Here is a 96882-nt window from a genome sequence, read left to right on the forward strand (position 1 = left end):
CCGGCGCCGACCCGGAGCTGTTCCTGCTGCGCACCTCGGTCGGCCGGTACGGCGACGAGGGCGACCTGGGGCGCGAGGACTCCGAGCTGGTCGACGTCTCGCTGCGCGACCTCGGGGAGGCCGTGGGCCTCGCGGCCCGGCCGGTCGCCTCCACCGTCACCCGCTGGGACGGCGGCCTGCCCCAGTACCCGGTCGGCCACCTCGCCCGCGTGGCCCGCATCCGCGACGCCGTCGCGGCCCTGCCCGGCCTCGCCGTGTGCGGCGCGCTGTACGACGGCGTGGGCATCCCGGCGTGCATCGCGAGCGCCGGGAAGGCCGCCGACGTGGTGACGGCCACGTTGGGCACCCCTGGCACCGACCACTGATCAGCACACGGGACAATGGACACATGACTGCACCAGAGAAGATTCCCAACGCGGGGAAGAAGGCGAAGGACCTCAACGAGGTCATCCGCTACACCCTGTGGTCCGTCTTCAAGCTGAAGGACGTCCTGCCCGAGGACCGCAGCGGCTACGCCGACGAGGTCCAGGAGCTGTTCGACCAGCTGGCCGCCAAGGACATCACCGTCCGCGGCACCTATGACGTCTCCGGCCTGCGCGCCGACGCGGACATCATGATCTGGTGGCACGCCGAGACCTCGGACGAGCTGCAGACCGCGTACAACCTGTTCCGCCGCACCAGGCTCGGCCGCGCGCTGGAGCCGGTGTGGTCGAACATGGCCCTGCACCGTCCGGCCGAGTTCAACAAGTCGCACATCCCGGCCTTCCTGGCCGACGAGGTCGCGCGCGACTACGTCAGCGTCTACCCCTTCGTGCGCTCGTACGACTGGTACCTGCTGCCCGACGAGGACCGCCGCCGCATGCTCGCGGACCACGGCAAGATGGCCCGCGGCTACCCGGACGTCCGGGCCAACACCGTCGCGTCCTTCTCGCTGGGCGACTACGAGTGGATGCTGGCCTTCGAGGCCGACGAGCTGTACCGCATCGTCGACCTGATGCGTCACCTGCGTGCCTCCGAGGCCCGTATGCATGTCCGTGAAGAGGTCCCCTTCTACACCGGACGCCGCAAGTCCGTCGCCGATCTGGTGGCCGGGCTCGCCTGATACCTCCCCTGGGGGGAAGGAGCCGGAGGACCGCTCTCGTGACTGGGGAGCGGCTTCCGGTGGATCGGGAGGCCCAGCCCCCGAAACGACGCAGCCGGAGATCCCGCCCGGAAGTTCAGACGACAGGCGGCAGCAGAGCCCTGGGTACCTTCCCGGGGGCCCTCGCCGCCCGGTCGTCCAGCGACACCGGTGCGGGCTCCGGATGCGGCGCACACGTGACATGCCGCCCTGAGGTGTCACCCGTCAGCAGATACCGCTCCACGTGACGGTCGACGCAGTCATTGCGTCCGCCGACCACTCCGTGGGCGCCGGCCCCCACCTCCGTGACCAGCGCCGCCCCGGCGCCGAGCCGCCGCTGGAGCTCCAGCGCACCCGGGTACGGGGTCGCCCCGTCCCGCTCCGCCGCGACGATCAGCGTGCGCGGGATCCGCGCCGACTGCTCCCCGACCGCCACCGGCTGCTGCCGCCCGCGGACCGGCCAGTACGCACACGGCAGGTTCAGGAAGGCGTTGGCCCAGGCCTCGAAGGGCGCCCGGCGCGCCAGTTCGGTGTTGTCGCGGTTCCAGACCTCCCAATCCGCGGGCCAGGCGGCGTCGTTGCACAGCACCGCCGTGTACACCGCCCGCGCGTTCTCGCGCTCGACCGCCGACTCCGGGTCGGGGCGGGCCTGCCGGACGAGCGGGCCCGGATCGCCGGCCAGGTAGGCGCCGAGCGCGGCGGCCCGCTCCGCCCAGACGTCGTCGTAGTACGCGGCCTGGAGGAACGCGGCCTGGAGCTCGCCGGTCCCCACGGCCCCGCCCGCCGCAGTGCGCGCCACCGCGTCCCGCACACGCTCGTAACTCGCCTGCACCGCCACGGGGGTGGCGCCGAGCCGGTACGTGGCGTGGTGGCGGGCGGCCCAGGCGCGGAAGTCGTACCAGCGGCGCTCGAATCCCGGTGCCTGGGCGAGGTTGTCGAGGTACCAGATGCGGCGCGGGTCGGGGTCGACCGCGGAGTCGAGGACCATCCGGCGGACGTGGCCGGGGTGCAGCGTGGCGTAGACGGCCCCCAGGTAGGTGCCGTACGAGGCGCCCACGAAGGTCAGCCTCTCCTCGCCGAGCGCGGCGCGCAGCACGTGCAGGTCGCGCACGTTGTCGAGGGTCGAGTAGTACGGCAGGGCCGCGCCGGCCCGCTGCGCGCAGCCCTGGGCGTAGGCCCGGGCGGCGGCGACGCGCTGCCGCTTGTACGCGGCGGAGGGCTCCACCGGGACCTGGGTGGGGCCGTGGGTCCGGGCGGGGTCCTCGCAGGACAGCGGTGCGGAGCGGCCGACCCCGCGCGGGGCGTAGCCGACGAGGTCGTAGGCGGCGCCGATGCGCTCCCACTCGGGGAGGCCGGCGACGAGCGGGAAGAACATCCCGGAGGCACCGGGGCCGCCGGGGTTGTAGACGAGCGCCCCCTGCCGCGCGGCGCCGCCGCGGCCGGTGGCGGCGACCCGGCTGACGGTGAGGGAGATCTGCGGCCCGTCCGGGCGCGCGTAGTCGAGCGGGACCCTGAGGGTCGCGCACCGCACGGTGGAGGGGAGCGCCTCGACTGCGGGACAGGCCCCGAACTCGAGCCGGTCGCCTCCGGCGGTTCCGGGAGAGGCGGCGTCCAGGCCACCGGCAGCTGCCCGGTGGCCTGCGGCAGGGGCGGCGGGTGTCCGGGCGGTGCCTGCGCCCGGTGCCGGGGGGCCTCCGGCGGGGACGGCAAATGTCCCGACGGCGCCTGCGCCCGGTGCCCGGTGGCCTCCCGCCGGGACGGGGAGTGCCCGGGCCGCCCGGCGTGCGGCGCCGGCGTCGCCGCCGGTGGGTCGGCTCGGCTCTATGGCGTGGCGCGCTGCTGCCGCTCCGGCGGCGCGGCGGGCCACCAGTTCGGCTCCCGCATCGGCGGCGGCCCTTGCGGCGGCCGAGCCGATGCCGCCGACGGGCAGCGCGACCCCGGGGGCCCCGGCGGTCCCGGGGGTTGCGGGGGCCCCGGGAGTCCCGGGGGCTGCGGCGGTGCCGGGGGTTGCGCGGGCTGCGGTGGTCCCGGTGGTCCCGGTGGTCCCGGGAGTCCCGGCGGTCTTGGGGATTGTGCGGGCTGCGGCGGGCCTGGGGGTCCCGAGGGTTGCGGTGGTCCCGGGGGCTGTGGGGGTCGTGGGGGTTGCGCGGGGTGACGGGTTCGGGGTGCACAGGGTGAGGGAGAGGACCGCCGCGGCGACTCCGCAGCGGGTGAGCGTAGTCCGCATCATGGGCCGCCTTCATCTCATCGGATGAGCCGATGAGATGCGCCGGCCGTGACCCTTGTACAGGACCACCGCCGGGTGTCGGCCGCAATCCCCCCGTTGCCTAGGCCAGGGCCGCCCGGAGGGCGGGATCCCCCAGTACGCGCACCCCGCGCAGCGCCACCGCCGTGAGGCCGTCCCCGTCGCCGCGCTCCCGGTCCAGCGCGACGAGCAGCCGCTGCCCGGCCGGGGAGGCCCACGCGGAGTACGGGTACGTCTCGAACCGGGCGATGGCCAGGCACCCCAGGGTCAGCAGCAGCGGCAGCGCGAACCAGCACAGGATCGTCGTGGCGGTGGTCCCGTCCGCCGGAACGCACAGCGCGGCCGCCGCCGTCACGGCCACCAGCAGGGTGGCCCGCCGCACCGCCCGGACCCCGCCGGCCACCCCGCCTCGGGCGGCGGCCGGCAGCGCGAGGCCCGCCGCGCCGAGCCGCTGCGCAAGGGCCCGTACGGCCTCGTCACCGGCCGCTGCATTCCGTATGACGGGCACCGGCGACTGCCCGTCCGGCCCGAACGCGCCGAGCACGGACCGCTCGTGCGGATCGCGGCCCACCGGGTCGACGACGGTCGCCCAGCCGGTGTGCGCCAGCAGCAGCCGCCGCTGGCGCTGCATCGACACGAGCGTCAGCTCGGCCACCCTCCGGGGGCCGCCGGCGAGATAGGCGGTCTCGTACGGGTTCAGTTCTTCAGGACGCGGCTGCGCGCCCGCACCCCCGTCGGGTGCGGGCGCGGGCACCGAGGCCATGGCGGCGGCTCTCAGCAGGAGGGTGCACGACGCCAGCACCCCTGCCCAGGCCGTCAGAAGGAGCAGGACCCAGAACATGACTGACTCCCACGCGTTGTAGAAGTGCCCGGTCAGGAACTGCTGCCGCAGCTCGAACCGGACGAACTGCTGCAACTGGAACTGCTGGAACAACTGGAACTGCTGGAGCAACTGGAGCCGCTGGAGCAACTGGACCCGGACGAGCAGCTGGAACCGGACGAGCAGCCGGAGCCGCCGGAACTGCCGCAGCCGGAACCGCCGCCGCAGCCCGCCCCGGAGCCACCCCCGCCGTCACTGCCCGCGCACCATACGACGGGCAGGACCACGGCGGAAGACCCGCAGGAGTCGACCGGCGAAGAGGACGAGGCCGACGAGGACGACGAGGACGACGAGGACGATGACGAGGCCGGGGAGCCACCCCGCCGCGCCGGGCGGGCCTGGGCGGCCGCGAGCCTGGTACCGCGGGCGGCCGGTACCAACTGCCCCCGCAGGTAGGGATCCCGCAGCCCCCGCAGCCCGTACAGGGCGGTCTGCACGTACGGGCTCCGGTCGTTCAGGTACTGCGCGCGGAGCTCGCGCAGCGCCGCCCGTCCCGCCGGGGTGAGCCGCTTCCCGGCCCGCCGGGCGAGAACGCAGCCCATCACGATCCCGCCGGCCAGTGCGGGAAGGACCTTGAGGATGAACGGCACCTGCGGGCCGGGGTCGAGCGCCAGTGCCACGAACGTGAGCGGCAGCGAGAACACCACCCACGCCGCGCACACCACGGTCTGGATCAGCGCCCGGCGCCGCCACTTCCGCCCGGAGCCGGGCGGGGAGAGCAGACCGCGGGCGGCGAGGGCGTCGCCGGTCTCCTGGACGGCCGGGTCGGTCATGGCGGCGTACCGCACCTGGTAGAGCCAGCCGGACGGCGCCTGCCGGTGCGCTTCGAGGACGGCCCGCTCGGCGATGTCACCGGCCCGTGCCCCGGGGCGTACCTGGACGATCCCGGGGCCGCCGGCCACGAGCCGCCCGTCCCCGAGCATCGAGACGAGCGCGGTGTCCACGACGGCCCCGGGGCCGCCGGCCATGAAGGCGGCCTCGGACAGGTCGTGCAGGCGCGGCGCCGGGCCGGCCGGGCGCGGCCGGGACCGCCGCACGCCGAGGCCCAGCAGCAGGGTGGACGCGCAGACGGCGATCCAGATCGCGACGGCGAGGACGTTCATGCGGCACGCCCCACGAGGGTCCGGGCCCAGCGCACGATCCGGCGCGGCGGCCGCGCCCCGGCCCGGTCCTGCCACCACGCGGTGAGCCGGCGCCGGGCGGCGGGGTCGGCGGGCAGGTCCCGGATCAGCAGGTGCTCGGCGAAGTCGAGGGCGTCGCGCCGGTACCCGGCGGTCATGGGCCGGTTGCGGGCGTAGTCGAGGAAGGCCTCGCGGTACGGGTCCTCGCCGCCCAGGATCCCGGGCAGCTCGGGCGCGAGCTTCGCGACGACCCCGGCCCGCTTGGCGGCCAGCGCCCGCGCCTGCACGCGGACGCGTTGCCGGTCGAACCCCTCGGGCACGGGCGTACCGGCCACCAGGGCGGACAGCAGGGCCGCCTGTTCCAGACCGACCCGGACCCGGGCCCGCTCCAGGCCCGCCGGAGCACCGGGCGCGGCACAGCCCTGCGGCGCCCCGCACCCTCCGGATGCTCCCGGCGCTCCGGGCTTCCCGGATGCTCCGGGCGTCCCGGGTGCCGCCGAAGCGTCCGGTGCGTGCCACGCGTCCCGTGCGTCCGACGTGTCCGGTGCGTGCGGCGCCGGCCGGGCGGGGGACGGTCCCGCGGCGGTGACCACCGCGCGGATTGCGGCCAGTTCCGCCGCCAGTTCCGCCTCCGCCGGGAAGTCGTCGTCCCGCTCCAGCAGCACCCCGGCCGGCTCCACGCGGCCGCGCAGCTCCGCCAGGATGTCCAGCACCACCGGCGGCACCGGGTGTGCGTGGGTGTCGTGCCACACCCCGCCCCGCTCCACGCCCCCGGCGACGTGCACGTACGCGAGCGCCTCCAGCGGGATCGCGTCCAGGACGGCGAACGGGTCCTCGCCCCGGTTCACCCGGTTCGTGTGCAGGTTGGCGACGTCGATCAGCAGCCGGACCCCCGTCCGCTCCACCAGCTCCGTCAGGAACCGCCCCTCCGTCAGTTCCTCACCGGGCCACGAGATCAGCGCGGCGATGTTCTCCAGCGCGAGCGGTACCGGCAGGGCGTCCTGCGCGATCCGGACGTTCTCGCACAGCACGTCCAGCGCGTCCCGGGTCCGCTGCACCGGCAGCAGGTGCCCCGCCTCCAGCACCGGGGAGCCCGTCCGTACGAAGGCGATGTGCTCGGTGACGAGCGGCGCCCCCAGCGCCACCGCCCGCTCCCCGAGCGCGGCCAGCTTCGCGGCGTCGGGCCGTTCCGCTCCGCCGAGGCCCAGCGAGACCCCGTGCGGTACGACCCGTACCCCGCGCTCGCGCAGCCGCAGCAGGGACGCGGGCAGGTGGCCGGGACAGATGTTCTCGGCCACCACCTCGACCCAGTCCAGGCCCGGCAGCCGCTCGACCGCATCCGCGATCTCCGGCCGCCATCCGATGCCCACCCCCAGGTGCGCCATGCTCTTCATGTCCCCTCGCCCCCCTCTCATCGGTCGTGTGCCGGTGTCATCGCCCAGACGCACTCGGGCCAACCGCGGGAGGGGACGTTCAGAGCAACATTTGAGGTTCCCGGATGCCGCAGAGGTGCGCCCAGCCGGAGCCGGAGCCGGAGCCGGAGCCGGAGCCGGATCCGTCAGAGCCGCGCCCGCAGCGCCGGGTGGTCCGCGACCACCGTCGCGGAACCGGGGGCGATCTCCGTGAAACCGGCGTCCCGCACCACCGGCAGCCCGCTCCCGCTCAGCTCGGCCCACCGCTCGCGCGCGGCCGTCCGGACGGCCAGCCGGAAACCGGAGTCCTGCCACGCCCTGCGCTCGGGGCCGGTCAGCTCCCACCACGCCAGCTGCGCCGCGTGCCCGGCCTGGGCCATCGTCTTGCCGGCGGACATCTCCAGGTCGGGGTTGAGCCACAGCACCGGAATCCCCGGCGCGGCCGGAGCGACCGGTCCGGGTTCGTCCAGGTCGGTCCCCGAGACCTGGAGCTTCGCGAGCTCCTTGGGCCAGCCGTCCAACGGCACCGGCGGGAAGACCCGTACCTCCGACACGTCACCGTGCACCGTGATGCCGGGCAGGGTGCCGGCCTTGCGCCACTCGGCGCCGCGCGCCCGCCGCACCACCTTCCGGATCCGCGCGTCCTGCCAGTCGCGGACCGCCTCGGCCCATTCGCCCCCGCCGTGCGCGCGTTCGTCCGTCAGCAGCACCAGCACGGCCCGGGCCGCCGTCTCCAGCGCATCCGTCCGGGCGGGCGGTTCGGCCTTCTCGATCCGCACCACCAGGGGCAGGACGAACTGCGGTGCCTCGTCGCGGGCGGCGTGCTCCCGCCGGAAGGGGCTGTCCGCCCCGACCGCCGGTACCTCTGAAGTGTGGTTCTGGTGCTGGCTGCTCATCCCGCCAAGGATGCCAGGCTCCGACTTCAGGATGATGCCGCAGGGTCCCGGAGCGGGTGAGGATCGAGCCCATGAAGAGCGACCTTTTCTCGTCCGAGAACCTGGCCCAGCCCGCTGCCGCACCCGGCATGACCCTTCAGAACGCCAAGTCCGTGAAGTACACCGTCAACGGTGAGATGCTCGCCCGGCAGGGCTCGATGGTCGCCTTCCGCGGGAACCTCCAGTTCGAGCGCAAGGGACAGGGCATAGGCGGCATGCTCAAGCGCGCCGTCACCGGCGAGGGCCTCGCGCTGATGTCCGTACGCGGGCAGGGCGAGGCCTGGTTCGCGCACCAGGCCGCCAACTGCTTCGTCATCGACTTCGAGCCCGGCGACGCCCTGACCGTCAACGGCCGCAACGTGCTCTGCTTCGACCCCACGCTCTCCTACGAGATCAAGATGGTGAAGGGCGCCGGCATGGCCGGCGGCGGCCTCTTCAACAGCCTCTTCACCGGCACCGGCAAGCTCGCCGTGATCTGCGACGGCCACCCGATCATCATCCCGGTCACCGCGCAGAACCCCGTGTACGTGGACACCGACGCGGTGGTCGGCTGGAGCGCCCAGCTGGAGACGGGCCTGCACCGCTCCCAGTCGGTCGGCTCGATGCTCCGCGGCGGCTCCGGCGAGGCCGTCCAGCTGATGCTGCGCGGCGAGGGCTTCGTCATCGTGCGCCCCAGCGAGGTGACCGAGACGGCGGTGGCCCACTGAAGCTGACCGGCGTGGGCCGCCGTTACGGCGTGCGGCGGCCCTGGGTGCTGCGCGGGGTCGCCCTGGACCTGCCGCCGGGCGCCCTCGTCCGCATCGAGGGCCGCAACGGCGGCGGCAAGTCCACGCTGCTGCGGATCATCGCCGGGATCGACACCCCGTCCGAGGGGCGGATCACCGCCCGGCCGCGCCGCACGGCCTACGTGCCCGAGCGCTTCCCGGCGGCGCTGCCGCTCACCGTGACCGCCTATCTGACGCACATGGGCCGGGTGCACGGACTCCGGCGCGCGCAGGCCGCGGACCGGGCGGCCGAATGGCTGGAGCGGTTCGGCGCCGCCGCGTACGCGCGCACCCCGCTGGCTGAACTCTCCAAGGGTTCCAGCCAGAAGGTGGCCGTCTCCCAGGCGCTGCTCGCCGAGCCCGGGCTGCTCGTCCTCGACGAGGCGTGGACCGGGCTCGACACCGCGGCCCGCGCCGAGCTGGACCGGGCCGTCGCCGAACGGACCGCCGCCGGAGGCACCGTGGTCTTCGTCGACCACGACCCGGCGCGGCTCGCCGGCGTCGCCGACGCGCACCACCGGGTCGAGGGGGCCGCGCTGGTCCCCGTACGGGCTCCCGCGGGGCCCGCCGACGCCGGGCCCCGCGTACGGATCGAGGCCGCCGGCCCGCCGGGCGCCGAGCCGCCGCCGGGGCTGGCCGCCGTGCCCACGCCCAGCGGTGGCCTGCTGCTGACGGTGTCCGCCGCCCGCTCCGACGCGGTGCTGCGCGCCCTGCTCACCGCGCCGGCGCCCTGGCACATCCGAGCCGTGGAGGAACTGCCGTGACCGGCCTGCTGCGTTACCAGAGCGCCCTGCTGCTGCGCTCGCAGCGATGGATCGCCCCGCTGCTCCTGTACGCGGCCTTCCTGGCGGCCGGGGTCCGGCCGGGCGACCCGCTGCTGGACTCGCTGGGCTTCACGGCCGCCGGACTGGTGCCGGTCACGGCCTGGCTGGTCCGGGTCTGCGTGACCGGCGAGCCCGACGCCGCCCGCGACTGCGCCGCCGCCGCGGCCGGCCCCGTACGGGTGCACGCGGCGGCCCTGCTCACCGCGCTGGGCGGGGCGCTGCTCGCCGCGGCCGTGGGCACGGCGGCGGTGCTGCTGATCGCCGACTCCGGGAGGTCGGAGCACGTGGAACCGCAGGACGCCGCCCTGGCCGGGGTGCTGGCGGTCCTCGCGTGCGCGCTGACCGGCGCGGCCGTGGGGGCGGTGTGCAGCCGCCCGCTGGTGCGGCCGACCGGGGTGGCGGTCCTGGCGTGCGGCCTCGGCTCGCTGCTGGCCTGGGGCATCGCCGGCTCGCCGGCGCGCAGTGCGGTGACCGCGCTGGTGGAGGGGTCCCGGGCGCACGTCGTGACGCTGCCGCTGGGGTCGTTCGCGGGCGCGCTGGTGCTGGCCTGCGCGGCGGGAGCGGTGGCCTGTCTCGTCAGCGCGCGCCGCGGCTGAGTACGCTCATGGACATGGACGAAAGGGACCGTGCACCGGACGACGCGCCGGACCGCGAACCGGACGACGCGCCGGACCGCGAACCGGACGACGCGCCGGACCGCGCACCGGACCGTGAAGCCGATCGTGCGGCCGGGACCGGGTCGTACTGCGCGGCCCCGGCGGCCCCGGCCGCCCGGGTGGCCGGGCCGCCGTACGCCGACTGCCTGGAGTGCGGCAGGCCCACCGAGTACGGGGTCGCCACCCCGGGCGTGGTGCTCTGCCCGGTCTGCGAATGGCAGGAGGCGCAGCGCTCCGCCTGCTCCGGCTGAGGCCCGGCTCCGTTGCGGGTCTACCGACCGATGAGCTCGGAGACCTTCACGAAGCGGTAGCCGCGCTTGCGCAGCTCCGGGACGATCTTCCGGACCGCCTCCTCGGTGACCGGGGCGGCGCTGCGGGTGCAGTGCATGACCACCACCGAGCCGGGCTTCACACCGGTGAGGACCTGCTCGGCCACCGCGTCCGGGTCCTTGGCGAAGGCGTCCCCGCTGACCACGTCCCACTGGACGGGGGTGACCTTGGCCGTGGAGACCGCCCGCAGCGCCTGGTCGTCGTAGCAGCCGCCGGGGAAGCGGAAGTACGGGACGGTGTTGACGGCGCCGGCCGTACGGAAGGCGGCGAAGGCCCGGTCCACGTCGGCCCGCGCGGCGGCGGCGTCGAGCGTCGGGAGCCCGTAGCAGGGCGACTTGAAGGCGTGGTGGCTGTACGAGTGGTTCGCGATCTCGAAGTTCGGGTCGGTGCCGATGGACTTGGCCTGGTCCGGGTACTCCTCGGCCCAGCGGCCCGTCATGAAGATCGTCGAGGGCACCTTGAGCCCCCGCAGGGTTGCGATCAGCTGCGGGTTGTCGAAGTGCTCCCCGCTCGCGGCGCGCGGCCCCTGGTCGGAGGTCATGTCGGCGTCGAAGGTCAGGGCGACGACCTTGTCGGTCTGCTGCTTCGTCCGCTCGAACACCGGCGTCAGGCCGTTCGGCCCGGGTGCCAGGGTCGGGGCCTTGCCGGGCGGCGGGGCCGCGGCCGGGGCGGAGCCGGCCGCCTGCGGCGCGGTGGGGGAGGCGGAGGAGGAGGCCGGTGCGGAGGCCCCCGGGGTGCCCATACGGGCCTGGCCGCCGGAGCCGGAGGTGCCGCTGCCGCCTCCGCATCCCGCGAGGGCGGTGCAGAGAGCGGCACTGAGGGCGGCCGCGACCGCCACATTGCGCACAGAAAGGGTCACGGATGCAAAATATATGACCATCTGCCAATCGGATCGCAGCGGCGCGGGGCCACCCCGGGAATCGCCCGCCCGCCCGAAAATTCCGTCAGCTTTCGCGCAGCCGCGCGCGGCACGCCTCAGGGCGGCGGCGTCGCCGGAGCAGCGCTCCGGCGCCGGCTCGTACGCGTGCCGGTACTCCGCCCACGGGGCGCGCCCGTCGACGCCGGCCGGGCCGGACATCCCGTGCCCGCCGGAACCGTCGAGCCCCTCCGGCAGCCGCTCGCGCTGCTCCTCGGGCCTGATGCGGAGGAAGACCTTCACGACCGTCAGGCCGTCATCGGCGAGGGACTGCCCGAACCGGCAGGCCTGCGCGCGGCGCCGGTTCAGCCGACTGCGCGACACCAGCTCGTGGACCCGGGCGACGAGGACGTCCCGTAGTGCGAGGGGTCGAGGTCGCGCCCGCGGCCGGTGTCCGTGCCCCGCAGGACGAGCAGCACACGGGGCAGGTCCCCGGCGGCACCGGAGGCGCCGGGACCGAGGCGGTCACCGGCGGGGCGGGCGGGAGCGGACGCGGCGCGCCGTCCCGGCCGTCCCGCGCGGCGACGGCGGCAGGGTCAGTGCCAGGGGCCCGTCACGGCGAAGGTGGTGCCCGGTGCATAGGCGTTCACGTACATCGTCCGCCCGTCCGGAGAGAAGGTGACCCCGGCGAACTCCCCCCACTCCGGGGCCCCGGGCCGGCCGATGTCGTCGGCGTTGCGGGCGACCGGGTAGACCTCGCCGTCCCGGGTGACGCCGAAGACGTACTGCGCCCCGCCGCCGTCCTCGCACACCATCAGACCGCCGTCCGGGGCGAGGCAGATGTTGTCCGGGGAGTCCCCCGGCAACCGGATGTCCGTCGCCGGGCCGAAGAGCACGTCGAGGCGGATCGTGGAGCGCCGCGGGTCGTGGAACCACACCTGGCCGTGGTGGTCGGCGCCCGCGCCCTCGGCGGTGCGGGCGTAACTGGAGACGAAGTGGACGCCGTCGTCGCCCCAGTAGCAGCCCTCCAGCTTCTGCGCGTGGGTGATCCCGCCCGGCCCGAAGTCCTGGAAGCGGATCGGGGTGCCGGCCGCCGCGGGATCCGGGACGGGGACCCACTCGACCGGGAACTCGGCGCCGGGCTCGTCCACCACGGACAGGTCCGCCACGCCGGGGACGCGCAGGGCCTGGAGCACGCCGCCGGCGCGCAGCGAGCCGGGGCCGCCGAGGGGCCGCGCGGGCAGGAAGCGGTAGAAGAGCCCGAAGGGCTCGATGAACGCGTCCTCGGTCTCGTAGACGGTCCCGCGGTACGGGTCCACGGCGACGGCCTCGTGCGCGAAGCGCCCCATCGCGGTCAGCGGGACGGCGCCGGAGCGCCGTGGGTCGCCGGGGTCGACCTCGAAGACGAAGCCGTGGTCCTCGGTGTACCCGGAGGTGCCCGCCCGGTCCTCGGTCTCCTCGCAGCTGAGCCAGGTGTTCCAGGGGGTGCGGCCGCCCGCGCAGTTGACGGCGGTGCCGGCGAGGGCCACGCGCTCGGCGGTGACGCCGCCGCCCGGGTCGAGGTCGAGGAGGGTGCAGCCGCCCAGCGCGTGCGGGTCGTAGGTGAGGCCGTCGACGGCGGGGACGCGGAGGGCGGCGGTGGTGCGGTTCTCGTGGTTGCGTACGAGGCGGACGTGGCCGGAGCCGGCGTCGAAGGCGGCCATGCCGTCGCAGTTGGCCGGCACGGTCCCCCCGCCGGAGCGCAGCGGGTCGCCGGCGCGGGACAGCACCCGGTAGCGGAACCCGGCCGGGAGGTCGAGCAGCCCCTGTGGGTCGGGCAGCAGGGGGCCGTACCCGTGGCGGGGCGGGGAGGTGGCGCGGGAGCTCCCGGCGAAGAGCGCGCCGAGGGCTCCGCTGAAGGCGATCCCGGTCCCGGCGGTGAGCAGGCTGCGGCGGGTGACGGACATCGGCGGCTCCGGCGGTTCGGGGGTGGGGGCCCGTGGTACCACGCACCCCCACGCCGGGCCCTCCAACGCGTACGACACCGCTGCGCCCTCACCCCACCGGCCGGTTCCCGCACCGTCGGGCGGGCGCCCCCGGATGCGCCGGGCGGCCCGGGCCCCGCCCCGGACCCCGAACGCGGGGCCCGGTCGGCGGGGCCGGAGCCACGGGGTCAGATCAGTTCCGCGCTCAGGGTGATCGTCGTGCCCGTCAGGGCCTGGCTGACCGGGCAGTTCTTCTTCGCGTCCTCGGCCGCCGCGGCGAAGGCCTCCGCGTCCAGGCCGGGGACCTCGGCGCGGACGGTCAGGTGGATCCCGGTGATGCCCTCACCCGGCTGGAACGTCACGTCCGCCTTGGTCTCCACCCGGGTGGGCGGGGTGCCGGCGCCGTCCAGGCCGTGCGAGAGGGCCATCGAGTAGCAGCTGGAGTGCGCGGCGGCGATCAGCTCCTCCGGGCTGGTCTTGCCGTTGGCGGCCTCGGCGCGCGAGGGCCAGGAGACCTCGAACGAACCCCGGCCCGAGGAGTCGAGGGTGACCGTGCCGGCACCCTTCAGCAGGTTGCCTTCCCAGTCGGTGTGCGCGGTGCGCGTGGTGGCCATGGTGGATCCCTTCGCAGAAGTGGGAACGGCCGGCCCGTGGGGAACGGGCCGGCGTCCCCAAACCTACTGGGACACCAGGGGTTTCGCGTCGCGTGCCAGTGCGGTGAGCCTTGAGATGGCCCGGAAGTACTTCTTGCGGTAGCCGCCGTTCAGCATTTCTTCACTGAACAGGCGGTCGAACGGCACTCCGGACGCCAGGACCGGTATCTCGCGGTCGTACAGCCGGTCCGCGAGGACCACGAGCCGCAGCGCCGTCGACTGGTCCGGGACCGGGCCGACGTCGGTCAGGCAGACCGCCGATATGCCGTCCGTGAGGGCGCCGTACCGGCTGGGGTGGACCCGGGCCAGGTGTTCCAGCAGGCTCGGGAAGTCGTCCAGGCTCGCGCCTTCGGTCGCGTACGCGGCCTTGGTGACCTGCTCGTCGGTGAACGGCGCGGGCGCCTCCGGCAGGCCGCGGTGGCGGTAGTCCTGGCCGTCGATGCGCAGCGGGCGGAAGTGCGCCGACAGGCCCTGGATCTCGCGCAGGAAGTCCACGGCGGCGAAGCGGCCCTCGCCGAGCTTGCCGGGCAGGGTGTTGGAGGTGGCGGCGAGCGCCACGCCCTGCTCGACCAGGCGGCTGAGCAGTGAGGACACGAGGACGGTGTCGCCCGGGTCGTCCAGCTCGAATTCGTCGATGCACAGGAGGCGGTGGCCGCCGAGGGTCTGGACCGTCTGCTGGAAGCCGAGCGCGCCGACCAGGTTGGTCAGCTCCACGAACGTGCCGAAGGCCTTGAGCGCGGGCTCGGCCGGGGTGGCGTGCCACAGGGAGGCCAGCAGGTGCGTCTTGCCGACGCCGTAGCCGCCGTCGAGGTAGACCCCGCGCGGGGCCACGGGGGCGGCAGGGGCCTTCTTCGCGAACCAGCGGCGCTTGCCGCCGCCGCTCGCGTGGGATCCGCCCAGGCCGGCCGCGAAGCCACTGAGCACGGTGACGGCCTCGGCCTGGCTGGGCTGACCGGGGTCCGGGTCGTAGGTGTCGAAGCGCACCGAGTCGAACCGCGGCGGCGGCACCATCTCGGCCACCAGCCGCTCGGCGGGGACCCGGGGCTCGCGGGCGCACAGGGCCTGGGGGCCGGCGTCGCCCGGGCCGGCTATCGGGGGTCGCCCGTAGGTGGATCCGGAGGTGGAGAGTGATGTTGACACAGCTCTTAACTCTACGGGGCGTGGCACACTGCACCGATGCGACGCCTGTTCCCTGTGACCGATCAGACATCAGCCCCCGCGGACCGCGGTGACCGTGAGTGGTCGCTGGACGAGCTGGCGGATGCGTACGCGTACCCCTCGTTCGGCGCGGAGGGTCACTGGCTGCGGGCCAACATGGTGGCCACCCTGGACGGCGCGGCCCAGCACGACGGGCGCTCGCAGCCGATCTCCGGCGAGACCGACATGCGGATCTTCGGCACCCTGCGGGCTCTGGCCGATGTGGTGGTGGTCGGTGCCGAAACGGTTCGCCAGGAGGGGTACCGCCCGGCCCGGGCCCGCGAGGCGTTCGCGGCCCGGCGCAAGGCCGCCGGGCAGGGGCCCGCGCCCGCCGTCGCGGTGGTCTCCGCCAGGCTGGACCTGGACTTCTCCCTTCCCCTGTTCACCACCCCCCTGGTACCGACACTCCTGGTGACCGGGGCGGCCGCACCCGCCGATCGGGTGGCGGCGGCGGCCGCGGCCGGGGTCGAGGTCGTGCTGGCCGGCGAGGGGGCGGGTGCGGAACCCGACCGGGTGGTGCGCGAGCTCGCCGACCGGGGGCTGCGCCGCCAGCTCACCGAGGGCGGGCCCCGGCTGCTGGGGCAGTTCGTGGCCGCCGACGCACTGGACGAGCTGTGCCTGACCGTCTCGCCGACGCTGGTGGCCGGAGGTGCCCAGCGGATCTCCGGAGGGCCCCCGGTGGCCGTGCCGCACCGGCTGGCGCCCGCCTCGGTACTGGAAGAGGCCGGGTTCCTGTTCACGAGCTACCGTCGGATCTGAACAGGGGCGGAATTTGTTGTTCCGCTTTGCTTCCGCCGGGCACATACCTGGGCAGAGATATCCCGCACGGCCCCGTGTGAGAGCGGGGCAGGATGGTTTCCGCAGGGGCCGGCCGACCGGCCCCGGCCCATGAAGGAGAGGGCGTCCGTGTTCACGAGCGTTTTGATGATCGAGCAGCCGCTGACCGGCTTCGACGTGGACTTCGTCACCAGCCTGCACGGGGACGACCCGGTCTCCTTCCTCGTCCTCATGCAGCCCCGGGGCGACCAGGACCGGCTGCTGCGCGCCATCGACGACGTGGCGCTCGGCGAGCTGCCCGAGGCGCTCCGCGAGGGCGACGTGCCCGAGGGCCACTCCGCCCGCGGCCCGGCCGAGCAGGCGCTCGTGCTCTCCCTGGAGGCCCTGCGCAAGAAGGGCGCCAAGGCCAGCGGGCAGATCATCGAGGACCATCCGCTCGACAAGCTGAAGGCCGTCGTGGAGGAGTCGAACGCCGACGAGGTGATCGTCCTGACCGCCCCGCACTTCGTCGAGGAGTTCTTCCACCGGGACTGGGCCTCCCGCGCGCGCCACAAGGTGGGGGTTCCGGTGCTGAAGCTCTTCGCCCACAACGAATAGGCTGGCGTCCGACACACGCGCCGGGCCGGTCCGCACCGCCGAGACCCCCGACGTACCGACCCGCACCTTGGGGAGATCCCGTATGACGCCGCCCGGCCTGCCGAACGCCATGGAACGCCCGCACTTCATCGGCATCGGCGGCGCCGGCATGTCCGGCATCGCGAAGATCCTCGCCCAGCGCGGCGCACAGGTCGCCGGCAGCGACGCCAAGGACTCCGAGACCGCCGGGGCGCTGCGCGCCCACGGCGCCACGGTCCACATCGGGCACGCGGCCGGCCACCTCGCCCAGGACGCGACCAGCGTGGTCGTCTCCAGCGCCATCCGCGCCGACAACCCGGAGCTGGCCCGCGCCGCCGAGCTCGGCATCCCGGTCGTGCACCGCTCCGACGCGCTGGCCGGCCTGATGGACGGCCTTCGGCCGATCGCGGTCGCCGGTACGCACGGCAAGACCACCACCACCTCGATGCTGGCGGTGTCCCTGTCGGCGCTGGGCCTGGACCCCTCGTACGCCATCGGCGGCGACCTGGACGCCCCCGGCTCCAACGCCCACCACGGCGAGGGCGACATCTTCGTGGCCGAGGCGGACGAGAGCGACCGCAGCTTCCACAAGTACACCCCGCAGGTCGCGATCATCCTCAACGCGGAGCTCGACCACCACGCGAACTACGCGTCGATGGAGGAGATCTACGCGTCCTTCGAGACCTTCGTCGGCAAGATCGTGCCCGGCGGCACCCTGGTCGTCGCCCACGGCCAGGCGGGCGCCGCCGAGATCGCCCGCCGGGTCCGCGGCAACGAGGGCCTCAACGTCGTCACGTACGGCGAGGAGGAGGGCGCCGACGTCCGCATCACGAAGATCACCCCGCGCGGTCTGACCAGCGAGGTCACCGTCGTCATCGACGGCCGGATGCTCACCTTCACCGTCTCCGTGCCCGGCCGCCACTACGCGCACAACGCCGTCGCGGCCCTCGCCGCCGGTGTCGCCCTCGGCATCCCGGCGCACAACCTGGCCTCCGCCCTCGGCAAGTACACCGGCGTCAAGCGCCGCCTCCAGCTCAAGGGCGAGGCCGCGGGCGTGCAGGTCATCGACTCCTACGCGCACCACCCCACCGAGATGACCGCCGACCTGGAGGCCATCCGGGGGGCCGTCCGTGGGGGTGCCTCCCACGCCGAAGGCGTAGGGGGAGACCCCCGCATCCTGGTCGTCTTCCAGCCGCACCTCTTCTCCCGCACCCAGGAACTGGGCAAGGAGATGGGCCAGGCCCTCGCCCTCGCCGACTCGGCGGTGGTCCTGGACATCTACCCGGCCCGGGAGGACCCGATCCCCGGCGTCACCAGCGAGATCATCATCGCGGCCGCCCGCGCCGCGGGCGCCGACGTCAGCGCCGAGCACGACAAGACGGCCGTCGCCGACGTGATCGCGGGAATGGCCAAGCCCGGTGATCTCGTTCTCACCATGGGCGCGGGAGACGTCACGGACCTCGGTCCGGCGATCCTCGCCCGGCTGACGGACTGAGCGACGAGGGAGCGGGAGAGTCATGTCGTACGAGGTCGAGAAGACGGACGAGCAGTGGCAGGCCGAGCTGACGCCGTCCGAGTACCAGGTGCTGCGCCTGGCCGGCACCGAGCCGGCGTTCCGCGGTGAGTACACCGACACCAAGACGGCCGGCGTCTATTCCTGTCGCGCCTGCGGCGCCGAGCTCTTCCGCTCCACGGAGAAGTTCGAGTCGCACTGCGGCTGGCCGTCCTTCTACGACCCGAAGGACTCCGACGCCGTCGAGCTGAAGGCGGACGTGTCGCACGGGATGGTCCGCACCGAGGTGCTGTGCGCGAAGTGCGGCTCGCACCTGGGCCACGTCTTCGAGGGCGAGGGCTACCCCACGCCCACCGACCAGCGCTACTGCATCAACTCCATCTCGCTGCGGCTGACGCCCGACGAGGGCTGAGGCGGCGGCCCGCCGCTCGTTCGGTCACCGGAGCCCCGCCGGGCCCCGCCCGCCGGGGCTCCGGTCAGACGCCCACGCGGTCCAGGGCCGGGAGGAACTGGTCGTAGAAGGCCGTCTTGAGCTGCACGGAACGCTCCTCCAGTTCCTTGAAGCAGTCGCTCGACCCCTCGCGGGCCAGCAGCTCGGTCACCCGGGCGGCCAGGCGGTCGGAATGGGAGCCGGAGAGCAGGGACACCCTCGCGAGGGGCTGGGTCTTCGCGTCGTGGACGCGGTGCGGGTGGTAGAAGCGCGAGCGGTTCTCGCCCCCGCGTGCGAACCGGGGTCCCATCCGCTCCCAGAGCCGTCCGTACTCGGCGGAGACCAGGACCTCGCCCCAGAACCGCAGGACGGTCAGCAGCCGCAGGTCGCAGTCGTCGTGGGCGCCCGATGCGGCGATCAGCTCGAAGGCGTCCTCGACGGAGCGGCGCGTGGCGGCCGTCGGTCTCGACGCCACCAGGGCGTCCCGGGAGATCCCGAGCAGGCCCAGGTCGTGCGTCATGTCCTCGCGGTGCGAGGGCGTGTGCCCGTCCCCGCCCGGGTACTCCTCGCGCAGGATGACGCGGGCGATCCGCTTCCCGGCCTCGTCGCGCAGCAGGTCGATCGCCAGGTCGTAGGACGGGGTGAAGGCGAGCGAGACGAAACGCCGCTGGAGCAGGAGGGCGGCGAAGTCCTCGTCCGGCAGCAGCGAGATGCCCGCCAGGACCGGGTGCTCCTCGAACCGCGCGACCAGTGCGTCCTCGAACGCGTCCAGCTCGTGCAGCGGTGTGGGCATGGGCATGGGCATGGGCCGTACCTTTCCGTGGTTCACAGGCTGATGTCCCCGATGGAGTTGCGCCAGTCGCCCAGGTCCACGTCGCGGCCGATGCGCCACAGGGTGTCGAGCTCCTTGCGGACCTCCGTGCCCATGACGGTGTCGTCGCCGTCGATCTCGGTCTGGGTGGAATCGATGGCGAGCTGGCCGTGCAGGAACGAACTCACCAGGAAGTGGCCGTCGACCTTGAACACGGCGATGGACGGCAGGGAGTTGTACACGCGGACCCGGAGCAGCGCACGGCTCTCCGGACGGATCCCCAGGCAGAGTTCGGCGAGGCCGGCCAGGCACCGCTCCACGCTCGCCCTCACGTCCACCGCGAGCGCGCGATCGCGCACGGCCGTCAACGCCTCGTCCCGCAGCCCCGCCACGGGCGACGCCGGGTGCAGCAGCATGATGCGCACGGGGACCCGCCGGTCGACGACGGCCTTGCGCAACGCGGGCTCGATGTGCTCCAGATTGGGGATCCACGTCTGCAAAATGACGACTTCCCGTGCGGCGCGGTGCGCGAACTCGGTGAACTCGTCCTCGGGGAAGCGCCGGTGCACCCTGACCACGCCGCTGTAGTGCTCCTGCTTGAGCCGCTGCGCGACCGCGTCGACGTCCAGCTTGGACAGGTGTGCCTCGATGTTGGCGTCCAGCGCGCTGACCTGGGCCTGTACGTCGTCGAGCTTCCTCAGGCGGTCGATCTCCAGCAGGAGGAACACCGTGACCGTGCTCAGGATGAGCAGGGTGACCTTCGGGAGCGCACCCCCGGGCGCCAACGCGTCGAGCCAGCCGAACAGATCGGCCAGCAGCACCACGACACCCGATGCGGCCATCAGGCCCAACGCGATCCGTTCCGCCCGCTGGCGAAACTCGCCGCTCATGCCGCACCACCCCCCGGCGCGCCGTCATGAGCGCCGACCGTGCACCGCTGCCTCCGTACCGTGGACGTGTATCCGGACACGGGCGGTCTCAGATGAGGCTGTGCCGCACCGCGCGGGCCACGGCGTGGGCGCGGTTGCGGGCCTGGAGGCGGGACATCAGCTCGTAGATCACGTTCTTGACCGTGTGTTCCGAGCAGGACAGGGTGCGGGCGATCACCGCGTTGCCGTGGCCCTCCGCCATCAGGGTGAGCACCGCGGTCTGCCGGGCCGTGAGCCGGGGGGCGTCCGGCGGGGACGCCGCGTACCGGGGCGCGGCGGCCGTCGTGCCGGCGGCCGGGGCGGTGGCTGCCGAGCCGGTGACGGGGGTGCCGGTGGCGGCGGTGGCGGCGGTGGCGGCCCCGCCGAGCAGCCGGACCAGGGCCGGGTACGGCATCCGTCCGTCGCCGGCCTGACGCAGCAGGCTCAGCCGGTCCGGCGGGGCGGGGACGCGTACGGGCACGCTCCCGCGGGTGAGTTCGGCGAGGGCGCTCACAGCAGGCCCACCCGGAGGGCGTAGGCGACCGCGTGGGCGCGGTTGCGCAGCCGGAACCGCTGCGTGATGTCGTGGACCACGCTCGTCACGGTCCGCGGCGAATAGCACAACTGTTTGGCTATCTCGTTCGTCTCGTGGCCGTCCGCGACCAGGCGCAGCACGCTGCGCTCCCGGTCGCTCAGGCCCGCCGCGGCCCACGGGTCCGCGCCCGCGCCGGCCGCCCGGCCGCCGGCGCCGGAGCGCTCCAGCAGCCGGTCCAGGAGGTCCGGCGGCAGCGTGCAGTCGCCGCGGGAGGCGGCCAGTACGGCGCGCGAGAGCCGGGTGACGTCCGCCTCGCGGCGGCGCAGCAGTCCGCGGGCGCCGGCCGCTATGGCGTGCAGGGCGCCGTCGGGCGCCAACTCGCCCGCCACCAGCACCACATCGGGCCGGGCCGGGGTGTCGCGGACGGTGCGCAGGACGTCGAGCTCGGGCCGGCCGACCTGGTCCACGGTCATCACCACCACCCGCGGAGCGCCGCCCGGGGCCGTCAGGGACACCTCGGGGCAGGCGAACAGGGTGCTCTTGGTTCCGGCTTCCAGCACGGGGTCGAACGCGACGACGTCGACAGGGACGGGTACTCCCACCAGGTCCTCCGATGATCATCCGCCGGCCGGGGTGCCGGACGGGCGGAAGGGGCACTGGACACAGGCTGCGGGTCGCGGACCGGGGGCGGCATCGGGCGACGGCCCCCACATTTGTGAAGGACCGCCGCCGCAGCCAGGGTTCCTGCGCAGCCAGCCCTCCGGGAGCCCCACGACCTGGCGGAACCCGTACGGCACGGGCCCCGCCGGCGGCCCCCGCACCACCGCGTACGGCAGGCCACCGGGGGCCATGGGGGCCGCTCCGCGGAATATGGGGGATCGGCCCCCATGTGCGCCGCCCCCGCCCTCTGCGAGTTTTCTCCTGTGACTGACACCGCCACCACCGCCGAAGAAACCCAGGTCGGCGGCCTGGCCCCCTCCTGGTGGGCCCGGGCCCTGAACCTGCGGGAGCGGCTCGCCGCCCCGGGTACCCCGGTACCCGCGCCGGCCGACGCCCCCCACAGCCGACCGGCTGCGTGGTCCCTGGGGGACACGGACGGCTTCGCGGCCCGGCTGGCGAGCCTGGGAACCACCGAGGAGGCGGCGTACGCCCTCGCGGCGGAGGCGCCCGGTCGGCTGGCCTCCCGCACGGACGCGCCGCAGTGGGCCCGCGCCGTCGAGGAGATCGTGGCAGCGGCCCCCGCAACCCCCGGCCGGTCCCTGCCCCCGGCGGCGGACGCGGACGGCGCCGCGGTGTTCCTGCCCGCCCTGCGCCCCCTGATCGACTCCGCCTGGGCGCAGGCCGCCGCGCACCTCGACCTGTCCCGGGACGAACTCGCCGTGGTGCGGACCGCGTTCGAGGAGCGGCTCGGCGACCGGCTGGTCCGCCAGTCCGCCCGCACCCTGGTCCGTGAACTCCACCGGGCCCGTACGGAGGGCCTGCTGGCGGGGGAGACCCCGCGGGAGCGGTTCGCGGCCTTCACCGCCCGGCTCGCCACCCGGCGGGGACTCGCCGAGCTCTTCACCCGCTACCCGGTGCTGGCCCGGATGCTGGGCCAGGCCTGCGGGCACGCGGCCTCGGCCACGGTGGAGCTGCTGGACCGGTTCACCGCCGACCGGGCGCAGATCGTCGCCGGACTGCTGCACGGCACCGACCCCGGGGCCCTCGTACGCCTCGACCTCGGCCGCGGTGACGTCCACCAGGGCAACCGGTCCGTGGCCCTGCTGCACTTCGCCGGTGGCGCCACCGTCGTGTACAAGCCCCGCCCGCTGGAGCAGCACCTGCTGCTGGACCGGGTCGTCGGCTGGACCAACGAGAAGGTCCCGGGCCTGGGCCTGCGGACCCCGCGTTCGGTGCGCGGCGACGGGTACGGCTGGCTGGAGTTCATCGAGCACGCCTGGTGCGGCTCACCCACCGAACTCGACCGGTTCTACCGGCGCCAGGGCGCACTGCTCGCCCTCCTCTACGCCGTCGACGGCGTGGACATGCACTACGAGAACGTCATCGCCTGCGGTGACCAGCCGGTGCTGGTGGACGCCGAGACCCTGCTCCACTCGGGGCTGCCCGCAGCCGTGACCTGCGGGAGCGACCCGGCCGCGGACGCCCTGGCCTCCTCGGTGTACCGCACCTGCCTGCTGCCGAGCCTGCTGATCGGCGAGAACGGCGCCATGGACATCTCGGCGCTGGGCGGCGGGGACGGCGGCTCGTACCCCAGCGACGGGCTGCGCTGGGAGGACGCCGGGACGGACGTGATGCGGCTGCAGCGCGCCCCGGTGGCCGGCGCGGCCGGGCAGAACCGGCCGTCGCCGCAGGGCAGGGCCGCCGGCCACGCCGACCACCGGGCGGCGCTGCTGGAAGGGTTCCGGGCCGGGTACGACGCGATCACCGAGCACCGGGCGGAACTCCTCGGCGACGCGGACGAGGAAGGCGGCGACGGCGGGCTGCTGGCCCGCTGGGCCACCAGCCCCGGACGCCTGATCGCCCGCTCGACCCGCCTCTACACGACCCTGCTGGACGAGTCCACCCACCCCGACCTGCTGCACGACGCCCTGACCCGCGAGAGCGTACTCGCCGTGCTCTGGGCCGAGTCCGAGCACGACCCGGCCCGCCGCCGGCTCATCGAGGACGAGATCGCCGACCTGTGGTCCGGGGACGTGCCGCTCTTCTTCCACCACCCCGCGGACACCGCGCTGGTGACCTCCCGGGGCACCCGCCTCGACGGCGTCCTGCCGGCCCCGAGCCTGAGCGCCGCCCGTGCCAAGATCGCCGCCATGGGGGAGGTGGACCGCCACGACCAGGAGTGGATCATCTCGGCGACGCTCGCCGTCACCGGGGCCAACCTCAGCGTCGGCGGCCCCCGTTCCACCCTGGCCGGGCCGGCCGCGCCGGCCGTCGTGCCCGAGCCGTCCCGGCTGCTGGCCGCGGCCTGCGGGATCGCCGACGAGATCTCCGCGCGGGCCGTGCACGGCGGCGGACGCGTCAACTGGCTCGGCCTGGAACAGGTGTCCGGCGAGCACTGGGCCGTCCTGCCGATGGGCGGCGGACTCGCCCAGGGATACTGCGGAGTGGCCCTCTTCCTGGCCCAGCTCGGCGCCCTGACCGGCGCCGAGCGCTACACCGCGCTCGCCCGGCAGGCCGTACGGCCGCTCCCCACGCTGCTGGCCACACTGGCCCGCGACCCCGGGCTGGCGGCCGCGGTGGGACCCGGCGCCCTGCACGGGCTCGGAGGCATCGTCTACACGGCGGCCCGGCTGGCCCCGCTGCTCGGCGGGGGCCTGGGCGACTGCCTTCCCGACGCGCTCGCCGCCCTGGAACGCGCCGCCGACGCCGATGCCGAGGACGGCGGCGAAGGACCGGCCGGTCTGGCCGACGGCCTCGCCGGAGCCCTGGCCGCCGCGGTCGCGGCGCAGCGCACGTACGGGGCGCCGGCCGACGGAGCCGCCCGGGGGCTCGCCGACCGGCTGCTGGTCCGGGCCGAGAAGCACCTGGCCGAACGGCACCCGGCGGCCCCCGGCTTCGCCGACGGCGACGCTGGCATCGGCTGGGCGCTGCTGCGCCACGCCGCCGCCCGCGAGGAGGCGGGGCAGCCGGGGGCCGCGTACGCCCGCACCGGCGCCGCGCTCCTGCGGCCGGCACTGGACGCGGCCCTGCTCCGCCCCGCCGACCTCGGCTGGCACAGCGGCCTCGCGGGCACCGCGCTGGCCGCCGCCGACGCGCTCGGCACCGCGGGCGGGCCCGTTCCCACGGCGGCACTCGACCGGTGCGCCGCCCTGCTGGGCGCACCCTCCGAATCACCCGACCTCGGCCTGCACCGCGGCGCCCTCGGATCCCTGGAACCGCTGGGCGTCCTCGCCGGGCAGGGCCATGAAGGGGCCCGGACCGCGCTCGGTCACCGCGCCGGGGAGATTCTCGGCCGACTCGAGGATCACGGCCACCGCTGCGGCACCCCCGACCACGTACCGTCCCCCGGATTCCTCACCGGACTCTCCGGCATCGGATACGCCCTGCTCAGGCTGGGCTTCCCGGAGGCCGTCCCGTCCGTCCTGCTCCTCGAACCCGCCGTGCACCCCGGCGCCTAGCACTTCGGCACTGAGCACCACTCCCCATCAGGTCACGAGAAAGGTACTCATCACCATGCAGAAGCCCCAGGTCAACGCCCAGTCCGTCACCGCCGCCGACGAGGCCGCCGCCACGGCCGCCGCCGAGGCGCGGACCGAGGACCCGGCCGGCGGGATCACCCTGTCGGGACGGAACAAGGCGTGCGCCCGGGCCCGTGCTCTGGCCGGTGTGGTGCTCACCAGCGGCATCGTCATCACCCTGAGCTCGATCGACACCAGCGTGTCGGCCCCGAACGTCACCTGGTAGTGCGCCGGAGGTCCGTGTCCGATCTTCTCCGGATCTCTCCCGGATCTCCACTCCGCCTTTGTTCGAAACGGCCAACTTTCGTCGCACAATCGGCCGTTCGCATGAACTAGATTGCGGACATGCGTTCCCGTTCGCGGTACATCGTCGGTCGTGACCCGCAACTGCGGGAGATCAAGCAGGCACTGACCGACGCGGGCGAAGGACGCGGCGGTGTCGTCTTCCTGGTCGGTGAGGCCGGAATCGGAAAGTCCAGGCTCGCCGCCGAAGCGGTGGGCATGGCCTTCGGCATGGGCATGCGCGCCCTGCGGGGCCGCAGCAGCACCACCGGCCCCACCATCCCTTTCCGGCCACTCACCGAAGCACTCATGTCGCTCTTCCGCAGCGGCCCGCTCGACGGCACCTCCCTGGACGACCTGCCGCTGGGCCCCTACCGGCCCGCACTCGGCAGGATCATCCCGGACTGGAGCAGCGACGCACAGAACAACAGCTCCATGGTCATCCTCGGCGAGGCCGTCCTGCGGCTGCTCATCGCCACCGGCCGGGAACACGGCCAGCTCCTCCTGCTGGAGGACCTGCACGACGCCGACCCCGAGACGCTCGCGGTCGTCGAATACCTGGTGGACAACCTGGAGTACACCAACGTCGTGCTCCTGGCCACCATCCGTACGGAGCCCTGCGACGCGCTCGACATGGCCGACTCGGCCCGCCGGCGCGGCGTGGGGACCGTACTGGAACTCGCCCCGCTCACCCGCCCCGAGGTCGGCGCCGTCATCGCCGCCCAGCTGGACACCGAACCCGAGCTCGTCCCGGGGGCGGCCCTGGACCGGCTCTGGGACGACAGCTCCGGCAGCCCCTTCCTTGTCGAGGAACTGCTCCAGGGGATGATCGGCAGCGGCGCCCTCGTCCGCTTCGAGGACGGCTGGCGCGTCGTCGGCGACCTGCGCAGCGACGTGTCGACCGCCCTCGCCCGCGGGATCCTGCGCCGCATCGACCGGCTCGGCCCACAGGGGCTGACCCTGCTGTCCGCCGCCGCCGTGATCGGCCGCCGCTTCCCGCTGACCGTGCTCCAGCGGATGACCGGCATCGACGACCGCGGACTCCTCAGCCACCTGCACGCCGGCGTCGCGGCCCAGCTCGTCGTCCCCGACGAACCCGCCCCCGACTGGTACGCGTTCCGCCACTCGCTCACCGCCGAGGCCCTGCTCACCCAGCTCACACCCGGCAACCGGGCGACGATGGCCGGCCGCGCCGCGGACGCGGTCCAGGCGCTGTACCCGGACCTCGAAGGCGACTGGTGCCCCCTGGTCGCGGAGCTGCGCTCGCAGGCCGGTGACGACGCCGAGGCCGGCCGGCTGTTCACCGACGCCGGGCTGCGCGCCCTGGCGGCCGGCGCGATCGGCTCCGCGATCACCCTGCTCAGCCGCGCCGAACGGCTGCTCGCCGCCAGCCAGGACGCCGCCGGGCGCAGCGACGCCCTGGAGGCCCTGCTGCCCGCGCTCGCCGAAGCCGGCGACTTCGCCCGCGCCTTCGGGTTCGCGGAGAACCTGCACACCCTCGGCGGCAGCGGCCTGAGCGCCGGCCGGCTCGCCGCGCTGCACACCCGGCTCGCCAAGGTCGCCCACACCGCGGGCCGCTGGGAGGACGGCAACAGACAGATAGCCCAGGCCAGATCCCTCCTGGCCGCCCACCCCGACGAGGCCTGCGCCGCCTCCACCGACGTGACCGCGGCCTACCTCGCCCTCGACACCCCGGGTCCCGACCGTACCCAACTCGCCGAGAAACTCGCCCACTCCGCGCTCCAGGCGGCCCAGCGCCACGGCCTGGCCACCGTCGCCTGCCAGGCCCTGGAACTCCTCGCCACCCTCGCCCGCGAACGGGACTTCGACGAGGCCACCGCCCTGCTGGAATCGGCCCTGCAGACCGCCGAACAGCACCAGCTGCCGCTCCAGCGCATGTACGCGCTGACCCGGATCGGCGGCAACTACTGGCTCACCGAGGGCGCCACCGCCCCCCTGCTGGCCGCCCGGAGCGAAGCCCAGCGGCTCGGCTCGGCCACCATCGTCTACACCATCGACGGCATCATGATCCTGGACGCCGTCCTGCGGGCCGAGTTCACCGCCGCGCAGCAGTCCGCCGAGGAGTGCCTGGCCGTCGTACAGCGCCTGCGGCTGGCCCCGGCCACCCGGTACGTCCTGATGGCCCGGGCGGCCCTGGCCGCCCACCGCGGCGACCGGCCCGCCATGGAGAGCGCCCTCGCCGCCTTCGCCGACTGGGACGGGGCCGGCTCCCAGGAGGAACCCCTGACCCGCGGCCTCGCCCGGGCCTTCTGCGCGCTGACCGAGGAGGACCGGCCCGGCGCCGTCCGCGAGCTGCGCGCCGTCGCCGACCTGGAGGACACCAACCCCAGTACGTACTACCTCAGCGGGCGGTACGGCATCGGCCTGCTCCTGGACGTGCTCTCGGGGGCGGCCGACCGCGCCGCCTACGAGGAGATCGCGGCGACCGCCCCCGGCCGGATGCGCTGGAACCGGCAGTTCGTCCTGTTCGCCGGCGCCGTCCTGCTGGGCCGCGAAGGCCGCCCCGAAGAGGCCGCGGCCGCCGTGGCCGAGGCGCTGCGCGCCGCCGCCCCGTACGCGACCGCGCTCCACCTGGGCCTGCGGCTGATCGCCGACGCCGCTTACGAGGACGGCTGGGGCGAGCCGGTGGCCTGGCTGCGCCGTGCCGAGGAGCACTTCCACCAGGGCGGCGTCACCGCGGTCGCGGGCGCCTGCCGGGCGGCCCTGCGCCGCATGGGCGCCCCGGTGCAGCAGCGCCGTTCGGGTTCGAGCACCATCCCGGACGTGCTGCGCGCCCAGGGCGTCACGGTCCGCGAGTACGAGGTCTTCCGGCTCCTGGCGGAACGCCTGGGCAACAAGGACATCGCCGACCGCCTGTACATCTCGCCGCGCACGGTCGAGAAGCACATCGCGGCCCTCGGCACGAAGACGGGCCGCACCAACCGCGCCGCCCTGTGCGAGCTCTCCGCGTCCCTCGCGGCGTCGGCGCCCTGAGGCACCGGCCCGCCGCGCCGGGACGCCCCGCCCCGCGCCCTGAGGCACCGGCCCGCCGCACCGGGACGCCCCGCCCCGCGCCGGGGGCGTCCCGGCGCGGCCGGCCCGCGGTCACCGCATCTCGCGGACGGTGCGCGAGCTGAGGATGCCGAGCCCCGTCACCGCCAGGACCACCGCGGAGACGGCGAACATCGGGCCCGTGCCCGATCCGGCCAGGGCCCCGCAGACGATCAGGGACAGCGGGGCCACCGCGTAGCCGATCACCATGTCCACCGAGATCACCCGGCTCAGCACCGAGCCGTCGATGGTGCGCTGGATCCAGCTGAGGCCGAAGACCCCCTGGAAGCCCATCCCGAAGCCCATCGCCAGGACCGTGGCCAGGGCCCCGGCGGTGTTGCCGACGAGGCCGAGCAGGCCCGTGCCGATCGACAGCCAGCCCGCCAGCGCGGCGATCAGCAGACCGATCCGGGGGCGGGTGTCCAGGGCGCCGCCGACGAGGGTGCCCAGCATCGCCCCGCCGGCCAGTGCCCCGTTGAGCAGGCCCAGGGTGGCGGAGCCGCCCTGCAGGTCGACTTTGGCGAGGGTGGCGAAGCCGACCGTGAACGGCCCCGCCTGGCAGAAGGTGACGGCCGCGTCGACGGCCAGGATCGTCCGGATCCGCGGGTCCTCGAAGGCGTACCGCAGCCCGGCGCGGATCCGGGCGGCCAGCGAGGGCGCGTCCGCCGGCTCGGCCGCGCCCCCGTCCGCGCGGTCCGCCGCGTCCGCTCCGGGGCGGGGCAGCGGGCGGATGCCCGAGACGCACAGGCCGCAGAGGGCGAAGCACACCCCGTCGACGAGGAAGGCGACCGGTGCGTCGGCGAGGGCCACCACCATGCCGCCGACGGCCGGCCCCAGCACGGCCGACACCTTCGCGGCGACCGCCAGCAGCGCGTTGGCCGGGGCGAGCAGCTCCCGGTCCACCACGGACGGCAGGACGGAGGCCCGGGCCGGCTGGAAGAACGCGTCGACCGCGCCGAAGGCGGCGGCGGCGCAGCACAGCATCGCCACCGTGAGGGACCCGGCCAGGCCGGCCAGGCCCACCGCGGCCATCAGGGCGGCCCGGGCCCAGCTGGAGAGGGCCATCAGCCTCCGTGCGGACCACGTGTCGCTGAGGGAGCCGCCGACCAGGGTCAGCAGGGCCCGCGGCACCGCCTGGCAGGCGAGGACGTAGCCGAGCGCCAGGGTGGAGCCGGTGAGGCCGAGCGTGATCCAGGAGAAGGCGATGTAACTGAACCCGTCGCCGAGCAGGGACAGGGACTGCCCGAGCCACAGGAGGCGGAACGACGGCAGCCGGGCGGGGGCGCTCAGCCGGGACCGCGCGTCCACCAGGGTGGAAGCCATGAACGAACTCCCCTTCGTAGGGCTGTCGGGCCGCCGTCGGGCGGCCGTGGTCAGTAGCGGACGGGCAGGGCCGTCAGCGCGCGGTTGAGGAGTGACGGCTGCCAGGCGTGCTGCCCGGGAAGCAGCTCCAGGCCCGGGTACTCGCGTACGAGGACGTCCACCACCGCGCCGGCCACGAGCCGGGCCAGCGCGGCCCCGATGCAGAAGTGCGCGCCGAAGCCGAACCCGAGGTGGGAGGCGCTGCCGCGCCGGACGCTGAACAGGTCCGGGTCGGGGAAGCGCACCGGGTCCCGGTTGGCCGCCGCCGTCACCAGGAACAGCCGGTCCTCGGCGTGGACGGAGCGCCCGTCGAGGTCGAAGTCCCGGGCGGCGGTGCGGATCGACATCTTCGACGGACCGTCGAAGCGCATCGCCTCCTCCACCGCCATCGACACCAGCTGCGGGTCCTCGCGGACGGCCGCCAGCTCGTCGGGGTGCTCCAGCAGGGCGAGCACGGTGTTGACGATCAGGTTGCTGGTGGTCTCGCCGCCGGCGAAGGCCATCTGCGTCAGCATCCCGACGAACTCCTCCTCGCTGACCGACTTCCCGATCTGGCCGCCCGCCAGCACGGCGCTGATCAGGTCGTCCTTGGGGTCGGCGCGGCGCTGCCTCACCAGGTCGGCGAGGTAGTCGTCCAGGTTGACCAGGGACTGGAGCGAGGTGCGGTACTCGCGCTCCTCCTGGGCGGCCCCCAGGACGAGGTCGCCGACGCGGGCGTTCCAGTACCAGAAGGACGGCCCGTGGGCCTGGGGGACGCCCAGCCAGCGGGCGAAGACCAGGGCGGGCAGCGGCCGGGCGATGTCGGCGACCAGGTCCCCGAGCCGGCCGGGGACGGCGCGGCGGGCGAGCATGGCGCGGGTGGCGCGTTCGACGAAGGCCCGGTAGCGGCCGATCGCGCGGGCCGCGAACTGCTCCTGGAACACCTGGCGCAGCCGCCGGTGCTGCGGGGCGTCGTTGAACACCATCCAGCGGGAGAGGATCGCGAAGGCCCGCTCGGCGTCCTCGCGGGCGCCCTCCGGTACGGCGTCCATCAGCGGGCGCACCCGCTCGGCGGAGACCGCGGGGTCGCGCAGGCAGTGCATCAGCTGGGCGTGGCCGGTGACGAGCCAGGCCCGGTGCATCGCCGACCAGTACACGGGGTCGTGGTCGCGCAGGGAGCTCAGGTACCCGTACGGGTCCGCGTTGACGGCGGGGTCGAGGAGGTACCGCTCGGTGAACCCGGCCGCCGGGGCCGGGGGCCGGGCCCGGCCGGTGGCCGGCGGGGCGGAGGGGGCGGACGGGGAGGCGGCCCCGGGAGCGGCCGGCGGGGCCGTCCTCCCCGTGACCGGGCACACCAGCCCCGTCGCGGTCGCGGCCGCGGCCGCGGCACCGGTCCCGGTCCCGGCCGGGGTGCCGTTCATGGTCGCGGGGGTGTTCGTGGTCAGGACGGTCATCGGCGTTCCTCCGACTGGATCCGGCCGAGCACGGAAGCGGTCTTGTGCATCAGCCGTTCGGACATCATGGACATGTGGTCGCCTTCGGTGACGTGGACGGTCAGCCCGCCGAGCGCGGCCTCGCGCCAGCGCCCGACGTAGGTCCGGAAGTCCACGTCCAGCCCCGGCATCACTTCGCCGTCGGGCAGTTCCGCGGCCGCGCTGCCCACCACGAGGTGGACATGGCCGGGATAGGGGCGCAGTTCGTAGCCGGCCAGCGCGGTGAGCAGCGAGTGCCACACCTCGATGGGGGCGTGCTCCACCAGGGACGCCTCGCCGGGGCTCATGCCGGCGCCCAGCAGCAGGGTGGTGAGCTCGGCCACGGCCGTCACCCGCTCCGCCGACGGGGCCAGCGCGCGGACGCGGTCGCGCATCCTCAGCCCCCGCTCCATGTCCCGGCCGACCGCCGCGAGGCGTTCGCGGGCCGCCGGGTGGGGCAGGTAGGGCTCGATCAGCGTCAGCGGGGCGACGGTGTGACCGGCCTCGTGCAGCTGGGTGGCCATCTCCAGGGCGATGTTGGCGCCCATGGACCAGCCCAGCAGGTCGTGCGGGCCCTGCCCGCCGTGGGCGGCCAGCTCGGCGGCGTAGTTGGCCGCGATGCCGGCGATCGTGGTCGGGTCCACCCCGCCGAGCAGCCCGCGGGCCTGGAAGGCCCGGACCGGCCGCCCCGGCGGGAGGGCCCGGGCGAGCGGCACGTACCAGGCGCCGCTGCCGCCGCTGGGGTGCACGCACCACAGCGGGGAGCCCTCGCCCTCGCGCAGCCGGACCTCCGAGGTGACGGCCCGGGCCGGCGTGAGCGGGTCCGCCGGGCCGTCGGGCCGGGCGGCCTCCGCCGCCGCCTCGGTGGCGCGGGCCGCGAGCCGGGAGATCGTCGGGAGTTCGAGCAGGTCCCGTACGGAGACGCTCAGTCCGCGGGCGGCGGCCTGCGCGGCGACCCGGACGGTGGACAGCGAGCTGCCGCCGAGGGCGAAGAAGTCGTCGTGGACGCCGACCTGGGAGATGCCGAGGACCGTGCGCCACACCTCGGCGAGGATCACCTCGGCGGGGGTGCCGGGCGCGACGTAGGCGGTGGCGCTGTGCAGACGGTCGGCGGAGGGCAGCGGCAGGGCCTTCTTGTCGACCTTCCCGCTGCTGTTGACCGGCATCGCGTCGAGGAAGACGAACCGGGCGGGGACCATGTACGCGGGGACCTTGGCCCGCAGGGCCCGGCGGAAGGGCTCGACGACCGGTTCCACGCCCTCTTCGGGGACCACGTACGCGACGAGGGCCGGCTCGGGCAGGTCGCGCCGCAGCAGGACCACCGCCTGCTGGACCTCGGGCAGCTCCCGCAGTCCGTGCTCGATCTCGCCGAGCTCGATGCGGAATCCGCGCAGCTTGACCTGGCTGTCGCGGCGGCCGAGGACCTCCACGGCGCCGTCGGGCAGCTGGACGCCGAGGTCGCCGGTGCGGCACAGCCGGCCACCGGGGGCGCCGTACGGGTCTGGGACGAACGCGGCCGCGGTCAGGTCGGGGCGGTTCACATAGCCCCGGCCGATGGCGCGCCCGCCGAGGTAGACCTCGCCCTGCACCCCGACCGGAACCGGCTGGAGGTCCTCGTCGAGGACGTAGACCTGGGTGTTGCGCATCGGCCAGCCGATCGGCGGCCGCTTGCAGTCCGGCTTGAGGAGGGTGGAGACGGACCACACCGCCGTCTCGGTGAGCCCGTAGACGTTGTAGAACCGCCGTCCGCGCGCCCACTTCTGGGGCAGTTCGGCGGGGCAGGCCTCGCCGCACACCTGGAGGATCCGCAGCGCCGGGAAGCGGTCCTCGCCCAGGGCCGCCAGGGCGCTCGGCGCGAGCATCGCGACGGTGATCCCGTACTCGAGCAGCGTGTTCGCCAGATCGGCCCCCGCGCGCAGCGCCTCCCTGGGCGGGGTGCACAGCTGGGCGCCGTTCGCCAGCGCCCATGTCAGGTCCAGGATGGAGACGTCGAAGCTGAGCGAGGCGAACTGGAGCACCCGGTCCTCGGCGGTCACGGGGAACAGATCGCGCTGCCCCTCCAGCATGTTGGTCAGGCTGCGGTGCTGGATGGTGACGCCCTTGGGCGTGCCCGTGGAGCCGGAGGTGTAGAGGATGTACGCGGCGTTGTCCGCGGTGACGGGCGGCGCGGGCACCGGCGCCCCGGCGGGAGCGGCCCAGGTCGCCGGGTCGTCCACGACCAGGGTCGGGCCCTCGAAGGGCACGGTCCCCACCAGCGAGGCCTGGGTGATCAGCACCGGCATCCCGCTGTCCTCGACGATGAACTTCAGCCGGTCGGCCGGGTGCTGGGACTCCAGCGGAAGGAAGGCGCCGCCCGCCCGGAGCACGCCGAGCACGGCCCGGACCATCTCCGGACCCCGGTCCAGGCAGATGCCGACCGGCACCTCAGGGCCGACCCCGAGTGCCTGCAGCCGCTGCGCCAACTGCCTCACAGACAGGTCCAGTTCGGCGTACGTGACCTCGCTCGCGCCCTGCCGGACCGCCACCGCGCCGGGCGTGAGCACCGCGTGCTCGGCCACGCACTCGTGGAACATCAGGGTGGTGTTCGGAAGTTCGGGGCCCCGGCCCCACTCCTCCAGTGCCCGTATCCGCGCCTCACCGGCCAGCGCCGGCGCCGTGACGGGCGCCTCGGGCCTCGCGGTCATCGTCTGCAGCACCCCGCACATCAGGTCGGCGAGCTGCTCGGCGGTGGCGGGGGCCAGGTAGTCGGGGTCGACGTCGAGGATGAGGGACTCCACGCTCGCGTTGAGCATCAGCGGGAACGCGGTGCGGGCGATCTCCAGCGAGTCGTCCCAGCTGTCCCCGGACAGCCGGTGGAAGTTGACGTAGTTGAACAGGGTCTCCGCCACGCTCGGCGCACCGGGCCTCAGCTGCGCCATCCGGGCCAGCGGCACCCTGCGGTACGGCAGCATCTCCTGTTCGGCGGCGAACGCCGCCCGCAGGTACTCCAGCCAGCTGCCACGGGGACGCCGGACCCCGAACGGCACCGTGTTGAGGAACAGCCCGCGCATCCGGTCCGATCCGGGCACCTCGGGCCGGCCGTTGGTGACCAGGCCGACCGAGTGCCCCTCGGCGGAGCCGTCGCGCTCGGCGAACAGGCTCATGGTGTGGTGGAAGGCCGTCAGCATGACCGTGCGGCGGGGCACCCCGGCCATCCGGGCCAGCCGGCCGATCGGCTCGGCGAGCGCCGCGTACGAACGGCGCACCTCGTGCACGAACTGACCGCCGTCGGAGGCCTCCGTACCGCGCCGGGTGAACCGGATCGGGCTCAGGTCGCTCAGCGCCGTCCGCCAGTGGTCCAGGCCCTCCTCGTCGACGAGCGCGGCCCGCTCCAGCGCGACGTACTCGGCGTACGGGGGCGCCGCCGGCAGCTGCGGGGTCCGGCCCTGCGCCACGGCCTGCCGGTGCAGGTCCAGCAGGTCGGCGATCAGCGAGGTCAGGCTCCAGCCGTCGAGGACGACGTGGCAGTCGGTGAGGGTGAGCCGCAGCTCCTGGTCGGTGAGGTGGTGCAGGTGGATGCGGACCAGCGGAGGGGCCGCCAGGTCGAAGCGCCGGGCGAACTCCGCGTCGACGTGGCCGCGTACGGACGCCCACTGCTCCTCGTGCGGCAGGCCCCGCAGGTCGCTGTAGCCGACCGGGAGTCCGGCGCTGCGGTGCACCAGCTGGAGCGGCTCGGTGAACGACACCAGGTCGATGGAGGACCGCAGGATGCTGTGGCCGCGTACGACGGTGTCCACCGCGGCCTGGAACGCGCCGAGGTCGAAGCCCTCCGGCACGGTGATCTTGAGGTCGGTGACGTTGTGGTAGGCGCCGCGGTCCGGGTCGGCCAGCATCTCGTGCAGCATGCCGGCCTGGAGCATGGTCAGCGGGTACGCGTCGTCGAGCCCCTCCAACAGCCGGGCCGCGTCGGCCGGGTCGAGCTGGGAGAACGGCTCCACGGGCGCGGGGGCGCCGATGCCGGCCGCGTCCGTCGCCAGCGCCGCCAGGTCGCCCAGGGTACGGGCCCGGAACAGGTCCGGGACGCTCAGGCCCAGTCCGGCGGAGCGGGCCTGCCCGATCACCCGCAGGGCCAGCATCGAGTCGCCGCCCAGGTCGAAGAAGTTCGCCGTGCGGCTGATCCGCTCGGCGCCCAGCACGTCTCCCCAGATGCGGGCCAGCGCCTCCTCGGTCGCACCGGCCGGCGGGACGTGCCCGGCGGGTGCGGCCGCCCCCTCGACGGCCACCGCCATCAGGGTCTTGCGGTCCACCTTGCCGTTGGCGGTGATGGGCAGCTTCGGGTGCCGGACGAACAGCGCGGGCACCATGTACTCGGGCAGTGTCAGCCGCAGCCGGTCGCGCAGGTCCGGCGCGTCCAGCGGCCGGCCCTCGGTCAGCACCACGTGGGCGACCAGGCGGGCGCCGCCGTGCGCGTCGGGCCGCGCCACCACCGCCGCGTCCCGTACGCCGGGCAGGGCGCGCAGCGCGGTCTCGATCTCGCCGGGCTCGATGCGGAATCCGCGGATCTTCACCTGGTGGTCGGCCCGTCCGGCGTACGCCAACTGGCCGTCGGGCAACACCCGGACCAGGTCGCCCGTGCGGTACATGCGGGTCCCGGCCGGGCCGAACGGGTCGAGGGGGAACCGCTCGGCCGACAGCTCCGGCCGGTTGCGGTAGCCGCGGGCGACGCCCCCGCCGGCCACGTACAGCTCACCCACCGTGCCGTGCGGCACCAGCCGGCCCGCCCGGTCCAGGACGTAGCCGTGCTGGCCGGCCAGGGGGCGGCCGATCGGCGAGTACACGGCGCTCACCGTGTCCGCCTCGGTGATCAGCCGGTACGTGACGTGCACGGTGGTCTCGGTGATCCCGTACATGTTCACCAGGGCGGGCCGCGCGTCCTCGGGCACGGCGAACCAGTCGCGGTAGTCGCGGGCGTCGAAGGCGTCGCCGCCGAAGACCACGGTGCGCAGTGCCAGGTCTGCGAACTCCGTACCCTGCTGCGCCAGATGGGCCCGCAGCCCCTTGAACGCGGCCGGGGTCTGGTTGAGCACGGTGACGCGCTCGTCGCGCAGGACGGCGTGCACGGCGGCGGGGTCGCGGACCTCGTCCTCGGTCAGCACGACCACCCGTCCGCCGGAGGTCAGCGGGGCCCACAGCTCCCAGACGGAGAAGTCGAACGCGGGGGAGTGCAGGAGCGTCCACACGTCGTCGGCGTCGAAGTCGAAGTGCCGGTCGGCGGCGCCGAGCAGCCAGGCGAGGTTGCCGTGGGTGATCTCGACGCCCTTGGGCCGCCCGGTCGACCCCGAGGTGTAGATGACGTAGGCGAGGGTGTCCGGGCCGGGGGCCACGTCCGCGAGCGGGTCCACGGCCGCGGTGCCGGTGGTGTCGTCGGTGCCGTCGTCGGAGGCGAGCGGGATCACGCCGACCGGCAGCCCCTCCACGGCGGCCCGGCCGACGCCGTCGGCGATCACCCACCCGACCCCGGCGTCACCGATCGTGAACTCCCGCCGGGCCCGCGGGTGGGCGGGGTCCAGCGGCAGGTACGCCGCGCCGGCCCGCCAGACGCCGAGCAGTGCCACGGCCAGGTCGACGGAGCGGCCCAGGCAGACGCCCACCAGGGACTCCGCGCCGATGCCCGCGGCCCGCAGCCGCCGGGCCAGGGCCAGTGAGGCCGCGTCGAGTTCGGCGTAGGTCAGGCTGCGGCCGCCGCCGGAGACGGCCACCGCGGTGGGGGCGAGCCGCACCTGCTCGGCCAGGCGCTCCAGGGCGGGCCGCGGAGCCGGCTCGGGCACGGCGTCCGCCGCCGGGCGGTTCGCCGGACCCCAGGGGCCGAGCAGCGCGGCCCGCTCGTCGCCGGTGAGCAGGTCGGCCATGCCGAGCGGCACGTCGGGCGCCTCGGTGAACGCCCGCAGCACCGCGACGGTGTGCTCGGCGAGCCGGGCCACCGAAGCGGCCTCGAACAGGTCGGGGCGGTAGACGAACCGCAGCCGGATGCCGTCCGCGTCCTCGCCGACGTCGAGCGTCAGGTCGAACTTCGCCGTGGTCAGGTCGATGGGGAAGGCCGTGCCCGCCGCCCCGCCGAGGGCGTACGTCCCCTGCTGCGTGGCCGCGGAGTGCGAGAACAGCACCTGGAACAGCGGATTGCGCGACAGGTCCCGCTCGGGGCTCAGCTCGTCCACGACCCGCTCGAAGGGCAGGCCCTGGTGGGACAGGGCGCCCAGGACGCTTTCCCGGGTACGGGCCAGGAGCTGCGCCGAGGTCGGGTCGCCCCCCAGATCGGTGCGGATGACCAGGGTGTTCACGAAGAAGCCGACCAGCTGCTCGATCTCCGGGCGCTCGCGGTTGGCGACGACGGTGCCGATCGCGATGTCGTCCTGGCCGCTGTGGAAGGCCAGCGCCGCCTGGAACGCCGCCATCAGCGTCATGTACGAGGTGGTGTCGGTCCGCCGGCCGAGCTCGGCCAGGGCCGCCGTCAGCGGCGCGGGGAGTTCGACGGTGTGCACGGCGCCCTGGAAGGTGCGGACGGCGGGCCGCGGGTGGTCGGTGGGCAGTTCGAGCGGGGTCAGGCCGGCCAGGGTGGTGCGCCAGTAGTCCAGCTGCGTGCTCTCGTCGGCCCCGCGCTGCCAGTGCGCGTAGTCGGTGTACTCGACCGGTGGCGCCGCGAGCTGCGGGAGCCGGCCGCCGCTTCTGGCGCGGTAGCAGGCGCTCAGGTCGCCCGTCAGGATGTCCAGGGACCAGCCGTCCGAGACGATGTGGTGCATGGCCAGCACCAGTACGTGGTCGTCGGCGGCGATCCGCAGCAGGGTGGCCCGGAACGGGGGCGCCGCGGCCAGGTCGAAGGGGCGCAGCGCCACCTCCCGTACGACCGCGGCGAGCGCCGCGGGGCCGCCTTCGCGGACCGCCGGGGGCAGGTCGACCACGTCGAGGCCGGCCGCCTCGGCGGCGGGGAGCACGCGCTGGGCGGGCACGCCGTCCTCGTGGGAGAAGACCACCCGCAGCTGCTCGTGGCGGGCCGTGAGGTCCCCGATCGCCGCGCTCAGCGCGGCCACGTCCAGCGGGCCGGTGAACCGCCAGGCCGCGGGCATCAGGTACTCGACGCCGCCGGGGTCGAGCTGGTCGAGGAAGTACAGGCGCTGCTGCGCGGCGGACAGGGGGGCCTGCGCGGGGCGCGGGTCGAGGCGGGGGATGCCCGCGGGCGCCGACGCGGCGGCGGTCTTGCCGCGCAGCCGCATTTCGAGGAGCCGGCGGGCCGCCGGGGAGAGACCGCCGGGCGCCGTGGGGGAAGCGGGCGCCGTGGGGGAAGCGGGGGAAGTGGTGGAGGGTTCGACCTGTGCAGTGGTCATCGCAAGTGCCGTCCAATCAAGGCTGGGATCGAGGTTCGGAGCGCGGCGGCGGTCAGAACTCGGAGGTCAGGGACAGGTCGATCTCGTCGTCGCTCATCGCGGAGATCTGGTCGACGAGCTGCCGTTCCACTTCGACGGCGAGCTGTTCGACCGTCGGGTGGTCGAACAGGTCGCGTACCTGGATCGGGCAGTCGAACGCGGTGCGCAGCCGGGACGCGGCCGCCACGGCGCGCAGGGAGTGGCCGCCGAGGGCGAAGAAGTCCTCGCGGATCCCCACCTCGGGAAGGCCCAGGACCTCGGCCCAGATCTGGGCCGTCACGACCTCGGTGGGGGTGCGCGGTGCCACGGACGCCACCGGTTCGGGCAGGGCGGGACCGGGCAGGGCGGCGGTGTCGACCTTGCCCTGCACGGTCCGGGGCAGGGCGTCGAGCAGGACGAACGCGGCGGGCACCATGTAGCCGGGCAGCTGCGTCCGGCACCAGGCGGCCAGGGCCTCGGCGTCGGCTCCCCGGCCGGCCGCGTAGCCGACGAGGGCGCGTTCGCCGCGCAGTTCCCGGACCAGGACGGCCGCGCCGTGGACGGCCGGGTGCTGTTCCAGGACGGCCTCCACCTCGCCGAGTTCGATGCGGAAGCCGCGGATCTTGACCTGGTCGTCGGTGCGGCCGAGGAACTCCAGTTCCCCCGAGGGCAGTCGGCGGACCAGGTCGCCGGTGCGGTAGAGGCGGCCGCCGTCGCCGGAGTACGGGTCGGGTACGAACTTCGCCGCGGTCAGGGCGGGCCGGCCGAGGTAGCCGCGGGCCAGCTCCGGGCCGCCGATCAGCAGCTCACCCGGCAGCCCGACGGGTACCAGCTGGTCGAGCGCGTCCACGACGTACGCCCGCCGTGAGCCCAGCGGCCCGCCGATCGGGACCCGGCCCCCGACCGGAGCGGTGAGCGGCAGGGCGGTGGCCGAGATGACCGCCTCGGTCGGGCCGTACGTGTTGACGACGGGCACCTCGGGAAGGTGGGCGAACCAGCGCTCCAGCGGTGCCGAGGGCAGCGCCTCGCCGCCGGTGACCAGCAGCCGCAGGCTCTTGAGGTCCCCGGCGACCGCGTCGAGCCGGGCGACGATCTCCTCCCAGTAGGCGGGGGTGGCCTCCATGACCGTGACGCCCTGGGTGCGGACGGCCTCCGCGAGCTCCTCCACCGACCACACCTCGTCCGGGCGGACCACCACCGAGGCCCCCGCGCCGAGGGCGGGCAGCACCTGCTCCAGCGAGGCGTCGAAGGAGAAGGAGGCGAAGGCGAGGACCCGGTCGTCCGCGGTGATGCCGAACAGTTCGCGGGCCGCGGCGGTGTGCGCGCCGAGCGCGTGGTGTTCGACGCCGACGGCCTTGGGGCGGCCCGTGGAGCCCGAGGTGAAGATGACGTAGGCGAGGTCGCCGGGATCGGGGGTGTGGCGGGGTGCGTCCGGGTCGGGCGCGATGGTGTCCACGGGGACGGTCCGCGGGCCGAGCGCGGCGGCCAGGGCCCGGGTCGAGGCGTCGCTGAACACGCTGTGCACGCCCGCCTCGGCGCACATGAACCGCAGCCGGTCCTCCGGCAGCCGCGGATCGAGCGGTACGTAGACCCCGCCGGCCCGCCAGATCGCGGCCATGGCGGCGACGGAGCGGATGCCGCGCTCCAGGCACACGCCGACCGCCGCACCCGGCCGTACGCCGGCGGCGGCCAGGGCGCGGGCCAGCCCGCCGGTCAGGCCGTCCAGTTCCCCGTACGTCAGGCGCTCGTCCCCGCAGAGCAGCGCCGGCGCGTCCGGGGCGCCCGACACGGTGAACGGGGCCGACGCCGGGGCGGCCGCCGCGGAGCCCGCGGCCCCGGCCAGCTCGGCGCACTCCGCGGGCGACAGGAGCTCCAGCCGCCCGACGGCCCGCTCCGGATCGGCGACCACCGCCTCCAGCACCCGGCCCACGTGCCCGGCGAACCGGGTGACCGTGGCGGCGTCGAACAGGTCGCTCGCGTACTCCACGTTCAGCGCGAACCGGTCGGGATAGAGCAGGAAGGTCGCGGTCAGGTCGAACTTCGCCGAACCCCAGGGCAGGACGAAGTGCTCCACGTCCAGGCCCTCCACCCGCGGCCCGCCGGCGGCGCTCTCCTGGACGTCGAACATCACCTGGAACAGGGGGTTGCGGGACGGGTCCCGCTCCGGCCGCAGCTGCTCCACCAGCCGCTCGAACGGCACCTCCTGGTGGTCGAAGGCCCCGAGCACCGATTCCCGGACCCGGCCCAGGAACTCCGTGAACGAGGGCTCGCCCGACAGGTCCCCGCGCAGCACCACCGTGTTCACCAGCAGCCCCACCAGCCGCTCCAGCTCCAGCTGGCCGCGGCCCGCGACCGGGGTGCCCACCGCCACGTCCTGCTGCCCGGACCAGCGGCCCAGCACGATCTGCACCACGGCCAGCAACACCGTGAACCGGGTCACCCCCTGCCTGCGGGCCAGCTCGCCGAGCGCGGCCTCCAGCTCCTTCGGCAGGTCGATCTCGACCGCGCCGCCCCGGCCCGACCAGCCCGCCGGACGCGGCCGGTCCGTCGGCAGCTCCAGCACCGGCACGCCGGCCAGGGCCCGCTCCCAGTACGCCAGCTGCCGCTCCAGCACCTCGCCGGCCATCCGGTCGCGCTGCCAGACCGCGAAGTCCCCGTACTGGACGGGCACGGGCGGCAGTCCGGCCGGACGCCCGGCCACCCGGGCGGCGTACGACTGCGCCAGCTCACCGATGATCACGTCCTTGGACCAGCCGTCGGTCGCCGCGTGGTGGAAGGCGATCACCGCTACGTGGTCCGCGGGGTCCAGCTCCCACACCCCGGCCCGCAGCAGCGGCGGCCCGGCCAGGTCGAAACGCCGGGTGGCGTACGGGACGGCCACCTCCCTCAACCGCTCCAGCCGCACGGCCTCGTCGTCCCCCGGCGGGGCCGGCTGCCACACCAGCGGGACGCGCACCCCGTCGACCACCCGCTGCGCCGGCCGGCCGTCCACCTCGACCAGCGCGGTCCGCAGCGCCTCGTGCCGGGCCACCACCTCGTTGAGGGCGCCCTGCCAGGCGTCGCGGTCGAGCCCGCCGCGCATCCGCCACGAGAACCACAGCACGTACTCGTCGCCGACGTCGGACATCCGGTCCAGGAACCACATCCGCTCCTGCGCGAAGGACAGCGGCAGCGGCCCGGAGCGGTCCACCGGGACGACGCTCGCGGCGCCCGCCTGCCGGGCCGCAGCCACCAGCGGCCCGAACGTGCGGATGCGGGGGTTCTCGAACAGGGTCCGCAGCTCCACCTCGCGGCTGAGCCGCTCCGCGATCCGGGACACGGCCATGGTGGCGAGCAGGGAGTGACCGCCCAGGTCGAAGAACCCGTCGTCGATGCCGACCCGGTCGACGCCGAGGACCTCCGCCCAGATCTCGGCGACCACCCGCTCGGTGGCGTCGCGCGGCGCGACGAACTCCGCACCGCCCGCCGCCCGGTCCCGCTCCGCCCGCTCCCCGTCCGGCCGTGCGGCGGGCAGGGCGGCCCGGTCCAGCTTGCCCGAGGCGTTCACGGGCAGCGCGTCCAGCGCCACGAAGTCCGCGGGCACCGCGTAGTGCGGCAGCCGGCCGGCGCAGTGGGCGCGCAGCGCGGCCGGCCCCACCGGACCGCCGGGGCCGGCCACCACGTAGCCGGTCAGGCTCCTGCCGCCCTGGGCGTCCGCGCCCACGGCCACCGCGGCGGCCACCACGCCCGGGTACGCGGCCAGGACGGCCTCCACCTCGCCGAGTTCGATGCGGAAGCCGCGGATCTTGACCTGGTCGTCGGTGCGGCCGAGGAACTCCAGTTCCCCCGAGGGCAGCCGGCGGACCACGTCGCCCGTGCGGTAGAGGCGGCCGCCGTCGCCGGAGTACGGGTCGGGTACGAACTTCGCCGCGGTCAGGGCGGGCCGGCCGAGGTAGCCGCGGGCCAGCTCCGGGCCGCCGATCAGCAGCTCACCCGGCTCCCCGACGGGTACGAGCTCGTCGTGTCCGTCGACCACGTACACCCGGCGGGAGCCCAGCGGCCGACCGATCGGCACCCGGCCGTCCTCCCCGGCCGCGCCGATCTCGTGCGTGGTGGCGGTGACGGTGGTCTCGGTCGGGCCGTACGCGTTGAGCACCCGCACGTGCGGGGCCCGGGCCAGCCAGGCGGCCAGCGCCGCCGGCGGGATCGACTCCCCGCCGAGGATCAGCAGCCGCAGGGGCGCCAGCGCGGCCGCCGTGCGGTCGGTGAGCGAGAAGGCCAGCTCGGCCCAGTACGTCGGCGGCAGGTTCAACACGGTGATCCCGTGCCGCTCGGCCACCGAGGGGATCTGCGCGGGCAGCCACGGCTCGTCCGGCCGCACCACCAGGGTCGCCCCGCAGCCCAGGGCGGTCAGCAGCTGGTCCAGGGACGCGTCGAACGAGAAGGACGAGAAGGCGAGCACCCGGTCCCGGGCGGTGATCCCGAACTCCTCGCGGGCGGCGGCCACATGCGCGGCGATCGCACCGTGCTCGATCCCGACGGCCTTCGGCCGCCCTGTGGAGCCCGAGGTGAAGATGACGTACGCGAGGTCCCGCGCACCGGGGGTGTGGTGCGGGGCGTCCGCGTCGGGCGCGGCGTCCTCCACCCGCAGCACCCGCGGGCCCAGCGCGGCGGCCAGGTCCGCGGTCGCGGCATCGGTGAGGACGCAGGCCAGCCCGGCCTCCTCGGCCATGAACCGCAGCCGCTCCCCGGGCAGCGCCGGATCCAGCGGGACGTAGACCCCGCCGGCCCGCCAGATCGCGGTCATCGCGGCCACGGACCGCAGGCCGCGCCTCAGGCACACCCCGACCGGGGTCCCCGGGCCGGCCCCCGCCGACCGCAGGGCCGTGGCCAGGCCGCCGGCGAGGGCGTCCAGCTCCCCGTACCGCAGTGTCTCCTCCCCGCACACCAGGGCCACCGCATCGGGCTCACCGGCCACCCTGAACGGGGTCGCGGCCGGCGCCGGGCGCCCCGAGCCGGCCGATTCCACCAGCCGCCGGCGCTCCTTGCCGGGCAGCGGCTCCAGCCGTCCGGCGAGTTCGGCCACGGGGGCCTGCGGCGAGGCCGTCACCGCCCGCAGGAGGTCGACGTAGCCCTCGGTGAAGCGGACCATCGTGCTCCGGTCGAACAGGGCCGTGGAGTACTGCAGCCGCGCCGCGATGCCGCCGTCGGCCCGCAGGCTCAGGTCCAGGAACACGTCGAGCGGAGTGCCCGTCAGCGGGGTCCGCACCAGCGCCACGTCCAGATCGTCCAGGCGGGCCGCCGCGGGGACGGTGTTGAGCAGCGTGAACGAGGCCTGCGCGAGCGGGTGGCGGGACAGGTCGCGCTCGGTGACCACCTCGCCGACCACCCGGTCGAACGGCGCCTCGGCGTGCGAGAAGTCCCGCAGGGCCGCCGCCCGGACCCGGCCCAGCAGCGCGGCGAAGCTCGGATCGCCGGACAGGTCGGTGCGCAGCACGATCGTGTTCACGAACGGGCCGATCAGACCGGCCACCTCGGGGCGGCCCCGGTCGGCCAGGGTGGTGCACACGGCGATGTCGGTGCGGCCGGAGTACCGCCCCAGCAGGGCCTGGTACACGGAGAGCAGCAGCATGTAGCGGGTCGCGCGCTGATCCCGCGCCACCCGGTCGACCTCGGCGACCAGTTCGGCCGGCAGCTCGAAGCGGACCACGTCCCCGGAGCCGTCCCAGAACGCCGGCCGGGGCCGGTCCGAGGGCAGCGCGAGCGGGGCCACCCCGGCCAGGCGCTCCCGCCAGTACCCGAGGAGCCGCTCCATGCGCGGGCCGCTCAGCCGCCCGGCCTCGGCGCGGGCGACGTCGGTGTACTGGAGGGCGGGGGCGTCCACCGCCTCGCCCCGGTAGCCGGCGTCCAGTTCGCGCAGCAGCACGTCCCAGGACCAGCCGTCCACCGCGATGTGGTGGACCACCAGGAGCAGTACGTGCTCCTCGGGGCCGAGGCGGGCGAGCACGGCCCGCAGCGGGTGCTCCTTCGCCAGGTCCAGGGGGCGCGCCAGCTCCCGGTCGAACAGCTCCTCGGTGCTGGACGCCTCCACCCGGGCCAGCCGGATGTGGCCCGGCGGGTCCACCCGCGGTACGGGCTCCCCGCCGACGGCGGTGAACCGGGTGCGCAGCACCTCGTGCCGGTCCACGACGCCCGACAGCGACCGTTCCAGGGCCGGGACGTCGAGCGCCCCCCGGATGCGCAGCGCCAGCGGGAGCAGGGACTCGGCGGAGCCTCCGGTGAGCTGGTCGAGGAACCACAGCCTCCGCTGCGCGAACGACACTCCGGCACCGTCACGGACGACGTCGCCGGCTTCGCTGCCGTGCCTCGCCGGTCCGCCGTGCGCTGCGACAACCTTCACTGTGGGCCTCCAAGCGGTGTTTTCCTCAACACTGCTGGCTGCGGAGATCCGTCAGTAGGGAAGAAGACGCAGCCGCGCACGCAGCCGCCGGGGGGTAGAACGCGCAAACGGCGGCCCCGCACGGCCCCCTCGTGCCGTACGCGCCGCCGTCTGCGCTTCGCTGCCCCCTGCGGTGCGCGCCGCGCGGGTCCGCCCCCGGCCGGTCAGCCCTCGTCCACCGCCACGAAGCGCAGCTCGGAGGTGTACACCTCGCCCCGGTCGTCGGTCAGCCACGCCTGTTCGGGGCTCGGCAGCATCTCGGTGAACACGGCCCGTCCCCCGGGTTCCTTGCGGGCCATCCTGCGGACCGCCTTGGCGAGGATGTTCACGTACACCGGGCTGTCGAAGTCCACGTAGAACGGGCGGGTCTCGGTCGCCAGCACCACGAACACGAACCGCGGCAGCCCGCGCCGCTCCCGCCACTGCCGGGCCCGGACGAACCGGCGGGCCTCGTCCTTCTCCTCGGCGAAGTCCATGTCCGACGGAGACAGCCGCCAGGTCTCACGGGCCACGACCAGCCGGTCCACGGTGACCCGGGGGGAGTGCTCGGCCCCGTCGGGCAGGATCTGGAACAGGTCCATCGCCAGCGTGGTCAGCACGTGCGAGAACACGTCCACCGCGGGGAACTGCGACCCGTCGGGCAGGACCACCGCCAGTTCGCCGTCCGCCCCTTCGGTCACCGTCACGTCGGCGCTGAGCACCGTACGGGGCCGGCCCGGATCGGCGGTGAAGTCGACGAGGGCGACGTAGTAGTCCTCGGGGCGGACCAGGGAGTGCCGGATGCGCGCGGACAGCCGGGAGCGGTGCTCCTTGGGCAGCAGCGGCATCAGCCGGGGACCGGGATGGTCCCGGTCGGTGAGCCGGGCCAGCTCCGCGGCGTCCGGATGCTGGTTGACGAACAGCGAGGCGCCCAGGGTGTTGGCGGCGACGTGCAGTTCACCGAGGACCAGCTCGAAGTCGCCGCGCGCCACCGCCCGTTCCCCGGAGGCGGCGATCATGATGTCGGGGCTGAGGTAGCGGGCCGCGGTCCAGCCGCCGCCCGGTCCGCCGAACTGCTCGGCGACGGGCCCCGCGACCGCCTCCAGCGGCAGCCTGACCCGGCGCGTGCCCGGAGGCGGCGAAAGGATCGCGTCCCAGCGCCTGCGGAACTCCTGCTGGAGCTCGGCGGACTCCGTGCGGGCGGCGCCGTGCAGGATCGGCATGCAGGCGAACCAGAACGCGGCCAGGTCGACCGGCCCCTGCGCGGCCAGCCGGCGGTGGACCTCACGAGCCCGGGCCATCACCGCGTCGGCGAGCCGGGAGGTCAGCCATCCGGCGCTGGTCAGCAGCGGGTCCAGCGGGGCCAGGGCCTCGTGCACGCTCCGCCCGAGCGCGGCGGTCGCCGACCGGCGGCAGTCGGAGTACACCAGGGCCCGGCAGGGCGCCGTGCCGGCCGCCTTCTCCCGTACGGCGGCGGTCTCGGTCAGGGCGACGAACTCGGCCTCCAGGTCCGTCAGCGCGGCCACCAGGGCCTCCGGCCCCTCCGCCTGCGCCACCCGGTCCCGGCCCCGCTCCAGGGTGTCCAGCGCGGCCAGGGCGGGCTCACGCAGCGCCGCGTCCCCGACCCGGTCGAGCCAGGCCCGCAGATGCCGCTCCGGGCGGGCGTCCGCGGGTACCTCCAGCCTCCACACCACCCACCGGCGGGCGACCAGGTCGGCCAGGACGGCGGACACGTCCACGCCGGGCAGCGCTGCCCGGATCTCCCGGGCGGGCCGTATGCCGTCGCACAGCGCGAGCACGGCACGCGCCTCCTCGGCGAGGGCCTGGCGCGGGCGTCCCGGCACCGTCAGGTCCATGCCGGACCGGCGCACGAACGGGACCCGCCGCGGCGCCACCCACTCCCGTACCCGCGGATCGGAGTCGATCCGCGCGGCCAGGGCGTCGACGGCCCAGCTGGCGAAGTACACCTGCGACGCGGCGATCAGGCCGGTGCCGGGGTCGACGCGCACCCCGTCGGTGGCGAGGTCCCAGCGGCCCCAGCCGACGGGTCCGAAGAAGCCGATGGTGTCGTTCTTGACGCAGAACCGCTGCCAGTAGTGGGCCACCAGCTCCTCGCGCTGGCGGGGCATGCTCGTACGGCCCGCCGCGGTCGGCGTCCAGTTCAGGAACGGGGTGATCCCGGAGCCGAGGACCGGGCGGTTCTGCCAGGCCACCGCCTCCCGGAAGGCGGGCATCCGGGCGATCTCCTGGAGCGTGTGCGCCGTCTCCACCTGGGCGTCGGCGAACAGGCCGGCGAACTCCCCCCACCGCTCACCGGCCAGGCCCGCCGGGCCCTCGTCGGGGTCGAACTTGTCGGCGGCCGCGGCCAGCCCGTCCGGGGCCAGCCGCAGCACGCCCCGGGCCGGGAAACCCGGCCCGCGCAGGGCGAACTGGTCCCACAGCCGCCAGCGGCCGCCGGGCACATAGGTGTCGCTCACGGCCGGCCCCTATGCCTGGAGGAAGTCGGTGTGGACCACGTCTGCGAGGTCCGCGGGCGAGGGGTAGGCGAAGACCAGGGCCACGGGCACCTCCGCCCCCAGGGCCTCTTCGAGCCGTGCGGTGATCCGGAACGCGGTCAGCGAGTCGCCGCCCCATTCGTAGAAGTCGCTCTGCTCGTCGAGCTCGTCGGACCCCAGCGTCTCGCGGTAGACGGAGACGACCAGCTCGGTCAGGGCGGCGGCGGTCAGCTGCGCGGTCGGGGCGGCGGTCTCGTTCACGGTCTCGTTCACGGTCATGGTCATGAGATCTCCTCGAAGAGCGAACGGGTGGGGTGGGCGGGGTGGGTGGTGCGGTGGGTGAGGGCGGCGGAGGCGGTGGCGGTGGGCGCCGTGGCCGCCGCCGCTGCCGCCGTCAGGGCCGCGGTGGTGTTGCCGCCCGAGACGACGGCGACGGAGCGGCCGGTGCCGCGGCCCGCGCGGATCGCCCCGGCCAGCGCGACCGCGCCGGAGGGCTCGGCCTCGAACCCGCGCCGCCGCAGCAGCGCGGCCGCGGCGAGGATCTCCGCGTCGGACACGGTGACCAGGTCGTCGACCCGGTCCCGGATGATCGGATAGGTCACGGCCCCCGGCTGCTGGCCGCGCAGCCCGTCGGCGACGGTGTCCCCGGGCGGCAGCCGTACGGGGTGCCCCGCGGCCAGGGACCGGGCGTAGCGGGGGGTGCCGGCGGGCTCGACGCCCACGACCCGCACCGGGTGCCCGTACGCGGCGAGGCACACCCCCGCGAGCAGCCCGCCCCCGCCGGTCGGCACGTACACGGTCTCGGCGTCCGGTGCGTCGGCGAGGATCTCCAGGCCGACCGTGCCCTGCCCGGCGACCACCAGTTCGTGGTCGGAGGAGGGCACGAGGACCGCACCCGTCTCCTCGGCGAGCTCCAGCGCGCGGGCGTCGCGTTCGGCGACGCCGCCCGGCACGCCGACGGTCCGCCCGCCCAGCGCCCGGATGAGGGCGATCTTGGCGGGATGCGCCCCGCCGGCCAGCACCACGGTCAGCTCCGCACCCAGCGAGGCGGCCAGCCGGGCCAGCGCGATGCCGTGGTTCCCGGAGGAGCCGGTGACGATCCGCCGGGCCCCGAGCGCCAGGACGGCGTTGGCGGCCCCGCGCAGTTTGAACGACCCCCCGTACTGGAGGTGTTCGGCCTTCAGCAGCAGTCTCCAGCCGGCCCTGCGCCGTTCGGGGGCGGGCAGCCCCGGCAGCAGCGGGGTGCGCCGCACCTGCCCGGCGATCCGCACCGCGGCGGCCGCCACATCCGCCGGGCCGGGCGGGACGCGCACGGAGCCGGCAGAGGGGTGCGCCGGGGAGGTCGCGGGTGCGGCGGGTGCGGCGGTCATGCGCGGCCTCCGGTCTGCGACAGGGCGCGGCGGTCGGCCTTCCCGCCGCGGGTGGTGGGCAGTTCGGCCAGCCGGGCGAACCGGCGCGGCATCAGGTGCGGGGGCAGCGTGGTGCCCAGATGGGTGCGCAGCGCGGCGTCCTTCACGTCCGCCAGGTCCCCGGTGACATGGGCGACCAGGAACACCCGCCCCTGGGCGTCGGTGTCGGACGTGACCACCGCCCCCGTGACCCCGGGATGGGCCAGCAGCGCGCCCTCGACCTCGGCCGGGTCCACCCGGTAGCCGCGGATCTTCACCTGCCGGTCGCGGCGCCCCAGGTACTCCAGCCCCTCCGGCCCGCGGCTCGCCAAATCGCCCGTCCGGTACATCCGGGCGCCCGGCGGGCCGAGCGGGTCGGGCACGAAACACTCGGCGGTACGGGCGGGCAGCCCGCGGTAGCCGCGGGCCACGCCGACCCCGCTGATGCAGACCTCGCCGACGGCCCCGTCGGGCACCGGCGACAGCCCGGCGTCCAGCAGGCGGACCACCACTCCGTCGATCGGCGTGCCCACGAGATCGCTCACCACGTCCGGCTCGGCCGGTACGGCGTACCGGGTCGAGGTCATCGTGCACTCGGTCGGCCCGTACTGGTTGACCAGCGAGCCCGGTACCAGGGCCCGCCCGCCGGCGGTCAGGAACGGCCGCAGGGACTCGCCGCTGGACACCACCACCCGTACCCCGGCGAGCAGTCCGGGCGCGTCCGGCTGCCCGGCCAGGAAGGCCAGGAACGACGGCGTCACGCTCAGCAGGGCCGTCACCCCGTGCGTGCGCACGGCGGCCCCGAACTCCTCGGGCCGCAGCAGCGCCGAACGCGGCACCACCACCAGCCGGCCGCCCGCCAGCAGCGGGGCGAACGTGTCCCGCAGGGAGGCGTCGTAGCCCAGAGGGGCCACTTGCAGCGCCACCGTGTCCGGCCCGAGGCCGTAGTCGCGGGCGACGAACCGCAGATAGGAGTCCAGCCCCGCGTGCTCGACGAGCACGGCACTGGGCTCCCCGGTGCTCCCCGAGGTGTGGCTGACGTAGGCCAGCGCCCGCCCCCCGAGCGGCCCGCCGCCCCCGGGCTTCTCCTGCGCCACGCTCCCCGGACGGTCCAGCAGGACCGGAGTCCCCGCGACCGGCAGGTCCCGGAGCCCGTCCGCGAGGGCCGAGGACGTCAGCAGCATGTCGGCGCCGCCGCTGCGGACCAGCGCCGCCAGCCGGGCCGGCGGCTGCTCCGGGTCGAGGCCCAGGAACGCCGCACCCGAGCGCACCACCGCGGCCGGGCCGACCACGGCGTCCACGCCGCGTTCCACGGCCACCGCGCACACCGTCTCCGGCCGGGCGCCGCGGGCCCGCAGCACCGCCGCCAGTGCCTCGATCCGGGTGATGAGCTCCCCGTACGTCACCTCGCCGGCCGGGGTGGTCACCGCGACCCGGCCGGGCGTGCGGGCGGCGTGCGCGGCGATGTCGTCGACGAAGGTCCGCATCAGGCTTCTCCGCCCGTGCCCGGGGCCCCGTCGGCGGCGGTGACGTCGCGCTCGACGGCCGTCTGGTCGACGGCGACGAACCGCAGTTCCGAGGTGAACGTGTCGCCCCGGTCGTCGGTCAGCCACGCCTGCTCCGGCGTGGGCAGCATCTCGCTGACCTTCAGCCTGGCCCCGGGGTCCTTGCGGGCCAGCCTGCGCGCGGCCTTCGCGAGGATGCTCAGGTACACCGGGCTGTCGAAGTCCACGTAGAACGGGCGCGGTTCGGCCGGGGAGACCACGAACACGAAGCGCGGCAGGTCGTGTTCCTCCCGCCAGTGACGGGCCCGCACGTACCGTTTCGCCTCGGACTTCTCGTCGGCGAAGGCGAGTTCGCAGGCCGGGAACGACCACGTCTCGCGCGCCACCACCATCTTGTCGATGCTGATCCGCGGCGTGTGGTCGCCCTCGGGCCGCAGCGTGAACCGGTCCATGACCCGCTGGGTCAGGGTGTTCGCGTACACGTCGAGCAGGTCGAACGCGGCCCCGTCGGGCAGCACCGCCGTCAGCCGGCCGTCCCGGTCCTCCACCGCGACGTCGGCGCACAGGACGGTGCGCGGGCGGTGCGGATCGCCGGTGTCGTCGACCAGCGAGACGTAGTAGTCCTGCGGCCGGTCCAGCGAAGGCCTGCTGCGCGTCGACCACTTCAGCGGCAGCTCCTTGGGCAGCATCGGCAGCAGCCGCGGCCCGGGGAAGTCGCGGGTGGTCTCCGCGATCAGCTCGTCGCGGTCGGGATGCTGGTGGACGAAGAGGGAGGCGCCCATCGTGTTGAGCGCGCTGTGCATCTCGCCCAGCACCATCTCGAAGTCCCCGCGCGCCACCGCCTCCGCGTTCTCGGCGAGCAGCAGCACGTCCGGGCTGAAGTAGCGGGCCAGCGACCAGCCCGCGCCGGGCTCCTCGAACTCCGCGCGCACCCGCTCCGCGATGGCCGCCGAGGACACCCGCACCCGGCGCGCCCCCTCGGGCACCGCCAGGATCCGCGCCCATTTGGCCCGCAGCTCCGCCTGGACGGCGTCGAGGTCCCGGGCCGCCTCCGGGTACGGGGACGGCAGACAGCCCAGCCACATCGCGCCCAGGTCCACCGGACCGGCCGCGCTCAGCCGCTCGTACACCTCGCGCAGCCGGGTCACCACCCGCTCGGCGAAGCGGTTCGTCATCCAGCGCGCCGCGGTCAGGCACTGCGCGAGCGGCGTCAGTTCGTCCAGCAGGGCGGTGCCCAGGGTCGCCGTCGCCGCCCGCCGGGCGTCCGAGTACACGAGGCCCCGGCACGGCGCGGTCCGCGCACCCTTGGACCGCTGCGCGTCGGTGGCGGTCAGCGCCGCGAAGTCGGCTTCCAGGGCGCCGATCGCCTCGGTCAGCGCCTCGGCGTCCAGTCCGGCCGCCTGGACGGCGTCCCGGCCCCGCTCCAGGACGGCCAGCTTCTCCAGGGCCGGCTCCCGCAGCCGCGGATCGCCGATCCGCTCCAGGACGGCCCGCAGCTCCCGCTCCGGGTAGGTGCCCGTCGGCACGTCGAGGCGCCAGTGCACCCACCGCCTGCCCAGCAGCCACTGCACCGTCTCGGTCGCCTCCGCCACCGGGATCCCCAGCTCCGCGGCGATCCCGGCCACCGGACGGGTCCCGTCGCACAGGTCCAGTACGGCGCGGGCACCCTCGCCGATGGGCTGCGCGGGGCGGCCCGGCAGGTGCACGGACAGGCCCTCGGCCCGGACGAAGGACACCCGGCGCGGGGGTATCCACGCCCGCAGCGCCGGATCGGCGTTCAGCGACTTCGCCAGCGCGTCGATGGCCCAGCTGGCGAAGTAGACCCGTGAGTCGGCGAGGAAACCGCCGGTGCCGGGGTCGACGCGCACCCCGTCGGTGGCCAGGTCCCAGCGGCCCCAGCCGACGGGTCCGAAGAAGCCGATGGTGTCGTTCTTGACGCAGAACCGCTGCCAGTAGTGGGCCACCAGCTCCTCGCGCTGGCGGGGCATGCTCGTACGGCCCGCCGCGGTCGGCGTCCAGTTCAGGAACGGCGCGATGCCGGTCCGCAGCACCGCCGGGTTCTGCCAGGCCACCGCGGCCCGGAAGCGCGGTGAGGCCGCGATCTCCTGGAGCAGCCCGGCGGTACGGACCGCGCCGGTGTCGAAGGCCCCGGTGAACGCCTCCCAGTCCGGTCCGGCGAGCTGGTCGCCCGGCCCGAACTTGTCGGCGGCCAAGGCCAGTCCGGGCGGGGCCATGCGCAGGACCCCCGCGGCCGGGAAACCCGGGCCGCGGAGTGCGAAGTGCTCCCACAACCGCCACCCGCCGGTGGGCAGGTGCACGGTCTCCGGGGTGTCCGACATGGCGGAGCTCCTTCCAGCCTGATGGGGTGGCGTGGCCGGCGGCGGTGTACCTCTCGGACGCCACCCTGGCTGCCCCGAACACTGCCGCCGCGCACGCCGGCGCCACCAGGGAAGGAGTGGCAGCACCGACCGCCGGTGCTTCTGCGCGTTTGTCCCTATGGCGGGCCGGGGCCGGGGCGGCACGCTGTGACCCGCTGACCGAATGAGCGGGAGGACCGAAGCGATGAGTGACACCGACGAGAACGGCTACCGGGTCGTGCGCAACGACGAGGAGCAGTACTCCATCTGGCGTGCGGACCGGGAACTGCCGGCGGGCTGGCACGCCGAGGGCACGACGGGCACCCGTCAGGAGTGCCTGGACCACATCGCCGAGGTGTGGACGGACATGCGCCCGCTGAGCCTGCGCCGCCGCATGGCGAGCGCCTGAGAACGGGGGCCCGTACGCCGGTCGGCGCGGCTGAGCCGCGGGGGAACCGAGCCCCGCCGACCGGTCTTTCCCCCGCTGCCCTGCCGGGGGCCCTGCGCCCGTGGGCCGGGGGCGGGCGTGGCCGGGTGTTCGTCCAGGGTGCGGCGCCCGGTCCTGCCCTGCGCCGCGGCCCGGGGTCCAGGCCGGCACCACCGGATAGCGGCCGAGGGCCGGTTCGCCCCGTGCGAGCGCCCCCGCGGCCCGGGCCGCCGTACGCGCCACCCCTAGGCCCTGTCGTCAAACCCCCGTCTGCCCCGGGCGACGACGGGAGTTTGACGACAGGGCCTAGCCGGCAAGTGCCGGATGCGGGCCGGCGCGCCGTGCGCACGCAGCCCCCGGCGTACGCCCGCGTCGCGCACGTGGGGCGCCGCATCGCCCACGTCGCAAGCACCCGGGGCCCGGCCACCCGCCGCCGACGCGGCGTCGGCCGGGCTCTCCACCGCCGTCAGGCTGAGCGGTACCTCCGGCCCCGGCAGCAGCAGGGTCACGGCCCGCACCCCGGACGGCAGCCGTGGCGGCAGCGTGCCGTTGCCGCGCCGTAGACGGCCCGCGCCCGCAGCACCGCCACCCCCGCGCCCCGCGCGAGGGCCTCGCCCGCCGCCTAGGCGTCCGACCGCCCGCCGCGCGGACCGCCCTCGCCGACCAGCCCGCGGTCGCGGCGCGGATCGTGGACGCTGCCCCTGCTCACCTGGACCAGGGTCCGCGCCCCGGCGGCCCGCAGCACCCGCTGCCTGCCGCCGGCGCTCACCGCGCACGTCCACGCCTCGGCGGGGAGCCGGGCGCCGGGGCGGCGACCGCCGCCGCGCAGCGCACGACGACGTCGGCCCCGGCCAGGTCCGGCAGGGCGCGGGCCGCGTCCCGGAACCGGTGCTCTCCGACGGGCCCCGGCCGCCGCCCCGGGCACACCACCTCGGCCCCGCGGGCGGCGGCCGCCCGCCCCAGCCCGGCAGGGCGGCCCGGGCCCGCGTCACCACCGGACGGTGCGGGGCCCCTCACCCCGGACCGGCTGATCACGCGTAACGGCGGGACATGCAGGGCCCGTTTACGTAGGGTGAGCCGAGGAGCACGGGGGAGGGGCACATGGCACCACCGGCACGCCGGTTACCGGCGCTGGCGCAGTACCGCACCGACGCGGTGACGCGCCATCTGTGCGCGGGCGCGCACTTGGACGAGGGCTTCGCCCGCGACGTCGACGTGGAACTCACCGAGGACCGGCTGCGCGCCACCGGCCTCTCCCTCGGCATCGACCTGAGGGCACTGGCGCGCCACGCGCGCGCCGCCGTCCGGCGGACCGACGTACGGGACCGGCGGCTCGCCTGGATCTGCGCCGTCGGCGTGTGGGCGGCGGTACCGGTCCTGCTGTACGCGGTGGTCACCACCCGGTGGGGCCTCGCGTACACGGCCGCCGCACTCGTCGCCCTGGCGTACGCGAGCGCGTGGTGGCTGGTCCACCAGGCCGAGAGCCGGGCCCGCACGGCGGCGCTCACCGTGGAGCACGGCGCGGACAGACCCGCGGACCTGGCACCGGCCGTCGAACCCGAGGTGGAACAGCGCCTGCTGGAGCAGAAACGCGCCAACGTGGTCCCGTACACGGCGAGCGCCGAACGCACCAACCCCTTCGTCGGCAGCGGCTCCAAGCTCAAGGAGATGGTCTGGCAGCCCATCGACGTGAGCCGGCCCGCCGAGGACCCGGCGGGCGGCGGCAAGCTGCCCATCAAGCCCTTCGACGCGGTCGACCTGCACACCTACGTGGCCCGCGAGATGGAGAACATCGCCGGCCTCAAGGGCCTCCAGGTCCGCAACCGGCTCTACGTGATAGGCAACCACGTCCCGTACGTGGGAGCCGAACTGCTGCCGGACCGGCTGCAGCGGCCGCGCGCCCAGATCCCCAAGCAGCTCGTCCAGGCGGGCCTGATGCAGTCCGGCGCCGGCATGCGGACCTACCTCAGCCTGGTGCGGGCCGGCGAGGGCGGCCGGGCCATCGTCTCGATGCACCTGCGGGCCCGGCTCCACCACCCCAGCCTCACCTGGGAGGTGTCGGCGTACGGCATCCCGCCGCTCCAGGCCCGCTTCGACCGGGTCAACCAGCTTCCCGTGGACGGCTTCGAACGCTGGTGGAGCCTGGTCCGCCACGCGACCGGCGCCGCCGGGCCCGCCCTGATCGGCGCCGCGTCACGCCTCTCCCGCCGGTCCGCGGACCGCCGCCGGCGCGCCCGCACCCTGGAGAGGACGCGGCGCGAGATCGACAAGCGGCACGTGCTCTACGACTACGGCGCCGTGGACAGCATCCGCGAACGGGTCGCGGACTGGGACCAGCTGGGCTACACCGAACGCACCGACTCCCAGGACTTCCTCCAGCGCCTCCAGCAGGGTGTGCTGATAGCGACCGAACGGTTCCTGAAGGACCACAACGTCGACACCAGCTCCTACGACCAGGCGCAGCAGGTCATCAACACGCACACCTACACCTTCCAGGGCAGCGTGCAGGCCGGCGTCATCGGGGACAACGGCACCGTCAACCACAACAACGGGCCGGGCGCGCAGGGCGGCCCGGCCGGGCAGGGCCGCGGCGCGCCCTGACCCCCACCACGCAGCGCAAGCGGACACAGGAGACGAGATGGGCACGTTCAACTTCAACGAGAAGGTCACCGCCGGCATCATCGGCGACCACGGCACGATCAACGTCGGGCAGCAGGACGGCGCCGCCCAGACCCTGCGGCTGGCCGCAGAGCTGGCCCGGTGGCTGCGCGAGCAGGACGCGGACCCGGGCCGGATCCGGGCGGCGGACGACCTCCACGGCGAACTGGACCGGGCCGCACAGCAGGGCCGCCCGGCCGAGCCGGGGCTGATCCGCCGCTCCCTGGAGACCATCACGATCGGCCTCGGAGCGGGCAGCGGCGGACTCGCCCTCGCGCAGGAGATCAGCCGCCTCCTGACGAACTGACCTCGGCCGCTCCGCCCGCTGCGCCTGCCCGGCCCACGCGGCCCACGCGGCCCACCCGGCCCACCCGGCCCACGCGGCCTACCCGGCCTACCTGGCCCGTACGACGGCCCGCGCGCCGCCGAAGTCCAGCTCCAGGCCCGAACGCAGGGGTACCGTCTGGCCCGGCTCGATCCGCTGGGTGGAGCCGTCCGCGCGGGTCCCCGTCCACGCCGAGCCCGACCGGTTCGCCAGCCCGAACCGGCCGGGCTTCTGCGGGTGTTCGGTCAGCAGCGCCACCAGGGTCCCGTCGCCGTAGTCGTGCCGGGCCGGCTCCGGGGCCAGGTGGTGGGCCTGCACCCGGGAGGACCGGTGCAGCAGGATGTGGTGCTCGGTGCGCGGCGGGGGCGTGGTCAGCACCAGCCGCGGCGGCAGCACCAGCGTGCTCCCGCAGCCCCAGCAGGTGCCCGGATCGGCGGACCGCGGCTCGGTCATGTTCTGCCGCCCGCACTGTGCGCACTCCACCACGCCGTCGAGCACCGCCCGCAGGGTGTCCCGCCACTGCGACTCGCGGACCCGCGTCGTCGGATCGTGCAGACCCGCCGTGAAGTTCTTGGTGAACAGCTCCCGCAGCGAGTCCGGCGCCGCCGCCCACGTCGCCAGCACGGTCGACTGCTCGACGGGGTCGGGTGCGTTGGACCGGTCCTGCGGGTCGAAGACGAACAGCGGCTGCTTCCCGTACAGCTTGCGCTCCGCCGCCTCGTCCAGGCAGTGGATCGCCAGCTCCCGCCGCCCCTTGAGCGGATGGTGGTTCATCAGCAGCATGAACAGCAGCACCGACAGCGAGTGCAGATCGCTCTGGGTGCCGGGGGAGACCCCCGGGTCGCCGCGCACCAGCTCGGGCGCCATGAACTCCATGGTCCCCGAGATGCCGGTGCTGTCACCCTCCACCACCGCGTTGTCGTTGTCGCAGACCAGCACGTCGCCGGTGGCCGGGTCGAAGAAGATGTTGCCCCAGGAGATGTCCCGGTACGCGATCCCCCGCGAGTGCAGGGCCTGGTACGCCTCGACCGTGTACAGACAGGCCTTGAGCAGGGCCCGGGGCGAGGTGCGCAGCTGCCGCCGGAACAGCAGGGGCAGGCCCTTGAACCGGTCCGGGCGGATGTCCATCAGGTACCCGAACCCGCCGCGCGCGTCGGCCACGAAGTCCAGCGGCCACAGGAAGCGGTCGTCCTCGAAGCCGCGGCCCACCAGCTGGCGGACGATGGCCTCCTGGGCGGGGGTCGCGCAGGCCGGGTAGTACCACTTGAGCGCCTGGTACCCGGCGGGGGTCCTCACCCGGTAGACCTCCCCCTGGCCGCCGGCGCCGAGCAGGTCGAAGACCTCCACGCCCGTCCCGCTGTCGGTCGTCAGCAGGGTTCCGCTGTCGAGCATGCCGCTCATTCTTCTCTCCCGTACGGGTCGGTCGGTGGTGCCGGTTCGGTGGCCTCCTCCGGCGCGGTCCACATCGTCCCGGCCGGTGGCGCCCCGTCGAGGGCCTCCGCACCCGGAGCCGGAGCCGGATCGGGGGCCGGCGGCAGATCTGGAGCCGGAGCCGGGGACGGATCCGGAGCCTGAGCGGGGGACTGAGCCGGTGCCGGTGTCCGCGCGGCGGTCGGGCCGGGCGTCGGGGCCGGAGCCGGCGGGGTGCCCGGGTGCCAGGCCGCCACGAGGGTGGTGTCGTCCCCGGAGTGCTGCGAGGCCTTGGACAGCCACCCGGGGAGGACGGCCCGGACGGTGTCGGCGCCGTCCGCCGACAGCCGGTCGTCCAGCCCGGCCATGAACTGGAGGAACCCCCGGTCCGAGGCGAAGCTCTTGGACAGCCCGTCGGTGGAGACCGCGACCAGCCGGGGCGCCCGCCAGGGCGCCGTCACCGGGGCCCAGTGCACCCGTACGCGCAGCCACGCCTCGGGGGTGCACAGCGACTCCGTCTCGTCCCCCAGGTCCGCCTCGGCCGGCGCCAGCGGTACCGTCACCCGCCCGGCGTCGTCCACCACCGTCAGCTCGCCGTCGCCGAGCTGCCAGGCCGCGAAAACCCGCGGGGTGAGCACCGCGCCGACGAGCGTGCTCCCGTAGAGCAGTACCTTGCGCTCCTCGGACAGGCCGGGCTCCCGGTGCGAGCTGGTCCGCTCCCAGTTGCCGAGCACCTTCTCGCGCCACGCGCTGACGAGCTGGCGGGGGAAGGCGTGCTCGGCGTAGTGCATCAGCCAGGCCAGGCTCGGCGGCCGCTCGTCACCGCGCGGCTGGGCGAGCGCCCCGAACCGCCGGGCCTCCTCGACGAAGAGGTCCACCGCGAAGCGGGAGCCCAGATGGCTGCGGGCGTGCACCGCGGAGCCGTGCCCGTCGGCCACGGCCATGATGAGCGGCTCTTCGGCCGTGCCGAGTCCCGAGACCTCGCAGTAGTCCTGGTTGCGGGTCTTGTTCACGCCCTGGACGCTCTCCCGGAGCGTGACCCAGAGCGGCCCGGCCGACGGCCCGGCCGGCGCCGGGGGCTGCGGTACCGGCGCCGGTACGGGCTGCGGCACCGACGGCGCCACGGGCTGCGGCACCGGCTGCGGTGCCGACGGTGGTACGGACGGGGGTACCGGTGGTGGTTCCGGTGACACGGGCCCGCTCACCACACGTCGTCATCGTCGTCGTCGAGCACCGGCGGAGCGTACGGCGGCTGCTTCGCCATCGGGTCCGAGGCCCCGGCGACCGGCTGCGAGGCCGCCTTGACCGCGGCCGTCGAAGCCCAGCGGATCGCCGCCGCCAGCTGCTTGGGGCTGTTCGCGTCCAGCGGCTGCAGCTCCGGATTGCCCAGGAACTCCTGGAGCACCGTGCGGTCGGCGTCCGCGCCGATCGCGATGGCCACCCGTACGGCCTTGCGCCCCCACGGCGTCGCGTCGACCGCCCGCAGTCCCGCCTTCCAGTCGTCCGTCGGCACCCCGTCCGAGACCAGCGCCAGCACCGGCTTCAGCGCCCGCTGCGGCATCGGCGGCGTGTCCAGCTCGCGGGCCACCATCTGGAGGGCCTCGCCCAGATTGGTCATCCCGTCCACCTGGACGTCCTGCCAGGTGAAGTTCTCCACCGGCACCGGGTCCTGGTGGTGCCAGCGGGCCGTCGTGGAGAACGTCATCGTGCGCAGCAGCAGCTGGGCCGCCGGATTGTCCTGCGCGACGGAGCGCATCTCCGGGACGGCCTCTCTGATCGCGTAGTTGAGCTGGCCGATCTTCTCGCCCTGCATCGAGTACGAGCAGTCGAGCAGCCAGATGAAGTGGACGGGCCGGTTCGCCATCGGCCCGCCGGGGATGTCACTCACCGCTAATCTCCTTCAACTCCCGAGCCATTGCGGTACGTACCGCACCAGCGCCGCCACCCCGGCGGCCGCCGTCATCACGACCGCCGCCGCGAACAGGACCAGCATCAGCAGCCGCCCCCGTGCGATCTGCGGTGTCACCATGGGGTGTTGCTCCTCTCAGCGACTCTTCGACCCTAGCCCTCGCCCCGGCCCACGTCACAGGCTTGATCGATCCGGTGCCGGGTTGCCGGCGCGGCCGCGCGGCCGGGGCAGCCGCGGAAGGCGTGGTTCCTGCACGGCGGCCGCCGGACCGCCGATCCGCAGCCCCGTCCGTGACAGCAGCCACAGCACCGGCTCCGCCGCCCGCCGCTGCTCGGCCGCCAGCGCGCCCGCGCCGGTGGCCGCACGGGCGCTGACCGACCAGTAGCGGGCCGCCGCGAAGTCGTGGCCCAGCGCGCGGACCAGCTCGCCCAGCCCGATCTCGGCCAGCCAGGCGTCCACCGGGCGGCCCTGCGGCCGCGGCAGCGAACCGAGCCGGTCGAGGACGTCGCGCTTGGTCACCACCGCCGCCACTCCCAGACGCCGCCGCCGGCCGCCCAGGCCCTGGAGCTCCCCGGTGAACGCCTCGTACGTCTCCACCGGGCCCAGGTCGGCGGGCCGGGCCTCCACCGCGAGCCGCCCGTCGCCCTCGCGCAGGGCGCGCCGTACGACGGGCGAGGCCAGCACGTCCGCGACGAGCAGCACCCCGTCGGCGTGCGCCAGGTACTCCTGGCGCCGCGTGGTGTCCGCGTCGCGCAGCGACTCGCCCATCGGGTCGTACAGGTACAGGAGCCGGCGGCGCCGCAGGGGCCCGCGCCCGCCGCGCCCGACGAGCAGCATCAGCGCGCGCGGCTGCCCGCCCTGGGTCTTGAGCGCCCAGCCCGTCGACTCGACCTGCCGGCCCAGGGTGTTGGCCTCGCGTCGGTCGGCCGGGGACGCGAACTCCACCGTGAGCGCGGACTCGTGCGACCAGGACCGCAGCCCGTCGAGCATCGCCGCCATCAGCATGGTCTTCCCGGCGGAGGTGCCGCCGATCAACGGGAGGTGCACCACCCGCGTGGTGCCCACGGCCGGTGGCAGCTCCTGATCGCAGTGCGGGCAGCGGGCGGAGAGCTTGCGCCTGCCGGACAGGGCGGTGGTGGGCAGGGCCCGGCCGCACCGGCAGACGTGGCGCAGCGCCCCGTACCGGCCCGGCCACAGCTCCCGGTGGGCGGCCCCGCAGCCCGGGCACAGGTGCACGGCCAGCGGGAACGGCCGGTAGCAGCCCGGGTACGGGCACTTCATGCGGATGCCGAGGGCCAGCTTCCACAGCCCATCGGCGCCCCGCCCGCCCAGCACCCCGGCCAGGGCCACGGCCCGGACCAGCAGCAGCTGGACGGCGAACACCACCGCGACGCCGAGGAGCAGGGCGGACGAGAGCACCGCCGACAGCACGGCGGCCAGGGCGGTGGCCGGCGCGACCAGCCGCAGCAGGAGCCGTCCGAGGAGATGGTCGGCCTCGTCCCCGGTCGTACCGTGGCAGCCGCGCAGCAGCCGCCGGCGGACGATCTCGTCCAGCCAGTGGTGGGCCAGCAGGTACCACACGGCGTACGCGCCGGCCCGCGCCGCGGCCGCCGCGTCGGTCCACATCTGCCGGGTCCAGTAGGCGGGTTGCGCCGGTTCCTTCCCGGGGTACGGGGTGATCCGCGGGTCGGGGGAGCCGGGGGTGCGCACGGCGAAGGCGTTCGCGGCGGCCCCCAGTGCCTGGGCCGTGAACCGCCACAGGCCGTACCCGAGACAGATGGCCACCGCGATCACGCCCGTGGCCCACCCCACGATCTGGGCGATGAACAGGAGGTCGATGTCCGGCATGCTCCCTTCCTTCACGGGTGCCGTCCGTCCTCGGCGCGGCCGGCGGGGCCGGCGGGGCCGGCGGGGTCGGCGGGGTCGGCGCCGGGCGCGATCGGCCCGCCGGAGCCGCCGCGGTACGGCGGGGTCGCGGGCGCGCCGCGTGCGCCGCGCCGGCCCGAGCCGCCGAAGCGGCCGCGCAGCCGGCCGAAGGCGCCGGGCCGCTGCCAGCCGCGGAAGTCCTCCGCCCAGCGGCCGCCGAGCCGGGCCAGCGCCTCCTCCAGCTCCGCCAGCTCCCCGGGCGGAAGGCCCCGTACGACCGGCCGCAGCACGCCGTCCAGCAGATCGGTGCGGGTCTCCTGCCACAGTGCCCCCGCCTGGGGCTGCGAGGACCAGGTGGCGAAACACTCCGCCGCGTACGCGGGGTCGAGCCTGAGCCGGTCCGCGACCCGCGGCTCCCGGGCGGCCCGGCGGTACGCCGCCAGCAGCTCGGCGTCGTTGCTCTCGATCAGCGCCCGCACCTCGCTCCCGGGCCGGTCCTCGGCGAGCAGCCGTGCGGCCGCCTCCGCGTACGCGTGCTCCCGCGCCGTCGCCGTGGGCCCGGCCGCGCCCAGTTCCAGGGCCAGGCGGACCCAGCCCGGCTCCGTCCGCCGCACCCGCAGGTTCCGCGCCAGCTCCAGCAGCAGCAGCGAGGACCGCAGCTCGGCGGGGAGTTCCGTGGGGAACCGGCGCAGCAGCTCCGGCGCCAGCTCCTGCGCCGACCGGTCGCCCGCCGGGGCGGACACGGCCGCCCGCGCGAGCAGCTCCCAGGTGCCGGCCTCCCGGTGCGCCCGGTCGCCCAGCGCGGACAGGGCCAGCCAGGCCTCGTCCGCACCCGGCGGCTCCCCGTCCCACACCAGCCGCATCGCCGTCCGCAGCACCAGCGGATCCTCCTCCAGCGACGCACCGGAGTGCTCCACGAGCCGGGTCAGCGCCTTCACCCGGTCCCCGGCCGCCGTTGCGGGCGCCAGCGCGCACATCCGCAGGTGCGGCAGCGCCTCGTCCCCGGTCAGCCGGAGCGGGGTGCGGGCGAACAGCCGGGCCCCGGCCGCCGGATCGCCCGCCGCGAGCCCGTCGAGCCGGTCGAGTACGAGCCGGCGCAGCCCCGGCAGTTCCGTCAGAGCGGCCCCCATGGCCTCCCCGTACGTCCGCTCCGGCCCGGTGATCAGGGCGTGGGCCAGCCGCCGGGCCACCTCGGGCAGCAGGTCGGCGGTGTCCACCCCCAGCTCGGCGGCGATCCGCAACAGCCCGGTCCGGTCGTCCGGTTCGCGCGCCGGGTCGGTGAGCGCGCTGCGCAGCTCCGGTCCCAGCTCGGCCGCGAGCCGCCGCCGCGCGGCCTCGCCCAGCAGCCCGGCGGGCACGGCGGCGCCGCCCGAGCGGACCGCGGCGGCCAGGGCGAGCTCCACCAGTGGTTCGCTCACCGCGGGGGGCGCCCAGCCGGCCAGGGCCGTCAGCAGCCGACCGCTCGCGGCGGCCTCCTCGGGCCCCCGGTCCGGGGCCGGCCGGGCCAGCGCCCGGGCCAGCGCGGCCAGCCGTGCGTCGTCCAGTGCGCCGCGGTGTGCGGCGGCCCAGTCGGCGGCCGCGGCGCGGGCCGCCGAGTCCAGGCCGACACCGGCGGCGAGCGCGAGCGCGGCCAGCGGGCCCGCCTCGTACGGCCCGGCCGTCCCGGGCGCGGCGGCCGCGCCCGACGACCCGGCCGCCCCGGCCGACCCGGAGCGCGCGCCGGGCAGCCGCCGGACGTCCGCGAAGAGTTCCTGCCGCTGCGCCCGCCAGATCAGCGCGGCGGTCTGCGCCCACGGGTCGGGGACCGCGGCGGGCGCGGACGCGCGGGCCGGGTCGTACACCCGGTAGCGGTGCTCCTGTCCGGCGAGGCCCAGACCGTCCTCCGGCACCACGCCGATGATCCGCTGCCGGGCGAGCTGGGGTCGCCGGGTGTACGTGGTGAAGGTGAGCCACTGCCCGCGCCGGTGCGGCAGCACACTGCACGCGAGCATGATCCACCAGGCCACGGCCTCGCTGTCCTCCTCCACCAGGACGAGCTGCGGGGCGGCCGGATCCTCTGCGAGCCTGCGCACGTCGGCGAAGAACCCGGCGAGCCACTGCCCGCGGGCCGTGACGAAGGCCGCCAGCCTGCCGAGGTCGAGCGGGCCGGGGGCGGGCACCGACGCCAGCACCGGCACGGGCGCCCCGGCCGGCGGGGAGTCGGCCGCCCACTGGGGCGAGCCCCAGGAAGTGATCGGCAGCTGCCCCCCGGCGGGCCGCTCCGCGTCCGCCGGCTGCGGCAGATGCACCGCGTGCGCGTGGAAATTGCCCCAGCGGCCGCTGTAGTCGGCGCCCGTGTACACCGAGCGGGCCAGCAGCCGGCTGCCGTCCGAGAGCACGTTCAGGCTGAGGGCCTGCGGAAAGGAACCCAGCTGGTCGGCGCTCGGCCGCGGCGGGGCGTCCCGCGGCGGCTCGTACCCGATCAGCTGCTCGGCCTCGCGCAGCAGCGACGCGGGCACGCCGGGGCTGACGGCGGTGAACCGGAAACCGGAGCCGTCGGGGCCCGGCGGGGCCGAGGTGTAGTGCAGTTGGGCGAGGTTCACGCCTCTCCTCCCGGAACGTGCGTCCCGCCGGTCACGGCACCCGTGCTCGCGGCGGGTCTCGCCGCCGTGCGCCGGCCGGTGCCGCCGGTCCCGGTACGGGGCAGCAGCCCGCCCAGGCCCAGCAGCCACAGCAGCGGATCCTCGACCCGCAGCGGCTGGGGCCCCGACTTGGGCGCGTCGGCCGGGGCGTGCGCGGGTGGCGGGGAGCCGAGCGCCGAGAGCCCGAACAGGGACAGCTGCGCGAAGTCGCGGTCCAGCTGCCGGAAGAGGGCCCCCGAGTCCCAGCCGTCGAGCAGCCCCCGCATCTCCTCGTGCACCGCCAGCCGGTCCTCGTCGTCCACCGCGCCGCCCGCGTGGTCGGCGTTGCGGCGCAGCGGTGAGTGGTCCCCCAGCAGCGAGAACAGGGAGTCCGTCTTGGTCACCGCCACCGCGACCGGCGTGGTGACCCGGCCGCGCGAGGTGCCCCGGCCGTGGGCCCGCAGCTGCGCGGCCAGATCCGCCGCGATCTGCTGCGGCGGGGTCTCCACCGTGGGCAGCGGAAGGCCCGAGTCCACCGGCAGCTGGTCCCGTACGGCCCGCATCTGCAGCGGGTCGACCAGCAGGATGATCCCGTCGGCGGCCGCCAGGTAGTGCGTGTAGCGGTCCATGGCCTCGGCGCTGCCCAGGTCCTCGCCCGCCGCGTCGAAGAACACCAGCGCGGTGTGCCGGCTGCCGTCCCCGCGTAACCGGCGGCGCAGCGGCAGGCTCAGCCGGTACAGCAGCGGGTCGTTGAAGCCCAGGGCCGCGGGTCTGGTCGCCTGCGGCAGCCGCAGCCGGTCGTACAGGTCCTCGGCCATCTCGCGGTCCCGGCGCTGCGTCTCGCCGCCCATCGCCGTGATGGAGGCGCCGTACGCGCGGCCCACCCGGTTGCGCAACTCGTTGATCAGCACCGACACGTACGTGCTCTTGCCCGACGCCTTGGGACCGAGCAGGGCGATGATCCGGGTGTCCTGGTCGGTGTAGTCGCTCGGGAAGTCGCTGTGGCAGCGCAGGCAGACCCGGACCGGCGTCGACACCCCGCAGGCCGGGCAGTCCGCCCGGGTGCCCCCGCCGAGCCGGCCGGCGAGCCCCCGCGGAGCGGAGAAGACGGGACCCCGCATCTTGAGCGCGGGCGGCACGCTCGGCCCCATGAACTCGGCCCATATCCCGTCGAGTTCAGCGGTGCAGGGCTTGCCGCCGCGCACACCGGTGGCGGACATCTGGCAACGGAACGGCAGCCGCGCGGCGGCCGAACGGTCGAAGCAGTAGGGGCAGACGACGGAGGTCATGTCAGCGGACCACCAGGGAGGTGAGGGAGGGCTCGTCGAGCCGGACGGAGGCGGCACGGCCGCCGAGGAGGAAACCGCGCACGGCGTACGGGCCGCCGGGTGCGCAGGGGGCGAGCTCGCGCTCCACGGTCCCCGAGACCGCGAGCTCTGCGCCGGTCACCCGGCACAACTCGGTGCCGTCGGCGGCCCGGTGGGGCCGGGCCCCGCCGCCCGTCGCGGCGACGAGGACGAAGTCGGGCAGTCCGGAGCCGGGATCCCCGCCGGATGCGAGCAGGGTCACCCGGAGCACGGCCGGACCGCGCCGCAGCATCCGCCGGAGCCCGGGCACGACCCGGTAGGCGATGGCGACGTCGGCCGGGAGCAGGGCCTGGCCGGCCTCGCGCGGGGCGGCCGCGGTCGCGAGCGCGCTGCGCGGGGCGGCGTACGCGGTGACGCGGACGGCGTCGGGGCCGACCGGCAGCTCCAGCCCCTCGCGCAGGAACACGGCCCGTACGACGGGGTGTTCGGTGCGCTCGCCGCCCCGCTCGGGGGTGAGTGCGACGGTGACCCGGCCCGCTCCGTCGGGCCAGTCGAAGGTGATCTTGGCCCGCCCGGCGGCGGTCCGCCGGACCGTCAGCCCGGCGACGGCCTCCGGGGCCTCGACCGCCACGCCCGGCCCGGCCAGCGCCCGCTCGCCGAGGACCGCCACGGCGCTGACGGTGGCCAGCGTGCCCGGCGGGGGCTCGGCGATCCCGGCCGCGTCCACCCAGGGCAGCGCCGGCGGCAGTTCGGCGGCCGCCAGTTCGGCGCCCTCAACGGGGGCGTCCCCCGGCCACTCGACCAGCCGTACGTCGGCCCCCGCGCCCCCCGCCCAGCGGAACTCCAGCCCGCCGGCGTCCCGGGGGGCCGCGGCGAGGCCGAGCACCGGATCGGGCCAGTGGTGCACGGTGACCGGCGCCTCGACCCCGGGGGAGAGCACCTCGTCCGCGCCGTTGCCGGGCCGGTACCGGCACTGCACCCGCAGGACGTGGGCGCCGGCCGCCAGCCCTTCGGCCCGTACGGACTCCCGTCCGCCCCCGGCGGTGGTGCCGTGGGCCGCGTCGCCCGCGGCCTCGCCGCCGCCAGCACCGGGCGTGGGGGCGCCGTGGGCGGTGGCAGCCGTACGGCCGCTGCCGGCCGAGGCGGGGCCGCCGGCCGCACCGGCCCACGTGCTCCCGCCGGGCCCGGTGCCCGGAGCGGCCGGGTCGAGGGGGAGCGGGGCGCCGAGTTCCACGGTGCGCCCCTGCGGGCCGGTCAGCGTCACCCGGACCCCGGCCGCGCCGGGCGGCCGCAGCCACGAGGCCTCGATCCGGGCCCTGCCGTCGGCGAGGCGCAGCTGCGCGACCTCGGGGGCCACCAACAGCGGCGCGCTGATCAGGGGGGTGCCGTGGGCGTCCCCGCGCGGGAGGGCCACGTACCGGACCTCCCGCCCGAGCGGGGCCCGCGGATCGGTCAGCGGACCGGCTCCGAGCGGCCCCGCACCGAGCGCACCCGGCACCTCGGGGAGCGGAGTGGTGAGCGGTTCGCGGCGGGTCAGCCGGACCACCCGCCAGGTGGCGTCCGGGTCGGCGCCGGACGGCAGGCGCAGGTCGACGCCGCCGGGCCCCGGCCGGGCCTCCAGCGGCCCGGGGCGCCCGTCGCCGCCGGCCCGGTGGGTGCGGACCAGGCCGCGCACCGCGCGCGGGCAGTCCCAGGCCAGCCGGGCCGCCCGCCCGTACGCCGCCGCGGCCCGGTCCGGGTCCCGCCGGGCCTCGTGCTCCCGGGCCTCGTCCAGCAGGGCGTCGGCGGCGCGCACCCGCCCGGCCAGCCCGGCCAGCCGCCGCGCCAGCAGCGGGTCACCGCCGGCCACGGCCCGCGGCAGCGCGGCGGCGTCGCGGGCGGCGGCGCGCACCCGCCCGGCCAGCCACGCGTCCTCCAGCCCCTCGGCGGCGGCCCGCTGCACCGGATCCAGCCGGGGGCTCCCGGCGGCGGCGTGCACCAGGGCGGCCGCCTCGTCGGGGTCGACCCCGAACCCGGTGGCCGTCTCGGGCAGGTGCCCCCGGGGATGGTCGTGGAGCAGCCGCACCAGCTGGTACAGCAGGATCCGGCGCAGCGCGGCCGGATCCTGCTCCTGGAGTGCGGTCAGCCGCTCCAGCAGAGGTGCCGCCCCGGCCGCCGACGCGCCGGCACCCGTGCCGGCGTCCCCCGGGGCGGCCCGCAGCGCGCGCAGCGTCCGCGCCCCGATGTGGCGCCGCCGCCCCGGCCCCTCGACCGCGAATATCCCGTCGAGGACCCGGAACCGTCCGCCGGCCGGAACCAGTACGTCGGCCATGTGCCGTAAGCCCAGGGCCTGTTGCGCGGAGACGAGTTCCCCGTACCGTGCCACCAGCGGAGCAGCCGGCAGGCCGGAGAGCGCGCGGGATCGCCCGAGGGCATGCCCGAACTCGGTCCCCGCCATCTGTTCTGCGCCCCCCGTGCAGTGTGTTTGGGAGGTCATTTCAGCAGATGCGCGGACCGTCCGGGAGGTCTTTCCGTTCTCCAGCTGTACCGCGCCGCGTCATGAAGCGATCTCCCGCCGGTACCCCGGGACCGCTGTCCTTGGGGCGCCCCTCGACCCCCCCTCACCCGCAGAGGTCGTCACCCCATGGCTGAACTCAATCGTCGCCGGTTCCTGCAGATCGCGGGCGCGAGCGCCGCGACCGCGATGCTGAACGAGAGCATCGCGCGAGCCGCCGCCATTCCGGCGCAGGGCACCACCGGCACCATCCAGGACATCGAGCACGTCGTGGTCCTCATGCAGGAGAACCGGTCCTTCGACCAGTACTTCGGTTCGATGAAGGGCGTCCGGGGCTTCGGCGACCCGCGTCCGGTCCTCCAGGACAACGGCAAGTCCGTCTTCTACCAGTCGAACGGGACGAAGGACATCCTCCCCTTCAACCCGCAGGTCAGCGACCTGGGCATGCAGTTCGTCGAGGGCCTCAACCACGACTGGGCCGGCGGCCACCAGGCGTACAACAACGGTAAGTACGACAAGTGGGTCCCGGCCAAGACGGCGACGACCATGGCGTACATGACGCGGAACGACATCCCGTTCCACTACGCGCTCGCCGACGCCTTCACGGTCTGCGACGCCTACCACTGCTCCTTCATCGGCGCGACCGACCCGAACCGCTACTACCTGTGGACGGGCCACACGGGCAACGACGGCACCGGCGGCGGCCCGGTCCTCGGCAACCAGGAGGCCGGCTACGGCTGGAAGACCTACCCGGAGCGCCTGGAGGCGGCCGGCGTCTCCTGGAAGATCTACCAGGACATCGGCGACGGCCTGAACGCGGCCGGCGGCTGGGGCTGGATCAGCGACTCCTTCCGCGGCAACTACGGCGACAACTCGCTGCTGTACTTCAACAGCTACCGCAACGCCCAGCCGGGCAGCGCCCTGTACGAGAAGGCCCGTACGGGCACCGACGCCAAGGCGGGCGAGGGCTACTTCGACAGGCTGCGCGCCGACGTCGTGAACGGCACGCTGCCCCAGGTCTCCTGGATAGCCGCCCCCGAGGCCTTCAGCGAGCACCCGAACTGGCCGGTCAACTTCGGCGCCTGGTACATCTCGCAGGTCCTGGACGCGCTGACGGCGAACCCGGCGGTGTGGGCGAAGACGGCGTTCTTCATCACCTACGACGAGAACGACGGGTTCTTCGACCACGTCGTCCCGCCGTACCCGCCGGCATCCTCGGCGTGGGGCCTGTCCACGGCCGACGTCACCCGCGACCTCTACGCCGGCGGCGGCGGCTACGCGGCCGGCCCCTACGGGCTCGGCCCGCGCGTCCCGATGATCGTGGTCTCCCCCTGGAGCAAGGGCGGCTACGTCTGCTCCGAGACCTTCGACCACACGTCGGTGATCCGTTTCATGGAGAAGCGGTTCGGCGTGCAGGAGCCCAACATCTCGCCGTGGCGCCGCGCGGTCTGCGGCGACCTGACCTCGGCGTTCGACTTCACGAAGGCGGACGCGTCGCCCGCGGCCCTGCCCTCCACGGCGGGCTACGTCCCGCCGGACCACAACGCCCACCCGTCCTACCACCCGGTGCCGCCGGCGACGGGCGCGCTGCCCGTACAGGAGGCGGGCCGCAAGCCGACCCGTGCACTGGGCTACGCCCCGTACGTGGACGGCAAGGCCACCCCCTCCACCGGCAAGTTCACCCTGACCTTCTCCTCCGGCCCCACCCTCGGCGCGCACTTCCACAGCACCTCGGGCAACCGGACGGACGGCCCCTGGCCCTACTCGGTGGAGGCGGGCAAGACCCTCTCGGACACCTGGAGCACCAGCAGCACCACCGGCAACCAGATCAACCTCACGGTCTGGGGCCCGAACGGGTTCCTGCGGACCTGGAAGGGCCCGGCGAAGAAGGCCGGCCCCGAGGTCACGGCCCGCCACGACGCGGCCACCGGCAACCTGCAGCTGACGCTGGCCAACTCCGGCTCGGCGGCGGTCAACCTCACGGTGACCAACGCCTACGACGGCGCGACCCGGACCCTGCGGGTCGCGGCGGGCGGCACGGCCGCGTACACGGTGGACCTGAGCGCCACGGGCCGCTGGTACGACGTCAAGGTCGTCTCCGACGCGGACACCACCTTCCTCCGCCGCTTCGCGGGCCACGTCGAAACGGGCGCCCCCGGCCTCTCGGACCCGGCGATCAAGACCGTCTGACCTTCACCCCCAGGGGTGACCGCCCCGGCTTTCGCACCCGCGAAGTCAACGCTTGGGTTGACTTCGCGGGTGTGGCTGGGCAGAACGTACGGCGTCCGGCTCCGTCACCCCGTCACCGAGGGAGAACGCATGGCCATCGCCCACCGCAGGATCGGCACCGGTCCCGTCCGGGTCATCGTGCTGCACGACTGGTTCGGCACCTCCGCCAACTGGGGTTCCGTCCTGGACTACTTCGACCCCGAGGGGTTCTCGTACGCCTTCCTCGACTACCGCGGCTACGGCGACCGCAGGGACGTCGCCGGCCGCTACACCCTTGCCGAGATCGCGGACGACGTCCTCGCGCTCGCGGACGAGATCGGCTGGGACACCTTCTCCCTCATGGGGCACTCCATGGGCGGCAAGGCGATCCAGCAGGTCCTCGTCCGGGCCCCCGAGCGGATCGAGAAGCTGATCGGGATCAACCCGGTCCCCGCCGCGCCGTACGAGATGGACGACGCGACCGACGCCCTCTTCCACGGCGCCGCCGCCAGTGCCGGCAACCGGCGGACCATCCTCGACCTGGTCACCGGCCACCGCGCGAGCCGGCACTGGCTGGACCGGATGGTCGCGCACTCCCTGGACGTCTCCCGCCCGGAGGCCTTCGCCGCGTACCTCGCGAGCTGGGCGCCGCTGGACCTGTCCGCCGCCGTGAAGGGCAGTACGGTCCCGGTGCTGGTCCTCGTCGGGGAGCACGACCTCGCCCTGACCCCGGAGGTGATGCGCGCCACGTGGCAGGTCTCGTACCCCGACTGCCGCGTCCACCCCGTCCCCGGCGCGGGCCACTACCCGCCGCACGAGACCCCGGTCGCCTTCGTCGCGGCGGTGGAGTCGTTCCTGCGGGGCTAGCCGGTGAGCGGGTGCCCGGACGCGAAAAACCCCCGGGGTACGAGGAGACCTCGTACCCCGGGGGATCAGGGTGAGTGACGGGACTTGAACCCGCGGCCACCTGGACCACAACCAGGTGCTCTACCAACTGAGCTACACCCACCACGAAGGGCGGTGGGCCGCCCGTCGATGTGCACGCACAGCATATCTGATCAGGAGGGTGGTCCCGCCACGCGTTATCCGGCCGCGGCGTGGGCCGCGGCCGCCGCCGCCAACGCCCTCACGACCGGGTGGGGGCGCGTTCCGTCCCCGGCCAGCTCGGGCTGGAACAGCGTGGCCAGGAAGAAGGGGTGTCCCGGCAGCTCCGCGATCCGTGCCTGCCCGTCCTCGTCGTGGCCCGACAGCCGCAGCCCGTGCGCGGTGAGCACCGGCAGGTACCGCGGCTCGGGCCCGTAGCTGCAGTGGTAGCGCTCCAGGGACCGCTCCGCGCCGAGGACGGACTCGGCGAGCGATCCGGGCTCGGCCCGTACGAGGCCCTCGTGGCCGACCAGCGAGCAGGCGAGCGGGGAGATCAGCAGCTCCCCGGCCCCCGGGTCGTTCTCGGCGTGCGCGACACCGGCCAGTCCGCAGACCGAGCGCGCGTACTCCAGCAGTGCGTGCTGGAAGCCGCCGCAGGTCCCGAGGAACGGGATGCCCTCCTCCCGCGCGACGCGGATCGCGGCGAGCGCGCCGGCCTCGCTGGCGTACGGGCTGCCGGGCAGCATCCAGACGGCGTCGAACCGGGCCAGTGCCCCGGAGGCGGCCTCGGCCACGGCGTCGCCGGTGGGGATCCAGTACGCGTCGAGGACGAGCCCGTCGCGGGAGGCGAGGGAGTCGAGGAGGAGCGGGATCCGGGTGTGCGACTTCACGTGCGGGGAGCGGTCGCCGACGAGGGCGATCCGTGCGGTCCGTGCGCCCTGCGTGGTCCGTGCGCTCTGAGGGGCCTGTGTCGTGGTCATGCCGATCATCGTGCGACCCCGACCCGGTGCAGCGCCAACGATTGTTCCTGCACGCTCGATAAGCAGAGCTGATCACTGCCTCGGTGCCTCACCGCCTCAGCGTCTCCGCGCCTCAGTGCTTCAGCGCGGCCTTGGTGGCCACGAGGACCAGTCCGAGGACGAGGTTGACGACCCCCTCGGTGGCCAGCTGGCCGCGGGTGGCCCCGGCGCGGGCGGCGCCGAGGCACGCCCAGACGACCTGCTGCGTCACCGCCACGCCCATGGCGAGCCAGGCCGTCGCCACGTAGTCCAGCCCGAGGGCGGCGCTGAGGGCGACGGCGGCCGCGGGCAGGGCGGCGGCCTCGACGATGGGCCACTCGTGCACGGCGACGCGGCGGATCTCGCGCCGGCTCCAGGGCTCCCCGACCAGCCGCTCCCCGGCCAGCTGGGCGTACACGTGCGTGGCCCAGAACACCAGCCCCGTGACGATCAGGAGGACGATGAGCCGGAGCCGCGGGTACTCGCCGGCCGTACCGGCGGTGGCCACCACGGACGTGGCGAGGAGGGAGCCGTACACGGCCCCGGCGGAGTCGGTCCGGGACCTGCGCCGCGGCCTGCCGTCGGCTGCGGACGGACCACTGGGGATGCTCACCCACCCACGATAGGGAGCCCGTGCCCCGCCCCCGCCGAAGCCACGCCCGGCCGGCCGCCGCAGCGGCCACCGCACCGGGGGCCGGGTCCCGGTGCGGTGGGAGGGTGGGGGGATGGATCCGCACCTGCTTCGCACCTTCGTCGCCGTCGCCCGGCTGGCCTCCTTCTCCGGAGCCGCGCGGGAACTCGGGTACACCCAGTCCGCCGTGTCCCAGCACATCGCCGCCCTCGAAGGGGACCTGCGCACCGAGCTCCTCACCCGGCGGCCCGTCGAACCGACCCCGGCCGGCGCGCGGCTGCTGGAGCACGCCGTGCCCCTGCTGCTGCGGCTCGACGCGGCCCGCGCCGACGTACTGCGGCTGGCCGCCGCGCCGCCCGGACGGGTCACCCTCGCCGTGTCCCCGCTCGCCGTCGGGCCGCGGCTGCTCGCCGCGCTGCCGGCCACCGGGGTCACGCTGCGGGTGCTGCCGCCGGCCGAGGTCCCGGCCGCCGTCGCCACCGGCGGCTGCGACCTCGGGCTCGTCGACGGCCTCGCCGCGCCCAGTGACCCGCTGCGGCTGCCCGACGTGGCCCCGCTGACCGTCACCGGCGTCGGCGAGGACCGGCTCGCCGTGCTGCTCCCGGACGGCCACCCCTTCCACGGCCGCGCCTCGCTGCGGCTGGACGACCTGGCCGACGCCCGCTGGATCGACGCCCCCGGCGTGGCCCCTGCGCCCGCCGCCGTCCGCACCGCCCCGGCCCTGCGCTACGACGGCACCGACCTGCACGCCCTGTGCGCCCTGGCCGCCGCCGGGCACGGGCTGGTCCTGCTGCCCCGCCGGGTGGCCGCCGCCGCCGTACCGGTGTCCGACCCGCGCCTGGTGCACCGGACGGAACTCCTCGCGCCGGGCGCCCCGACCCCGCCCGCCGCGGCCCTCGCCGCCCGGCTCGCCGCGGCCGGGTAACCGCTCGCGCGCGGCCCGGCCCGGCGGCAGGATCGCACCATGGACCTCGCACCCGACTCCCCCGAGCCGTTCACGCACGCCGACTACGCCGCCCGGATGGCCGCCGCCGCACAGAGCGCCGCCGACGCCGGACTGGCGGGCCTGCTCATCGCCCCCGGGCCCGACCTCGCCCACCTCACCGGGTACCGGCCGGCGGACACCGAGCGGCTGACCCTGCTGGTGCTCGCCGCCGGGCAGGACCCCGTCCTCGTCGTGCCCGCCCTCGAAGCCCCCGATGCGGCCGAGGCCCCCGGGGCGCCCGCGCTGACCCTGCGCGACTGGGCCGACGGGGGGAACCCGTACGGTGTCGCCGCGCCGCTCCTCGACACGGCCGGCCGGTTCGGGGTCAGCGACAACACCTGGGCCCTGCATCTGCTCGGCCTCCAGCGGGAGTTGCCGGGTACCTCGTACGCCCCGCTCACCGACGTCCTGCCGATGCTCCGCGCGGTCAAGGACCGACGGGAGCTGGAGCGGCTCGCGGCGGCCGGCGCGGCCGCCGACGCGGCGTACGAGCGGATCCTCCAGGTGCCCTTCGCCGGACGCCGGGAGAGCGACATCGCCGCCGACCTGGCCGCACTGCTGCGCGAACACGGCCACTCCCAGGTGGACTTCACCGTCGTCGGCTCGGGCCCCAACGGGGCCAACCCGCACCACGAGGCCGGCGAACGGACCATCGGGCACGGCGACATGGTGGTCCTCGACTTCGGCGGCCTCAAGCACGGCTACGGCTCCGACATCTCGCGCACCGTGCACGTGGGCGAGCCGGGCGCCGAGGAGCAGCGCGTCCACGACATCGTCCGGGAGGCGCAGCGGGCCGCCTCCGCGGCCGTCCGCCCGGGCATCGCCTGCCAGGACGTGGACCGGGCGGCCCGCGCGGTGATCACCGAGTTCGGCTACGGCGACCGGTTCATCCACCGCACCGGCCACGGCATCGGCGTGACCACCCACGAGCCCCCGTACATGGTCGAGGGCGAGGAGCAGCCGCTGGTCCCCGGGATGTGCTTCTCCGTGGAGCCGGGCATCTACCTGCCCGGCCGCTTCGGGGTGCGCATCGAGGACATCGTGACGGTCACCGAGGACGGCGGCCGCAGCCTCAACAACGCCCCGCGCGAGCTGGCCGTCGTGGAGTGAGCGCCTGATCCGGACGACGCCGCGTCCGCCGTCCGCCGGCCGGCCGGCTCCACCGGAGCGGTCCGCCGTCGGCCAAGGGCTGCGCGGCGGGCCGAACGCACGCCGTCACGGCCCCAGCAGTACGGCCGATTCGGCCGGCACGTGGACGCGGCCGTCGGCGCCCGGATGCTCGACCGGCTCCCAGGCGGCCAGGACCCGCACCCCGTTGCGGCCGAGCGCGATGGTCACCGGCTCGGCGGACAGGTTCACGGCCACCCGTACGTCGCCCCGCCGGAAGGTCAGCCAGCGGCGCTCCTCGTCGAACGCGACGCGGACCGCCGCCAGGTCCGGATCGCGCAGGTCCGGGAGCGTGCGCCGGAGCGTGACCAGCGTCCGGTACCAGGCCAGCAGCCGGTCGTGCGGGGCGCGCTCCGGCTCCGTCCAGTCCAGGCAGGAGCGCTCGCGGGTGGCGGGGTCCTGCGGGTCCGGGATCTCTTCGGCCTTCCAGCCGTGGGCCGCGAACTCCCGGCGCCGGCCGCTGCGCACCGCCTCGGCGAGCTCGGGGTCCGGGTGGTCGGTGAAGTACTGCCAGGGCGTGCCCGCGGCCCACTCCTCGCCCATGAACAGCATCGGCACGAACGGCCCGGTCAGCGCCAGCGCCGCGCCGCACGCGAGCAGTCCGGGGGAGAGCGAGCCGGCGAGCCGGTCACCGAGGGCCCGGTTGCCGATCTGGTCGTGGGTCTGCGTGTAGCCGACGAAGCGGTGCGCGGGGGTCCGGCGCCGGTCCACCGGGCGGCCGTGGCTGCGGCCCCGGAACGAGGACCAGGTCCCGTCGTGGAAGAACGCCCGCGTCAGTGTCTTGGCGAGCGCGGCCAGCGGCGCCTCGGCGAAATCGGCGTAGTAGGCCTGGGACTCGCCCGTCAGCGCACAGTGCAGCGCATGGTGGAAGTCGTCGTTCCACTGGGCGTGCAGACCCAGGCCGCCGGCGCCGCGCGGGGTCGTGGTGCGCGGGTCGCACCGGTCGGACTCGGCGATCAGGAACAGCGGCCGGCCGGTCTCGGCGGCGAGCGCGTCCACGGCCGCGGACAGCTCCTCCAGGAAGGTCAGCGCCCGTTCGTCGGCGAGCGCGTGCACGGCGTCCAGGCGCAGCCCGTCGATCCGGTAGTCCCGCAGCCAGGCGAGGGCACTGCCCAGCAGGTACGCGCGCACCTCGTCGGAGCCGGCGGCGTCCAGGTTGACCGCCGCGCCCCAGGGGGTGTGGTGGGTCTCCGTGAAGTACGGGCCGAAGACCGGCAGGTGGTTGCCCGACGGGCCGAGGTGGTTGTGGACCACGTCCAGCACCACCCCCAGGCCGGCCTCGTGCGCGGCGTCCACGAAGCGGGCCAGCCCGGCCGGTCCCCCGTACGGCTCGTGCACCGCCCAGGGCGCGATCCCGTCGTACCCCCAGCCGTGCCGGCCGGGGAACGGGCAGACCGGCATCAGCTCCACGTGCGTGACGCCGAGCGCGGTCAGGTGCCCGAGGCGGGCCGCGGCCGCGTCGAAGGTGCCCTCGGGGGTGAAGGTGCCGATGTGCAGCTCGTAGAGGACCGCGTCCTGGAGCCGGACCCCGGGCGGCGCCGCCTGCGGGGCGATCGGCTCGAAATCCACCACTGCCGAAAGGCCTTCGGCTCCGTCCGGCAGCCGCCGCCCGCGCGGGTCGGGGCGGACCGCCTCCGGTCCGGGCGCCACGCCCAGCAGGAACCCGTACCGGTCACCGTCGGCCGCCGGGGCCTGCACGACCCACCAGCCGGGCCGGTCCGGATCGCCTCCCATCTCGTACGTCTCGTCCCGCAGCCGCAGCGCGACCCGGTCTGTCAGCGGTGCCCACACCTCGAACTGCACGGACGGTTCCCCTCGTCTCCGCGGTACCCGGATCGTGTGCCGGACCCATCATCGCGTGGACGGCCGGAGGAGTTCTGGACACTCCGGCCCTGACGGGCCGACAATCACCCTGTGACGTCGAGTTTCGAGTTCCCCGCCTTCCCGGTTCCGCGCCTGTCCGACGCCGAGCGCGACCGGGCGCTGACCCAGCTCCGCGAGGGTGCCGCCCTCGGGAAGCTGTCCCACGACACGTTCCTGCGCCGGATGGAACTCGCCCTCGTCGCCCGCCGCTCCGAGGACCTCGCGGTCCTGACCGCCGACCTGGAGGGCCGTGGCGGCGAAGGCCCGTGGACCCGTCGCGTCTTCGCCTGGGTGGGCCGGGCCTCCGCCGTGTCCGCCGGGCTCCGGCGGGCCTGGACCGCCGAGCGGCTGCCGAAGCTGCTGCTGCCGCACCCCAGCGCCCGGGCCCTGCGGATCGGCCGCGACCCCGGGAACGGGCTGCGCCTCACCGACGAGACGGTCTCCCGGGTGCACGCCGAGCTCGGCATGCGCGACGGCGTGTGGGTGCTCACGGACCTCGGCTCCTCCAACGGCACCACGGTCAACGGACGCCGGGTGACCGGCTCGGTCGCGGTCCGCGACGGCGACCAGATCGGTTTCGGCCGGATGAACTTCCGGCTCTCCTCCCACTAAGCGCTGCCCTCCGGATCGCGGCCGCGCCGATGATGGTGCCCATGGAAGCCGAGAACCCCAGGGAACACCCGCCCGTGCCCGCGCGCCGCGCGGGCACCGTACGCCCCGCGCGGCCCGAGGACCTGCCCCGTCTGGTCGAACTCGTCCACGAGCACGTCGCGTACGAGAAGGCCGCACCCCGGCCCGCCGGCCTGGCCGACCGGCTCGGGCCGCACCTGTTCGCCCCGGACGCCCGGCTGTGGGTGCTGCTGGCCGAGGCCCCGGACGGGACGGTCGCCGGATACGCCGCCTGCTCGGCCGAGTTCGCGTTCTGGGACGCGCGCCACTACCTCCACATGGACTGCCTCTACCTGGCCGAGGAGGCCCGCGGCCACGGCCTCGGCGCCGCCCTGATGGAAGGCGTGGCCGGCCTCGCGCGCGAGCTGGGCATCGACCAGGTCCAGTGGCAGACCCCGGACTGGAACGAGGGCGCCGTCCGCTTCTACGACCGGCTCGGCGCCACCGGTGCGCACAAGCGCCGCTACACCCTCGCCGTACCGGCCGGACAACCCGGGGAGGCTAGGCATTGACCGCCCCGGCGGTCCCGGCCGTTCCCGCCGCCACGAGCCGCTCGTAGGCCGCCAGGACCGTACGGGACTGGTGCTCGACCTGGGTGGCCACCGGGATCCGCCGGGCCTGGAACCGGGCGGCGAACTCCTCGCACCAGCCGGTGACCAGCCGGTCCAGCCCGGGGGCGGCCGGGTGGCCCTGGGAGCGGAGGACCCGCAGCAGCATCGCGGCGGCGCGCAGCGACAGGCGCCGCCCGAAGGCGTCGATGCTGGCGATGGCGGCCGCCGTGGCCTCGGCGGGTGCCCCGGCGCCGGTCCACTCGACGGCGATCCGGGGGATCAGGGCGAGCGTCCAGTCGACGGCGCGCAGCAGGGCGGCCGCTTCGGGGTCCGCCGCTGCGGGGTCCGCCCCAACCGTACCCGCGTCCCGCCCCGCACCCGCCCGTACATCACCCGGTCCGGTGTCCGGCCGCCCCGGCACCTCGCCCACCCGGTCCCGTACGCGGGCCACGAGCGCGGCGTCCGCCGTGAGCCGCCCGGCCAGCAGGCGCAGCGCGCCGCGCGGGTCCGGATGCGGAGCGGGGTCGTCCACCAGGTCCGAGGCCCACATGGGGACTTCGACGATGGCCGTGGTGCCGGCGTAGCGGTGGGCGTGGTACCAGGTGCTGAGCCGGGTGTCCTCGGGGTGGAACGCCCCGGGGGCATCCGCCCCGCGCCGCGGCATCACGAAGATCCCGGGCCCCGGGGAGGGCCAGCCGGCCGCGTCCGAGGCTCCGGTCTCGACCGGGATGCGCAGATCGACGGCCGATGCGGCGAAGGGTTCGGCGAGTCCCGGTATGTCGCGGGTGAGCTGCACCCAGGTCCCGCCGAGGTCGGTGCCGTGCAGGGAGACCTGGAGGACGGGCCGCAGTTCGTCGATGAGGGCGGTCAGGGCCAGCGTCTCGGGCGGCAGCCGGTCCGGAGGCAGTAAAGACGGCGCCCACTCGGGCTGTTCGGGGCCCGGCGGCCGGAAGAAGTTGCGGTGGTAGTCGAGCAGGGAGGCGGGGCGGGGCGTGCGGTGCAGGGCCGCCCCGTCCGGGTCGGCGCACAGCAGGAAGTGCCAGCCGCGGCCGGCCGGGATCGCCGGGTCGTGCAGGACGCGCCGGGCGAGGTCGAGCGCGGTGGCACCGCCGACGGGCTCGTTGGCGTGGGCCCCGGCCACCACCAGCACGCCCGCGCCGAGCGGGCGTCCGCCCGGCTCGACGGAGAGCAGCCACAGGGGCCGGCCGCCGCGGGAGGTGCCGGCCCGGCGGAGCCGGGCGTGGCCGGGGTGCTCATCCACCAGCGTGCGGGCGGCCAGCGCCAGTTCGGACGGAGTGGGGTAGCGCATGTCACGGAGGAGGTTCACGTCTGATGCAATGCCCGCCGTGCACGCCCCCTACTGCTCCGCGCGCCCCACACTTTCCCGAAAACCCCTGGCCAACGCCTTGCCCCGAGGCCGCCGCCACGGGACGGGCTACTGCTGGTGGAGGCCGCGGCCGGCCAGGGACAGGAAGGCCTCGCCCACCGCTTCCGATGGGCGTGCGGCACCGCCGGCTTCACCCCGCGCACCGTCCTGCGCACCGAGCACACCTCGACGGCCGTGCGCATGGCCGCCGCCGGCGTCGGCATCGGCGTGGCCCCGGCCCACTCGGTCCGGGGCCCCCTCGGCGAGGGCTGCGTGCTGCTCTCCCCCGACCCGCCGTGGCACCGGCCCCTCGCCGTGTTCTCGCGGGTTCCGCTGGCCGGTGCCGCAGCCGCCTTCGCCGGGCTACTCGCGGGCCCCGCCGCCGTCGCGCAGCAGGAGCGCGACCGGGCGGGCCGCCAGCAGTTCCGCGAGCCGGACCTCGCCCTCGTAGGCGGCCCCCGGGTCCAGGGGGGCGGTCCACCGCCCTGGCGGGAGGGGCAGGGCGGTGTCCCGCCACCCCCCGGCACCGGCCAGCCGGTGCGAGAGGCGGGTGGCCGCCGCGACGAGCCCGGCCGGGCGGGCGAAGGCCAGGCAGTGCTCCGCGGCCGGGCCCCGGGCCGACAGGGGGGTGTACCCGGTGAACAGCGCGGGCCGGTCCCGGCGAAGCCGCAGCAGGGTGGCCGTCAGCGCGAGCTTCTCCTCCGCCTGCCCCCGCGCCGCGGCCCCGGCGTCCAGCCGGGCCAGGATCTCGCGGGGGAACCGCGCCGGGCGCCGGTTGTCCGGGTCGACCAGGGCCCGGTACTCCGTCTCGGCGCCCTGGTAGACCTCCGGGACGCCGGGCATCGCCAGGTGCAGCAGCGTCATGCCGAGCAGGTTGGCCCGGGCCGCCGCGGCCAGTTCCGCAGGCTCGGCGAGCTCCTCCGGGTCCGGTACGTACCCCGCGACGGTCGCCTCGTACGCGGGGTCCTGGTCGGTCCAGCTGGTGTGCAGGGCCGCCTCTCGGACGCCCTTGAGGAGCGCCTGTGCGAGGCGCTCGGCGCGCTCGGGCGCCTCCCCGAGGCCGAACGCGGTCTGCCGTGCCACCCAGGCCAGCTGGGGATCGGCCCCGGGCGGGCGGCCCATCACCGCGGGGGTCTGGGAGAGCGCGGAGATCCGGGCCCGGACGTCCGCGCTGCGCTTGGTGTCGTGCGTGGAGAGCACCGTCCCGGAGGCGGGCCAGTCCCGGTCGAGTTCGGCGCAGTACGCGTGGAACTCCGCCGGGGACAGCGCCGGCCGTCCCGGGTCGCCGCCGACCTCGGCGGCCGACAGCAGCGGGGCGTGCCGGTAGAAGGCGCGGTCCTCCAGCGATTTGGCCCGCAGCGCCGCCGAGGTCTGGGCGAAGCGCGCCGCGAAGGCCGGATCGCGCAGCACGAGGTCCCGTACGCCGGCCACCGCGCCCGGACCGGCCGGCGCGGCGGCCTCCGCCAGGGCCTGCGGGGAGAGCCCCGGCTCGCCGGGGTACGGCCGGTAGACCGGATAGGCGATCAGCAGCTCCCGCACGCCTGCGGCGAGTCCGGGACCGGCGGCCCGTTCCAGGGCGGCGAGCTCGGCGGCGAGATCGCCGGTCAGCACCTCCCGCGCGCACGCCCGGGCCGTCTCCTCCCAGCCGGCGGACCCCGTGAACCGCGCGTACCGGCGGGCCAGATCGGCGGCGCCCGCCGGGTCGGTGAACACCCCGTCCACCCGCAGCAGCGCGTCGTACCCGGTGGTCCCCGCCACCGGCCAGCGCGGCGGAAGCCGTTCCTGGCGGGCCAGGATCTTCTCCACCACCACCCAGCACCCCTCGCCGACGGCCGCGCGCAGCCGCCGCAGGTAGCCCTCCGGGTCCGCCAGCCCGTCCACGTGGTCGATCCGCAGCCCGTCGGCGACCCCGTCCCGCACCAGCTCCAGCACCTTCGCGTGCGTCGCCGCGAAGACCTCCTGGTCCTCCACCCGGACCCCGATCAGATCCGAGATGGTGAAGAACCGGCGGTAGTTGAGATCGGTACGGGCGTCACGCCACCAGGCCGGCCGGTACCACTGCGCCGCCAGCAGCTCCGGCATCGCCAGCCCCACGGTGCCCGCGCGCAGCGGGAACTCCAGCCGGCCGTGGCGCAGCACGCCGTAGTCCGGGTCGGCCGTGAATGCGCCGGGCTCGGGCGGCCCGGGGAGCACCGGCAGCAGCACCTGGCCGCCGCCCGCCGTCCAGTCGATGTCGAACCAGCGCGCGTACGGGGAGGCCGGCCCGTCCCGCAGGACCTCCCACAGGGGCCGGTTCAGCCGCAGCGGCGACGGCACCGCCATGTGGTTCGGCACGATGTCCAGCACCAGGCCGAGCCCGTGGGCGCGGGCGGCCGCGGCCAGCGCCCGCAGTCCCGCCTCGCCGCCGAGCTCTGTGCGGACCCGGGAGTGGTCGGTGACGTCGTACCCGTGCGCCGAGCCGGGCACCGCCTCCAGGACGGGCGAGAGGTGCAGGTGCGAGACGCCGAGGGAGGCGAGGTACGGTACGGCCGCTTCGGCCGCCGCGAAGGGGAACTCGGGCCGCAGTTGGAGCCGGTACGTCGAGGTCGGGGCGCAGGGCCGCGGGGCCGTGGATGGCGCCGGGGTGACGACTGCCGGAACAGCAGATTCCATTCGGGTGCGTGCGTACGGCTGGCTCATGAGAACGTACGTACCCACCTTGCCGGATTCCGTGCCATGACCCAATGCATCCGGGTGACTGCGTCGCGTTAGCGTTGATCGAGTGGCCGGAACCGTCAACACCTATCGAAGAGTCATCGCCCTGACCGGGCCCCTCCTCCCGCTCCTCTCCTTCCTCGCGCGACTCCCCGTCGCCATGTCCCAGTTCGGCAGCGTCCTGCTGGTCGCCGAGACCAGCGGCTCCCTCGCCACCGCCGGCATCGTCGGCGGCACCCTGTCCGCCGGACAGGTGGTCTTCGGGCCCGTCCTGGGCCGGCTCGCCGACCGCCACGGGCAGCGGCCCGTGGTTCTGGCCGCCGCCGCGGTCAACGCAGTCGCCACCGGCGCCCTGGTCGCCGGGGCCCTCACGGGCCTCGCCACCGCCCCGCTCGCCGCGATCGGAGCCGTCACCGGGGCCTCCGTACCGCTGATCGGGCCGCTCGCCCGGACCCGCTCCGTGGCCCTCGCCCACCGGGCCGGGACCGACGAGGGCGTGGTGGGCGCCGTGCACTCCCTCGAAGGCACCCTGGACGAGGTCTCCTTCGTCTTCGGACCGGCGCTCGTCGGGCTCGCCGCGCTCGCCCTGCACCCCGCGGTCGCCCTCGGCGGCGCCGCCGCCCTCGTCGCCGTCTTCGGCAGCGCCTTCGCCCTGCACCCGACCGCCGCCGTCACGGCCGGGACGGGAGCACCGCAGCGCACCCCGCGGGGTGAGCGCGGGACGGCCGGCGCCGGCCGCCGGGCCCGGCACCCGCGCGTCGTGTACGCGGTACGGGGCTCCCTGTTCCTCCAGGGCGCCATGTTCGGCGCCTGCCAGGCCGGAATCGCCGCCCTCACCGCTCGTTTGGGCGTCCCCGGCCAGGCGGGCATCGTGTACGCGGCCATGGGTGTCGTCAGCGCCGCCGTGGGCCTCGGCCTCGGCGCGCTGCCCGCCCGGTTCGGGCTGCGGCAGCGCTGGCGCGCGGCCACCGGCGCCGCGCTGGTGCTCTCCGTACCGCTGCTCTTCACCGACGGCCTGTGGCCGCTGTACGCGGTCGTCACGGTGCTCGGAGCCGCCTACGCCCCGCACCTGATCACCGCGTTCGCCCTCACCGAGCGGGCCGTGCAGCCGGCCCGGCTCGCCGAGTCGACGGCCTTCGCCGCCAGCTCGCTCGTGGCCGGGCAGGCCGCCGCGCTCGCCGCCTCCGGACGGCTCGCCGAGTGGTACGGGCCCGCCGGGGCCTTCGCCGTCGCCGTCGGGGCGGCCGCGGCGGCCCTGCTGCTGGCGCTGGCGACCCGGGTGCCGGCCGCCCGGGCGCACCCCGCCGCGCCACGGGCCTTCATCCCGGCGCAGCAGACCGCCTCCCCGGACCTGACCGGCAGCCCGCCGGCCCCGCCGGGCCCGCCCGGCGCTTCGGGCCCGTCCTACGCCGGGCGCTGAAGCACCACCAGACACCGTCCCGTCAGCGCCACCCGGTCCCCGGCCGCGTACTGCGGTCCGGTGCCGGGTGGCAGTACGTCCGGCCGCGCCGTGTCCACGACGAGCCGCCACTGCGCCCCGTGCCCGGCCGGGATCGTGAAGTCCTGCGGATCGGCGCCCGCGTTGAACATCAGCAGGAACGAGTCGTCGGTGATCCGCTCGCCGCGCGAGCCAGGCTCGGAGATCGCCTCCCCGTTGAGGAACACCGTCAGTGAGCGCGCGTGCTGCGCCTGCCAGTCGCGGGCCCGCATCGGCTCCCCGTGCGGGGTGAACCAGGCGATGTCGGAGAGCTCGTCGTTGGTGCCCTCCACCGGCCGGCCGTGGAAGAAACGGCGCCGCCGGAAGACCGGATGGTCGCGGCGCAGCCACACCATCCGCCGGGTGAACTCCAGCAGCGAGGGGGCCGGTTTGCCCGGCTCCGGCCAGTTCACCCACGACAGCTCGTTGTCCTGGCAGTAGGCGTTGTTGTTGCCGCCCTGCGAGCGGGCGAACTCGTCGCCGTGGCTGAGCATGGGCACGCCCTGCGAGAGCATCAGCGTGGCCGTGAAGTTGCGCATCTGGCGCTGGCGCAGCTCCTGGATCTCCGGGTCCTCCGTCGGCCCCTCGGCCCCGCAGTTCCAGGACCGGTTGTGGGTCTCGCCGTCCCGGTTCCCCTCGCGGTTGGCCTCGTTGTGCTTCTCGTTGTACGAGACGAGGTCGTGCAGGGTGAAACCGTCGTGGCAGGTGGTGAAGTTGATGGAGGCCAGCGGGCGGCGTCCGTCGTCCTGGTAGAGGTCCGAGGAGCCGGTCAGGCGCCCCGCGAACTCCGCCAGCGTCCGTGGCTGCCCGCGCCACAGGTCCCGTACCGTGTCGCGGTACTTGCCGTTCCACTCCGTCCACAGCGGCGGGAAGTTCCCCACCTGGTAGCCGCCCTCGCCCAGGTCCCAGGGCTCCGCGATCAGCTTCACCTGGCTCACCACCGGATCCTGCTGGACCAGGTCGAAGAACGAGGACAGCCGGTCCACCTCGTGGAACTGCCGGGCGAGCGTGGCGGCGAGGTCGAAGCGGAACCCGTCCACATGCATCTCGGTCACCCAGTAGCGCAGCGAGTCCATGATCAGCTGGAGCACGTGCGGGGACCGCATGAGCAGCGAGTTCCCGGTCCCCGTGGTGTCCATGTAGTGCCGGGGATCGTCGGTGAGGCGGTAGTACGAGGCGTTGTCCAGCCCGCGGAAGGACAGCGTCGGGCCCAGATGGTTGCCCTCGGCGGTGTGGTTGTAGACCACGTCGAGGATGACCTCGATCCCGGCCTCGTGCAGGGCCCGCACCGCCGACTTGAACTCCAGCACCTGCTGTCCGCGGTCACCGGAGGCGTAGCCGTTGTGCGGGGCGAAGAACCCGATCGTGTTGTAGCCCCAGTAGTTGCTCAGCCCGTCGTCGACCAGCCGGTGGTCATTCACGTACTGGTGTACGGGCATCAGCTCCAGCGCCGTCACCCCGAGCTTGGTCAGGTGCCCGATGACCGCCGGATGGGCCAGTGCCCCGTACGTTCCGCGCAGCTCCTCGGGCAGATCGGGATGGCGCATGGTCAGCCCCTTGACGTGCGCCTCGTACAGCACGGTGTGGTGGTACTCGTGGCGCGGCGGGCGGTCGTTGGCCCAGTCGAAGTATGGATTCACCACGACCGAACTCATCGTGTGCGGCGCCGAGTCGAGGTCGTTGCGCGAATCGGGCCGGCCGAAGTGGTAGCCGTACACCTCCTCGCCCCAGTCGACGCTCCCGGCGATGGCCCGCGCGTACGGGTCCAGCAGCAGCTTCGCCGCGTTGCAGCGCAGCCCGCGCTCCGGCTCGTACGGCCCGTGCACGCGGAAGCCGTAGCGCTGCCCGGGCATCACTCCGGGCAGGTAGGCGTGCCGCACGAAGGCGTCCGTCTCGCGCAGTTCGACGGCCGTCTCCGAGCCGTCGTCGTGGAGCAGACACAGTTCGATGCGTCGGGCGGCCTCGGAGTAGACCGCGAAATTGGTGCCGGCGCCGTCGTACGTGGCGCCGAGCGGATACGCCTGTCCCGGCCAGACCTGCATGGATACGACTCTTCCCCTCGGTGTCGCGTTGCTGTTCGGTGCTGATCCGGCGTGGACCACGTCTCTGCCAGATCTTCCCCGAAAGTGGGCCCGCACGCGGGGACTTGGGATGCTCCTACCGGGTGACCCGGAGAGCTGATATGCGGGTCAGCGGACTATGCGGGCATCCGATAATGGGTCAACGGACCACCGGTGTAAGGGCCATCGGGCTGCACCGGGCGCCGAGCTCGGAGTACCCTTCCGTGATCACTTGGAGACGGGCGTCCAGACGCAGAAGGCGGTGCACGGGTGAGCTCGGGAGGTCTGGAGCTGCCCCCTGGTGACAGCGGTCACGAGGGCGGCCCGGCGGACGCCCCAGGAGGTGCACCCGGTGGTGCGCCCGGCGGGGTCTCCGGCGGGGTGTCGGGCGGAGCACCCGCGGGGGTGCCGGCCGGGGCGGTGTCACTGGCCCCGCCGCCGGCCGGGAGCGTGGGCGCCGGCGCCGGCGCCGAACTGGACTGGGGCGCGGACGCGTGGAGCGAGGTCCGCACCCGCGCGCAGCGGGCCGGCCGTGCCTACATCTGGCTGAACCTGATCGAACAGCGGCTGCGCGCCGTCGTCGGCGCGGTGCTGCGGCCGATCTACGAGCCGGTGCACGGAGGGGACGACTGGGTCGTCGCGGCCGCCGGGCCCGCCGGGCAGGAGTGGGTGCAGCGCGCCGTCGCGGTCCGCGAGGTCAGCCGGCGCAAGGGCTACCTGCTGGACCCGGCCGACGACAACGTGCTGAGCTTCCTGACGCTCCCGCAGCTGCGGGAGCTCATGGTCCAGCACTGGCCGTGCTTCGAGCCGTACTTCGACGACCGCCGGGAGATCGAGCTCGCGCTCGACGAGCTGGAGGTCACCCGGAACGTCGTCTCCCGCAACCGCGCCCTGTCGCGGGCGGTGCTGGAGCAGGCGGAGCGCGCCTCGGCCCGGCTGCTGGAGGTGCTGGGCGGCGGCTCGGGATCCCCGGCCGCGGACCGGCTGCCGATCGACGCCGTCGAGGACCTGGTCGGCGACCGGTACGCGGACGTCATCTCGGTCCACCCGGACCGGGTGAGGCTGCAGCGCCAGCTCCCGGCGGAGGACCTGTTCGGCGGGGCCCGGCGGCTCGACGCCATCGGCATAGGGCTCAACCTGCTGGTGCAGAACTTCTCGGGCCGAAGACTCGTGCGGCTCACGGAGGCCGGTTGCCGGGTCCGGCTGCTGTTCCTGAACCCGGCCAGCAGCGCCGTCAAGCGGCGCGAGCGCGAGCTCGGCCTGCGCAAGGGCGAGCTGAGCCGCTCGGTGGAGATGAACATCCTGCACGTGCGCCGGGTGCGGGCGGGGCTGCGGGACCCCTCGCGGTTCGAGATCCACGTCTTCGACGAGACCCCCCGCTTCACCGCCTACCTGGTGGAGGGGGAGTCCTCGGGCATCGCGGTCGTGCAGTCGTACCTGCGCCGGGCGCGCGGCATGGAGGCGCCGGTGCTGGTCCTGCGGGGCGGCGGTACCCGCGGCTCCTCGCGGGACACGGAGCACGGGCTGTTCCCGACGTACCGTGAGGAATTCGAGTCGATCTGGCAGGACTCCCGCCCGGTGTCATGACTGTCAGTGCCCCGTGGCAGGCTGAAAGTCGTTGACCGAAGGTGTACGGGGGAGGGGCACGGGGTGGAGGACTGGCGCGGCATGGGGGGCTGGCACGGCGGCGTGCTGATCGGATTCGACCTGGAGACGACCGGTACGGAACCGGGGGAGTCGCGGATCGTCACGGCGGCGGTGGTCGAGGTGCGGGCCGGTGAGGTGCGCGAACGGCGCGTCTGGCTCGCGGATCCGGGGATACCGATCCCGGAGGGCGCCTCGGCGATCCACGGGATCAGCACGGAGCGCGCCGTGGCGGAGGGCCGCCCGGTGCGGGAGGTCGCGGACGAGGTCGCGCGGGCGCTGGTCGGGCACTGGCGGCGGGGCGCGGTGGTCGTCGCGTACAACGCGGCCTTCGACCTGACCCTGTTGGCGGCGGAGCTGGCCCGGCACGGGCTGCCCTCGCTGGCCGACCGGCTGGGCGGGGCACCGACCGGGCCGGTGGTGGACCCGCTGACCATCGACCGGGCCGTGGACCGCTACCGGCGCGGCAAGCGGACCCTGGAGGCCGTGTGCGGGGTGTACGGGGTCACCCTGGACAGCGCGCACGACGCGGGTGCGGACGCGCTGGCCGCGGTGCAGGTGGCCCGCGCGATAGCCGCCCGCCACCCGGAGGTGGCGGCGCTGACCCCGGCCGATCTGCACGCCCGCCAGGGCGGCTGGCACGAGCGCTGGGCCCGCGACTTCCAGTCGTACCTGCGCCGCCAGGGCACTCCGGACGCGGTGATCGACCCGGCGTGGCCACTGCGGAGCCTGCTGCCGGCCTCGGCCTGACCCGCGGGCCGGGCGATCCGGCACGGCCTCGATGCCTCCTGCCTCGGCCGGTTCGCGGGCCGGTGTCGAGAGCTGCGGCCGGCGGCCGCAGTTCCCATATCGAGAAGGGGACGGTCATGCACTCACTCGGGCGGGCACTCGTACTGGGCGCCGGAGGTCCCGTTGGCACGGCCTGGACGGCTGGGCTCGTCTGCGGACTGCGCCGCGCCGGGGTGGATCTCGGCGGGGCCGATCTGATCGTCGGCACCTCGGCCGGCGCGATCACCGCCGCACTGCTGGCCACCGGTCAGGACCCCGAGCGGCTCGCCGCTCCCGTGCGCCCCGCCGACTCCGACGGCACTCCTCCCCAGGTGGACGGGCGTCGGCTGCGCGAGGCGTTCGCCGTGCTCGGTGATGCCGCCTCGGACCCGGCGGGGGCGCGGCGTCGAGTGGGCCGGATCGCGCTCGCCGCCGAGACCGGCCCCGAGCAGGCGCATGTCGCCCGGATGCGCGCCATGGTCGGCGCGGCCCAATGGCCGGACCGGCAGCTGCTCATCCCCGTGACGGACGCCGAGACCGGCGAGCAGGAGGTCTTCGACCGCGCGAGTGGCGTACCGCTGGCCTCCGCCGTGGCGGCGGGCACGGCCTTCCCGGGCATCTACCCGCCGATCACCGTCAACGGCCGCCGTTACATCGACGGCTCCCTGCGGTCGGCGACCAACGCCGGACTCGCGGCCGGAGCCCGTACGCTCGTCGTCATCGACCCGCAGGCGCACCTGTTCCCCCGCGAGTTGCTCCACCGGGAGCTTGCGGTCGCCGCCGCGCACACAGCGGTGACCGTCGAGCCCGGTCCGGCATCGATACGCGCACTCGGCTCGGACCTGAATGACCGGACGGCCTGGGAGCCGGCCTACCAGGCGGGTCTTGGCCAGGCCGTCGATGCCGCAGAGCGGCTCCGCCTCGCCTGGAAGACCGGATCCGACGCGGACTGAGCGCCTCCCGGTCTCCGGCAGCCACCGAAGCGAGCCGTCCGGCCGCCAGGATCACGAGCGACCGTCGGAGTGCCCGGCGGGCCACTCCTCGCAGTACTCCAGGTGGAGGTCGCGGTCGTGGGGGTGGCAGTACAGGCTTCGGCAGTAATGCGTGCCCGGGTGGTGGAACAGCTGGCCGGGGCCCCTGCGGGCGAGGTCGGCGAAGAGTCCGGCGCCCATCCGGAACATCGTGGTGCTTCCCGTCATGAACAGCGTTTCGCCGTGGATGTCCTGGTGGAACCGGTCGTGGTTCTCCCGGTGGTGGAGGTCCGGTACGCCGGGGTCCGCGTCCGGGTCGGGGCCGGGCAGGTCCACGGTGCGGGGCCGCCCGGGGCCGAGCCGGCCGCGGAGCTCCTTCCAGCGGGACGGGGCGAACTGCAGGGAGTGGTGCAGCAGGACCAGGTCGAGCGGGCGCCCCCGGCCCAGGGGCTCCCCCTCCGGTCCGTGTTTCGCGTTGGCCCGGATCGGCAGGTGTACGAGGGTGCGCGGCGAGGTGGCGGCGAGGGCCCAGAGCCCTGCGGCGATCTGAGCGGCCTCCTGGTCGAACCGGCCGTTCAGGAACCAGGAGGTGTCGACGAGCACCGCGCGGGCCGGAGTCCGGGCGGGGCGTACGACCTTGAACTCGGTCGCGCCCAGGCGGGCGGTGTGGAACGTGGTGTGCAGTCTCATATGCGCACCTTGGTACGGCACTTCCTAGAAGGCGTGCCACCGCATTTCCGGGTCGCCGTCGCGCAGGGAGGCGACCCGGCGCCGGAATTCGGCCAGCGCCCGGGGGTTGGCCGGGGCGTGCTGGGCAACCCAGGCGCAGCTGGCCGTCTCGCGCGCGCCGCGCAGCACCCGGCAGCCCTCCCACTCGCGCACGTCCCATCCGTACGCCGCGACGAAGGCCTCGTACGACGGCGCCGGCACCCCGTACCGGTCGCGGGAGAGGGCCGTCACCACGAGATCGTGCTCGCGCAGGTCCGCCGAGACGGTCTCCAGGTCCACCAGGACCGGTCCGTCCGGCCCCACGTGCACGTTGCGGGGAAGGGCGTCGCCGTGGATCGGGCCCGGCGGCAGATGCGGAGTGAGTGCGGCCACCTCGCCCGCGTACGCGTCGCGCCGGGCCCGCAGGTACGCCGCGTCGGCCGGGTCGACGGCCTCGCCGGCCAGCCGCAGCCAGCGCTCGACCCCGCCCAGCAGGTCCCGCGCGGGCAGCGCGAACGGTGCCTCGGGCAGGGCGTGGATCTGCCGCAACAGCGCCGCCAGGTCCTCGGGACCGGCCGGCCGGACCGCGTCCGCAAGGCGGTGCCAGACCGTCACGGGGTGCCCCGCCACCAGCCGCGGCTTCGGCTCGGCCGCTCGGACCGCGGGGATCCCGGCCTCTTCGAGCCAGCCCGCCACCGCGAGCTCCCGCTCGGCCCGCTCCAGCAGCGACGCCTCCCGGCCGACCTTCACCACCAGGTCGCCGGCCGCGAACACGGCGTTCTCGCCCAGCGCCAGCAGAGCGGCGTGCCTCGTGAAGCCCGCCGCCGTCAGTACGTTCCGGGCCTGCGCCTCGTCCATGCCGTGTCTCCGGATGCGGATCGTCGTGAATCCGCCAAGTCTCGCATCCGGACGATCCGAACGGGCAGCCGCGGGCGGTGCCGGGCGGCGGACGGAGGGAGGTGGGTGGAGGGAGGTGGGTGGAGGAGGTGGGTGAGGTTGGCCGAATCTCCGTTGCACGAGACGTATCGTCTCGTTAGCCTCGGTGCATGACCTCAGCGAACCCCGCCCACATCGCCATGTTCTCCATCGCCGCCCACGGACACGTGAACCCGAGCATCGAAGTGATCCGCGAACTCGTCGCCCGCGGCCACCGCGTCAGCTACGCGATCCCCGCCTCCTTCGCCGAGAAGATCGCGGAGACCGGCGCCACACCGGTGATCTGGCAGTCCACCCTGCCCACCGACGACGAGCCCGAGGCCTGGGGCACCGAGCTCATCGACCACATCGAGCCGTTCCTGGACGACGCCGTCCAGGCCCTGCCGCAGCTCGCGGCCGCCTTCGAGGGCGACGCACCCGACCTCGTCCTCCACGACATCACCTCCTACCCGGCGCCCGTCCTCGCCCACCACTGGGGCGTCCCCGCCGTGTCCCTCTCCCCGAACCTCGTCGCCTGGACCGGGTACGAGGAGGAGGTCGCGGCACCGATGACGGCCGCGCTGCGGGCCTCCGAACGGGGCCGCGCGTACTACGCCCGCTTCCGGGAGTGGCTCGACGAGAACGGCATCGACGAGGACCCCGACCGGTTCGTCGGCCGTCCACGGCGCAGCATCGTGCTCATCCCCCGCGCCCTCCAGCCGAACGCCGACCGCGTCGACGAGTCCGTGTACACCTTCGTCGGGGCCTGTCAGGGCGACCGCAGCGCCGACCAGGGCACCTGGCGGCGCCCCCCGGCAGCCGACGGGAAGAAGGTGCTGCTCGTCTCCCTCGGCTCCACCTTCACCAGGCAGCCCGCCTTCTACCGGGCCTGCGTCGAAGCCTTCGGCGACCTGCCCGACTGGCACGTCGTCCTCCAGATCGGCAAGTTCACCGACGAGGCCGAACTGGGCGCCCTCCCCGCCAACGTGGAGGTCCACCGCTGGGTTCCCCAGCTGGACATCCTGCGCCAGGCCGATGCCTTCATCACCCACGCGGGCGCCGGCGGCAGCGCGGAGGGCCTCGCCACCGGCACCCCGATGGTCGCCGTCCCGCAGGCAGTCGACCAGTTCGGCAACGCCGACGTCCTCCAGGCACTCGGCGTCGCCCGGCACGTCCCCATGGAGGAGGCCGACGCCCGGACCCTGCGCGAGGCCGTCGTCGCGCTCGTCGGGGACCCCGAGGTCGCCGCACGCGCCGAGGCCGTCCGCCACCGCATGGCCACGGAGGGAGGTGCGCGACAGGCCGCCGACCTCATCGAGGCCGAACTTCCCCCGGTGTCGGCGCGCCGTCCTATCGTTCGGGCATGACCACGAAGAAGTACGCCGCCCTGCTGCGCGGAATCAACGTCGGCGGGGCCAAGCAGGTCCCGATGGCCGAACTGCGCGAGGTCCTGACGGGCCTCGGCCACACCGGCGTGCAGACCTACCTGCAGAGCGGCAACGCCGTCTTCGCGACCACCGGGAAGGATCCGGCCGCCCTGGCCCGCGAGCTGGAGCGGGCGATCGAGGCCCGCTTCGGCTTCGCGGTGGCCTGCCTGGTGGTCGACGGGGACTACCTGCGGGCCGTTGCCGAGGCCTGCCCCTTCCCGGCCGCCGAACTGGAGGGCAGGCAGCTGCACGCCACCTTCCTCTCCGAACAGCCGGGCGAGGAGAGGTTCGCCGCGATCGACGGGCCCGCGTACCTCCCGGAGGAGTACCGGATCGGCGACCGGGTCGTCTACCTCTACGCTCCGGACGGCCTGGGCCGCTCCAAACTGGCCGAAGCCCTCTACCGGCCCGCCGTGTTCAAGGGCATCGACGCAACGACCCGCAACTGGAACACGGTCGCCAGACTCGTCGAACTGACCCAGGACTAGCGGGCGTCGGCCGCGCCGCCGCGGGGGCGGCGCCCGATCGGCGGACCGGACGCCGCTGCCGCTCGCCTCAGGCCGGTGAGGAGCTCGCCCGGCCGAGGTGACGGGCGAAGAACCGGGTGGCGCTGTCGGCCTCGAACCTCGGCCAGTTCGCGTGCCCGCCCGCATTGGCGTGCAACGACTTCTCCTCCGAGGCGAAGGCGTCGAACAGCGCGAGGCCGGCCTCGCGCGGGATGCGCTCGTCGTCCCACTGCAGGGCGAACTCGATCGGCACGGTGATCCGCTTCGCCGCCTCCAACAGGGCATCGGGCCACATCATGCCGAAGACGGCGGCCGTGATCCTGGGCTCGGCCGCCACCAGCGGCACCCCGATCGCGGTACCCATGGCGACGCCGACGTATCCCACCGGCCCGTCGGCGCCGATCTCCGGGAGTTCCTGGAGGGCGTCGAGGACCGCCCGGTACTCGGGCACGGCGAGCTCCGCCAGACGGGCGTTGTACGGAACGACGACCGGGCCCTCGGGCTCGCCCGCCGCCTGCGCCCTGCGCAGCTCGGAGATGGCCTGTTCGTCGTGCGCGCTGCGCGGCCGGTCGCCGTGACCGGGCGCGTCGATGACGGCGGCATGGAAACCGCAACCATTCACGAGGAGGTGGGCCCGGCCCACCATCGCCGCATGCCTCTTGTGGGCGCCGCCGCCGTGGCCCATCAGGACCAGGGGTGCCCGATCGGCGCCGGAGGCCGGCGACCAGAGGACGCCGGGGACGCCGCCCACGGTGAAATCGCGCTCGCGCACGCCGTTCGACGACGACTCGGCGGTGAACTGCAGAGAATGCATGGGTGTTGCCTTTCGGGAGTGCCTTGTGGTCGAGGCGCTCCCGGCGACACCTACGTCAATCGCAGGCCGTGACGGAAAGGGGGAGCACCCACGTCGATACAGCGTTCACGGGTCTCACCTCCTCGGGCGGTGTCACGGTCGACTGCAAGCTACAAGCCCGGGCACCGGCCCGTCGAACCCTTTTCCGCCGCGTGGCACCGCGACGTCGGCGGCGCGCCGGCCCGCCCGGCACCGGCGTCGGGGACACGCCTTCCACCATGCCCCGAGCGCACCACAGGACGCCCGGTGTGCCAGGCTCCTGGCCATGCGTTACATCATCATCGGCGCCGGGGCGATCGGCGCGACCATCGGCGGCCGGCTGGCGGAGACGGGCACCGAGGTCGTCCTCGCCGCGCGCGGCGCACACGCCCAGGCCCTCGCGGCGGACGGGCTGCGCCTCACGACCGCCGACGGCACCCGGGTGCACCGGATCCCCGTGGTCACCGGCCCGGCCGAACTCGGTGAACTGCGCCCCGACGACGTCCTGCTGCTGGCCGTGAAGACCCAGGACGCGATCGCCGCGCTCGACGCGTGGGGCGACGCGGAGGTGGCCGGCGGCGGCACGGCGGCCCAGCGTCTGCCGGTCCTGTGCGCGCAGAACGGGGTGGAGAGCGAGAGGCTGGCGCTGCGCCGCTTCGCCCGCGTGTACGGGGTGTGCGTCTGGCTGCCCGCCACCTTCCTGGAGCCGGGGGTGGTGTCCGCGCTGTGCGCGCCGCTGACGGGCGTCCTGCACATCGGGCCGGCCGCCGGGGGCACCGATGCGCGGGCCCGGCGGATCGCGGCCGACCTGGAGAAGTCCGGTTTCGCGGCGCCGGTCGTCGAGGACGTGATGCGGTGGAAGTACGCGAAGCTGCTGGGGAACCTGGGCAACGCGATCCAGGCGACGACCGGCCCCGAACAGCACCCGGCGAAGGCGGCGCTCCTGCTGCGCGCGCAGCGGGAGGGGCGGGCGGCGCTCGCGGCGGCGGGCATCGCGTACGCCTCCGAGGAGGAGCAGGCGGCGGCGCGCGACGGCAAGGTCGACCACCCCCCGGTCCTGCGGGGCGGTTCCTCCTGGCAGTCCCTGCACCGGGGCACGGGCTCCATCGAGGCCGACTACCTCAACGGGGAGATCTCCCTGCTGGGGCGTCTCCACGGAGTGCCGACCCCGGTGAACGACACACTGCGCCACGCGGCGAACATCTTCGCCCGCGAGGGCCTGCCGCCGGGGGCGATGTCGGTCGAGGACCTGACGGCCCTGGCCGACGAGGCGGCGGCCAGGACCTAGGCCCTGTCGTCAAACTCCCGTCGTCGCCCGGAGGGCGGCCCCGCGGCGTCTGGTGCGTGCTCTCGGCGCGCCGGGCGGAAGACCGCGTACTGGACGTACTTGGCTTTCGCCCGGTGCGGCGAGAGCGCGTGCCAGGTGTCGCGGGGCAGACGGCAGTTTGACGACAGGGCCTAGGGCTGTGACCGGAGAGGTTCACCGTCTCGCAACGCCCGGCACGGCACCTCGCTGCGTCGTCGGATCGCGCGGGTACGGCGAGTACGGGCTGCGGCCCTCCGCCTTGCGGTGCACCGCACCGGACGCCGTGAACCGGCGAACCTTCCCGGCCACGGCACGCCCCGAGCCTGGGGAATCAGGCCGCGGCCAGGAGCGGCACGCTGCGCGGCGCCGTGTCGTAGCGGCGCAGGAGCAGGCGGGCCACCTCCGGCGCCGCGCCGAGGACGGCGGACACCAGGTCCGCCCCCGCTGCCTCCGCGCCGGCCACGATGCGGTCCGGGAGACGCCCGGGGGCGAGGACGTACGGCGCCACCACCACCCGGCGCGCACCCTCCGCGCGCAGGGCCCGTACGGCGTCCTCCGTACGGGGCAGCGAGGCGGAGGCGAACGCAGGCCGCACGGCGCACCAACCGGTGTGCCGCCACTCCCGCGCGATTTCAGCGATCACTGCGATCGCCTCCGGGTCCGAGGAACCGGCGGACGCGAGCACCACCGCGGTGCCGGCGCGGTCCGCCGGGGTGAGGCCCGCCTCCGCCAGGCGCCGCTCCAGCGCGCCGACCAGCAGCGGGGACGGGCCCAGGACGTCCGCGATCCGGACCGACAGGCCCGGCAGCCGGGACGTGGCTTCGGCCAGCACCGCGGGTATGTCGGACTTCGCGTGGAACGCCCGCGTCAGGAGCAGCGGCAGGGCCACGACCTCCCGTACGCCCGACCGGTACAGGCCGGACGTCACCTGCGCCACCGTCGGGGTGTCGAAGTCCAGGAAGGCCGTCTCCACCCGCAGCCCCGGCCGCAGCGCCCGCACCCGCCGGGTCAGGGCGTGCACGGTCGCCGCGTGCCGCGGGTCGCGGCTGCCGTGGGCGATGACGAGGAGGACGGGGGCGGGGGCGGGGGCGGGGGCGCGGAACACGGGACTCAGCTCTTGACCAGCAGGCCGCGGCTGCGCAGCACCCACCGCTCGACCGGGCTGAAGATCAGCAGGTCGATGGCGATGCCGACCACGAGGATCAGGATGATCGCGAGGAAGACGCCGGGCAGATCGATGTTGTTGCGGCCGTTCTCCAGCAGCTGGCCCAGGCCCAGGCCCAGGTCGGGGGAGCTGGCGATGATCTCGGCGGCCATCAGGGAGCGCCAGGAGAAGGCCCAGCCCTGCTTCAGTCCGGCGAGGTAGCCCGGCAGGGCGGCCGGCATGATCACGTGCCGGGCTCCGCGCAGGCCGGTGGCGCCGAGCGTGCGGCCCGCCCGCAGGTAGAGCGGCGGGATCTGGTCGATGCCGGAGACGAGGCCGTTGGCGATGGACGGGACCGCGCCGAGCAGGATCACCGTGTACATCATGGCGTCGTTGAGGCCGAACCAGAGCACGGCCGGCGGCACCCAGGCGACCGACGGCAGGGACTGCAGGCCCTGGAGGATGGGGCCGATCGCGGCGCGGACGAACTTGACGCGGGCGACGAGCAGTCCGAGCGGCGTGCCGATGGCCAGCGCGAGCAGGAAGCCGAGCAGACCGCGGGAGACGCTGGTCCAGACGACCTCCAGCAGGGTGCCCTTGAGCCACATCTCGGACAGGCTGTCCCAGACCGCGGACAGCGCCGGGAGCTTCGTCTCGTCGGTGACCTTCGCCGCGACGAGGACCTGCCACACCAGGAGCACCAGGCCCACGGCGATGAACGGCGGGAGGACCTTCTTGACGAGGACCTCGCGCGCCGGGGTGCGGTGGGTCTGGACCGCGTCGAGGGCGTCCAGGCCGGCCTCCAGACCGGCCAGGTCGTCCGTCTTCGCCTTCGTGTCAGTGCTGGCCATGGCGGCGGATCTCCCCACGCAGGTGTTCAGTGATCTCGACGGACAGCTCCGCGACGTCCGCGTCCTCGATGCGGCGCGGCTGCGGGATGTCCACGGTCCATTCCTTCGCGACCCGGCCGGGCCGGGAGGAGAGCAGGACCACGCGCTGCGCGAGGCGCACGGCCTCGCGCACGTTGTGCGTGACGAAGAGCACGGAGACGTCCGTCTCGGCCCAGATGCGGGTCAGTTCGCCGTGGAGCACGTCACGCGTGATGGCGTCCAGTGCCGCGAACGGCTCGTCCATCAGCAGCAGCCGGCTGTCCTGGGCCAGGGCCCGGGCCAGGGCGACGCGCTGGCGCATGCCGCCGGACAGCTCGTGGACGCGCTTGCCGTGGGCGCCGCCGAGACGGACCAGCTCCAGCAGGCGCTCGGCCTCCGGCTTGCGGTCGGCCTTGGCCACCCCGCGAAGCCGCAGGGCGAGTTCGATGTTCTTGCCCGCGGTGAGCCACGGGAAGAGGGCGTGCTCCTGGAACATCAGGGCGGGCCGGCCGGCGGTCTCGATCGTGCCCGCGGTGGGCTCGTCGAGTCCGGCGACCAGGTTCAGCAGGGTGGATTTGCCACACCCCGAGGCCCCCAGGATGGTGACGAACTCGCCGGGCGCGACATCGAGGCTGATGTCGTCCAGGACGAGCTGCGATCCGGCCGGGCCGGAGAAGGACTTCGAGACGTGCTCGATGCGGGCGGCGTGCGTCTGCTCCGCTACCGTGCCCTCGGCAGCCTTGGCGAGCGTGGTGGCCATGGTCGTCACCTCCTGGGATGCGTACGGGCTTACTTGGCGCCGAGGCCGGCGTCGGTGACTTCGGGCTTGCCGGCTGCCTTGAGGACCTTGTTGAGGAGGGTGAGGTCGTAGATGC

General features: G+C 75.0%; 71 protein-coding genes, 1 tRNA gene and 3 pseudogenes (1 of these 75 running past the window's edge). 30 read left to right on the plus strand and 45 right to left on the minus strand.

Annotated elements, in window-relative coordinates; all coding sequences use genetic code 11:
* Together hemG and hemQ are read left to right on the plus strand one after the other, a co-directional pair.
* On the plus strand, positions 1-365 hold the end of the coding sequence (gene hemG / locus ACIPK4_RS30235) for a protoporphyrinogen oxidase (RefSeq protein WP_402318397.1). Its footprint begins 1159 nt before the window's first position; 365 of the gene's 1524 nt are visible here — the last part of the coding sequence; the start codon falls outside the window, past its left edge; its stop codon occupies positions 363-365.
* Positions 366-388: 23 nt separating this feature from the next.
* Complete coding sequence (gene hemQ / locus ACIPK4_RS30240) at positions 389-1102, plus strand: hydrogen peroxide-dependent heme synthase (RefSeq protein ID WP_054225798.1); 714 nt, start codon at positions 389-391, stop codon at positions 1100-1102.
* Positions 1103-1217: 115 nt separating this feature from the next.
* On the opposite strand, the gene ACIPK4_RS30245 is transcribed toward hemQ, so the two are convergent.
* The 5 genes from ACIPK4_RS30245 to ACIPK4_RS30265 form a co-directional block, all read right to left on the minus strand.
* Positions 1218-2651: an alpha/beta fold hydrolase gene (locus tag ACIPK4_RS30245; RefSeq protein ID WP_402318401.1), complete on the minus strand. Its 1434-nt coding sequence runs from the start codon at positions 2649-2651 to the stop codon at positions 1218-1220.
* Positions 2652-3447: 796 nt separating this feature from the next.
* Positions 3448-4206 carry a TIGR04222 domain-containing membrane protein gene (locus ACIPK4_RS30250; protein ID WP_402318562.1) on the minus strand — a complete coding sequence of 253 codons (759 nt, stop codon included), beginning with the start codon at positions 4204-4206 and terminating at the stop codon, positions 3448-3450.
* 32 nt (positions 4207-4238) lie between these two features.
* Positions 4239-5348, minus strand: a complete 1110-nt coding sequence (locus ACIPK4_RS30255; RefSeq protein WP_402318404.1) for a TIGR04222 domain-containing membrane protein — start codon at positions 5346-5348, stop codon at positions 4239-4241.
* The gene (locus ACIPK4_RS30260) at positions 5345-6760 is read right to left on the minus strand and encodes a DUF692 family multinuclear iron-containing protein (RefSeq protein WP_402318407.1); all 1416 of its coding nucleotides are present in this window, start codon (positions 6758-6760) and stop codon (positions 5345-5347) included. The genes ACIPK4_RS30255 and ACIPK4_RS30260 overlap by 4 nt, the downstream gene beginning before the upstream one ends.
* A gap of 164 nt (positions 6761-6924) precedes the next feature.
* On the minus strand, positions 6925-7674 hold the full coding sequence (locus ACIPK4_RS30265) for an aminoacyl-tRNA hydrolase (protein ID WP_402318410.1): 750 nt from the start codon (positions 7672-7674) through the stop codon (positions 6925-6927).
* A gap of 71 nt (positions 7675-7745) precedes the next feature.
* On the opposite strand from ACIPK4_RS30265, the gene ACIPK4_RS30270 reads away from it, so the two are divergent.
* The 4 genes from ACIPK4_RS30270 to ACIPK4_RS30285 are packed head-to-tail and all read left to right on the plus strand — an operon-like array spanning position 7746 to position 10208.
* Positions 7746-8420: an AIM24 family protein gene (locus ACIPK4_RS30270; protein WP_054220857.1), complete on the plus strand. Its 675-nt coding sequence runs from the start codon at positions 7746-7748 to the stop codon at positions 8418-8420.
* Positions 8417-9241, plus strand: coding sequence for an ATP-binding cassette domain-containing protein (locus tag ACIPK4_RS30275; protein WP_402318565.1), 825 nt, complete (start codon positions 8417-8419; stop codon positions 9239-9241). Before ACIPK4_RS30270 ends, ACIPK4_RS30275 begins: the two co-directional genes overlap by 4 nt.
* Positions 9238-9897 carry an ABC transporter gene (locus ACIPK4_RS30280; RefSeq protein ID WP_402318413.1) on the plus strand — a complete coding sequence of 220 codons (660 nt, stop codon included), beginning with the start codon at positions 9238-9240 and terminating at the stop codon, positions 9895-9897. The genes ACIPK4_RS30275 and ACIPK4_RS30280 overlap by 4 nt, the downstream gene beginning before the upstream one ends.
* A gap of 14 nt (positions 9898-9911) precedes the next feature.
* Positions 9912-10208 carry a hypothetical protein gene (locus ACIPK4_RS30285; protein WP_402318416.1) on the plus strand — a complete coding sequence of 99 codons (297 nt, stop codon included), beginning with the start codon at positions 9912-9914 and terminating at the stop codon, positions 10206-10208.
* Positions 10209-10228: 20 nt separating this feature from the next.
* On the opposite strand, the gene ACIPK4_RS30290 is transcribed toward ACIPK4_RS30285, so the two are convergent.
* From ACIPK4_RS30290 to zapE, 5 genes and pseudogenes are all read right to left on the minus strand, one after another.
* Positions 10229-11167 carry a polysaccharide deacetylase family protein gene (locus tag ACIPK4_RS30290; protein WP_402318566.1) on the minus strand — a complete coding sequence of 313 codons (939 nt, stop codon included), beginning with the start codon at positions 11165-11167 and terminating at the stop codon, positions 10229-10231.
* A 117-nt stretch (positions 11168-11284) separates the two neighbouring features.
* Positions 11285-11545, minus strand: a pseudogene (locus tag ACIPK4_RS30295) (polyphosphate kinase 2 family protein); the annotation flags it as partial.
* Between the two features lie 194 nt (positions 11546-11739).
* A complete protein-coding gene (locus tag ACIPK4_RS30300) occupies positions 11740-13089 on the minus strand; it encodes an alkaline phosphatase PhoX (protein WP_402318419.1) in 1350 nt (449 codons plus the stop codon).
* Positions 13090-13295: 206 nt separating this feature from the next.
* Positions 13296-13721, minus strand: coding sequence for an OsmC family peroxiredoxin (locus tag ACIPK4_RS30305; protein ID WP_402318422.1), 426 nt, complete (start codon positions 13719-13721; stop codon positions 13296-13298).
* Positions 13722-13784: 63 nt separating this feature from the next.
* Positions 13785-14852: a cell division protein ZapE gene (gene zapE / locus ACIPK4_RS30310; protein ID WP_376192878.1), complete on the minus strand. Its 1068-nt coding sequence runs from the start codon at positions 14850-14852 to the stop codon at positions 13785-13787.
* A gap of 84 nt (positions 14853-14936) precedes the next feature.
* Between zapE and ACIPK4_RS30315 the strand changes: the two genes are divergently transcribed.
* The 4 genes from ACIPK4_RS30315 (at position 14937) to msrB (ending at position 18274) form a co-directional block, all read left to right on the plus strand.
* Positions 14937-15716 carry a pyrimidine reductase family protein gene (locus tag ACIPK4_RS30315; RefSeq protein ID WP_402318425.1) on the plus strand — a complete coding sequence of 260 codons (780 nt, stop codon included), beginning with the start codon at positions 14937-14939 and terminating at the stop codon, positions 15714-15716.
* A 147-nt stretch (positions 15717-15863) separates the two neighbouring features.
* A complete protein-coding gene (locus tag ACIPK4_RS30320; protein WP_054220848.1) occupies positions 15864-16331 on the plus strand; it encodes a hypothetical protein in 468 nt (155 codons plus the stop codon).
* An 82-nt stretch (positions 16332-16413) separates the two neighbouring features.
* Complete coding sequence (murC, locus tag ACIPK4_RS30325; protein WP_402318428.1) at positions 16414-17844, plus strand: UDP-N-acetylmuramate--L-alanine ligase; 1431 nt, start codon at positions 16414-16416, stop codon at positions 17842-17844.
* Between the two features lie 22 nt (positions 17845-17866).
* Positions 17867-18274 (plus strand): peptide-methionine (R)-S-oxide reductase MsrB, encoded by a 408-nt coding sequence (msrB, locus tag ACIPK4_RS30330; RefSeq protein ID WP_054220846.1) that lies wholly within the window; start codon positions 17867-17869, stop codon positions 18272-18274.
* 64 nt (positions 18275-18338) lie between these two features.
* On the opposite strand, the gene ACIPK4_RS30335 is transcribed toward msrB, so the two are convergent.
* From ACIPK4_RS30335 to ACIPK4_RS30350, 4 genes are all read right to left on the minus strand, one after another.
* Positions 18339-19097 (minus strand): hypothetical protein, encoded by a 759-nt coding sequence (locus tag ACIPK4_RS30335; protein ID WP_402318431.1) that lies wholly within the window; start codon positions 19095-19097, stop codon positions 18339-18341.
* A 20-nt stretch (positions 19098-19117) separates the two neighbouring features.
* Positions 19118-19993: a hypothetical protein gene (locus ACIPK4_RS30340; RefSeq protein ID WP_402318434.1), complete on the minus strand. Its 876-nt coding sequence runs from the start codon at positions 19991-19993 to the stop codon at positions 19118-19120.
* Between the two features lie 88 nt (positions 19994-20081).
* Positions 20082-20525: a response regulator transcription factor gene (locus ACIPK4_RS30345; protein ID WP_402318437.1), complete on the minus strand. Its 444-nt coding sequence runs from the start codon at positions 20523-20525 to the stop codon at positions 20082-20084.
* The gene (locus tag ACIPK4_RS30350) at positions 20522-21148 is read right to left on the minus strand and encodes a LuxR C-terminal-related transcriptional regulator (RefSeq protein ID WP_402318440.1); all 627 of its coding nucleotides are present in this window, start codon (positions 21146-21148) and stop codon (positions 20522-20524) included. The genes ACIPK4_RS30345 and ACIPK4_RS30350 overlap by 4 nt, the downstream gene beginning before the upstream one ends.
* 321 nt (positions 21149-21469) lie before the next feature.
* Here ACIPK4_RS30350 and ACIPK4_RS30355 point away from each other — a divergent pair, with 321 nt between their 5' ends.
* The 3 genes from ACIPK4_RS30355 to ACIPK4_RS30365 all read left to right on the plus strand — a co-directional run bounded on the left by ACIPK4_RS30355 (position 21470) and on the right by ACIPK4_RS30365 (position 28000).
* A complete protein-coding gene (locus tag ACIPK4_RS30355; protein WP_402318443.1) occupies positions 21470-24664 on the plus strand; it encodes a type 2 lanthipeptide synthetase LanM family protein in 3195 nt (1064 codons plus the stop codon).
* Between the two features lie 55 nt (positions 24665-24719).
* Positions 24720-24950: a hypothetical protein gene (locus ACIPK4_RS30360; RefSeq protein ID WP_054220842.1), complete on the plus strand. Its 231-nt coding sequence runs from the start codon at positions 24720-24722 to the stop codon at positions 24948-24950.
* Positions 24951-25069: 119 nt separating this feature from the next.
* Positions 25070-28000 carry an AAA family ATPase gene (locus ACIPK4_RS30365; RefSeq protein WP_402318446.1) on the plus strand — a complete coding sequence of 977 codons (2931 nt, stop codon included), beginning with the start codon at positions 25070-25072 and terminating at the stop codon, positions 27998-28000.
* A gap of 111 nt (positions 28001-28111) precedes the next feature.
* Here the strand turns inward: ACIPK4_RS30365 and ACIPK4_RS30370 are convergent, their stop codons facing one another.
* The 9 genes from ACIPK4_RS30370 to ACIPK4_RS30410 all read right to left on the minus strand — a co-directional run bounded on the left by ACIPK4_RS30370 (position 28112) and on the right by ACIPK4_RS30410 (position 52370).
* The gene (locus ACIPK4_RS30370; protein ID WP_402318449.1) at positions 28112-29380 is read right to left on the minus strand and encodes an MFS transporter; all 1269 of its coding nucleotides are present in this window, start codon (positions 29378-29380) and stop codon (positions 28112-28114) included.
* A gap of 50 nt (positions 29381-29430) precedes the next feature.
* On the minus strand, positions 29431-30852 hold the full coding sequence (locus ACIPK4_RS30375) for a cytochrome P450 (protein ID WP_402318451.1): 1422 nt from the start codon (positions 30850-30852) through the stop codon (positions 29431-29433).
* On the minus strand, positions 30849-38228 hold the full coding sequence (locus ACIPK4_RS30380; protein WP_402318454.1) for an amino acid adenylation domain-containing protein: 7380 nt from the start codon (positions 38226-38228) through the stop codon (positions 30849-30851). Before ACIPK4_RS30380 ends, ACIPK4_RS30375 begins: the two co-directional genes overlap by 4 nt.
* Before the next feature lie 52 nt (positions 38229-38280).
* Complete coding sequence (locus tag ACIPK4_RS30385) at positions 38281-44625, minus strand: amino acid adenylation domain-containing protein (protein ID WP_402318457.1); 6345 nt, start codon at positions 44623-44625, stop codon at positions 38281-38283.
* A gap of 203 nt (positions 44626-44828) precedes the next feature.
* Positions 44829-47120: a lantibiotic dehydratase gene (locus ACIPK4_RS30390; RefSeq protein WP_402318460.1), complete on the minus strand. Its 2292-nt coding sequence runs from the start codon at positions 47118-47120 to the stop codon at positions 44829-44831.
* Positions 47121-47129: 9 nt separating this feature from the next.
* Positions 47130-47423, minus strand: a complete 294-nt coding sequence (locus tag ACIPK4_RS30395; RefSeq protein ID WP_376192767.1) for an acyl carrier protein — start codon at positions 47421-47423, stop codon at positions 47130-47132.
* Entirely contained in the window at positions 47420-48508 is a 1089-nt protein-coding gene (locus tag ACIPK4_RS30400) for a threonine/serine dehydratase (protein ID WP_402318463.1), read from the minus strand. Before ACIPK4_RS30400 ends, ACIPK4_RS30395 begins: the two co-directional genes overlap by 4 nt.
* Complete coding sequence (locus ACIPK4_RS30405; RefSeq protein ID WP_402318466.1) at positions 48505-50013, minus strand: amino acid adenylation domain-containing protein; 1509 nt, start codon at positions 50011-50013, stop codon at positions 48505-48507. The genes ACIPK4_RS30400 and ACIPK4_RS30405 overlap by 4 nt, the downstream gene beginning before the upstream one ends.
* The gene (locus tag ACIPK4_RS30410; protein ID WP_402318468.1) at positions 50013-52370 is read right to left on the minus strand and encodes a lantibiotic dehydratase; all 2358 of its coding nucleotides are present in this window, start codon (positions 52368-52370) and stop codon (positions 50013-50015) included. Before ACIPK4_RS30410 ends, ACIPK4_RS30405 begins: the two co-directional genes overlap by 1 nt.
* Positions 52371-52593: 223 nt before the next feature.
* On the opposite strand from ACIPK4_RS30410, the gene ACIPK4_RS30415 reads away from it, so the two are divergent.
* Positions 52594-52797 (plus strand): MbtH family NRPS accessory protein, encoded by a 204-nt coding sequence (locus ACIPK4_RS30415; protein ID WP_054223070.1) that lies wholly within the window; start codon positions 52594-52596, stop codon positions 52795-52797.
* A gap of 640 nt (positions 52798-53437) precedes the next feature.
* Here the strand turns inward: ACIPK4_RS30415 and ACIPK4_RS30420 are convergent.
* Positions 53438-53584 (minus strand): hypothetical protein, encoded by a 147-nt coding sequence (locus tag ACIPK4_RS30420; RefSeq protein WP_402318470.1) that lies wholly within the window; start codon positions 53582-53584, stop codon positions 53438-53440.
* Positions 53585-53916: 332 nt separating this feature from the next.
* Between ACIPK4_RS30420 and ACIPK4_RS30425 the strand changes: the two genes are divergently transcribed.
* Together ACIPK4_RS30425 and ACIPK4_RS30430 are read left to right on the plus strand one after the other, a co-directional pair.
* The gene (locus ACIPK4_RS30425) at positions 53917-55416 is read left to right on the plus strand and encodes a hypothetical protein (protein WP_402318473.1); all 1500 of its coding nucleotides are present in this window, start codon (positions 53917-53919) and stop codon (positions 55414-55416) included.
* Positions 55417-55453: 37 nt separating this feature from the next.
* Complete coding sequence (locus ACIPK4_RS30430; protein WP_402318476.1) at positions 55454-55780, plus strand: hypothetical protein; 327 nt, start codon at positions 55454-55456, stop codon at positions 55778-55780.
* Between the two features lie 87 nt (positions 55781-55867).
* Here ACIPK4_RS30430 and ACIPK4_RS30435 read toward each other — a convergent pair whose 3' ends face one another.
* From ACIPK4_RS30435 to ACIPK4_RS30470, 8 genes are all read right to left on the minus strand, one after another.
* Positions 55868-57199, minus strand: a complete 1332-nt coding sequence (locus ACIPK4_RS30435; RefSeq protein WP_376192779.1) for a protein kinase domain-containing protein — start codon at positions 57197-57199, stop codon at positions 55868-55870.
* Positions 57196-58221 (minus strand): PP2C family serine/threonine-protein phosphatase, encoded by a 1026-nt coding sequence (locus ACIPK4_RS30440; protein ID WP_402318480.1) that lies wholly within the window; start codon positions 58219-58221, stop codon positions 57196-57198. The genes ACIPK4_RS30435 and ACIPK4_RS30440 overlap by 4 nt, the downstream gene beginning before the upstream one ends.
* Before the next feature lie 188 nt (positions 58222-58409).
* Positions 58410-59072, minus strand: coding sequence for a VWA domain-containing protein (locus ACIPK4_RS30445; protein ID WP_376192880.1), 663 nt, complete (start codon positions 59070-59072; stop codon positions 58410-58412).
* A gap of 36 nt (positions 59073-59108) precedes the next feature.
* Positions 59109-59237 (minus strand): hypothetical protein, encoded by a 129-nt coding sequence (locus ACIPK4_RS30450; RefSeq protein WP_376192783.1) that lies wholly within the window; start codon positions 59235-59237, stop codon positions 59109-59111.
* A gap of 54 nt (positions 59238-59291) precedes the next feature.
* Positions 59292-60965, minus strand: a complete 1674-nt coding sequence (locus ACIPK4_RS30455; protein ID WP_402318483.1) for a hypothetical protein — start codon at positions 60963-60965, stop codon at positions 59292-59294.
* A gap of 11 nt (positions 60966-60976) precedes the next feature.
* Positions 60977-63565, minus strand: coding sequence for a GTPase-associated protein 1-related protein (locus tag ACIPK4_RS30460; RefSeq protein ID WP_402318486.1), 2589 nt, complete (start codon positions 63563-63565; stop codon positions 60977-60979).
* Positions 63562-64872: a hypothetical protein gene (locus ACIPK4_RS30465; RefSeq protein WP_402318488.1), complete on the minus strand. Its 1311-nt coding sequence runs from the start codon at positions 64870-64872 to the stop codon at positions 63562-63564. Before ACIPK4_RS30465 ends, ACIPK4_RS30460 begins: the two co-directional genes overlap by 4 nt.
* A 1-nt stretch (position 64873) precedes the next feature.
* Positions 64874-67327, minus strand: a complete 2454-nt coding sequence (locus ACIPK4_RS30470) for a hypothetical protein (RefSeq protein ID WP_402318491.1) — start codon at positions 67325-67327, stop codon at positions 64874-64876.
* A gap of 186 nt (positions 67328-67513) precedes the next feature.
* Here ACIPK4_RS30470 and ACIPK4_RS30475 point away from each other — a divergent pair, with 186 nt between their 5' ends.
* Both ACIPK4_RS30475 and ACIPK4_RS30480 read left to right on the plus strand, forming a co-directional pair.
* Positions 67514-69574 carry a phosphocholine-specific phospholipase C gene (locus ACIPK4_RS30475; protein ID WP_402318494.1) on the plus strand — a complete coding sequence of 687 codons (2061 nt, stop codon included), beginning with the start codon at positions 67514-67516 and terminating at the stop codon, positions 69572-69574.
* Between the two features lie 129 nt (positions 69575-69703).
* Positions 69704-70459: an alpha/beta fold hydrolase gene (locus tag ACIPK4_RS30480; protein WP_402318497.1), complete on the plus strand. Its 756-nt coding sequence runs from the start codon at positions 69704-69706 to the stop codon at positions 70457-70459.
* Positions 70460-70528: 69 nt separating this feature from the next.
* On the opposite strand, the gene ACIPK4_RS30485 is transcribed toward ACIPK4_RS30480, so the two are convergent.
* The 3 genes from ACIPK4_RS30485 to ACIPK4_RS30495 form a co-directional block, all read right to left on the minus strand.
* A tRNA-His gene (locus ACIPK4_RS30485) sits at positions 70529-70601 on the minus strand.
* A 73-nt stretch (positions 70602-70674) separates the two neighbouring features.
* On the minus strand, positions 70675-71436 hold the full coding sequence (locus tag ACIPK4_RS30490; RefSeq protein WP_402318499.1) for a hypothetical protein: 762 nt from the start codon (positions 71434-71436) through the stop codon (positions 70675-70677).
* Positions 71437-71548: 112 nt separating this feature from the next.
* Positions 71549-72067, minus strand: coding sequence for a hypothetical protein (locus tag ACIPK4_RS30495; RefSeq protein ID WP_402318501.1), 519 nt, complete (start codon positions 72065-72067; stop codon positions 71549-71551).
* A 112-nt stretch (positions 72068-72179) separates the two neighbouring features.
* On the opposite strand from ACIPK4_RS30495, the gene ACIPK4_RS30500 reads away from it, so the two are divergent.
* Positions 72180-73010: a LysR family transcriptional regulator gene (locus tag ACIPK4_RS30500; protein ID WP_402318504.1), complete on the plus strand. Its 831-nt coding sequence runs from the start codon at positions 72180-72182 to the stop codon at positions 73008-73010.
* Between the two features lie 39 nt (positions 73011-73049).
* Positions 73050-74180: an aminopeptidase P family protein gene (locus ACIPK4_RS30505; protein WP_402318507.1), complete on the plus strand. Its 1131-nt coding sequence runs from the start codon at positions 73050-73052 to the stop codon at positions 74178-74180.
* A gap of 105 nt (positions 74181-74285) precedes the next feature.
* Here the strand turns inward: ACIPK4_RS30505 and treZ are convergent, their stop codons facing one another.
* Positions 74286-76040, minus strand: coding sequence for a malto-oligosyltrehalose trehalohydrolase (gene treZ, locus ACIPK4_RS30510; protein WP_402318510.1), 1755 nt, complete (start codon positions 76038-76040; stop codon positions 74286-74288).
* A gap of 111 nt (positions 76041-76151) precedes the next feature.
* On the opposite strand from treZ, the gene ACIPK4_RS30515 reads away from it, so the two are divergent.
* Both ACIPK4_RS30515 and ACIPK4_RS30520 read left to right on the plus strand, forming a co-directional pair.
* A complete protein-coding gene (locus ACIPK4_RS30515) occupies positions 76152-76712 on the plus strand; it encodes a DUF1707 and FHA domain-containing protein (protein ID WP_376192810.1) in 561 nt (186 codons plus the stop codon).
* A 41-nt stretch (positions 76713-76753) separates the two neighbouring features.
* Positions 76754-77281 (plus strand): GNAT family N-acetyltransferase, encoded by a 528-nt coding sequence (locus tag ACIPK4_RS30520; RefSeq protein WP_402318513.1) that lies wholly within the window; start codon positions 76754-76756, stop codon positions 77279-77281.
* On the opposite strand, the gene ACIPK4_RS30525 is transcribed toward ACIPK4_RS30520, so the two are convergent.
* Positions 77271-78647 carry a M14 family zinc carboxypeptidase gene (locus tag ACIPK4_RS30525; protein WP_402318516.1) on the minus strand — a complete coding sequence of 459 codons (1377 nt, stop codon included), beginning with the start codon at positions 78645-78647 and terminating at the stop codon, positions 77271-77273. The two genes, ACIPK4_RS30520 and ACIPK4_RS30525, sit on opposite strands and share 11 nt — an antisense overlap.
* A 171-nt stretch (positions 78648-78818) precedes the next feature.
* On the opposite strand from ACIPK4_RS30525, the pseudogene ACIPK4_RS30530 reads away from it, so the two are divergent.
* Positions 78819-79058: pseudogene (locus ACIPK4_RS30530) on the plus strand (LysR family transcriptional regulator substrate-binding protein); the annotation flags it as partial.
* On the opposite strand, the gene treY reads toward ACIPK4_RS30530, so the two are convergent.
* Positions 79050-81338 (minus strand): malto-oligosyltrehalose synthase, encoded by a 2289-nt coding sequence (treY, locus tag ACIPK4_RS30535; protein ID WP_402318519.1) that lies wholly within the window; start codon positions 81336-81338, stop codon positions 79050-79052. The pseudogene ACIPK4_RS30530 and the gene treY overlap by 9 nt on opposite strands.
* A gap of 109 nt (positions 81339-81447) precedes the next feature.
* Here treY and ACIPK4_RS30540 point away from each other — a divergent pair, with 109 nt between their 5' ends.
* On the plus strand, positions 81448-82800 hold the full coding sequence (locus tag ACIPK4_RS30540; protein ID WP_402318522.1) for an MFS transporter: 1353 nt from the start codon (positions 81448-81450) through the stop codon (positions 82798-82800).
* Here ACIPK4_RS30540 and glgX read toward each other — a convergent pair.
* Entirely contained in the window at positions 82785-84899 is a 2115-nt protein-coding gene (gene glgX / locus ACIPK4_RS30545; protein WP_054226730.1) for a glycogen debranching protein GlgX, read from the minus strand. The genes ACIPK4_RS30540 and glgX overlap by 16 nt on opposite strands.
* 288 nt (positions 84900-85187) lie before the next feature.
* Between glgX and ACIPK4_RS30550 the strand changes: the two genes are divergently transcribed.
* From ACIPK4_RS30550 to ACIPK4_RS30560, 3 genes are all read left to right on the plus strand, one after another.
* Positions 85188-86504, plus strand: coding sequence for an SAV2148 family HEPN domain-containing protein (locus ACIPK4_RS30550; RefSeq protein ID WP_402318525.1), 1317 nt, complete (start codon positions 85188-85190; stop codon positions 86502-86504).
* A gap of 81 nt (positions 86505-86585) precedes the next feature.
* Positions 86586-87311, plus strand: a complete 726-nt coding sequence (locus ACIPK4_RS30555; protein WP_402318528.1) for a 3'-5' exonuclease — start codon at positions 86586-86588, stop codon at positions 87309-87311.
* A 116-nt stretch (positions 87312-87427) separates the two neighbouring features.
* Positions 87428-88282, plus strand: coding sequence for a patatin-like phospholipase family protein (locus tag ACIPK4_RS30560; protein ID WP_402318531.1), 855 nt, complete (start codon positions 87428-87430; stop codon positions 88280-88282).
* A gap of 51 nt (positions 88283-88333) precedes the next feature.
* On the opposite strand, the gene ACIPK4_RS30565 is transcribed toward ACIPK4_RS30560, so the two are convergent.
* Both ACIPK4_RS30565 and ACIPK4_RS30570 read right to left on the minus strand, forming a co-directional pair.
* On the minus strand, positions 88334-88990 hold the full coding sequence (locus ACIPK4_RS30565) for a hypothetical protein (RefSeq protein ID WP_402318534.1): 657 nt from the start codon (positions 88988-88990) through the stop codon (positions 88334-88336).
* 24 nt (positions 88991-89014) lie between these two features.
* Positions 89015-89866 carry a phosphotransferase enzyme family protein gene (locus tag ACIPK4_RS30570; RefSeq protein ID WP_402318536.1) on the minus strand — a complete coding sequence of 284 codons (852 nt, stop codon included), beginning with the start codon at positions 89864-89866 and terminating at the stop codon, positions 89015-89017.
* 138 nt (positions 89867-90004) lie between these two features.
* On the opposite strand from ACIPK4_RS30570, the pseudogene mgt reads away from it, so the two are divergent.
* Positions 90005-91290 (plus strand): annotated as a pseudogene (mgt, locus tag ACIPK4_RS30575) (macrolide-inactivating glycosyltransferase).
* Positions 91287-91838, plus strand: coding sequence for a DUF1697 domain-containing protein (locus ACIPK4_RS30580; RefSeq protein WP_402318539.1), 552 nt, complete (start codon positions 91287-91289; stop codon positions 91836-91838). The pseudogene mgt and the gene ACIPK4_RS30580 overlap by 4 nt, the downstream one beginning before the upstream one ends.
* Before the next feature lie 67 nt (positions 91839-91905).
* Here the strand turns inward: ACIPK4_RS30580 and ACIPK4_RS30585 are convergent, their stop codons facing one another.
* The gene (locus ACIPK4_RS30585) at positions 91906-92670 is read right to left on the minus strand and encodes an alpha/beta hydrolase (protein WP_402318542.1); all 765 of its coding nucleotides are present in this window, start codon (positions 92668-92670) and stop codon (positions 91906-91908) included.
* Between the two features lie 304 nt (positions 92671-92974).
* On the opposite strand from ACIPK4_RS30585, the gene ACIPK4_RS30590 reads away from it, so the two are divergent.
* Complete coding sequence (locus ACIPK4_RS30590; protein ID WP_376192840.1) at positions 92975-93976, plus strand: ketopantoate reductase family protein; 1002 nt, start codon at positions 92975-92977, stop codon at positions 93974-93976.
* A 349-nt stretch (positions 93977-94325) separates the two neighbouring features.
* Here ACIPK4_RS30590 and ACIPK4_RS30595 read toward each other — a convergent pair whose 3' ends face one another.
* The 3 genes from ACIPK4_RS30595 to ACIPK4_RS30605 are packed head-to-tail and all read right to left on the minus strand — an operon-like array spanning position 94326 to position 96767.
* Entirely contained in the window at positions 94326-95099 is a 774-nt protein-coding gene (locus ACIPK4_RS30595) for a sirohydrochlorin chelatase (RefSeq protein WP_402318545.1), read from the minus strand.
* 5 nt (positions 95100-95104) lie between these two features.
* Entirely contained in the window at positions 95105-95989 is an 885-nt protein-coding gene (locus tag ACIPK4_RS30600) for an ABC transporter permease (protein WP_402318547.1), read from the minus strand.
* Positions 95976-96767, minus strand: a complete 792-nt coding sequence (locus tag ACIPK4_RS30605) for an ABC transporter ATP-binding protein (RefSeq protein ID WP_402318550.1) — start codon at positions 96765-96767, stop codon at positions 95976-95978. The genes ACIPK4_RS30600 and ACIPK4_RS30605 overlap by 14 nt, the downstream gene beginning before the upstream one ends.
* Positions 96768-96882: the final 115 nt, after the last annotated feature.

Origin of the sequence: Streptomyces sp. NPDC086989 (genome assembly GCF_044745505.1) — a bacterium.
Lineage (GTDB): Bacteria > Actinomycetota > Actinomycetes > Streptomycetales > Streptomycetaceae > Streptomyces.

Coding starts and splice junctions, on each gene's coding strand:
- ACIPK4_RS30375 (WP_402318451.1), bottom strand. CDS start 30,852: ATGACCGTCCTGACCACGAACACCCCCGCGACCATGAACGGCACCCCG.
- ACIPK4_RS30405 (WP_402318466.1), bottom strand. CDS start 50,013: ATGCGGACCTTCGTCGACGACATCGCCGCGCACGCCGCCCGCACGCCC.
- glgX (WP_054226730.1), bottom strand. CDS start 84,899: ATGCAGGTCTGGCCGGGACAGGCGTATCCGCTCGGCGCCACGTACGAC.
- ACIPK4_RS30480 (WP_402318497.1), top strand. CDS start 69,704: ATGGCCATCGCCCACCGCAGGATCGGCACCGGTCCCGTCCGGGTCATC.
- treY (WP_402318519.1), bottom strand. CDS start 81,338: ATGGAATCTGCTGTTCCGGCAGTCGTCACCCCGGCGCCATCCACGGCC.
- ACIPK4_RS30455 (WP_402318483.1), bottom strand. CDS start 60,965: ATGCCGGACATCGACCTCCTGTTCATCGCCCAGATCGTGGGGTGGGCC.
- ACIPK4_RS30505 (WP_402318507.1), top strand. CDS start 73,050: ATGGACCTCGCACCCGACTCCCCCGAGCCGTTCACGCACGCCGACTAC.
- ACIPK4_RS30475 (WP_402318494.1), top strand. CDS start 67,514: ATGGCTGAACTCAATCGTCGCCGGTTCCTGCAGATCGCGGGCGCGAGC.
- ACIPK4_RS30425 (WP_402318473.1), top strand. CDS start 53,917: ATGGCACCACCGGCACGCCGGTTACCGGCGCTGGCGCAGTACCGCACC.
- ACIPK4_RS30435 (WP_376192779.1), bottom strand. CDS start 57,199: ATGAGCGGCATGCTCGACAGCGGAACCCTGCTGACGACCGACAGCGGG.
- ACIPK4_RS30560 (WP_402318531.1), top strand. CDS start 87,428: ATGCACTCACTCGGGCGGGCACTCGTACTGGGCGCCGGAGGTCCCGTT.
- murC (WP_402318428.1), top strand. CDS start 16,414: ATGACGCCGCCCGGCCTGCCGAACGCCATGGAACGCCCGCACTTCATC.
- ACIPK4_RS30450 (WP_376192783.1), bottom strand. CDS start 59,237: ATGGTGACACCGCAGATCGCACGGGGGCGGCTGCTGATGCTGGTCCTG.
- ACIPK4_RS30260 (WP_402318407.1), bottom strand. CDS start 6,760: ATGAAGAGCATGGCGCACCTGGGGGTGGGCATCGGATGGCGGCCGGAG.
- ACIPK4_RS30410 (WP_402318468.1), bottom strand. CDS start 52,370: ATGTCGGACACCCCGGAGACCGTGCACCTGCCCACCGGCGGGTGGCGG.
- ACIPK4_RS30315 (WP_402318425.1), top strand. CDS start 14,937: ATGCGACGCCTGTTCCCTGTGACCGATCAGACATCAGCCCCCGCGGAC.
- ACIPK4_RS30605 (WP_402318550.1), bottom strand. CDS start 96,767: ATGGCCACCACGCTCGCCAAGGCTGCCGAGGGCACGGTAGCGGAGCAG.
- ACIPK4_RS30270 (WP_054220857.1), top strand. CDS start 7,746: ATGAAGAGCGACCTTTTCTCGTCCGAGAACCTGGCCCAGCCCGCTGCC.
- ACIPK4_RS30565 (WP_402318534.1), bottom strand. CDS start 88,990: ATGAGACTGCACACCACGTTCCACACCGCCCGCCTGGGCGCGACCGAG.
- hemQ (WP_054225798.1), top strand. CDS start 389: ATGACTGCACCAGAGAAGATTCCCAACGCGGGGAAGAAGGCGAAGGAC.
- ACIPK4_RS30370 (WP_402318449.1), bottom strand. CDS start 29,380: ATGGCTTCCACCCTGGTGGACGCGCGGTCCCGGCTGAGCGCCCCCGCC.
- ACIPK4_RS30300 (WP_402318419.1), bottom strand. CDS start 13,089: ATGTCCGTCACCCGCCGCAGCCTGCTCACCGCCGGGACCGGGATCGCC.
- ACIPK4_RS30335 (WP_402318431.1), bottom strand. CDS start 19,097: ATGCCCATGCCCATGCCCACACCGCTGCACGAGCTGGACGCGTTCGAG.
- ACIPK4_RS30520 (WP_402318513.1), top strand. CDS start 76,754: ATGGAAGCCGAGAACCCCAGGGAACACCCGCCCGTGCCCGCGCGCCGC.
- ACIPK4_RS30255 (WP_402318404.1), bottom strand. CDS start 5,348: ATGAACGTCCTCGCCGTCGCGATCTGGATCGCCGTCTGCGCGTCCACC.
- msrB (WP_054220846.1), top strand. CDS start 17,867: ATGTCGTACGAGGTCGAGAAGACGGACGAGCAGTGGCAGGCCGAGCTG.
- ACIPK4_RS30490 (WP_402318499.1), bottom strand. CDS start 71,436: ATGACCACGACACAGGCCCCTCAGAGCGCACGGACCACGCAGGGCGCA.
- ACIPK4_RS30430 (WP_402318476.1), top strand. CDS start 55,454: ATGGGCACGTTCAACTTCAACGAGAAGGTCACCGCCGGCATCATCGGC.
- ACIPK4_RS30465 (WP_402318488.1), bottom strand. CDS start 64,872: ATGACCTCCGTCGTCTGCCCCTACTGCTTCGACCGTTCGGCCGCCGCG.
- ACIPK4_RS30445 (WP_376192880.1), bottom strand. CDS start 59,072: ATGGCGAACCGGCCCGTCCACTTCATCTGGCTGCTCGACTGCTCGTAC.
- ACIPK4_RS30360 (WP_054220842.1), top strand. CDS start 24,720: ATGCAGAAGCCCCAGGTCAACGCCCAGTCCGTCACCGCCGCCGACGAG.
- ACIPK4_RS30340 (WP_402318434.1), bottom strand. CDS start 19,993: ATGAGCGGCGAGTTTCGCCAGCGGGCGGAACGGATCGCGTTGGGCCTG.
- ACIPK4_RS30415 (WP_054223070.1), top strand. CDS start 52,594: ATGAGTGACACCGACGAGAACGGCTACCGGGTCGTGCGCAACGACGAG.
- ACIPK4_RS30555 (WP_402318528.1), top strand. CDS start 86,586: ATGGGGGGCTGGCACGGCGGCGTGCTGATCGGATTCGACCTGGAGACG.
- ACIPK4_RS30585 (WP_402318542.1), bottom strand. CDS start 92,670: ATGCATTCTCTGCAGTTCACCGCCGAGTCGTCGTCGAACGGCGTGCGC.
- ACIPK4_RS30265 (WP_402318410.1), bottom strand. CDS start 7,674: ATGAGCAGCCAGCACCAGAACCACACTTCAGAGGTACCGGCGGTCGGG.
- ACIPK4_RS30580 (WP_402318539.1), top strand. CDS start 91,287: ATGACCACGAAGAAGTACGCCGCCCTGCTGCGCGGAATCAACGTCGGC.
- ACIPK4_RS30500 (WP_402318504.1), top strand. CDS start 72,180: ATGGATCCGCACCTGCTTCGCACCTTCGTCGCCGTCGCCCGGCTGGCC.
- ACIPK4_RS30365 (WP_402318446.1), top strand. CDS start 25,070: ATGCGTTCCCGTTCGCGGTACATCGTCGGTCGTGACCCGCAACTGCGG.
- ACIPK4_RS30470 (WP_402318491.1), bottom strand. CDS start 67,327: ATGGCGGGGACCGAGTTCGGGCATGCCCTCGGGCGATCCCGCGCGCTC.
- ACIPK4_RS30395 (WP_376192767.1), bottom strand. CDS start 47,423: ATGACCATGACCGTGAACGAGACCGTGAACGAGACCGCCGCCCCGACC.
- ACIPK4_RS30400 (WP_402318463.1), bottom strand. CDS start 48,508: ATGACCGCCGCACCCGCCGCACCCGCGACCTCCCCGGCGCACCCCTCT.
- ACIPK4_RS30570 (WP_402318536.1), bottom strand. CDS start 89,866: ATGGACGAGGCGCAGGCCCGGAACGTACTGACGGCGGCGGGCTTCACG.
- ACIPK4_RS30290 (WP_402318566.1), bottom strand. CDS start 11,167: ATGGTCATATATTTTGCATCCGTGACCCTTTCTGTGCGCAATGTGGCG.
- ACIPK4_RS30590 (WP_376192840.1), top strand. CDS start 92,975: ATGCGTTACATCATCATCGGCGCCGGGGCGATCGGCGCGACCATCGGC.
- ACIPK4_RS30305 (WP_402318422.1), bottom strand. CDS start 13,721: ATGGCCACCACGCGCACCGCGCACACCGACTGGGAAGGCAACCTGCTG.
- ACIPK4_RS30380 (WP_402318454.1), bottom strand. CDS start 38,228: ATGACCACTGCACAGGTCGAACCCTCCACCACTTCCCCCGCTTCCCCC.
- ACIPK4_RS30600 (WP_402318547.1), bottom strand. CDS start 95,989: ATGGCCAGCACTGACACGAAGGCGAAGACGGACGACCTGGCCGGTCTG.
- ACIPK4_RS30285 (WP_402318416.1), top strand. CDS start 9,912: ATGGACGAAAGGGACCGTGCACCGGACGACGCGCCGGACCGCGAACCG.
- ACIPK4_RS30250 (WP_402318562.1), bottom strand. CDS start 4,206: ATGTTCTGGGTCCTGCTCCTTCTGACGGCCTGGGCAGGGGTGCTGGCG.